This is a genomic window from Streptomyces sp. NPDC048417, from assembly GCF_040651615.1.
Classification (GTDB): Bacteria; Actinomycetota; Actinomycetes; order Streptomycetales; family Streptomycetaceae; genus Streptomyces.
Map to the genome: position 1 here is coordinate 114,124 of NZ_JBEZKI010000013.1, position 113,865 is coordinate 227,988.

At 71.1% G+C, this 113,865-nt stretch carries 102 protein-coding genes and 2 riboswitches (2 of these 104 cut by a window edge); of the genes, 30 read left to right on the forward strand and 72 right to left on the reverse strand.

Going from position 1 to position 113,865, the window contains the following annotated elements:
- The 4 genes from AB0D59_RS21450 to AB0D59_RS21465 form a co-directional block, all read right to left on the reverse strand.
- Window positions 1-263: the 5' portion of a GNAT family N-acetyltransferase gene (locus tag AB0D59_RS21450; protein ID WP_362567473.1), read on the reverse strand. It extends 208 nt beyond the left edge of the window; the window shows 263 of its 471 coding nt (coding positions 1-263); the start codon lies at window positions 261-263; the stop codon falls past the left edge of the window.
- Window positions 260-1,204: an RluA family pseudouridine synthase gene (locus AB0D59_RS21455; protein WP_362567476.1), complete on the reverse strand. Its 945-nt coding sequence runs from the start codon at window positions 1,202-1,204 to the stop codon at window positions 260-262. Before AB0D59_RS21455 ends, AB0D59_RS21450 begins: the two co-directional genes overlap by 4 nt.
- A gap of 93 nt (window positions 1,205-1,297) precedes the next feature.
- Complete coding sequence (gene lspA, locus AB0D59_RS21460; RefSeq protein WP_351695252.1) at window positions 1,298-1,906, reverse strand: signal peptidase II; 609 nt, start codon at window positions 1,904-1,906, stop codon at window positions 1,298-1,300.
- Window positions 1,907-1,973: 67 nt separating this feature from the next.
- Window positions 1,974-2,924 carry a TraR/DksA C4-type zinc finger protein gene (locus AB0D59_RS21465; RefSeq protein WP_362567478.1) on the reverse strand — a complete coding sequence of 317 codons (951 nt, stop codon included), beginning with the start codon at window positions 2,922-2,924 and terminating at the stop codon, window positions 1,974-1,976.
- Window positions 2,925-3,515: 591 nt separating this feature from the next.
- On the opposite strand from AB0D59_RS21465, the gene ileS reads away from it, so the two are divergent.
- Entirely contained in the window at window positions 3,516-6,653 is a 3,138-nt protein-coding gene (gene ileS / locus AB0D59_RS21470) for an isoleucine--tRNA ligase (protein ID WP_362567480.1), read from the forward strand.
- Between the two features lie 294 nt (window positions 6,654-6,947).
- Here ileS and AB0D59_RS21475 read toward each other — a convergent pair whose 3' ends face one another.
- From AB0D59_RS21475 to rsmH, 16 genes are all read right to left on the reverse strand, one after another.
- Complete coding sequence (locus AB0D59_RS21475) at window positions 6,948-8,255, reverse strand: DivIVA domain-containing protein (protein WP_362567482.1); 1,308 nt, start codon at window positions 8,253-8,255, stop codon at window positions 6,948-6,950.
- 55 nt (window positions 8,256-8,310) lie between these two features.
- Window positions 8,311-8,595, reverse strand: coding sequence for a YggT family protein (locus AB0D59_RS21480; protein ID WP_362567485.1), 285 nt, complete (start codon window positions 8,593-8,595; stop codon window positions 8,311-8,313).
- Between the two features lie 50 nt (window positions 8,596-8,645).
- Window positions 8,646-9,287 (reverse strand): cell division protein SepF, encoded by a 642-nt coding sequence (gene sepF, locus AB0D59_RS21485; protein ID WP_362567487.1) that lies wholly within the window; start codon window positions 9,285-9,287, stop codon window positions 8,646-8,648.
- A gap of 126 nt (window positions 9,288-9,413) precedes the next feature.
- A complete protein-coding gene (locus AB0D59_RS21490) occupies window positions 9,414-10,133 on the reverse strand; it encodes a YggS family pyridoxal phosphate-dependent enzyme (RefSeq protein ID WP_362567489.1) in 720 nt (239 codons plus the stop codon).
- Between the two features lie 6 nt (window positions 10,134-10,139).
- Window positions 10,140-10,868, reverse strand: a complete 729-nt coding sequence (gene pgeF / locus AB0D59_RS21495; protein ID WP_362567490.1) for a peptidoglycan editing factor PgeF — start codon at window positions 10,866-10,868, stop codon at window positions 10,140-10,142.
- Between the two features lie 10 nt (window positions 10,869-10,878).
- Complete coding sequence (ftsZ, locus tag AB0D59_RS21500; RefSeq protein ID WP_362567493.1) at window positions 10,879-12,075, reverse strand: cell division protein FtsZ; 1,197 nt, start codon at window positions 12,073-12,075, stop codon at window positions 10,879-10,881.
- A gap of 277 nt (window positions 12,076-12,352) precedes the next feature.
- Window positions 12,353-13,147: an FtsQ-type POTRA domain-containing protein gene (locus AB0D59_RS21505; RefSeq protein WP_362567875.1), complete on the reverse strand. Its 795-nt coding sequence runs from the start codon at window positions 13,145-13,147 to the stop codon at window positions 12,353-12,355.
- Between the two features lie 28 nt (window positions 13,148-13,175).
- Window positions 13,176-14,264, reverse strand: coding sequence for an undecaprenyldiphospho-muramoylpentapeptide beta-N-acetylglucosaminyltransferase (gene murG, locus AB0D59_RS21510; protein WP_362567496.1), 1,089 nt, complete (start codon window positions 14,262-14,264; stop codon window positions 13,176-13,178).
- Between the two features lie 6 nt (window positions 14,265-14,270).
- Window positions 14,271-15,626, reverse strand: a complete 1,356-nt coding sequence (ftsW, locus tag AB0D59_RS21515; RefSeq protein WP_362567499.1) for a putative lipid II flippase FtsW — start codon at window positions 15,624-15,626, stop codon at window positions 14,271-14,273.
- A gap of 66 nt (window positions 15,627-15,692) precedes the next feature.
- Window positions 15,693-17,111 (reverse strand): UDP-N-acetylmuramoyl-L-alanine--D-glutamate ligase, encoded by a 1,419-nt coding sequence (gene murD / locus AB0D59_RS21520; RefSeq protein WP_362567501.1) that lies wholly within the window; start codon window positions 17,109-17,111, stop codon window positions 15,693-15,695.
- Entirely contained in the window at window positions 17,093-18,163 is a 1,071-nt protein-coding gene (gene mraY, locus AB0D59_RS21525) for a phospho-N-acetylmuramoyl-pentapeptide-transferase (RefSeq protein ID WP_362567876.1), read from the reverse strand. The genes murD and mraY overlap by 19 nt, the downstream gene beginning before the upstream one ends.
- Window positions 18,163-19,575 carry a UDP-N-acetylmuramoyl-tripeptide--D-alanyl-D-alanine ligase gene (gene murF, locus AB0D59_RS21530; protein ID WP_362567504.1) on the reverse strand — a complete coding sequence of 471 codons (1,413 nt, stop codon included), beginning with the start codon at window positions 19,573-19,575 and terminating at the stop codon, window positions 18,163-18,165. The genes mraY and murF overlap by 1 nt, the downstream gene beginning before the upstream one ends.
- 4 nt (window positions 19,576-19,579) lie before the next feature.
- Window positions 19,580-21,244: a UDP-N-acetylmuramoyl-L-alanyl-D-glutamate--2,6-diaminopimelate ligase gene (locus AB0D59_RS21535; RefSeq protein ID WP_362567507.1), complete on the reverse strand. Its 1,665-nt coding sequence runs from the start codon at window positions 21,242-21,244 to the stop codon at window positions 19,580-19,582.
- A 41-nt stretch (window positions 21,245-21,285) separates the two neighbouring features.
- Complete coding sequence (locus AB0D59_RS21540; protein WP_362567509.1) at window positions 21,286-23,271, reverse strand: penicillin-binding protein 2; 1,986 nt, start codon at window positions 23,269-23,271, stop codon at window positions 21,286-21,288.
- A 5-nt stretch (window positions 23,272-23,276) separates the two neighbouring features.
- Window positions 23,277-23,825 carry a septum formation initiator family protein gene (locus AB0D59_RS21545; RefSeq protein WP_362567511.1) on the reverse strand — a complete coding sequence of 183 codons (549 nt, stop codon included), beginning with the start codon at window positions 23,823-23,825 and terminating at the stop codon, window positions 23,277-23,279.
- Window positions 23,826-23,867: 42 nt separating this feature from the next.
- Complete coding sequence (gene rsmH / locus AB0D59_RS21550) at window positions 23,868-24,872, reverse strand: 16S rRNA (cytosine(1402)-N(4))-methyltransferase RsmH (protein WP_362567514.1); 1,005 nt, start codon at window positions 24,870-24,872, stop codon at window positions 23,868-23,870.
- A 360-nt stretch (window positions 24,873-25,232) separates the two neighbouring features.
- Here rsmH and AB0D59_RS21555 point away from each other — a divergent pair, with 360 nt between their 5' ends.
- The 4 genes from AB0D59_RS21555 (at window position 25,233) to AB0D59_RS21570 (ending at window position 30,815) form a co-directional block, all read left to right on the forward strand.
- Window positions 25,233-25,781: a carbonic anhydrase gene (locus tag AB0D59_RS21555; RefSeq protein ID WP_362567517.1), complete on the forward strand. Its 549-nt coding sequence runs from the start codon at window positions 25,233-25,235 to the stop codon at window positions 25,779-25,781.
- A 263-nt stretch (window positions 25,782-26,044) separates the two neighbouring features.
- On the forward strand, window positions 26,045-27,085 hold the full coding sequence (locus AB0D59_RS21560; protein WP_362567520.1) for a MoxR family ATPase: 1,041 nt from the start codon (window positions 26,045-26,047) through the stop codon (window positions 27,083-27,085).
- Window positions 27,085-28,431, forward strand: a complete 1,347-nt coding sequence (locus tag AB0D59_RS21565; protein WP_362567523.1) for a DUF58 domain-containing protein — start codon at window positions 27,085-27,087, stop codon at window positions 28,429-28,431. Before AB0D59_RS21560 ends, AB0D59_RS21565 begins: the two co-directional genes overlap by 1 nt.
- Window positions 28,431-30,815, forward strand: coding sequence for a DUF3488 and transglutaminase-like domain-containing protein (locus tag AB0D59_RS21570; RefSeq protein ID WP_362567526.1), 2,385 nt, complete (start codon window positions 28,431-28,433; stop codon window positions 30,813-30,815). Before AB0D59_RS21565 ends, AB0D59_RS21570 begins: the two co-directional genes overlap by 1 nt.
- A 120-nt stretch (window positions 30,816-30,935) precedes the next feature.
- Here the strand turns inward: AB0D59_RS21570 and AB0D59_RS21575 are convergent, their stop codons facing one another.
- From AB0D59_RS21575 to AB0D59_RS21585, 3 genes are all read right to left on the reverse strand, one after another.
- A complete protein-coding gene (locus AB0D59_RS21575) occupies window positions 30,936-31,325 on the reverse strand; it encodes a DUF3040 domain-containing protein (RefSeq protein ID WP_362567529.1) in 390 nt (129 codons plus the stop codon).
- Between the two features lie 277 nt (window positions 31,326-31,602).
- A complete protein-coding gene (locus AB0D59_RS21580; protein ID WP_362567532.1) occupies window positions 31,603-32,373 on the reverse strand; it encodes a methyltransferase in 771 nt (256 codons plus the stop codon).
- 151 nt (window positions 32,374-32,524) lie between these two features.
- Entirely contained in the window at window positions 32,525-33,088 is a 564-nt protein-coding gene (locus AB0D59_RS21585; RefSeq protein ID WP_362567535.1) for an SAV_6107 family HEPN domain-containing protein, read from the reverse strand.
- Window positions 33,089-33,283: 195 nt separating this feature from the next.
- Between AB0D59_RS21585 and AB0D59_RS21590 the strand changes: the two genes are divergently transcribed.
- The 5 genes from AB0D59_RS21590 to AB0D59_RS21610 all read left to right on the forward strand — a co-directional run bounded on the left by AB0D59_RS21590 (window position 33,284) and on the right by AB0D59_RS21610 (window position 39,447).
- A complete protein-coding gene (locus tag AB0D59_RS21590; RefSeq protein WP_362567538.1) occupies window positions 33,284-34,054 on the forward strand; it encodes an ATP-binding cassette domain-containing protein in 771 nt (256 codons plus the stop codon).
- Window positions 34,026-36,110, forward strand: a complete 2,085-nt coding sequence (locus AB0D59_RS21595; RefSeq protein ID WP_362567541.1) for a YhgE/Pip domain-containing protein — start codon at window positions 34,026-34,028, stop codon at window positions 36,108-36,110. Before AB0D59_RS21590 ends, AB0D59_RS21595 begins: the two co-directional genes overlap by 29 nt.
- A 62-nt stretch (window positions 36,111-36,172) precedes the next feature.
- Complete coding sequence (locus AB0D59_RS21600; RefSeq protein ID WP_362567544.1) at window positions 36,173-36,799, forward strand: TetR/AcrR family transcriptional regulator; 627 nt, start codon at window positions 36,173-36,175, stop codon at window positions 36,797-36,799.
- A gap of 471 nt (window positions 36,800-37,270) precedes the next feature.
- On the forward strand, window positions 37,271-37,885 hold the full coding sequence (locus AB0D59_RS21605; RefSeq protein ID WP_362567547.1) for a DUF4126 domain-containing protein: 615 nt from the start codon (window positions 37,271-37,273) through the stop codon (window positions 37,883-37,885).
- A gap of 47 nt (window positions 37,886-37,932) precedes the next feature.
- Entirely contained in the window at window positions 37,933-39,447 is a 1,515-nt protein-coding gene (locus AB0D59_RS21610; RefSeq protein WP_362567550.1) for an NAD(P)/FAD-dependent oxidoreductase, read from the forward strand.
- A gap of 31 nt (window positions 39,448-39,478) precedes the next feature.
- Here the strand turns inward: AB0D59_RS21610 and AB0D59_RS21615 are convergent, their stop codons facing one another.
- The 5 genes from AB0D59_RS21615 to AB0D59_RS21635 all read right to left on the reverse strand — a co-directional run bounded on the left by AB0D59_RS21615 (window position 39,479) and on the right by AB0D59_RS21635 (window position 44,012).
- Window positions 39,479-40,468, reverse strand: coding sequence for a hypothetical protein (locus tag AB0D59_RS21615; protein ID WP_362567553.1), 990 nt, complete (start codon window positions 40,466-40,468; stop codon window positions 39,479-39,481).
- A gap of 56 nt (window positions 40,469-40,524) precedes the next feature.
- Window positions 40,525-41,448, reverse strand: a complete 924-nt coding sequence (gene metF, locus AB0D59_RS21620; protein ID WP_362567556.1) for a methylenetetrahydrofolate reductase [NAD(P)H] — start codon at window positions 41,446-41,448, stop codon at window positions 40,525-40,527.
- Between the two features lie 146 nt (window positions 41,449-41,594).
- Window positions 41,595-42,242, reverse strand: coding sequence for a thiamine phosphate synthase (gene thiE, locus AB0D59_RS21625; protein WP_362567559.1), 648 nt, complete (start codon window positions 42,240-42,242; stop codon window positions 41,595-41,597).
- Window positions 42,243-42,276: 34 nt separating this feature from the next.
- The gene (locus tag AB0D59_RS21630; protein WP_362567562.1) at window positions 42,277-42,642 is read right to left on the reverse strand and encodes an Rv2175c family DNA-binding protein; all 366 of its coding nucleotides are present in this window, start codon (window positions 42,640-42,642) and stop codon (window positions 42,277-42,279) included.
- 131 nt (window positions 42,643-42,773) lie between these two features.
- Entirely contained in the window at window positions 42,774-44,012 is a 1,239-nt protein-coding gene (locus tag AB0D59_RS21635; protein ID WP_362567565.1) for an FAD-dependent oxidoreductase, read from the reverse strand.
- Window positions 44,013-44,141: 129 nt separating this feature from the next.
- Window positions 44,142-44,253: riboswitch (TPP riboswitch) on the forward strand.
- Between AB0D59_RS21635 and thiO the strand changes: the two genes are divergently transcribed.
- From thiO to AB0D59_RS21660, 5 genes are all read left to right on the forward strand, one after another.
- Complete coding sequence (thiO, locus tag AB0D59_RS21640) at window positions 44,251-45,420, forward strand: glycine oxidase ThiO (protein WP_362567568.1); 1,170 nt, start codon at window positions 44,251-44,253, stop codon at window positions 45,418-45,420. (Overlaps the previous riboswitch by 3 nt.)
- Window positions 45,417-45,617, forward strand: a complete 201-nt coding sequence (gene thiS, locus AB0D59_RS21645; RefSeq protein ID WP_351732427.1) for a sulfur carrier protein ThiS — start codon at window positions 45,417-45,419, stop codon at window positions 45,615-45,617. Before thiO ends, thiS begins: the two co-directional genes overlap by 4 nt.
- 3 nt (window positions 45,618-45,620) lie before the next feature.
- A complete protein-coding gene (locus AB0D59_RS21650; protein WP_362567571.1) occupies window positions 45,621-46,415 on the forward strand; it encodes a thiazole synthase in 795 nt (264 codons plus the stop codon).
- Between the two features lie 120 nt (window positions 46,416-46,535).
- Window positions 46,536-48,494, forward strand: a complete 1,959-nt coding sequence (pknB, locus tag AB0D59_RS21655) for a Stk1 family PASTA domain-containing Ser/Thr kinase (protein ID WP_362567574.1) — start codon at window positions 46,536-46,538, stop codon at window positions 48,492-48,494.
- Between the two features lie 34 nt (window positions 48,495-48,528).
- Window positions 48,529-49,431 carry a deoxyribonuclease IV gene (locus AB0D59_RS21660; protein WP_362567577.1) on the forward strand — a complete coding sequence of 301 codons (903 nt, stop codon included), beginning with the start codon at window positions 48,529-48,531 and terminating at the stop codon, window positions 49,429-49,431.
- An 11-nt stretch (window positions 49,432-49,442) separates the two neighbouring features.
- Here the strand turns inward: AB0D59_RS21660 and AB0D59_RS21665 are convergent, their stop codons facing one another.
- The 5 genes from AB0D59_RS21665 to AB0D59_RS21685 all read right to left on the reverse strand — a co-directional run bounded on the left by AB0D59_RS21665 (window position 49,443) and on the right by AB0D59_RS21685 (window position 54,872).
- On the reverse strand, window positions 49,443-49,940 hold the full coding sequence (locus tag AB0D59_RS21665; RefSeq protein ID WP_362567580.1) for a Pycsar system effector family protein: 498 nt from the start codon (window positions 49,938-49,940) through the stop codon (window positions 49,443-49,445).
- Window positions 49,937-51,025, reverse strand: coding sequence for a hypothetical protein (locus AB0D59_RS21670; RefSeq protein WP_362567583.1), 1,089 nt, complete (start codon window positions 51,023-51,025; stop codon window positions 49,937-49,939). Before AB0D59_RS21670 ends, AB0D59_RS21665 begins: the two co-directional genes overlap by 4 nt.
- Entirely contained in the window at window positions 51,022-53,229 is a 2,208-nt protein-coding gene (locus AB0D59_RS21675; RefSeq protein WP_362567586.1) for a hypothetical protein, read from the reverse strand. Before AB0D59_RS21675 ends, AB0D59_RS21670 begins: the two co-directional genes overlap by 4 nt.
- Complete coding sequence (locus AB0D59_RS21680) at window positions 53,226-54,062, reverse strand: hypothetical protein (protein WP_362567588.1); 837 nt, start codon at window positions 54,060-54,062, stop codon at window positions 53,226-53,228. The genes AB0D59_RS21675 and AB0D59_RS21680 overlap by 4 nt, the downstream gene beginning before the upstream one ends.
- Window positions 54,063-54,173: 111 nt before the next feature.
- Window positions 54,174-54,872, reverse strand: coding sequence for a Crp/Fnr family transcriptional regulator (locus tag AB0D59_RS21685; RefSeq protein WP_362567591.1), 699 nt, complete (start codon window positions 54,870-54,872; stop codon window positions 54,174-54,176).
- Window positions 54,873-55,229: 357 nt separating this feature from the next.
- On the opposite strand from AB0D59_RS21685, the gene AB0D59_RS21690 reads away from it, so the two are divergent.
- Window positions 55,230-55,652, forward strand: a complete 423-nt coding sequence (locus AB0D59_RS21690) for a DUF4396 domain-containing protein (protein WP_362567878.1) — start codon at window positions 55,230-55,232, stop codon at window positions 55,650-55,652.
- 18 nt (window positions 55,653-55,670) lie between these two features.
- On the opposite strand, the gene AB0D59_RS21695 is transcribed toward AB0D59_RS21690, so the two are convergent.
- A complete protein-coding gene (locus AB0D59_RS21695) occupies window positions 55,671-56,303 on the reverse strand; it encodes a sulfite oxidase-like oxidoreductase (RefSeq protein WP_362567594.1) in 633 nt (210 codons plus the stop codon).
- Window positions 56,304-56,487: 184 nt separating this feature from the next.
- Between AB0D59_RS21695 and bfr the strand changes: the two genes are divergently transcribed.
- Window positions 56,488-56,970, forward strand: a complete 483-nt coding sequence (bfr, locus tag AB0D59_RS21700) for a bacterioferritin (protein ID WP_362567597.1) — start codon at window positions 56,488-56,490, stop codon at window positions 56,968-56,970.
- A 16-nt stretch (window positions 56,971-56,986) separates the two neighbouring features.
- Here the strand turns inward: bfr and AB0D59_RS21705 are convergent, their stop codons facing one another.
- Window positions 56,987-57,238: a (2Fe-2S)-binding protein gene (locus tag AB0D59_RS21705; RefSeq protein WP_362567599.1), complete on the reverse strand. Its 252-nt coding sequence runs from the start codon at window positions 57,236-57,238 to the stop codon at window positions 56,987-56,989.
- Between the two features lie 159 nt (window positions 57,239-57,397).
- On the reverse strand, window positions 57,398-58,750 hold the full coding sequence (locus AB0D59_RS21710; RefSeq protein WP_362567602.1) for a class II 3-deoxy-7-phosphoheptulonate synthase: 1,353 nt from the start codon (window positions 58,748-58,750) through the stop codon (window positions 57,398-57,400).
- Between the two features lie 105 nt (window positions 58,751-58,855).
- On the opposite strand from AB0D59_RS21710, the gene AB0D59_RS21715 reads away from it, so the two are divergent.
- Together AB0D59_RS21715 and AB0D59_RS21720 are read left to right on the forward strand one after the other, a co-directional pair.
- The gene (locus AB0D59_RS21715; RefSeq protein WP_351876482.1) at window positions 58,856-58,912 is read left to right on the forward strand and encodes a trp operon leader peptide; all 57 of its coding nucleotides are present in this window, start codon (window positions 58,856-58,858) and stop codon (window positions 58,910-58,912) included.
- A 98-nt stretch (window positions 58,913-59,010) separates the two neighbouring features.
- A complete protein-coding gene (locus AB0D59_RS21720; protein WP_362567605.1) occupies window positions 59,011-60,933 on the forward strand; it encodes an anthranilate synthase family protein in 1,923 nt (640 codons plus the stop codon).
- Window positions 60,934-60,995: 62 nt separating this feature from the next.
- Here the strand turns inward: AB0D59_RS21720 and AB0D59_RS21725 are convergent, their stop codons facing one another.
- From AB0D59_RS21725 to AB0D59_RS21740, 4 genes are all read right to left on the reverse strand, one after another.
- Window positions 60,996-62,024 (reverse strand): 6-phosphofructokinase, encoded by a 1,029-nt coding sequence (locus AB0D59_RS21725; RefSeq protein WP_362567608.1) that lies wholly within the window; start codon window positions 62,022-62,024, stop codon window positions 60,996-60,998.
- Window positions 62,025-62,159: 135 nt separating this feature from the next.
- A complete protein-coding gene (locus tag AB0D59_RS21730; RefSeq protein WP_362567610.1) occupies window positions 62,160-62,834 on the reverse strand; it encodes a response regulator transcription factor in 675 nt (224 codons plus the stop codon).
- Window positions 62,831-64,045: a DUF5931 domain-containing protein gene (locus AB0D59_RS21735; RefSeq protein ID WP_362567613.1), complete on the reverse strand. Its 1,215-nt coding sequence runs from the start codon at window positions 64,043-64,045 to the stop codon at window positions 62,831-62,833. Before AB0D59_RS21735 ends, AB0D59_RS21730 begins: the two co-directional genes overlap by 4 nt.
- An 89-nt stretch (window positions 64,046-64,134) precedes the next feature.
- Entirely contained in the window at window positions 64,135-64,857 is a 723-nt protein-coding gene (locus AB0D59_RS21740; protein ID WP_362567616.1) for a lysophospholipid acyltransferase family protein, read from the reverse strand.
- 180 nt (window positions 64,858-65,037) lie between these two features.
- Between AB0D59_RS21740 and AB0D59_RS21745 the strand changes: the two genes are divergently transcribed.
- Together AB0D59_RS21745 and AB0D59_RS21750 are read left to right on the forward strand one after the other, a co-directional pair.
- On the forward strand, window positions 65,038-65,817 hold the full coding sequence (locus tag AB0D59_RS21745) for an alpha/beta fold hydrolase (RefSeq protein WP_362567619.1): 780 nt from the start codon (window positions 65,038-65,040) through the stop codon (window positions 65,815-65,817).
- On the forward strand, window positions 65,810-66,373 hold the full coding sequence (locus AB0D59_RS21750) for a hypothetical protein (RefSeq protein ID WP_362567622.1): 564 nt from the start codon (window positions 65,810-65,812) through the stop codon (window positions 66,371-66,373). Before AB0D59_RS21745 ends, AB0D59_RS21750 begins: the two co-directional genes overlap by 8 nt.
- A 112-nt stretch (window positions 66,374-66,485) precedes the next feature.
- Here AB0D59_RS21750 and AB0D59_RS21755 read toward each other — a convergent pair whose 3' ends face one another.
- The 6 genes from AB0D59_RS21755 to AB0D59_RS21780 form a co-directional block, all read right to left on the reverse strand.
- On the reverse strand, window positions 66,486-67,238 hold the full coding sequence (locus AB0D59_RS21755) for an endonuclease/exonuclease/phosphatase family protein (RefSeq protein WP_362567625.1): 753 nt from the start codon (window positions 67,236-67,238) through the stop codon (window positions 66,486-66,488).
- Between the two features lie 148 nt (window positions 67,239-67,386).
- Window positions 67,387-68,340 carry an ROK family glucokinase gene (locus AB0D59_RS21760; protein ID WP_362567627.1) on the reverse strand — a complete coding sequence of 318 codons (954 nt, stop codon included), beginning with the start codon at window positions 68,338-68,340 and terminating at the stop codon, window positions 67,387-67,389.
- Between the two features lie 55 nt (window positions 68,341-68,395).
- Window positions 68,396-68,857: a DUF5304 domain-containing protein gene (locus AB0D59_RS21765; protein ID WP_362567630.1), complete on the reverse strand. Its 462-nt coding sequence runs from the start codon at window positions 68,855-68,857 to the stop codon at window positions 68,396-68,398.
- Window positions 68,858-68,920: 63 nt separating this feature from the next.
- Window positions 68,921-70,075, reverse strand: coding sequence for an ArsA-related P-loop ATPase (locus AB0D59_RS21770; protein WP_362567633.1), 1,155 nt, complete (start codon window positions 70,073-70,075; stop codon window positions 68,921-68,923).
- A 292-nt stretch (window positions 70,076-70,367) separates the two neighbouring features.
- The gene (locus AB0D59_RS21775; protein ID WP_362567636.1) at window positions 70,368-70,811 is read right to left on the reverse strand and encodes an SRPBCC family protein; all 444 of its coding nucleotides are present in this window, start codon (window positions 70,809-70,811) and stop codon (window positions 70,368-70,370) included.
- A gap of 133 nt (window positions 70,812-70,944) precedes the next feature.
- Window positions 70,945-71,742 carry a metallophosphoesterase gene (locus AB0D59_RS21780; RefSeq protein ID WP_362567639.1) on the reverse strand — a complete coding sequence of 266 codons (798 nt, stop codon included), beginning with the start codon at window positions 71,740-71,742 and terminating at the stop codon, window positions 70,945-70,947.
- A 316-nt stretch (window positions 71,743-72,058) separates the two neighbouring features.
- On the opposite strand from AB0D59_RS21780, the gene AB0D59_RS21785 reads away from it, so the two are divergent.
- On the forward strand, window positions 72,059-73,894 hold the full coding sequence (locus tag AB0D59_RS21785; RefSeq protein ID WP_362567642.1) for an AMP-dependent synthetase/ligase: 1,836 nt from the start codon (window positions 72,059-72,061) through the stop codon (window positions 73,892-73,894).
- A gap of 25 nt (window positions 73,895-73,919) precedes the next feature.
- On the opposite strand, the gene AB0D59_RS21790 is transcribed toward AB0D59_RS21785, so the two are convergent.
- Window positions 73,920-75,503: a GMC oxidoreductase gene (locus AB0D59_RS21790; protein WP_362567881.1), complete on the reverse strand. Its 1,584-nt coding sequence runs from the start codon at window positions 75,501-75,503 to the stop codon at window positions 73,920-73,922.
- 127 nt (window positions 75,504-75,630) lie between these two features.
- Entirely contained in the window at window positions 75,631-76,773 is a 1,143-nt protein-coding gene (locus tag AB0D59_RS21795; RefSeq protein ID WP_362567645.1) for a glycosyltransferase family 4 protein, read from the reverse strand.
- A gap of 111 nt (window positions 76,774-76,884) precedes the next feature.
- Between AB0D59_RS21795 and AB0D59_RS21800 the strand changes: the two genes are divergently transcribed.
- Window positions 76,885-78,120, forward strand: coding sequence for a glycosyltransferase family 87 protein (locus AB0D59_RS21800; RefSeq protein ID WP_362567647.1), 1,236 nt, complete (start codon window positions 76,885-76,887; stop codon window positions 78,118-78,120).
- 12 nt (window positions 78,121-78,132) lie between these two features.
- On the opposite strand, the gene AB0D59_RS21805 is transcribed toward AB0D59_RS21800, so the two are convergent.
- From AB0D59_RS21805 to AB0D59_RS21825, 5 genes are all read right to left on the reverse strand, one after another.
- Window positions 78,133-79,329: a hypothetical protein gene (locus tag AB0D59_RS21805; protein WP_362567650.1), complete on the reverse strand. Its 1,197-nt coding sequence runs from the start codon at window positions 79,327-79,329 to the stop codon at window positions 78,133-78,135.
- 30 nt (window positions 79,330-79,359) lie between these two features.
- Window positions 79,360-80,376 carry an NlpC/P60 family protein gene (locus tag AB0D59_RS21810; protein WP_362567653.1) on the reverse strand — a complete coding sequence of 339 codons (1,017 nt, stop codon included), beginning with the start codon at window positions 80,374-80,376 and terminating at the stop codon, window positions 79,360-79,362.
- 434 nt (window positions 80,377-80,810) lie between these two features.
- A complete protein-coding gene (locus tag AB0D59_RS21815) occupies window positions 80,811-81,845 on the reverse strand; it encodes an NlpC/P60 family protein (protein WP_362567655.1) in 1,035 nt (344 codons plus the stop codon).
- 210 nt (window positions 81,846-82,055) lie between these two features.
- A complete protein-coding gene (locus tag AB0D59_RS21820) occupies window positions 82,056-83,399 on the reverse strand; it encodes an NYN domain-containing protein (RefSeq protein ID WP_362567658.1) in 1,344 nt (447 codons plus the stop codon).
- Between the two features lie 40 nt (window positions 83,400-83,439).
- Window positions 83,440-83,679 (reverse strand): hypothetical protein, encoded by a 240-nt coding sequence (locus tag AB0D59_RS21825; protein ID WP_009309707.1) that lies wholly within the window; start codon window positions 83,677-83,679, stop codon window positions 83,440-83,442.
- A gap of 152 nt (window positions 83,680-83,831) precedes the next feature.
- Between AB0D59_RS21825 and AB0D59_RS21830 the strand changes: the two genes are divergently transcribed.
- Window positions 83,832-84,575: a rhomboid family intramembrane serine protease gene (locus AB0D59_RS21830; RefSeq protein ID WP_362567883.1), complete on the forward strand. Its 744-nt coding sequence runs from the start codon at window positions 83,832-83,834 to the stop codon at window positions 84,573-84,575.
- On the forward strand, window positions 84,572-84,853 hold the full coding sequence (locus AB0D59_RS21835; protein ID WP_089101146.1) for an Lrp/AsnC ligand binding domain-containing protein: 282 nt from the start codon (window positions 84,572-84,574) through the stop codon (window positions 84,851-84,853). Before AB0D59_RS21830 ends, AB0D59_RS21835 begins: the two co-directional genes overlap by 4 nt.
- Window positions 84,854-84,878: 25 nt before the next feature.
- On the opposite strand, the gene AB0D59_RS21840 is transcribed toward AB0D59_RS21835, so the two are convergent.
- The 7 genes from AB0D59_RS21840 to AB0D59_RS21870 form a co-directional block, all read right to left on the reverse strand.
- Window positions 84,879-85,544 carry a hypothetical protein gene (locus AB0D59_RS21840; RefSeq protein WP_362567662.1) on the reverse strand — a complete coding sequence of 222 codons (666 nt, stop codon included), beginning with the start codon at window positions 85,542-85,544 and terminating at the stop codon, window positions 84,879-84,881.
- Window positions 85,545-85,684: 140 nt separating this feature from the next.
- Complete coding sequence (locus AB0D59_RS21845) at window positions 85,685-87,064, reverse strand: aminotransferase class V-fold PLP-dependent enzyme (RefSeq protein ID WP_362567665.1); 1,380 nt, start codon at window positions 87,062-87,064, stop codon at window positions 85,685-85,687.
- 178 nt (window positions 87,065-87,242) lie between these two features.
- A riboswitch (SAM riboswitch) is annotated at window positions 87,243-87,359 on the reverse strand.
- 223 nt (window positions 87,360-87,582) lie between these two features.
- On the reverse strand, window positions 87,583-88,647 hold the full coding sequence (gene trpD / locus AB0D59_RS21850) for an anthranilate phosphoribosyltransferase (RefSeq protein WP_362567668.1): 1,065 nt from the start codon (window positions 88,645-88,647) through the stop codon (window positions 87,583-87,585).
- Window positions 88,648-88,813: 166 nt separating this feature from the next.
- A complete protein-coding gene (locus AB0D59_RS21855; RefSeq protein ID WP_362567671.1) occupies window positions 88,814-90,451 on the reverse strand; it encodes a cytochrome bc complex cytochrome b subunit in 1,638 nt (545 codons plus the stop codon).
- Entirely contained in the window at window positions 90,448-91,506 is a 1,059-nt protein-coding gene (locus tag AB0D59_RS21860; protein WP_362567674.1) for a Rieske 2Fe-2S domain-containing protein, read from the reverse strand. The genes AB0D59_RS21855 and AB0D59_RS21860 overlap by 4 nt, the downstream gene beginning before the upstream one ends.
- Window positions 91,503-92,315, reverse strand: a complete 813-nt coding sequence (locus AB0D59_RS21865) for a cytochrome c (protein ID WP_362567677.1) — start codon at window positions 92,313-92,315, stop codon at window positions 91,503-91,505. Before AB0D59_RS21865 ends, AB0D59_RS21860 begins: the two co-directional genes overlap by 4 nt.
- Window positions 92,316-92,392: 77 nt before the next feature.
- Complete coding sequence (locus AB0D59_RS21870) at window positions 92,393-93,013, reverse strand: heme-copper oxidase subunit III (RefSeq protein WP_351695412.1); 621 nt, start codon at window positions 93,011-93,013, stop codon at window positions 92,393-92,395.
- Between the two features lie 178 nt (window positions 93,014-93,191).
- On the opposite strand from AB0D59_RS21870, the gene AB0D59_RS21875 reads away from it, so the two are divergent.
- Window positions 93,192-93,593 carry a hypothetical protein gene (locus AB0D59_RS21875; RefSeq protein WP_362567680.1) on the forward strand — a complete coding sequence of 134 codons (402 nt, stop codon included), beginning with the start codon at window positions 93,192-93,194 and terminating at the stop codon, window positions 93,591-93,593.
- Between the two features lie 106 nt (window positions 93,594-93,699).
- Here the strand turns inward: AB0D59_RS21875 and AB0D59_RS21880 are convergent, their stop codons facing one another.
- The 4 genes from AB0D59_RS21880 to coxB all read right to left on the reverse strand — a co-directional run bounded on the left by AB0D59_RS21880 (window position 93,700) and on the right by coxB (window position 98,201).
- Window positions 93,700-94,962, reverse strand: coding sequence for an Ig-like domain-containing protein (locus AB0D59_RS21880; RefSeq protein ID WP_362567683.1), 1,263 nt, complete (start codon window positions 94,960-94,962; stop codon window positions 93,700-93,702).
- 151 nt (window positions 94,963-95,113) lie between these two features.
- Window positions 95,114-95,512 carry a cytochrome c oxidase subunit 4 gene (locus AB0D59_RS21885; protein ID WP_351325277.1) on the reverse strand — a complete coding sequence of 133 codons (399 nt, stop codon included), beginning with the start codon at window positions 95,510-95,512 and terminating at the stop codon, window positions 95,114-95,116.
- On the reverse strand, window positions 95,509-97,242 hold the full coding sequence (ctaD, locus tag AB0D59_RS21890) for a cytochrome c oxidase subunit I (protein ID WP_362567686.1): 1,734 nt from the start codon (window positions 97,240-97,242) through the stop codon (window positions 95,509-95,511). Before ctaD ends, AB0D59_RS21885 begins: the two co-directional genes overlap by 4 nt.
- Window positions 97,239-98,201: a cytochrome c oxidase subunit II gene (gene coxB / locus AB0D59_RS21895; protein WP_362567689.1), complete on the reverse strand. Its 963-nt coding sequence runs from the start codon at window positions 98,199-98,201 to the stop codon at window positions 97,239-97,241. Before coxB ends, ctaD begins: the two co-directional genes overlap by 4 nt.
- 326 nt (window positions 98,202-98,527) lie before the next feature.
- Here coxB and AB0D59_RS21900 point away from each other — a divergent pair, with 326 nt between their 5' ends.
- Window positions 98,528-99,907, forward strand: coding sequence for an aminotransferase class V-fold PLP-dependent enzyme (locus tag AB0D59_RS21900; protein WP_362567692.1), 1,380 nt, complete (start codon window positions 98,528-98,530; stop codon window positions 99,905-99,907).
- An 88-nt stretch (window positions 99,908-99,995) separates the two neighbouring features.
- Here the strand turns inward: AB0D59_RS21900 and AB0D59_RS21905 are convergent, their stop codons facing one another.
- Window positions 99,996-100,970 (reverse strand): carbohydrate kinase family protein, encoded by a 975-nt coding sequence (locus AB0D59_RS21905; RefSeq protein WP_362567695.1) that lies wholly within the window; start codon window positions 100,968-100,970, stop codon window positions 99,996-99,998.
- Between the two features lie 133 nt (window positions 100,971-101,103).
- Here AB0D59_RS21905 and AB0D59_RS21910 point away from each other — a divergent pair, with 133 nt between their 5' ends.
- Window positions 101,104-101,313, forward strand: a complete 210-nt coding sequence (locus AB0D59_RS21910; protein WP_351732311.1) for a hypothetical protein — start codon at window positions 101,104-101,106, stop codon at window positions 101,311-101,313.
- Window positions 101,314-101,417: 104 nt separating this feature from the next.
- A complete protein-coding gene (locus AB0D59_RS21915) occupies window positions 101,418-103,451 on the forward strand; it encodes a hypothetical protein (protein WP_362567698.1) in 2,034 nt (677 codons plus the stop codon).
- Between the two features lie 68 nt (window positions 103,452-103,519).
- On the opposite strand, the gene AB0D59_RS21920 is transcribed toward AB0D59_RS21915, so the two are convergent.
- Window positions 103,520-103,876 carry an iron-sulfur cluster assembly accessory protein gene (locus AB0D59_RS21920; protein WP_030582488.1) on the reverse strand — a complete coding sequence of 119 codons (357 nt, stop codon included), beginning with the start codon at window positions 103,874-103,876 and terminating at the stop codon, window positions 103,520-103,522.
- Between the two features lie 321 nt (window positions 103,877-104,197).
- Between AB0D59_RS21920 and nadA the strand changes: the two genes are divergently transcribed.
- A complete protein-coding gene (gene nadA, locus AB0D59_RS21925) occupies window positions 104,198-105,394 on the forward strand; it encodes a quinolinate synthase NadA (protein WP_362567701.1) in 1,197 nt (398 codons plus the stop codon).
- 16 nt (window positions 105,395-105,410) lie between these two features.
- Here nadA and AB0D59_RS21930 read toward each other — a convergent pair whose 3' ends face one another.
- The 6 genes from AB0D59_RS21930 to AB0D59_RS21955 all read right to left on the reverse strand — a co-directional run.
- The gene (locus tag AB0D59_RS21930; protein WP_362567704.1) at window positions 105,411-107,747 is read right to left on the reverse strand and encodes a protein kinase; all 2,337 of its coding nucleotides are present in this window, start codon (window positions 107,745-107,747) and stop codon (window positions 105,411-105,413) included.
- A 141-nt stretch (window positions 107,748-107,888) separates the two neighbouring features.
- Complete coding sequence (locus tag AB0D59_RS21935; RefSeq protein WP_362567707.1) at window positions 107,889-111,002, reverse strand: efflux RND transporter permease subunit; 3,114 nt, start codon at window positions 111,000-111,002, stop codon at window positions 107,889-107,891.
- Between the two features lie 197 nt (window positions 111,003-111,199).
- Window positions 111,200-111,883 carry a response regulator transcription factor gene (locus AB0D59_RS21940; RefSeq protein ID WP_362567709.1) on the reverse strand — a complete coding sequence of 228 codons (684 nt, stop codon included), beginning with the start codon at window positions 111,881-111,883 and terminating at the stop codon, window positions 111,200-111,202.
- Window positions 111,880-113,124 carry a histidine kinase gene (locus AB0D59_RS21945; RefSeq protein WP_362567712.1) on the reverse strand — a complete coding sequence of 415 codons (1,245 nt, stop codon included), beginning with the start codon at window positions 113,122-113,124 and terminating at the stop codon, window positions 111,880-111,882. The genes AB0D59_RS21940 and AB0D59_RS21945 overlap by 4 nt, the downstream gene beginning before the upstream one ends.
- A 147-nt stretch (window positions 113,125-113,271) precedes the next feature.
- On the reverse strand, window positions 113,272-113,550 hold the full coding sequence (locus AB0D59_RS21950; protein WP_362567885.1) for a hypothetical protein: 279 nt from the start codon (window positions 113,548-113,550) through the stop codon (window positions 113,272-113,274).
- Window positions 113,551-113,578: 28 nt separating this feature from the next.
- Window positions 113,579-113,865, reverse strand: partial view of a PspA/IM30 family protein gene (locus tag AB0D59_RS21955; RefSeq protein WP_362567715.1) — the 3' portion only. 505 nt of this gene lie beyond the right edge of the window; 287 of the gene's 792 nt are visible here — the last part of the coding sequence; the start codon falls outside the window, past its right edge; the stop codon is at window positions 113,579-113,581.

Consider the following 113,865-nt stretch of genomic DNA (forward strand, 5'->3'; position numbering starts at 1 on the left):
GCCAGCCGGCCCAGGGAGCCGAGGGACAGGTCGCCGTCGGTCTTCTCGGCGGCCGTCTCGCCGTAGAGCAGCCGGCCGGTGCCGAGCGGAACGCCGTCCTCGCGGATCGCGAGGACGTGCAGGGCCGTGGTGTCGTACTCGTCGTACTCCACGTCCTCGGGGACGCCCTGTTCGACGACGAAGACCTGCTTGCGTACGGCGAAGCACGCCTCCAGGTCGGCGGGGGCCTCGGCGACCCGCACCTCGTACGCGCGCGTGCTCATCCGTACGTCTCCTCGCGTACCTGGTCCAGCGCCTTGCTCAGGTCGGCCGGGTAGTCGCTCTCGAACTCGACCCAGTCACCGCTGCCGGGGTGCTCGAAGCCGAGCCGGACCGCGTGCAGCCACTGCCGGGTCAGGTGCAGCCGCTTGGCGAGCGTCGGGTCGGCGCCGTAGGTGAGGTCGCCGACGCAGGGGTGGCGGTGGGCGGCCATGTGGACGCGGATCTGGTGGGTGCGGCCGGTCTCCAGCTTCACGTCCAGCAGGGAGGCCGCGCGGAACGCCTCGATGAGGTCGTAGTGGGTCACGGAGGGCTTGCCGTCGGCGGTGACCGCCCACTTGTAGTCGTGCTGGGGGTGGCGGCCGATGGGGGCGTCAATGGTGCCGCTGGTCGGGTCCGGGTGGCCCTGCACGAGCGTGTGGTAGCGCTTGTCGACCGTGCGCTCCTTGAACTGGCGCTTGAGCGAGGTGTACGCGCGCTCCGACTTGGCCACCACCATCAGGCCGGAGGTGCCGACGTCCAGACGGTGCACGATGCCCTGGCGCTCGGCGGCGCCGGAGGTGGAGACGCGGAAGCCGGCGGCCGCCAGGCCGCCGATGACGGTCGTGCCGGTCCAGCCGGGGCTGGGGTGCGCGGCCACGCCGACCGGCTTGACGACGACGACCACGTCATCGTCGTCGTAGACGATCTCCATGCCCTCGACGGGCTCCGCGACGATCTGCACGGGCGCGGGCGCCCCCGGCATCTCGACCTCCAGCCAGGACCCACCGCTCACCCGCTCGGACTTGCCGACCACCGCGCCGTCGACCTGGACCTTGCCTGCCGCGGCCAGCTCGGCCGCCTTGGTGCGGGAGAAGCCGAACATGCGGGAGATGGCGGCGTCGACGCGCTCGCCCTCCAGGCCGTCGGGCACGGGCAGGGTTCGGATCTCGGGAACGGTGCTCACCCGTCGAGTATGCAGGACCGCACAGACAGCGCCGCACGCAAGCCCGTCCGGCCCGCGCTCCGGACCCGGCTCAGGCACCGCTCGCGGCCCCGGTCAGTCCTTGTGGACGGTGCCGTCCGGGTCCAGGCCGCGGAAGGAGAGCAGGACGATCAGGATGCCGCCACAGACGATCGCCGAGTCGGCCAGGTTGAACACCGCGAAGCCCTTGGGCGCGATGAAGTCGACGACCTGGCCCTCGAAGATCCCCGGCGAGCGGAAGATCCGGTCCGTGAGGTTGCCGAGCGCGCCGCCCAGCAGCAGTCCGAGCGCGACCGCCCAGGGGAAGCTGTAGAGCTTGCGGGCCAGGCGGAAGATCACGACGATCACGGCCGCCGCGATCACCGTGAAGATGATCGTGAAGGCGCCGCCGAACCCGAAGGCCGCGCCCGGGTTACGGATCGCGTGGAACTCCAGCCAGTCGCCGATGACCTCGATCGGCGCGTGGTGCTCCAGCTTCGCGACCACGATCGTCTTGCTGACCAGGTCGAGGGCGTACGCGAAGGCGGCCACCGCGAACAGCACGGCGATCCGGCGTCCGCGCCCGGGCCGCCGTTCGTCCCCGGTCCGCTGCTGCTCCGCGCCGGATACGCCGGGCGCCGCCGTCTCCTCACCACCGTCGTCCGGAGTGTCCGGCGTACCGATGATGCGCTCCGCCTCTGCCACGTGAGTCCCTCAACCTAGGTGCCTGCCTCGGGACGAGACTACGGCACGCCCCACGCGACCCCGATGCTCAGTAGCGGCGTTCCTGCTTCTGCTTGCACTCGACGCACAGGGTCGCCCTCGGGAAGGCCTGCATCCGGGCCTTGCCGATGGGGTTTCCGCAGTTCTCGCAGAGTCCGTAGGTGCCCGCGTCGAGCTTCTCCAGGGCCCGCTCGGTCTGTTCCAGCATCTCGCGCGCGTTGGCGGCCAGCGCCAGCTCGTGCTCCCGCGTGATGTTCTTGGTGCCGGTGTCGGCCTGGTCGTCACCGGCTCCGTCCCCGGAGTCCCGCATCAGGCCGGCCAGGGCGCTGCCCGAGGCGTCGAGCTCGGTGCGCAGCCGCAGCGCCTCGGCCATCAGCTCGGTGCGCGCCTCCTCGACCTCTTCCGGCGCCCACGGGTCCTCGCCGGGACGCACCGCCAGTTCGCCCGGAGCCGCCGTGGCGACCCGCGCCTTGGGGACGGCGGTCTCCGCCGCCGCAGTGGCCGTGCCAGGAGTCTTCTTCGCAACCACCGTCGTGGCTCCCGTCTGCTTCGCGGCCCGCGCCGCGCCCGCTTTCTTGGCCGTGCTCTTCTTGGCCGTGCTCTTCGCCGCCGCGGCCTTGGACGCGCTCTTCTCCGACTTCCCCGCGGCGCCCTTGCCAGCCGCGGTCGCCTTCTTCTCCGCCGCCTTCGTCTCGGCGGCCGAGTTCTCGGCCGTCTCCGTCTCGGCGGCTTCCTTCCCGTCCGCCCTCTTCCCGTCCGCCCTCTTCCCGTCCGCCCTCTTCCCGTCCGCCCTCTTGCCGTCCGCCTTCTTCACCGGCGTCTTCTGTGCGGCCGTTTTCCCGGCGGGCCCCTTCCCACCAGCCGTTTTATCCGCCACGGCCGTCGCCCCCGGGCGCGTGCCCCGCTTTCCGCCGCCCCCCTTGGTGTCACCGTCGGAGGCAGCCGCGCCCGTGGATCGGCCGGACGCCGACTGCTGTACGGCGGTCTTCTTCGCCACCATGGCCGCGGCCCCTTCACATATTGTGATCTTGCACGCGAATCGTGCTGGGACGATAAATCGACTTGAGTCCCGCGGCAACCGGGGCACGCCGCCCGATCCGCCTGCCCCGCACCCCCCACGCAGCAGGTATGCATCCGTTGTGCCCAGCTCCCCGCGCGGTAATCCGCCGCGCCGGACATCCCAGGATGCGAACACGCGTACCGCGCCATTCGGGTCATCTTGGCAGGTGGACGGCTTGGCGCCGCCCACGCCCGGAAAGCGGGTCGGCCGCTGTCCGCGCGGCGCCGTACACTGGGCGGAGCGAGAAGCGTGGATGGGGACGAGTAGCGGCGTACGCAGCCCAGAGCGACCCGGGGACGGTGGGAGCCCGGGGGCCGGCGCGACGTGAAGATCACCCCGGAGCCGCCGGAAGAAAGCCCCCGGGCGAGTAGAACCGGTTTCGCGACCCCAATGAGGGGGCTCACCGGCGCGTACGGCGCCCGGGGAGCCAAGGAGGGTGGTACCGCGGGAGCGCGCCGCACACGGCGTAGGCAGGACAAGGCTCTCGTCCCTCCGACGGAAGGCAGCAAGTCCGTTGGAGGAAGCTCGCAGATGACAGCGCCGACGTACCGCCAGGTGCCCGCACAGGTCGACCTGCCCGCCCTTGAGCACGCCGTGCTCGACTTCTGGCGCGAGCAGAAGATCTTCGCCAAGACCCTGGAGCAGTCCGAGGGCCGCCCCGAGTGGGTGTTCTACGAGGGCCCGCCCACCGCCAACGGCATGCCCGGCGCCCACCACATCGAGGCGCGCGTCTTCAAGGACGTCTTCCCCCGCTTCCGCACCATGCGCGGCTACCACGTGGCCCGCAAGGCCGGCTGGGACTGCCACGGCCTGCCCGTGGAGCTGGCGGTCGAGAAGGAGCTGGGCTTCAGCGGCAAGCCCGACATCGAGGCGTACGGCGTCGCCGAGTTCAACGCCAGGTGCCGTGAGTCCGTGCTCCGCCACACCGACGCGTTCTCCGAGCTGACGACCCGCATGGGGTACTGGGTCGACCTCGACGACGCGTACGTGACCATGGACCCCGAGTACATCGAGTCGGTCTGGTGGTCGCTCAAGGAGATCTTCAACAAGGGCCTGCTGGTCCAGGACCACCGCGTCGCCCCCTGGTGCCCGCGCTGCGGCACCGGCCTGTCCGACCACGAGCTGGCGCAGGGCTACGAGACGGTCGTCGACCCCTCCGTGTACGTCCGTTTCCCGCTCACCTCCGGTCCGCTCGCCGGCCAGGCCGCGCTCCTGGTGTGGACGACCACCCCCTGGACCCTGGTGTCCAACACGGCGGTCGCCGCGCACCCGGAGGTCACCTACGTCGTCGCCACCAACGGCGAGGAGCAGCTCGTCGTCGCCGAACCGCTGGTCGCCAAGGCGCTCGGCGAGGGCTGGGAGACCACGGGCCAGACCTTCACCGGCGTCGAGATGGAGCGCTGGACCTATCAACGTCCGTTCGAGCTGGTTGAGTTCCCGGAACCGGCGCATTACGTCGTGAACGCGGAATACGTCACGACCGAGGACGGTACGGGTCTGGTCCACCAGTCCCCCGCCTTCGGTGAGGAGGACCTCAAGGTCTGCCGCGCCTACGGCCTGCCGGTGGTGAACCCGGTGCGCCCGGACGGCGCCTTCGAGCAGGACGTCCCGCTGGTCGGCGGCGTCTTCTTCAAGAAGGCCGACGAACGCCTCACCGAGGACCTGTCGCAGCGCGGCCTCCTCTTCAAGCACCTGCCGTACGAGCACAGCTACCCGCACTGCTGGCGCTGCCACACCGCGCTGCTCTACTACGCGCAGCCGTCCTGGTACATCCGCACCACGGAGATCAAGGACCGGCTCCTCGAGGAGAACGAGAAGACGAACTGGTACCCGGAGACCGTCAAGCACGGCCGCTACGGGGACTGGCTTAACAACAACATCGACTGGGCGCTGTCCCGCAACCGCTACTGGGGCACCCCGCTGCCGATCTGGCGCTGTGAGGAGGACCACCTCACAGTCGTCGGCTCCCGCGCGGAGCTGACCGGGCTGACGGGCACCGACCAGTCGGGGCTCGACCCGCACCGCCCGTTCATCGACGAGGTCACCTTCGCCTGCCCGCAGTGCCAGAAGACGGCCACGCGCGTGCCGGAGGTCATCGACGCCTGGTACGACTCGGGTTCGATGCCGTTCGCGCAGTGGGGCTACCCGTACAAGAACAAGGAGCTGTTCGAGAGCCGCTACCCGGCCCAGTTCATCTCCGAGGCCATCGACCAGACGCGAGGGTGGTTCTACACCCTCATGGCGGTCGGCACGCTGGTCTTCGACAAGTCCTCGTACGAGAACGTGGTCTGCCTGGGCCACATCCTCGCCGAGGACGGCCGCAAGATGTCCAAGCACCTGGGCAACATCCTGCAGCCGATCCCGTTGATGGACCAGCACGGCGCGGACGCGGTGCGCTGGTTCATGGCGGCCGGCGGCTCCCCGTGGGCGGCCCGCCGGGTCGGCCACGGCACCATCCAGGAGGTCGTGCGGAAGACCCTCCTCACCTACTGGAACACGGTCGCCTTCCAGGCGCTGTACGCCCGTACGTCGAACTGGGCGCCGAGCGCGGCGGACCCGGCCCCTGCCGACCGCCCGCTGCTCGACCGGTGGCTGCTCTCCGAACTGCACGCGCTCACCGACCAGGTGACCCAGGCGCTGGAGGCGTACGACACCCAGCGCGCCGGCAAGCTGCTGTCCGCGTTCGTCGACGACCTCTCCAACTGGTACGTCCGCCGCTCGCGCCGCCGCTTCTGGCAGGGCGACAAGGCCGCGCTGCGCACCCTGCACGAGGTGGTGGAGACCGTCACCAAGCTGATGGCCCCGCTGACCCCGTTCATCACCGAGCGGGTCTGGCAGGACCTCGTCGTGCCGGTCGCCCCGGACGCCCCGGAGTCGGTGCACCTGGCGGCCTGGCCGGAGGCGGACCTGTCCGCGATCGACCCGGAGCTGTCCCGGCAGATGGTTCTGGTACGACGGCTCGTGGAGCTCGGCCGGGCCACGCGCGCGGAGTCGGGCGTCAAGACGCGGCAGCCGCTGTCCCGGGCGCTGGTCGCGGCCGTGGGCTTCGACGCGCTCGCCCCGGAGCTGCACACGCAGATCACCGACGAGCTGAACGTCTCGTCGCTGGCGTCGCTGTCCGAGGTGGGCGGCTCGCTGGTGGACACCACGGCCAAGGCCAACTTCCGGGCGCTGGGCAAGCGGTTCGGCAAGCGGGTGCAGGACGTGGCGAAGGCGGTCGCCGCGGCGGACGCGGCCGCGCTGTCGCTGGCGCTGCGCGAGGGCACGGCGTCGGTGGAGGTCGACGGCGAGACCGTGACGCTGGCACCGGACGAGGTGATCATCACGGAGACGCCGCGTGAGGGCTGGTCGGTGGCGTCGGACTCCGGTGCGACCGTCGCGCTCGACCTGGAGATCACCGAGGAGCTGCGCCAGGCGGGGCTCGCCCGGGACGCGATCCGGCTGATCCAGGAGGCGCGCAAGAACAGCGGGCTGGATGTGGCCGACCGGATCGCACTGCGGTGGGTGTCGACCGACCCGGCGGTGATCGCCGCGCTCGCGGAGCACGCGTCGCTGATCGCCGACGAGGTGCTGGCGACGGACTTCGCGCAGGGCGACGCCGACGGCGGCTACGGCGACCCGTTCGTGGACGAGGGGCTGTCTTTGACGTTCCGTCTGCGGAAGGCGTAGGCGCCCGCCCCTGTGAGGAAGGGCCCGGTCTCCACGGTGGGGATCGGGCCCTTCTCGTACGTACGGGCCGGAGCAGGTGCTGTGCGCCCACGCGGCGGAGCCGCGTATCGGTACAGCCCCGCGCCCCTTCTCCCCTCCGCACACCTGCGGTTCGGCACCCTGAGCGTGCGCGGTTTCTCGCGCCCTCGAGCAGGGATGCGCAACACGCATCAACAGGGCGGGGCCCCGGACATGTGTCCGGGGCCCCGCCCTGTGGTGCTCTGCCGATGCCTACAGCGTGCTACGCGCCCGCCGTCAGTTGTCGTCCTCGTCGATGAGGAAGCCGCGCATCGGGGACGGCGCCTGGCCCATCGGGGACGGGCCCTGCGGGCGTACCGGTGCCATCGGCTGGGTCATCGCCGGCGTCATCTGCTGCTGGCCGCCGTAGGACGGCGGAGCGGGGGACGGGCCGCCGCCCATGGGCTGGTTGCCGCCGTAGGACGGGGCGCTCGCGCCGGCCGGGGCCATGGAAGGCGCCGGGGACGGCGGCAGAGAAGCCGTGGCCGGAGTGCGCGGCGGCGCCAGGGAGTCGTCGGCCTGGGTCTCCAGCTGGCGCAGCTGCGACTCCAGGTACGACTTCAGACGCGTGCGGTACTCGCGCTCGAAGCCGCGCAGGTCCTCGACCTTGCGCTCCAGCGTGGCGCGCGCGGACTCCAGGGAGCCCATGGCGACGCGGTGCTTCTCCTGCGCGTCCCGCTCCAGCGCGTCCGCCTTGGCTCGGGCGTCACGCTCCAGACCCTCGGCGCGGCTGCGGGCCTCGCCGACGATCTTGTTGGCCTCGGAGCGGGCCTCGGCGATCGCCTGGTCGGCGGTCTGCTGGGCGAGCGAGAGGACTCGGGCGGCACTGTCGCCACCGGGGCCCTGACCGTGGCCGCCCATCGGACCGCCCATGGGGCCGCCCATCGGGCCACCCATCTGCTGCTGCATGGGGGGCTGGCCGCCCATCGGGCCCTGGCCCATGCCCTGGCCCATCGGACCGCCCTGGCCCATGGGACCACCCTGGCCCATCGGACCCTGACCCATCGGGCCGCCCTGGCCCATGGGGCCCTGACCCATCGGACCGCCCTGGCCCATCGGACCAGGACCCTGCGGACCGCCCTGGCCACTGGGACCGGCCGGCAGCTGCGGGGCGCCGCTCGGCAGCTGCGGGGGACCGCCCATGGGGCCACCCATCTGCTGCTGCGGCGGGCCCGATATGCCGGCGGGCACCGGAGCGCCGGGACCTCGCATGCCCTGCTGAGGCATGCCACCTTGCTGCGGCATACCACCCTGCTGAGGCATGCCGCCCTGAGGCATACCGCCCTGCTGAGGCATGCCGCCCTGAGGCATACCGCCCTGCTGGTCCTGCGGCTCCGGAGGCTTGCGCATGTTCTGCTGGTTCTGCGCGGCCGCGCGCGTGGCCGCGGCCAGCTTGGCGCGCAGGTCCTCGTTCTCGCGCAGCAGGCGCGTCAGTTCGGCTTCGACCTCATCGAGGAAGGCATCGACCTCGTCCTCGTCATAGCCTTCTCGGAGGCGGACGGTCGTGAACTGCTTGTTCCGCACGTCCTCGGGGGTCAACGGCATCTCTTCACCTCAACGTAGTCGTCGGCATCGGCAAGACGGTAGGTCACATCGCTCATCACAGCCGACCAACGATCGCGATCAGGATGTAGACGATGATCATCAGTACGAAGAAGGACAGGTCGAGCGCCACGCCCCCGAGACGCAGCGGCGGGATGACCCGCCGCAGAAGCTTGAGCGGTGGATCGGTGACAGTGTAGGTGGCCTCAAGTACGACCACCATCGCCTTGCCGGGTTGCCATGAGCGGGCGAACTGGAACACGTAGTCCATGACCAACCGGAAAATGAGCACGATGAGGAAACACATCAGCGCGATGCGAATCACGTCCAGGAACACGCTCATGATCCGTGCTTCCCTCTCCCCTGTTCCGTGCCTTGTACCGGTGTTGCGTCTCAGCTCTGGTTGAAGAACCCGCCCTCTGCGATGCGGGCCTTGTCCTCCGCCGTGACATCGACGTTAGCAGGCGACAACAGGAACACCTTCTGCGTCACCCGCTCGATGCTGCCGTGAAGACCAAACACCAAACCGGCCGCAAAGTCGACAAGTCGCTTCGCGTCTGTGTCATCCATCTCAGTCAGATTCATGATCACCGGGGTGCCCTCACGGAAGTGTTCCCCGATGGTACGGGCCTCGTTGTAGGTCCGGGGGTGAAGCGTGGTGATCCGGTAAGGCTCTCGTTCCGACACGACCTTGGGCATGATCACCGGTGCGTTCTTCTCCAGGCTTGCGCGTTCTTGTGTGATGGACGCCACGGGGGCGATACGTGCCGGGCGTCCCGATTCTGCGGATAGCGAAGCGGAATGCGACACCGGTTCACGCGGTGCCGACGGCTGTACCACTCGTACCGAATCGTCCCTTTGGGACTGGTGTGCGCTGTGGGACTGGTGCGACGGCTCATGCCGTCGGTGGTCCCGTTCGGGCTCCGGGTCCAGTTCGGGCTCGAAGTCGTCGTCGGGGTCGAATCCGCGGCCGTCGTACCCATCGTCCTCCACGAGGCCGAGGTAGACCGCCATCTTGCGCATCGCGCCGGCCATGCTCTGAGTCCTCCGCTCTGTGGTGGATCGGTGACGACTGCCAAGTCCCGCGATCCACGTGGCCGTTGTGCCCGTATTGGGCCGCATTGACCATATTTTCTGCTGTGGTCCGACTTCTTGGCGACGTTACCCGAGCCTGGGTCGGACGCCGAGTACCGCAGTGCCGACGCGCACATGTGTCGCCCCGGCGGCCACGGCTTCCTCAAGGTCCGCACTCATCCCTGCCGAGACCATGTTCGCAGCCGGATGGGCTCGGCGCAGGTCGGTCGACAAATCCATCAACCGCTCGAACGCCGCCTGTTGGCGCCCCGCGTACTCCCCGGTGAGCGGCGCGACGGTCATCAGTCCGCCGAGCCGCAGCCCCGGCGACCCGGCGACGAGGTCGGCCAACTCTTCGATTCCGCCCGGTGCCACGCCACCGCGCTCACCCCTTCCGCTCGCACCCGCGTCGAGCGCGACCTGGAGCAGACACCCCACCTCGCGCCCGGCCCGCACCGCCTCCCTGGACAGTGCCTCGACGAGCTTGGAACGATCGACGGACTGCACGAGATCCGCGTAACCCACCACGGATCGCACTTTGTTGGTCTGCAATTGACCAACAAAGTGCCAAGTCAGGGGCAGATCGGCACATTCAGCGGCTTTGGGAGCGGCGTCCTGGTCCCGGTTCTCGGCGACATGGCGCACGCCGAGTCCCGACAGGATCCGCACATCGCTCGCCGGGTAGGTCTTGGTGACCACGATCAGGGTCACCTCCTCCCGCTTGCGCCCGGCCGCCGCGCAGGCGGCGGCGATGCGCTCCTCCACTTTCGCCAGATTTCCGGCGAGTTCGGTTTTACGGTCCGTCATGCCCCATCAGTCCAGCCACACATAGCCCGCGAGCCGCCCGGTGGTGCGGTCGCGACGGTACGAGAAGTGATCGCCCGACTCCAGCGTGCACACCGGCGACTGCGCCCGGTCGAGCACCCCGGCGCGTGCGAGCTGCGCGTGCACACCGGCGCTCACGTCGACCGCCGGAGTGCCCCAGCTGGTCTCGGCGTGCGCCGTCGGCTCGACCGCGGCCACCTCGGCGCGCATCGCCTCCGGCACCTCGTAGCACCGTCCGCAGACGGCGGGTCCGGTGCGGGCGACGATCCGGGCCGGGTCGGCGCCGAGCGACTCCATGGCGTCGATCGCGGCCGGCACGATCCCCTTCACCATGCCCGGCCGTCCGGCATGGGCGGCGGCGGCCACTCCGGCCACCGGGTCGGCCAGCAGGACGGGCACGCAGTCGGCGGTCAGTACGGCGAGGGCGAGCCCTCGGGTCGCGGTCACCAGTCCGTCGACCGGCGGAGTCTGCCGGGCGGTCCAGGGCCCTTCGACCTCAGCGACGAGATTGCCGTGCACCTGGTTCATCCAGACCACCCGGCCGGGGTCCAGACCGAGCGACTTGGCGGCGAGCTCCCGGTTGGTCCGTACCACCTCGGGGTCGTCGCCGACCGCCCCGCCCAGGTTGAGCTGCTCGTACGGAGCGGCGCTCACCCCGCCCCACCTGTCGGTGAAGGCGAAGTGCGCGCCGCTCACGGTTTCGCGCTGTCCTATCACGGCTCAAGGATCACTTGAGAAAGTCCGGTACGTCCAGTTCCTCGGCCGCGCTGTCCGTGTAGGAACGCGACGGCGGGACCGGCGGGGCGACCGGGATGTCGGCCACCGGCTCGGGCGCCGGCTCCGGCTCCTCCTTGGGGGTCACGCTGCCGAGCGAGCCGAAGGACGGGCGGGACTCGGGCTGCCGGGCCGGAGCGGGCTCCTCGCGGCGGGCCGAGGCCGAGGACGAGCCGAGCACGTTGTCCCGGCGGGCCGGGGGCTGGCCCCCGTCGAAGCCGGCCGCGATGACCGTGACGCGGACCTCGTCGCCGAGGGCGTCGTCGATGACCGCGCCGAAGATGATGTTGGCCTCGGGGTGGGCGGCCTCGCTGACCAGCTGGGCGGCCTCGTTGATCTCGAACAGGCCGAGGTCGGAGCCACCGGAGATGGAGAGCAGGACGCCCCTGGCGCCGTCGATGGAGGCCTCCAGGAGCGGCGAGGAGATCGCCATCTCGGCGGCGGCCACCGCGCGGTCGTCGCCGCGTGCCGAGCCGATGCCCATGAGGGCCGAACCGGCCTCGGACATGACGGACTTGACGTCGGCGAAGTCGAGGTTGATCAGGCCGGGCGTGGTGATGAGGTCGGTGATGCCCTGGACACCGGAGAGCAGGACCTGGTCGGCCGACTTGAACGCGTCGAGGACCGAGACCTGGCGGTCCGAGATGGAGAGCAGCCGGTCGTTGGGGATGACGATGAGGGTGTCGACCTCTTCGCGGAGTTCCGCGATGCCGTCCTCGGCCTGGTTGGCGCGGCGCCGGCCCTCGAAGGTGAAGGGGCGGGTGACCACGCCGATGGTGAGGGCGCCCAGCGTGCGGGCGATGTTGGCCACGACGGGGGCGCCGCCGGTGCCGGTGCCGCCGCCTTCGCCGGCCGTCACGAAGACCATGTCGGCCCCCTTGAGGACCTCCTCGATCTCCTCGCGGTGGTCCTCGGCTGCCTTGCGGCCGACGGCCGGGTTGGCGCCGGCGCCGAGTCCACGGGTGAGTTCACGGCCGACGTCGAGCTTGACGTCGGCGTCGCTCATCAACAGCGCCTGTGCGTCGGTGTTGATGGCGATGAACTCGACGCCCTTGAGACCGACCTCGATCATCCGGTTGATGGCATTGACACCACCGCCGCCGACACCGATGACCTTGATGACTGCGAGGTAGTTCTGCGGTGCTGCCACGTCGAAGGCCTCTCGCCTCGAATTACGTTGCCGCCGCCATGCGATGCCCGCGTGGGACGGCAGATGCCGATTGGGACGGTCCGTAGCGCCGACCCGAACCCTAACCCTGAAGTTTAGGGTTACCAGTGTGTCTGTTCCCTGGAGTCTTCTGAACAGGACACTAAGTCGACAAGTGGCGCGCGTTCAACGAACACGCCGAACCTCCCGTTTTTCTTTTCACCCTATGTGATCAGCCGTAGCAGTGCCCAACCAGGGTGTTGGCCTGCGCAGATGTGCGTCAACTCGCCGATGACGCAGGGGCGGTGGGAACACTCACGTCGAAGTGCCGGGCGCGGGAAGCGGCTTTCATGAGAGCGGTGAGCGTGCGTGCCTTGGCGGCGCCGTTCTCGGCGCTGCCCCACTCGACGGTGCGACCGCTGCCCAACTCCAGCGTGATGTCGTCATAGGAACGGACCTTGACGGTTCGGGTGTCCCGGCGGATGGCGGCCGGAATGTCACCCGCGACATCCACGGCTTCCCGCACGAGCCGGTCGGTGCCGAAACGGCGCAGGCTCGCGGTGGCCGAACCCGACCGGGACAGACTCAATTCCAGCGCCGGAGCGCCTTTCGGCGCCTGCGAAACCGTCGCGAAACGGACGCCTTCCTTGTCCACTTCGGTGAACTTTCCGCCCTTTTCGATGAGCAGAACCGGAGTGCGCTCGGTCACTTTCAGCCCGATTCCATGGGGCCAGGAACGGACGACGTCAATCTCGTCAATTCGGGGCAGTTTCCGGCGCAGTCGGGCCTCGATGCCGTCGGTGTCGACGGAAATCAGCGGCGCGCCGACGGGGACGTCGGCCGCCTCCCGCACCTGCTCCGGCGTCAGAACGGCCGCACCGGAGACGGAGACATGCCGGACGCGCAGCCACGGCGAGCCGTACAGCAGCCAGACGGAGCCGGATCCCAGCAGCACAACTCCCAGAACCAGAATGACGATCGTACGAAAGCGGCGATTCCTCCATCGCCGGGCGGACGGCGGGCCGGACGACTCCTGCTGGCGTTCACCGCTCTCGGCGGTGGTCGGTCCGGCCACGCTGCTCACTTGCCTTTCGTCATACGGCCTATCGGCTTGAGGCGATCGCCTCGTACACCATCCCGACGAGCAGGTCGTCGGCGTCCCGGCGGCCGAACTCGCTTGCCGCGCGGGACATCTCGTAGAGCCGGTGCGGGTCGGCGAGCACGGGCAGGACGTTCTGCTGCACCCACTCCGGGGTGAGTTCCGCGTCGTCGACCAGCAGACCGCCGCCGGCCTTGACCACCGGCTGGGCATTCAGCCGCTGTTCGCCGTTGCCGATGGGCAGCGGGACATAGGCGGCCGGGAGCCCGACGGCGGAGAGTTCGGCGACGGTCATCGCGCCCGCGCGGCAGAGCATCATGTCGGCCGCGGCGTACGCGAGGTCCATCCGGTCCAGGTAACTTACCGGGATGTACGGGGGCATCCCCGGCATCTGGTGCACCTGCGGCAGTTCGTTCTTCGGGCCGACCGCGTGCAGGATCTGGATGCCGGCCTGCTGGAGCCAGGGGGCGACCTGCTGGATGACCTCGTTGAGGCGGCGGGCGCCCTGGGAGCCGCCGGAGACCAGCAGCGTGGGCAGGTTGGGGTCGAGGCCGAAGCGGTGCCGGGCCTCGGGGCGGGCGGCGGCGCGGTCCAGGACGGAGATGGAGCGGCGCAGCGGGATGCCGATGTATCGGGCGTCGCGCAGCTTGCTGTCCGGGGTGGAGACCGCGACCCGGGCGGCGTACCGGGAGCCGATCTTGTTGGCGAGGCCGGGGCGGGCGTTGGCCTCGTGGATCACGATCGGCACGCCGAGGCGCTTGGCGGCGAGGTAGCCGGGCAGGGCGACATAGCCGCCGAAGCCGACGACGCAGTCCGCCTTGGTGCGCTCCAGGATCTGCTCGGCCGCCTTGATGGTGCCGCGCAGCCGGCCCGGGACGGTGATCAGTTCAGGGGTGGGCTTGCGGGGCAGCGGCACCGCCGGGATCAGCGCCAGCTCGTAGCCGCGCTCGGGTACCAGCTTGGTCTCCAGGCCGCGCTCCGTGCCCAGGGCCGTGATCCCCACGGTGGGGTCCTGCCTGCGCAGGGCGTCCGCGAGGGCAAGCGCGGGCTCGATGTGGCCGGCGGTCCCCCCACCAGCGAGTACGACATGCACCGAAATTCACCGCTCTCCGGACGAGCGCGCCACCGGGGCGCGCCGTCGCATCGTGTTCCATCTCCGAGGGCCCCGAGGACTCCCAGCCCCCCGCTTTCTACCAAAGCGAGGTTGCCGCGCCGCAAGCGCCGCCCGCGCAGCGGGCTCGTCGCGCGCGAAGGCGATCAGCAACCCGATGGCGAACATGGTCGGCAGCAGGGCGGAGCCTCCGTAGGAGAACAGCGGGAGGGGGACACCGGCGATCGGCAGCAGACCGAGCACCGCACCGATGTTGATCACCGCCTGGGCGGTGATCCAGGTGGTCACGCCTCCCGCGGCGTACCTCACGAAGGGGTCCTCCGTGCGTCCGGCCACGCGGATACCCGCATAGCCTAGAGCCGCGAAGAGGGCCAGTACCGACAGCGTCCCCGCCAGGCCCAGTTCCTCACCGGTGACGGCGAAGATGAAGTCGGTGTGGGCTTCGGGCAGTTGGCCCCATTTTTCCACACTCGCACCGAGTCCGGAACCAAAGAGTCCGCCGGAGGCCAGGGCATAGATGCCATGAACCGCCTGCCAGCAGTCGGCGACGCCGGTCTTGGGCTCGGTGGCGCCGATGCAGGCGAGCCGGGCCATCCGGTTGGGGCTGGTCTTGATGAGGATCACACCGAGCAGGCCGGCGATCGACAGCACCCCGGCGAACAGCCGGGTCGGCGCCCCCGCCAGCCACAGCAGGCCGAACAGGATCGCGGTCAGGATGATCGCCGTACCCATGTCGCCGCCGAGCATGATCAGGCCGAGCAGCAGGAAGCTCGCCGGGACCAGCGGCACCAGCATGTGCTTCCACTGGGTCAGCAGCCGCTTGTCCTGTTTGCGCGCCATCAGGTCGGCGCCCCACAGCACCAGGGCGAGCTTGCCGAACTCGCTGGGCTGGATCTGGAAGGAGCCGCCGAGGGAGATCCAGTTCTGGTTGCCGTTGACCGACATCCCTATCCCGGGGATCTGCACCAGAACCATCAGGAAGACGGCACCGGCGAGGATCGGGTAGGCGAGCGCCCGGTGCAGTTTCACCGGCATGCGGGACGCCACGAACAGCAGCACCCCGCCGATGCAGGCGGCCAGGAACTGTTTGCGGAAGAAGAACGAACCCGGCAGCGACATCTGCAGCGCGGTGATCTGGGAGGCCGAGTAGACCATCACCAGGCCCAGCACAATGATCAGCAGACTGCCGCCGAGGATCAGGTAGTACGCGGTCAGCGGCCGGTCCCAGGCCCGGTGGAGGCGCGTATGGAGCCGCCGCAGCGGATTGTCGCGCGGCGTACGGGCGGCGGCGGGCCTGCGGACTGCTCGCTGTACGGGCGGTCGGCCGGTGCGGCTACCTGGCATCAACGCCTCCGCTGAACGTCGACCGTCCCACGCGTCCCTCCCAAGGTCGCCCGGCAGGCGGCCGGGTCAGGCGCCGAGTTCGCGAACAGCCTGAGCGAACGCGTCACCGCGCTTGTTGTAGTTGGCGAACATGTCCATGGAGGCACAGGCGGGGGCAAGGAGCACCGTGTCGCCTTCGACCGCCAGTCGCCGCGCCTCCTGGACCGCCGCGAGCATCGCCCCAGTGTCGGTCCGGTCGAGGTCGACGACGGGTACTTCCGGCGCGTGTCGCGCCAGGGCGTCCCGGATGAGGGCGCGATCGGCGCCGATCAGCACCACGCCGCGAAGTCGCTTTGCCGACTTGGCGACCAGTTCGTCGAAGGCCGCCCCCTTCGCCAGACCGCCCGCAATCCATACGATCGACTCATATGACGCCAACGAGGCTTCCGCCGCGTGCGTGTTGGTCGCCTTGGAGTCGTCGATGTACGCGACCCCGCCCACGTCGGCCACGTGCGCGATGCGGTGCGCGTCCGGGGTGAAGTTCCGCAGCCCGTCCCGTACGGCCGTGGCGGGCACCCCGAAGGCGCGCGCGAGGGCCGCCGCGGCAAGGGCGTTGGCGATGTTGTGCGGGGCGGGCGGGTTGACGTCGGAGACCTCGGCCAGCTCCTGGGCGTTCTGCCGGCGGTTCTCGACGAAGGCGCGGTCGACGAGGATGCCGTCCACAACGCCGAGTTGGGACGGCCCCGGGGTGCCGAGGGTGAAGCCGATGGCCCGGCAGCCCTCCTCGACGTCGGCCTGCCGCACCAGCTCCTCGGTGAGCTTGTCGGCGACGTTGTAGACGCAGGCGACCCGGTTGCCCTCGTAGATACGCCCCTTGTCGGCGGCGTAGGCCTCCATGGAGCCGTGCCAGTCGAGGTGGTCGGGGGCGAGGTTGAGCACGACTGCGGAGTGGGCGCGCAGGGAGGGCGCCCAGTGCAGCTGATAGCTCGACAGCTCCACCGCGAGGACGTCGTACTCCTCGTCGCCGAGGACCGTGTCGAGCAGCGAGACGCCGATATTGCCGACGGCGGCCGTACGCAGGCCCGCGGCCTTCAGGATCGACGCCAGCATCTGGACGGTGGTGGTCTTGCCGTTGGTGCCGGTGACGGCGAGCCAGGGAGCAGCGTCGGGGCCGCGCAGCCGCCAGGCGAGTTCGACGTCACCCCAGATCTCGATGCCGGCCGCGCGGGCCGCCGTGAACAGCGGCTTGTCCGGCTTCCAGCCGGGCGCGGTGACGATCAGCTCGGTGCCCTCCGGCAGGGTTGCGCCGTCACCGAGGCGCACGGTGATGCCGAGCGCCTCCAGCTCCGCGGCCTGGGCACGCGCGCGTTCGTCGTCGCCGTCGTTGACGACCGTGACGATCGCCCCGCGCGCGTGCAGCACCTTCGCGGCCGGGACACCGGAGACGCCGAGCCCGGCGACGGTGACGTGCCTGCCCTGCCAGTCGGTCACTTTTGCGCTGCCCATCCTGCGTAGAAGAGCCCGAGTCCGACAATCACACAGATGCCTTGGATGATCCAGAAGCGGACCACCACCAGGACTTCGGACCAGCCCTTGAGTTCGAAGTGGTGCTGGAGTGGCGCCATCCGGAAGACGCGCCTGCCGGTGAGCCGGAAGGAGCCGACCTGGATGACGACCGACATGGTGATCAGGACGAACAGACCGCCCATGATGGCGACGAGGAGTTCGGTGCGGGACAGGATCGCGAGGCCCGTGAGGACACCGCCGAGCGCGAGCGAACCGGTGTCGCCCATGAAGATCTTGGCCGGCGAGGTGTTCCACCACAGGAAGCCGAGGCAGGAACCCATCAGCGCGGAGGCGATGACCGCGAGGTCCAGCGGATCGCGGACCGTGTAGCAGGCGTTGGGGTTGGTCAGGGTCATCGCGTTGGCGCAGGACTCCTGGAACTGCCAGACGCCGATGAACGTGTAGGCGCCGAAGACGAGCACGGAGGCGCCGGTGGCGAGACCGTCCAGACCGTCCGTCAGGTTCACGCCGTTGGACATCGCGAGGATCATGAACAGCGCCCAGACCACGAACAGCACCGGGCCGATGGTCCAGCCGAAGTCCGTGATGAAGGACAGCTTGGTGGACGCCGGAGTGTTGCCGATGGCATCCGGGAACTGCAGCGACAGCACCGCGAAGGAGATGCCGACGATCAGCTGGCCGGCCATCTTCGCCTTGGCCCGCAGACCCAGCGAACGCCGCTTGACGATCTTGATGTAGTCGTCCAGGAAGCCGACCAGGCCCATGCCGCACATCAGGCCGAGCACCAGCAGGCCCGAGTAGGTCGGGGCGTAGCCGGTGATCACCTTGGACAGGAAGTAGGCGGCGACCGTCGACAGGATGAAGGCGATACCGCCCATCGTCGGCGTACCGCGCTTGCTGGCGTGCTCGCGCGGGCCGTCGTCACGGATGTACTGGCCGTAGCCCTTGCGGGCGAGGAGCTTGATCAGCAGCGGGGTGCCGATCAGGGTCAGGAAGAGACCGATGACGCCCGAGAAGAGGATCTGCTTCATCATCGGGCATCAACACCCTCGGCACCGCTCTGGAGGAGCGCCTGGGCAACGCTCTCCAGGCCCACCGACCGTGACGCCTTCACGAGGACGACGTCCCCCGGGCGCAACTCGCTGCGCAACAGGTCGACCGCCGCCTGTGCGTCGGACACGTGCACCGACTCCTCACCCCACGAACCCTCGTTATATGCGCCCAGTTGCAGCCAGGAGGCTTCTAGTCCCCCGACCGCGACGAGCTTGCCGACATTGAGCCGGACGGCGAGCCGTCCGACCGCGTCGTGCTCGGCGAGCGCCTCGTCCCCGAGCTCGGCCATCTTGCCGAGCACCGCCCACGTGCGGCGCCCCTTGCCCATGGCCGCGAGCGCGCGCAACGCGGCTCGCATGGACTCGGGGTTGGCGTTGTAGGCGTCGTTGACGATGGTCACGCCGTCCGGGCGCTCGGTGACCTCCATACGCCAGCGGGAGAGGGAGCCAGCCTCGGAGAGCGCGGTGGCGATCTCTTCCGCGGACATGCCCAGCTCATGGGCGACGGCGGCCGCGGCGAGCGCGTTCGACACGTGGTGCTCACCGTACAGGCGCATGGTCACATCGCTTGCACCGGAGGGTGTGTGAAGGCTGAACGCGGGCTGTCCCGTGTCCGTGAGTCGTACGTTCTCGGCGCGTACGTCCGCTTCGGCCGACTCTCCGAAAAGGACCACCTTCGCCTTGGTACGGGAGGCCATGGCCCGCACCAGGGGGTCGTCCGCGTTGAGGATCGCGACGCCGCCGTCCTCGGCCGGGGGCAGGGCCTCCACCAACTCGCCCTTCGCCTGGGCGATCTGCTCACGGCCGCCGAACTCGCCGATGTGGGCGGTGCCGACGTTGAGGACCAGGCCGATCCTCGGGGGCGTCAGATCCGTCAGGTAGCGGATGTGGCCGATGCCGCGGGCGCCCATCTCCAGCACGAGGAACTTCGTCTCCTCGGTGGCGGACAGGGCGGTCAGCGGCAGGCCGATCTCGTTGTTGAGCGAGCCGGGCGTGAACACGGTCGGCGCCTTGGTGCGCAGCACCTGGGCGATGAGGTCCTTGGTGCTGGTCTTGCCGGCCGAGCCGGTGAGGGCCACGAGGGTCGCGCCGAGCCGTCGTACGACATGGCGGGCGAGGGCGCCGAGGGCGGTCTGGACGTCGTCCACGACGATCGCGGGCACGCCGACGGGGCGGGACGCCAGAACGGCGACCGCGCCCTGTCCGACGACCTGGGCCGCGAAGTCGTGGCCGTCCACGCGCTCGCCCACGAAGGCGGCGAACAGGCTGCCGGGTCCCGCCTCGCGGGAGTCCCGGACGACCTCTGAGGTGACCTGGACGGACGGATCCGGTATGTCATGCGTCTGCCCGCCGACGACTGCTGCGATCTCGGCGAGGGAGAGGGCGATCACAAGTTCATCCCTGGGTCTTCTGGATAGCTTCGCGAAGCACCTGGCGGTCGTCGAAGGGACGAACCACGCCGGCGATGTCCTGGCCCTGCTCATGGCCCTTGCCGGCGACCAGCACGGTGTCGCCGGGGTGGGCGCGGGCGACGGCCGCGGCGATCGCGGCGGCCCGCTCCTCGAAGAGGAGCACCTCGCCGCGCTCGTGGGCGGGCACCGTGGCGGCGCCTTCGAGCATGGTCGCGAGGATGGCGAGCGGGTCCTCGGAACGGGGGTTGTCGGAGGTCAGCAGGGCCGTGTCGGCGAGCCGGGCCGCGGCGGCGCCCATCGGGCCCCGCTTGCTCCTGTCGCGGTCGCCGCCGCAGCCGAGGACGATGTGCAGCCGGCCCTTGGTGACCTTGCGCAGGGCCTTGAGGACCGATTCGACGGCGTCCGTCTTGTGGGCGTAGTCGACGACCGCGAGGTAGGGCTGTCCGGCGTCCACGCGCTCCAGACGGCCCGGGACGCCCGGAACGGCGGCGATGCCGTCGGCGGCGGCCTGCGGGTCGAGGCCCGCGGCGGCCAGGGCGACGACCGCGGCGAGGGTGTTGGCCACGTTGAAGGGGCCCGGCAGCGGCGACTTGGCGGCGACCCGGACGTCCCCGGGCCCGACGACGGTGAACGTCGAGTCCATCGGGCCGATATGGACGTCCGCGGCCCGCCAGTCGGCGTCGGGGTGGCCCTCGGCGGAGTAGGTGACGACCGGGACGCCGGCCTCGCGGGCGAGTCTGCGTCCGTACTCGTCGTCGACGTTGACGACCCCCCGTTTGCTGCGTTCCGGGGTGAAGAGCTGCGCCTTGGCCCGGTAGTAGTCCTCCATGTCGGAGTGGAACTCCATGTGTTCCGGGCTGAGGTTGGTGAAGACGGCGATGTCGAAGACGCAGCCGTCGACCCGGCCGAGGACCAGGGCGTGGCTGGAGACCTCCATGGCGACGGCCTCGACGCCGCGCTCGCGCATGACGGCGAACAGGGCCTGGAGGTCGGTGGCCTCGGGGGTGGTGCGCTCGGACTTGATGCGCTCGTCGCCGATGCGCATCTCTACGGTGCCGATGAGTCCCGTGCTGCGCGTGCTCTTCAGACCGCCCTCGACCAGGTAGGCCGTGGTGGTCTTGCCGGAGGTGCCGGTGATGCCGATCTGGAGCAGGTCGCGGCCCGGGTGACCGTAGATGGTGGCCGCGAGTTCGCCCATCCGCGCGCGCGGGTCGTCGACGACCAGGGCCGGCAGGCCGGTCGCGGCGGCGCGTTCGGCGCCCGTCGGGTCGGTCAGCACGGCGACCGCGCCGAGGCCGGCGGCCTGGGCGACGAAGTCGGCGCCGTGCAGCCGGGCACCCGGCAGGGCGGCGTACACGTCACCGGGGCGGACCGCGCGCGAGTCATGGGTGATGCCCGTGACCTCCACCGCGTTGTCCGCGGTGTCCGGGACGGCGGCACCCAGCTGGTCGGCGAGCTCCGCGAGGGGTGTGGCGGAGACCTGAACCGGCCTGGGCGGCCCCGGATATGTCACGGAAACGCCCTTCTGGGTGGTTTGGGACTGATCAGCGTGTGGCACGGCGGTGAGCGTACCGGGCGCACCCGCTTCGGAGCGAAGTGAGGGGCCTGGGGCCCGGTGGTTCCCGGGATCGGGGGTGATCGTTGTCACGGGCTCGTTCCTGGAGGTCTTTCCGAAAGCTGGGGCGCTGATCAGGGCTTGTAGTCGACGGGCAGGTTCGCCGCCTTGGCGCCGGTCGGCGGGATCTGCAGGGTCTTCAGGGCGAACTCCATCACCTGCTTGTAGATCGGGCCGCAGATCTGGCCGCCGAAGTAGCTGCCGGCGGTGGCGTTCTGGATGGCGCAGTAGACGGTGATGCGGGGGTTGTCCGCGGGCGCGAACCCGGCGAACGACGAGGTGTAGCCGCGGTATCGGCCGGTGGCCGGATCCACCCGGTTGGCGGTGCCGGTCTTGCCCGCGACGTTGTAGCCGGGGATGGCGGCCTTGGCGCCGGTGCCCTGCTCGTCGTCCACGACGGACTCCAGCATCCCGGCAAGGGTCTTGGCCGTCTTCTCACTGACCACGCGGGTCTTCTTGGGCTGCGCGGCCGGGGCGAAGCGGCCGTCGGCACCCTTGGAGCCGCGCACCAGGGTCGGCTCGACCCGGACTCCGCCGTTGGCGATGGTCGAGTAGACGGAGGCCGCCTGCATGGCGTTGATGGAGAAACCCTGGCCGAAAGGGATCGTGTACTGCTGCGAGGTCGACCACTTGCCCGGGGCGGCCAGGATGCCCCGGGTCTCGCCGGGGAAGCCGAGCCCGGTGTAGCCGCCGATGCCGAACTTGCGCAGATACGAGTAGAGGACCTGGTTGGCCTGCTCCTGGGTCTTGCCGAGCTGGCCGGTGGCGAGGATGGTGCCGATGTTGCTGGACTTGGCGAGCACGCCGTTGAGCGTGAGGTACCAGGTCGCGTGGTCGACGTCGTCCTTGAAGAGCCGGTCGCCGCGGTGCAGCCGGTTGGGCACCACCACATGGGTGAGCGGGGTGGCCGCGTTCTCCTCCAGGACGGCCGCCATCGACATCACCTTGGCGGTGGAGCCGGGCTCATAGGCGTCCTGGAGGGCCGCGTTGCCCATCGCGGCGGCATCGGCCGTCGAGAGGTCGTTCGGGTCGAAGCCGGGCGAGTTGGCCATCGCCAGGATCTGCCCGGTCCTGGTGTCCTGGACCACCACATAGCCGCGGTCCGCCTTGGACTTCTGGACCTGCTCGGTGATGGCGTTCTGCGCGGCCCACTGGATGTCCCGGTCGATGGTCAGCTCGACGTCCGAGCCGGGCACGGCCGGGGTCTCCGTGGAGCCCGCGGTGGGCACCTCACGGCCGCCGGACTGGGCGTAGCGGATCTTGCCGTCCTTGCCGGTCAGCTGCTTGTCGAGCTGCTGCTCGACACCGCCGCCGCCCTTGCCGTCGGCGTTGACCCAGCCCAGTATCCCGGCGGCCAGGTCACCGTTCGGGTACACGCGCTGGCTGCTGGGGTCGGCGAAGACACCGGCGAGCACGTTGACGGTGCCGCTGTCGGTGTCGGCCTTGTTGGTGAGCGCGGTCTTCAGGTCCTTGATCTGCTTCCAGACCTGCGGGGTCTGCCGGGTGGCGAGCCGGACGTAGCGCAGTTCCCTGTTCTCGGGCCGCAGCAGCTTGACGAGGTCGGCCTGGCCCTTGCCGAGGATCGGGGCGAGCAGCGCGGCGGCCTGCTCGGGGCCGTTGTCCACCTTGAGCTGCTTGCGGGTGAACATCGTGGGGTCGGCGGTGATGTCGTACGCGTCCTCGCTGATCGCCAGCGCCACGCCGTTGCGGTCGGTGATCCCGCCGCGCGCGGCGGCCAGGGTGTGCACGACGTACCGGTTCTGTTCGGCCTTGGCGGCGTACGCGCTGGCGTCGACGGCCTGCACCTGGAGCAGCCGTCCGACGAAGATCAGCAGCACCAGGGTCAGGGCGAAGCCGACCATGCGCAGCCGGGGGCGGGGGCTGCCGAGCCGCAGGGGGCGCTGGGCCGGGGGGCGCGACGCGCTCGGGCGGCGGACCGGGCGGGCGCCGGGGCCGGGCCCGCGCCGGACCGCGCCCCGGGGCTCTCGGGGGCGTGGCGGCCTGGCGGGGCCGGGCACGCGGCGGCGCGGCGATTGCCTTTCTCCAGAAGTGTCTGGCACTTCCGTCACCTGCCGGGGGTCGTGGTCGGGGTCGTCACGGGCGTGAGTGCCGGCGTCGGGGCCGTCACCGGTGTGGTGACCGGCGTGGGCGTCGGTGCGGTCACCGGAGCGGAGACGGCCGGCGTCGGTACGGCGACGGACGGCGTGCCGATGGCCTCGGGGGCGGGCGGCTGGGTGGTCCCCCGCAGAGCGGCGGAGCTGGGGACGCCCTTGACGGTGCCGTCGGAGCCGAGGAAGGCCGGGTCGCCGCCGGGGACCATGCCGAGCTCGCGGGCCCGGCGCTGGAGGGCGTCGGGGGCCGAGTAGGCGTCGATGTCCCGCTGCAGGGCCTGTTCCTCGTCGGTGAGGTTCTTGGTCTGCTTCTGCAGGTCGTCGAGTCTGAACGAGCCCTCGCTGAGCGCCGAGTTCAGCACCAGCAGGCCGATCAGGCCGCCGCCGAGCAGCAGGACGACCAGCAGGACGAACGGGGTGCGGGCGGCCTGGTTGGCCCGGCCGACCGGAAAGAGCCGGGCGAGCCGGGCGGCCCGCCCTTTCAGCTCGGGTTTCCTACTCACGTGTCCTCCGGTGGGTCCGGAAACCCCGCGTGCTCACGCCGCTCATTCGATGGACTCCCTGATGCGCTGGGCCCCTCGAAGACGCGCGGGGGCGGCCCGGCGGTTCTCGGCGACCTCTTCCTCGGTGGGAAGTTCGGCACCGCGCGTGAGCAGCTTGAGCCGGGGCTGGTACTGCTCGGGCACGACCGGCAGTCCGGGTGGCGCGGTGGTGGCGGCACCGGCCGCGAACACCTGCTTGACGAGGCGGTCTTCGAGCGAGTGGTACGACAGTACGGCGATCCGACCGCCGACCGCGAGGGCCTTCACCGCGGCCGGGATCGCCCTTTCCAGGACGGCCAGTTCGCCGTTGACCTCGATGCGCAGGGCCTGGAAGGTGCGCTTGGCCGGGTTGCCCCCGGTGCGCTTGGCGGCCTGCGGCAGGGAGTCCCGGATCAGCTCGACGAGCCGGGCGCTGTTGCTGAACGGCTCCTTCTCGCGTTCCCGGACGATCGCCGAGACGATCCGCTTGGCCTGCTTCTCCTCGCCGTACGCGAACAGGATGCGCACGAGGTCGCCGGCCGGATAGGTGTTGAGGACCTCGGCGGCGCTGATGCCGGTCGTCTGGTCCATGCGCATGTCCAAGGGAGCGTCCTGGGCGTAGGCGAAGCCGCGGTCCGCCTCGTCGAGTTGCATGGAGGAGACACCGAGGTCGAACAACACGCCCTGCACGCGCGCGATGCCGAGACGTTCGAGTACCCCGGGCAGCTCGTCGTACACGGCGTGCACCAGGGTGGCGCGGTCGCCGAAGGGGGCGAGGCGTTCGCCGGACAGGCGCAGCGCCTCCTTGTCACGGTCCAGGGCGACCAGACGGGCCTCGGGGAAGCGGGTCAGCAGCGCCTCGCTGTGACCGCCTAGGCCGAGGGTGCAGTCGACGACCACGCTGCCCGGCGCCTCCAGGGCAGGTGCCAGCAGGTCCAGGCACCGCTGGAGCATCACCGGGACGTGTCGGCTCTCGCCCTCCGGTCGCCCGCCACCGCCCTTGTTCGGAAGCGCTTCGCGCCCTTGCATTCTTGGGGGCCTCTCAGGTCCGGGCGGGAGATACGCACCGCCGGGTCCCCGCCCGCTCGGTACGCGCGCCGCGCACGTGGGGAGACGGTCCGGGCGCCGTGCCGGGGTCTCCAGGGGATTTCACCAGCGGGGAGAGCCTCGCCTCCCGCTTCGCGTCACTTTAGTCCACCGTGTCGCCCGGTCAATCAACCGGCCTGCGCGGCGCGTACGGCATGGCGGCGGGGCCGGCGATTGGAAAGGAATCACCCGTACGGACCCGGTTTGCCCTCCGTGTGGGGTAGCTCACAACAAGCCACGATGACGTTCTTTGTGCCCTCTCACAGCAGGCTCCGACCGCCCGTGACCAGTACCGTCGTGTCTATGACGACTTCCGCAGCAGCTCCCACTGGACCCGAAGGCGCCATAACCGACGGCGGCACCGTGACGGATCGCCTGGTCGACGCCAACCGTACGTACGCCGCAGCCTTCACAGACCCCGGTATGGACGCCCGGCCCGTGCTGCATGTGGCCGTGGTGTCCTGTATGGACGCCCGTATCGACCTGCACAAGGCGCTCGGCCTGCACCTCGGCGACTGTCACACCATCCGCAACGCCGGCGGTGTGGTCACCGACGACGTGATCCGCTCGCTCACCGTCAGCCAGCGCAAGCTCGGCACCCGCAGCGTGGTCCTCATCCACCACACCGGCTGCGGCCTGGAGGCCCTCACCGAGGACTTCCGCACCGAGCTGGAGATGGAGGTCGGCCAGCGCCCGGCCTGGGCGGTGGAGTCCTTCCGGGACGTCGACCAGGACGTACGGCAGTCCATGCAGCGGGTGCGCACCTCGCCGTTCCTGCTCCACACCGACGACGTACGCGGCTTCGTCTTCGACGTCCGCACCGGCCTGCTGCGCGAGGTCGACCCGGCCTGAGCCGGCCGGCTCGGACGGACCGCCCGCCCCGAAAACCGCCGCCGTACCCTGTCAGGACGCTGTCGAATACACGGTCGAAAGGTCGTAAGACCGACATAGTGCGGGCAGTTGTCCACAGGCGAGTGACACGAATCGGTAACGGCAGCAAGAATGCGGTGTGGGACGTCGCGCGGAACTATTCACGCGTGGTGTCCGTGTTTCGGGGTGGGCCGGTTCCGCTGACAGAGCGCCGGCCCGGGCAATGAAGGGCCGAGGAGGGCCGGGTGACGACCTATGACGATCGAGCGAGCCTTACTGATCTGACCGCCACTGTGGAGCGGGTCCGCAGTTCGGTAGAGGGTGTGATCGAGGGCAAGCCCGAGGTCGTACGGCTTTCGCTGACCGTGCTGCTGGCCGAGGGACATCTTCTGATCGAGGACGTCCCCGGCGTGGGCAAGACGATGCTGGCGAAGGCGCTGGCGCGGTCCATCGACTGTTCGGTGCGACGCATCCAGTTCACGCCCGACCTGCTGCCGTCGGACATCACCGGCGTGTCCATCTGGGACCAGCAGCGCCGGGACTTCGAGTTCAAACCGGGCGCCATCTTCGCCCAGATCGTGATCGGCGACGAGATCAACCGCGCCTCGCCCAAGACCCAGTCCGCGCTGCTGGAGTCGATGGAGGAGCGGCAGGTCACCATCGACGGGCAGACCTATGAACTGCCCAGCCCGTTCATGGTGGTGGCCACCCAGAACCCGGTCGAGATGGAGGGCACCTACCCGCTGCCGGAGGCACAGCGCGACCGCTTCATGGCCCGCGTCTCGGTCGGCTACCCCAGCGTGGAGGCCGAGTTGCAGATGCTCGACATCCACGGCGGGGCGAGCCCCCTGGAGGACCTCCAGCCGGTGGCGCACGCGCACGACATCGTGAAGCTCGTCGAGACCGTGCGGGGCGTCCACGTCGCCGAGACGGTCCGGCGGTACGCGGTGGACCTGGTCTCCGCCACCCGTACCCACCCCGACCTCAGACTCGGCGCCTCCCCGCGCGCGACGCTGCATCTGCTGCGCGCGGCGAAGGCGTCCGCCGCCCTGAGCGGCCGGGAGTACGCGCTGCCGGACGACGTGCAGGCGCTCGCCGTGGCGGTGCTGGCCCACCGGCTGCTGCCCACCGCGCAGGCCCAGCTCAACCGGCGCACCGCCGAGCAGGTGGTGCAGGAGATCCTGCAGCAGACCCCGGTGCCCGCGGCCCCCGGGCAGCAGAGCGGCTTCGGCGGTCTGGGCCGGGGCGTGCCGGCCTATCCCCAGCAGCCCCCGCGGAGTCTGTGATGAGCGCCCCGGCGGAGGCCGACCGCGAGGAGTCGGGCGGCCTCCGCACGGCCCTGGCCGGGCTGACCACCCGTGGCCGCTCCTTCCTGGCGGCCGGCATCGCGGCGGTGATCTGCGCGTACGTACTCGGCCAGAGCGATCTGCGCCGGGTCGGGCTGCTGCTCGCCGTGCTGCCGCTGATCTGCGCGGCCGTGCTCTACCGCACCCGCTACCGGGTGGCCGGCAGCCGCCGGCTCTCCCCCTCGCGGGTACCGGCCGGCAGCGAGGCCCGGGTCCATCTGCGGATGGACAACGTCTCGCGGCTGCCCACCGGCCTGCTGATGCTCCAGGACCGGGTGCCCTACGTCCTCGGCCCGCGCCCGCGCTTCGTCCTGGACCGGGTCGAGCCGGGCGGCCGCCGGGAGGTCTCCTACCGGGTCCGCTCGGACCTGCGCGGGCGCTATCCGCTGGGGCCGCTCCAGCTGCGCCTGACCGACCCGTTCGGGATGTGCGAACTGACCCGGTCCTTCTCGACCTTCGACACCCTGACCGTCATCCCGAAGGTGGAGCCGCTGTCGCCGATCCGGCTCGGCGGCGAGGCGAAGGGGTACGGCGACGGGCGGCAGCGCTCCCTGGCCCTGGCCGGCGAGGACGACGTGATTCCGCGCGGCTACCGGTACGGCGACGACCTGCGCCGGGTGCACTGGCGCTCCACCGCCCGCTACGGCGAGCTGATGGTGCGCCGCGAGGAGCAGCCGCAGCGCGCCCGCTGCACGGTGCTGCTTGACACCCGGGGCATCGCCTACGAGGGCGCGGGCCCCGACTCGGCGTTCGAATGGGCGGTCTCCGGCGCCGCCTCGGTCCTGGTCCACATGCTCGAACGCGGCTACTCGGTCCGGCTGTTGACGGACACCGGCAGCGCGGTGCCCGGTGAGGGCGCCGACGGTTTCGCGGGCTCCGGCCAGGATTCCGCGGACGCGGCCGGACTGCTGATGGACACCCTGGCCGTGATCGACCACTCGGACGGCGCCGGCCTGTCCCGGGCCTACGACGTGCTGCGCGGCGGGAACGAGGGGCTGCTGGTGGCCTTCCTGGGCGACCTCGACGAGGAGCAGGCGGCGATGGCCACGAAGATGCGCCAGCGCAGCGGCGGTGCCGTCGCCTTCGTCCTGGACCCGGGCACCTGGGTGCGGGAGCCCACCGACGTGGCCGCGCCGGGCAACGCCCACGAGGAGGGGCTGCGGCTGCTGCGCGAGTCCGGCTGGACGGTGGTCGGCGTGCCGCGCGGCGCCCCGCTGGCCGAGCTGTGGCAGCAGGCCGACCGGGAGCGTCTCTCGGTGGCCACGGCGGGCGGGGAGGCCCGGTGATGAGCGGACGGGCCCGACTGGCCCTGACCGCGGCGGCGGCGACGCTGATGGCGTCCTGTGCCCTGCTGCCCCTGGTCTCTCCGAGGACCTGGATGTTCCAGGCGGCCTTCCTGGTGGCGATCCAGACCGGCGTGGGCGCGGCCGCGCGCCGGGTGCCGCTGGCCCGGCCACTCACCGTGGCCGCGCAGGCCCTGGTCACTCTGCTGATGCTGACCGTGGTCTTCGCCCGGGGCCACGCCGTCGCCGGGCTGATCCCCGGCCCGGACACCTTCCGGTACTTCGCCGACCTGCTCCAGCAGGGCTCCGAGGACGTCAGCCGGTATGCGATACCCGCGCCGCTGTCGGACGGCATCCGGCTGATGCTGGTCGGCGGGGTACTGGTCGTCGGGCTGATCGTGGACACCCTCGCGGTGACCTTCCGCAGCGCGGCCCCGGCCGGACTGCCGCTGCTCGCGCTGTACTCGGTGGCGGCGGGCCTGTCCGACGAGCCGACCGACTGGCTCTGGTTCCTGGTGGCCGCGGCCGGCTATCTGCTGCTCCTGCTCGCCGAGGGCCGGGACCGGCTCTCTCAGTGGGGCCGGGTGTTCGGCGGGGTCTCACGCGTCCCGGGCGGCCAGGAGAGCGGCGCGGTGGCCCCGGTGCGCACCGGCCGCCGGATCGGCTTCGCCGTGCTGAGCGTGGCCCTGTTCGTGCCGTTCGTGATGCCCTCGATCCAGGGCGGCCTGCTGGACGGCACCGGGAACGGCGTCGGCGTGGGCGCCGGGAACGGCGGCACGATCTCCGCGGTCAACCCCCTGGTGTCGCTGCGGGACAGCCTCAACGTGGACGAGGACCGTCAGGTGCTGTCCGTACGGACCAGCACCGCCGACGTCTCCGACCTGTATCTGCGGATCGTCTCGCTGGACGACTTCGACGGCACCACCTGGAAGCCGGCCCAGCGGCACATCACCGGCGTCCCGGACACCTTCCCGACCCCGGCCGGCCTGGGCGGCGACATCAAGCGGGCGACGGTGCGGACCACCATCTCGGCCGCCGACTGGTACGCCCAGGACTGGCTGCCGATGCCGTACCCGCCGAGCGGCGTGAAGATCGCCGGCACCTGGCGCTACGAGCCCGTCGGGATGACGCTGGTCGGCGACCACGGGCAGAACACGCGCGGTGAGACCTACCAGGTCACCAGCCTGGACGTGCAGCCGACGGCGGAGCAGCTGGCCGCGGCGCCGGAGCCGACGGCCGCCATGAAGAAGGAGTACACCAAGGTGCCCTCCTCGCTGCCGTCGGTGGTGGCGCGGACGGCCCAGGACGTCACCGCGGGCGCGACGAACCACTACGAGGAGGCGGTCAAGCTCCAGGACTACTTCGCGGTGAACGGCGGCTTCCAGTACGACACCCAGGTGCAGGTCGGCCGGGGCGAGGGCGCGATCGCGAACTTCCTGAAGCAGAAGCGCGGCTTCTGCGTGCACTTCTCCTTCGCGATGGCCACGATGGCCCGGACGCTGGGCATCCCGGCCCGGGTCGCGGTGGGCTTCGCGCCCGGCACCCCGCAGGCCGACGGCACGGTCTCGGTGGGGCTGAAGGACGCGCACGCCTGGCCGGAGCTGTACTTCGAGGGCGTGGGCTGGACCCGCTTCGAGCCGACCCCGACCCGGGGCACGACGCCGTCGTACACCGTCTCGGACAGCCCCGGCTCCTCGGTGCCGGACCAGGCCGTGCCCTCCACGGGCGCCTCGGCGGCGCCGTCGGCGTCGGCCTCGGCGAGTGAGAGCTGCACGGCCCAGCAGCGCAAGCTCGACGGCTGCGCGAGCCCGTCGGCAGCGGGTGCGGTGACGGACGGCGACGGAGGCGGGACGTCCCTGCGGTGGCCGCTGGGGGCGCTCGGCGGTATCGCCGTGGTGGCGCTGCTGCTGTCGCCGATGCTGTGGCGGCAGCGGGTGCGGGCGAAGCGGCTCGGTTCGTATGCGCGGACCGAGGAGGGCATCGCGGCGCACACCCTGGCGGTCTGGCTGGAACTGATCGACACGGCATGGGACTTCGGCATCCTGCCGGACGAGTCACAGACCCCGCGCGGGACGGCCGCCCGGATCGTCCGCCTGGGCCGTCTCGACCCGGTGTCGGCTGCTTCGGCGCACCGGGTCGCGGACGCGGTCGAGCAGGTGCTGTACGCGCCGCTGTCGCGGCTGACGCCGGGGATCGCGGACGACGTCCGCCGGGTGGCGGTCGGACTGGACGGCCCGGCGAGTGGCCTCACCCACTTCAGAGCGCTGCTCCTGCCGAGGTCGGCCGTGCGCGTGGTGTGGGCGATGTCGGCCGGGTGGGCGCGGCTGCGGGGACGGGTTGCGGCCTACCGGCCGACGCTGCGGAAGCCGTCGGGGCAGCAGGGCTGACCGACAGGCAGGCTGACCGGGCAGGCGGCCCGCGGACATGACTGAGGGGTGATCACCCGGTGGGTGGTCACCCCTCAGTCGCGCTCTGTTCTGCCTGTTCTCTGCCTGTTCGGCGAAGCTCTAGTGGCCCTGCTCGTCGCGGCGGCGCTGCCAGCGCTCCTCGATGCGGTTCATCATCGAGCGCCTCGGCCGACTCTGACGGCGGGCCTGCGGGCCTCCCGCGGGCTGTTCGCCGGGCTTGGGGGCCTTGCGCCAGCCGGTGACGACAAGGACCGCGCAGCCCAGCATGACGAGGAAGCCCACCACGCTGACCCAGATCTGCTTTGCGACCATTCCGGCCATGAGGAGCGCGATACCCACGAGGAAGCCCGCGGCCGCCTGGTAGACCCGTCGCCGGGTGTACGTCCGCAGCCCGCTTCCCTCAAGCGCTGTCGCGAACTTGGGGTCTTCGGCGTACAGCGCTCGCTCCATCTGCTCAAGCATTCGCTGCTCGTGCTCCGAGAGCGGCACGGCGTCCTCCTCATCGTGCAGTCGCCAGGGCGACCCGGGGGGTCCCTTCAGGATAGGCAGGGAATCGCCCCCGTGAAACCCGCCCCTCTAGGCCAATTGGCCAACCGGAATCCGACATGGGCGTTCCGGCTCGCTGAGGCTTCCATTCCCCAACGGCCGTCCCGTCATGCCGAGCGGTCTCCCTCGATCATACGGCGCAAACCCCTCGATCGGGGGGCCTGTGGCGTACTCCATCCGCTGCCGAGCCCCTGATCAGCGGGCTCGTCTCAGGAGGATCTCAGGCCCCGGCCGCACCCGGAGTCTCGCCGAGCACATGGAGCTGGGTGGCGACGGCGTGGAAGGCCGGGAGCTCGGCCGCGGCGGCCTCCAGCTTCAGCAGGGCGTCGAGAGCGCCGGGCTCGGTGTCCACCAGGACGCCTGGTACCAGGTCGGCGAAGACCCGCACGCCGTGCACGGCGGCGACGGACAGGCCCGCGCCCTCGACCAGGCCGGTGAGCTGCTCGGCGGTGAAGCGGCGCGGCATGGGGTCGCCGCTGCCCCAGCGGCCGTCGGGGTCGTCGAGGGCCTGCCGGGCCTCCTTGAAGTGCCCGGCGAGGGCCCGCGCGACCACGGCCCCGCCGAGCCCGGCGGCGAGCAGGCTGAGGACGCCCTCGGAGCGCAGCGCGGCCACCGTGTTGCGCACGCCCTCGGCCGGGTCGTCGACGTACTCCAGGACGCCGTGGCAGAGCACCACGTCGTGGCCGCCGCGCTCGACCACGTCGAACAGGCCGAGGACGTCGCCCTGGACGCCCTTGACCCGGTCGGCGACGCCGGCCTCGGCGGCGCGGCGCTCCAGCGCGAACAGCGCGTTCGGGCTGGGGTCGACCACGGTGACACGGTGGCCGAGGCGGGCGAGGGGCACGGCGAAGTTGCCGCTGCCGCCGCCGGTGTCCAGGACGTCCAGCGCCTCCCGGCCGGTGGCCTTGACCCGGCGGTCGAGAGCGTCCTGAAGGACCTCCCAGACCACGGCGGTACGGAGAGAAGCGCGGGGTCGTGTGGGGTCCGGCACGGCAGTTGACTCCTCGGCGCGGCACCGCCTGTTGCCCGGCGGCGCGAACTCGGTGCCTCCCCGGCCCGGGGTGCGGGAGGAAGGAAGGCTTCAGGCGCTCTCCACCCTATTGCCTCCGCTGCCACCCTCTCTCCTGAGCTGCCCCGCCCGGTCACCCCGCGTCGGGCAGCCCCCTGTCCGGGGCGCCGTCGGGCCGCTCCCCGTCCTGTCGGCGGGGCTGCGGCAGCACCGGCTGGAGGACGAGCATCCGCTCGACTATGCGGAGGAACATCTCCACGTCCCGTATCAGGTCGTCGGCGTCGCGGCGGCCGGCCGCGCCCTGGATGCCCGCCTCGGCGCGGGCGCGGCGGCGGGCGCCGGAGGCGAACAGGGCGCTCCACTCGGTGAGCTCGGGCGCGACCTCGGGGAGCACCTCCCAGGCGCTGCGGATGCGGGCCCGGCGCCGGGGCGAGGTCTCGGGGCGGGCGCGGGCGGCGAGCACGGCGGCCGCGGTGCGCAGCGCGGCCAGATGGGCGGTCGCATAGCGCTCGTTGGCGGTGTCGAGGAGTGCGGCCTCGTCGAGGGTGGCGCGGGCCTGGGTGAGCAGGTCGAGGGCGGCGGGCGGGGCCGTGGCCCGGCGGAGCACGGGGTGCACGTCCCTCGCCGGGCCGGTCAGTGAGGGGGCAGGGCCGGTGGCGCGGCGCCGGTGTGCGGCGGCCGCTGAGGAGTTGGCCATGACGAACCTCCTGTCGTCTGGGTGACGGCTCCCTCACACGGGGTGCCGTATGTGCCCATCGTGAGGTATGGCACTGACAATCCGTTCTGACCTGGGATTTTGCTTCGATCGCAAGTTCGGGCTAGTTTTTGCACTGACCAGTCAGTTCAAAAATGAAGTCGATACGGACCATACTTCGGAAGGCAGGGGGGACCTGTGCACGGCGTACCTGTCACGGCCGACCGGCTCGGGCTCGAGGGCCCGCGCGGCTGGGCGTTCCGGGGGATCTCCCTGGACGCCGGGCCCGGCGCACTGATCGCGGTGGAGGGGCCGTCCGGCTCCGGCCGCACCTGTCTGCTGCTGGCCCTCACCGGGCGGATGAGGGCCACCGAGGGCATCGCGACCGTCGGCGAGGCCCGGCTGCCCAAACAGCCGGCGGCCGTGCGCCGGATCAGCGCGGTGGCCAACGTCGCCGGGGTCACCGACCTCGAACCCGCCCTGACCGTGGGCGAGCACCTGCGTGAACGGGCCCTGCTCCAGCGCCGGTTCGGCGACTCGCTGCGCGCCCTGCTGCGGCCCCGGGCCGAGAAGGGCGCACAGGCGCGGCAGTTGACCGAGGAGGCTCTGGCCGCCGCCGGCCTCGACCTGGAGGCACTGCCGAAGGGCGCCCGGACCGCCGTACGGGATCTGGAGCGGATCGAGGCGCTGCGGCTGTCCGTGGCGCTGGCACTGGTCGGCAAGCCGCGGCTGCTGGCCGTGGACGACGCGGACCTCAAGCTGTCGCCGACCGAACGGACCGAGGTGCGGGCGCTGTTGGCGTCGATCGCCGCGGCCGGGACGACCGTGGTGGCGGTGTGCCAGGAGGCCCTGGAGGGGGCTGTCGTGGTACGCACCGGGACCGCCCAGGAAGAGGAGACCGGGATGCCCGAAGGCACCGGAACCGGGGAGGAGGCCGGCGATGCGCTCACCGCGACTGGCCGCGCTTGAGCTCAGGCGCTTCGGACGGGGCAGGCTGCCCCGCGCGGCCCTGGTGGCCCTGCTGGTGCTGCCGCTGCTGTACGGCGCGCTCTACCTGTGGTCGTTCTGGGATCCGTACGGCCGGCTGGACCGCATCCCGGTGGCGCTCGTGAACGACGACAAGGGGGCGAGCGCGAGCGGCGGAAAGATCACCGCGGGCGACGACATCGTGGACGGCCTCGAGGACAGCAGGACGTTCGAGTGGCACCAGGTGAGCGCGGCCGAGGCGCGCCGGGGTGTCGAGAACGGCACCTACTACCTGTCGCTGACCATGCCCGCCGACTTCAGCTCGCGCATCGCCTCCAGCGCGGGCGACTCCCCGGAGACCGGCGCGCTCCAGGTGCGTACGAACGACGCGAACAACTACATCGTCGGCCAGATCTCCCGCACGGTCTTCAACGAGGTGCGCTCGGCCGCGTCCGCCAAGGCGTCCCGGTCCTTCCTGGACCGCATCTTCATCTCGTTCGCCGACATCCACGGGCAGACCGTCAAGGCCGCCGAGGGCGCCGACACGCTCACCGGTGGCATCGGGAAGGCCGAGAAGGGCTCGAAGGACCTCGCGGACGGGCTGAAGGACGCCAAGACCGGCAGCGGCAAGCTCGCCAAGGGGATCAAGAAGCTGGACGCGGGCGCGGGGACGCTGGAGGACGGTTCCCAGCAGGTCGCGGACGGCACCCAGTCCCTCGCGGACCAGGTCAACGGGGTCTACGGCAAGGTCGGCCCGTATCTGGAGGACAACGAGAGGACCATCGGCGACACGGCACGGCTGGTCGCCGACTCGGCGCGCACCGTCCGCGACAACCTGGGCGTCCTGGTGAAGGCGGCCCCGGCGGCCGCGAAGAGCGCGCACACGGCCGCCGAGACGCTGGACGAGGTCTACCGGGCCCGCTGCTCGGCCGAACTGCTGACCGACCCGGTCTGTCCCGACCTGAAGAAGGCCAGGGACGCGGCCGACGACGTGGCCGCGGTCGCCGACGACCTCAACACGCTGATCGCGGACCAGCACGGCGACCTGAAGACGCTCGACGCCGGCCTCGGCACCCTCCAGCGGCAGGCCCAGGCCCTCGCCGACCGGGCCCCGCACCTCTCCGAGGACGTCGCCGACGCCGTCAAGAAGATCAACAAGCTGAACGACGGCGCGGCCCAGGTCGCCGCGGGCGCCGAGAAGCTGCACACCGGCCTCGGCACGGCCCTGACCGGCGCGACCGGCCTGGACACGGGCGTCGGCAAGCTCAAGACCGGCGCCTACGACCTCAACGGCGGGATGTACAAGCTCGTCGACGGCTCCGGCAAGCTCGCCGGCGGTCTGCACGACGGTGCCGCCCGGATCCCCGACTACGGCAAGAACGACCGCGACCGGCGCACCGAGGTGATGGCCGACCCGGTCCAGCTCGCCTCCCAGGACCTGCACAAGGCGCCCAACTACGGCACCGGGTTCGCCCCGTACTTCATCCCGCTGTCCCTGTGGGTCGGTGCGATGGTGGCCTACATGCTGATCCAGCCGCTCAACCGGCGTGCCCTGGCGGCCGGTTCGGCCGCCTGGCGGATCGCGCTGGCGGGCTGGCTGCCGGTGGTCGCGGTCGGGGTGCTCCAGACGGCCGCCCTGATGGCCGTCCTGCACTGGGCGATCGGTCTGGAGATGGCCCGCGCGGCCGGGACGGTCGGGTTCCTGTTCCTGGTGACGGCGTGCTTCGCGGCGATCGTGCAGTGGCTGAACGCCCGCTTCGGCGCAGCCGGCCGGATCCTGGTGCTGGCGCTGCTGATGCTCCAGCTGACGTCGGCGGGCGGCACCTATCCCGTGCAGACCAGCCCGGGCTTCTTCAACGCGATCCACCCGTTCCTGCCGATGAGCTACGTCGTGGCGGCGCTGCGGCGGCTGATCACCGGCGGCGGACTGGGACCGGTGTGGCAGGCCTGCGCCGTGCTGACGGCGTTCACCGTGGGCGCCCTTGCGCTCACCGCCCTGTCGGCCCGGCGCCGCCAGATGTGGACGCTGGACCGGCTGCACCCCGAGCTGAGCCTGTGAGGAGATCCATGACGTCCTCTCCGGTGCCCGCGGGGGCCGCCGTTCCTGTGAGAATCAGGACCATGGAAAGCAGCAGCACCACGGGCGGCAGCACGCGCCGTGAAGCCACCCGGCAGAAGCTCTACGAGGCGGCCGTCACCCTCATCGCCGAGCAGGGCTTCTCCGCCACCACCGTGGACGAGATCGCCGAGCGTGCCGGGGTCGCGAAGGGCACGGTCTACTACAACTTCGCGAGCAAGTCGGTCCTCTTCGAGGAGCTGCTGCGGCACGGCGTGGGCCTCCTCACCGCCTCCTTGAAGGAGGCCGCCGAGCGGACCGCGCGGGAGGGCGGCAGCCAGGTCGACGCCCTGGACGCCATGATCCGCGCGGGCCTGGTCTTCATCGACCGCTACCCGGCCTTCACCCAGCTCTACGTGGCCGAGCTGTGGCGCACCAACCGGGCCTGGCAGTCGACGCTGATGGTGGTCCGGCAGCAGGCGGTCGCGGTCGTCGAGGGCGTACTGCGCGAGGGCGTCGAGAACGGCGAGTTCAGCGACGAGATCGACATCCAGCTGACGGCGGCCGCGCTGGTCGGCATGGTGCTGGTGGCCGCGCTGGACTGGAAGTCCTTCCAGCCGGAGCGCTCCCTGGACGACGTCCACTCGGCCCTGTCCCGGCTGTTGCAGGGACGGGTGAGTGGAAAGGGCTGAGCCCTGCCAGGACCGGCACGCGCGCGTGGCCGCGAGAAAGCCGCACGCGCGCGTGGACAGACGAAAGCGCCGTACGCGCGCATGGACAGACGAAAACACCGCACGCGCGCGTGGGCACACGAAAGCGCCGGCCCGCGGTGGCCGCGTCCCCCGCGGGCCACCGTCGGACCGGCGCCTTCCCTGCACCCCCGTGCTTCCCCCGGTTTCCCGTCGTTCCCCCGGGTCCCCTCTCCCCCGTGTCTCGCTTCCGCCGACGGATCGGCGGAAGGAGCGGGCAAGGGCGCCGGCGCTGTTCCGCCGCCCCGTGTCGGCGGTACCGGACCGGGCGCCCCTTTCCGTGTCTCCACTCTCTCGTTCACGCAGGTCGCGGCCCATCCGCGCGTGTACTCAACTCACTCCCTAGGTACGCGTACTCACCTCTGTGTGCTCAGGCCCAGGACGCACGGTCGCCGACTGGTTACGATCGCCTCCGTGTCGGTACTCCCCTTGGTCTTCACCAGCGGCTGGGCCAGCGGAATCAACGCGTACGCGGTGGTGCTGCTGCTCGGCTTCTTCGGCGCGACGGGCCTGAGCGACGACGTCCCCGAGACCCTGCAACGCCCCGAGGTGCTGATCATCGCGGGCGTGCTGTTCCTGTGCGAGGCGGTCGCCGACAAGATCCCGTACGTCGACTCGGTGTGGGACTCGGTGCACACGGTGGTCCGCCCGGTGGCGGGCGCCTGGGTCGGGGCGCTGCTCGCCGGGCACAGCGGCTCCCTGTCGGACGTGGCGGCCGGACTGATCGGGGGTTCGACGGCGCTGGCCAGCCACACGGTCAAGGCCGGGACCCGGATGGCGGTCAACGCCTCGCCGGAGCCGTTCAGCAACATCGTGCTGAGCTTCGCCGAGGATCTCGGCGTCGGCGCGATCGTGTCGTTCGCGATGTTCCACCCGCTGGCGGCGGCGATCATCGCGGCCGTGCTGCTGGCCACCGGTCTGATCGTGCTGGTGTTCCTGGTCTCCCGGATCCGCCGCTTCTGGCGCCGCCGCGCCCAGCGCCGGGAGGAACGCCGGGTAGCCGCCCAGGTGGGCAGGCCACCGGACTGACGGGCCACCGAGCCGGACTGTCGGTGGCGCTCGATAAAGTCGCGGGCATGGGACGGATTGCGGTGATCGGCGCCGGGATGGGCGCCATGGCGGCGGCCGCCCGGCTGGCCGTCGCGGGCCACCGGGTGACGGTGTACGAGCGTACGGAGACGTACGGCGGCGGGGTGCGTCGGTTCGAGCGCGACGGGTTCGCCTTCGACACCGGCCCGGGCCTGCTGCCGCTGCCCGCCGTCTACCGCGACCTGTTCGTCAAGACCGGCAAGGAGCCGCTGGAGGACCTGGTCGAGCTGGTCCAGGTCGACCCGTCGGCCCGGCACGTCTTCGCGGACGGCACCGAGGTCGCGCTGCCGAACGCGTCCCGCGCGGGTGTCGTCACCGCTCTCGACGAGGCCCTCGGGGCGGGCGCCGGACAGCGCTGGGGCGACTTCCTGGTGCGGGCCCGGGAGACCTGGGACCGCACCCGGCGCCCGCTCCTGGAGGAGCCGCTGTGGCCGAACTGGCAGGTGCTGGCCGAGCGCGAGCCGTACCCGTCCGTGCCGCACAAGAAGCTGCTGCGCACCCGCCGGGCCGGCACCCTCGCCGAGATCGGCGCCTGGGAGCTGCGCGACGAGCGCCTCGCCGCCCTCCTGAACAGCCACGCGCTCGCCCACGGCCTCAACCCCCGTGACACTCCGGCGAGCGCGGCCGTGCTGCCGTACCTGGAGCACGCCTTCGGCACCTGGTATGTGCGCGGCGGCATACGGGAGTTGGCGCGGGCGGTGTACGAGCGGTGTGTGCGGCGGAGAGTCGACTTCGTGTTCGGCGCCGAGGTCACCGCGGTGCTGGTGAAGGACGGCCGGGCGGCGGGGGTGGAGCTTGCCGAGGGTAGTGTGATCGACGCGGACCATGTGGTGGCCGGAGTGGATCCGGTGCGGCTCGACGCCCTCGCGCGGCTGACGGGGTGCCGCCTGGACGCCGACGACGATGTGCGGGCCGACACGAATACGGCGCGCCCGGGCCGCTTCACCGTCCTGCTCGCCCTGCGTGGCGGGCCCGAGGCCGGTGCCGCGCACCGCACGATCGTGCACGCCCCGGACGGCGAGACCGAGCTGGACCTGCTGGCCGCGCCCGGCGGCGACCGTCCGGTGCGCCCCACCGTGACGGTGCTGCGCCCCGACGACCCGGCACTCAGACCGGACGACGACCACGAGTCCGTGGTGCTGTCGGCGGTGCTGTCGACCGATGCCGGCTGGGAGAGCGACAGCACGGCCCGGGTGTGTACGGACTTCCTCCTGGAAGCCGCCGGGGCCGCCGTCCCGGGGCTGCGGGAGCGCCTGATCTGGCACGAGACGCGGCTGCCGGAACAGGTCACGGGGACCGGGGGGTTCGGGGAGATCTCAGCTCCCGCCCTCGCCGCCGGCAAGGGCCGTTTCCTGCACCCGGCCAACGCCACCCGGCTGCCGGGCCTGTTCCGGGTCGGCGGCTGGTCACATCCCGGCGGTGGGCTGCCGCACGCCGGCATGTCGGGGGCGCTGGTGGCCGGGCTGATCGTGGAGGGACCGGAGTTCCGCGGCTCCCGGTGATGCGCGCCCCGGCGCCTCGGGAACGGCGGCTTCAGAAACGGTACTGCTCGTCGTACCCGGTGCCGTGCTGGCCTTGCTGCTGGCCCTGCCCGTCGCCCTGGTAGGGGTACGGCTGCTCCTGCGGGACTTCGCCGCCGTAGGTCTCGTCGGCGCGCTGCTGCGGGACCCAGACACCGCCCGCCGGGGTCTCGCCGTAACCGGCGTTGCCGTACTGGTCCTGGGCGTAGCCCTGCTGGTCGTACTGCTGGGTGCCGTAGGACTGGTCGTACCCGGTGCCGCCGTAGGTCTGGTTGCCGACGTACGGGTCGGAGTAGTTGGCGTACTGCTGCTGGCCGTTGGCGTCGTAGCCGTACTGCTGCTGGCCGTAGCCGGAGTAGTCGTAGGCGTAGTTCTGGTCGGTGCCCTGGGCGGCGTACGCCTGGTCCTGGCCGGCGGTCGCGTAGGCGGGGTCGCCGGTGGTGGCGTAGCCGGACCCGTTGTATATGCCGTAGGAGCCGGTGTCGTCGGGCATGGGCTCCGGCTCGTACACCGTCGTGGACTCGGCGGCGGTCGGCTCGGCAGCGTGGGCCGGGGAGAAGACGTCGTCGCGCTCGTACTCGTCGTCGCGGCCGTAGCGCGGGATGCCGCCCGTGGCGTAGGCCGCCTGCTGGTCGGCGTAGGCGGCGTCGGCCGCGTCCGGGTCGGCGGCCTCCAGGCCCGCGTCCTCGTCCGGCTCGCCGCGGCGGCGCTTGGTCAGGCCGCCCGCACCGCCCTCACCGTCCGCGCCGGGGCGCTTGACGGCCCAGCCGGCCTCGAAGCCACGGCGGAACGACAGCGTGACGTAGGTCTGGCCGACCGCGAACGCGATCGCGCCCACCCCGATGACGATCACCGACGGAATCAGGACACCGAACACGACCCCGAGGAAGCCGACGAAGGCGAGCAGCCGCCAGCGCAGCCGCGCCTTGTACTGCAGCAGTACCTCGCCCAGCAACCACAGCGCGACGATGCCGAACGCTACGTAGAGGACCGTCCAGCCCATGTACGCCCCTCTCCCAGTGACCGCTACGCAGTGTGTCGTACTCCGGTGCGGCCGGTCTAGGCCCGCGGGGGATGGTGCAGGCCCAGGTTCTCGTGGATTTCCAGCGTCGCCGTGGAGCTGTTGAGCGTGATGAAGTGCAGTCCGGGGACGCCCTCGGCCAGCAGCCGTGCGCAGAACTCCGTGGCGAACTCGATACCGATGGAGCGTACCGCCGCCGGATCGTCTTTGGCTGTGAGGATCCGCTCTTTCAGGGCGTCCGGGAAGGACGCGTTGCTGAGTTTGGGCAGCCGTTCCAGCATCTTCACACTGGTGACGGGCAGGATTTCCGGAATCACCGGGGTCTCGCAGCCGGCCGCGTCGACCCGGTCGCGAAGGCGAAGGTAGGACTCGGGCTGGAAGAACATCTGCGTGATGGCGTAGTCGGCGCCCGCGCGGCACTTGTCGACGAAGTGCCGGACGTCGGTGTCCCAGTCGCTGGAGCGCGGGTGCATCTCCGGAAAGGCGGCCACGCCCACGCAGAAGTCACCCGACTCCTTGATGAGCCGGACCAGTTCGGCCGCGTAGGTCAGGCCCCGCGGATGCGCCACCCACTCCCCCATCGGGTCGCCGGGCGGGTCGCCGCGCACCGCGAGCATGTTGCGGATCCCGGCGTCCGCGTACTGGCCGATGATGTTGCGCAGTTCGGCCATGGAGTGGTCGACCGCGGTGAGGTGGGCGACCGGGGTGAGCGTGGTGTCGGCGACGATCTGCTGGGTCTCCTTGACCGTGCCCGCGCGGGTGGAGCCGCCGGCGCCGTAGGTCACGGAGACGAAGTCGGGGGCGACCGCCTCGACCCGCCGGAGCGCGGTCCACAGGTTCCGCTCGCCCTTGGGGGTTTTCGGCGCCGAGAACTCGAACGAGTACGTGGTCTTGCCGGAGGCGAGCATGTCACGCACGGTGCGTGCGCGGTCAGTCCTGGTGGATGCGGTTCCGAGGGCCATACTCGCAGGTTAGCCAGGGGCGGACGGACACCCAACCGCACTCGGGAGATTTGCCGGGATTGTCGGCCACGCGTCCGGATACTGGACAAGTTTCCGGACGGTCCTGTCGAAGAGCCGCGCCGGCCGGAGCGGTCACGGCCGAAGAGCTATGCCGACCGCAGTCGCTTCGCGAACTCGGCCGCCGCGGCGCCCGGGTCGTCGGCCTCGGTGAGCGCGCGGACCACGACCACCCGGCGGGCGCCCGCGTCCAGCACCTGGTCGAGGTTGCCCAGGTCGACACCGCCGATGGCGAACCAGGGGCGGTCCGTGCCCAGGGCGGCGGTGTACCGCACCAGGTCGAGGCCGGGGGCGGGGCGGCCGGGCTTGGTGGGGGTGGGCCAGCAGGGGCCGGTGCAGAAGTAGTCCACACCGTCCTGGACGGCGGCCGCGGCGGCCTCGGCGTCGGTGTGCGTGGAGCGGCCGATCAGGACGTCCGGGCCGAGGATCGCGCGGGCGGCCGGGACCGGCAGGTCGCCCTGGCCGAGGTGGAGCACGTCGGCACCGGCCGCGTGGGCCACGTCGGCGCGGTCGTTGACCGCGAGCAGCTTGCCGTGCCGGGCGCAGGCGTCGGCGAACACGGCGAGGTGCTCCAGCTCCTCGCCGGCCTCCATGCCCTTGTCGCGCAGCTGCACGATGTCGACACCGCCCGCCAGGACCGCGTCCAGGAACCCGGCGAGGTCGCCCCGCTCCTTGCGGGCGTCCGTGCAGAGGTACAGACGGGCGTCGGCCAGCTGGGCGCGGGCGGTGTCGGTCATCGGTGTGTCCCCCGTTGTGTCGGTACTGGCTGCCTCAGACGGCGAGCGCCTGGGCGCGGCGCTTCACCTCCGTACCGCGATTCTCGCTCAGGGCCTGCGCGGGGGTGCCGGGCAGGCTGGCGTCGGGCGTGAACAGCCACTCCAGCATCTCTTCGTCCGTGAAGCCGTCGTCCCGCAGGAGCGTCAAGGTTCCGGACAGGCCCTTGACGACCTTGTCCCCGTCGATGAAGGCGGCGGGGACGTGCAGCGCGCGGTTCTCACCACGGCGCACGGCGATGAGCTGGCCCTCCTTGACCAGCTGCCGCACGCGCGTCACCTCGACGTCCAGCATCTCTGCGATGTCGGGGACGGTGAGCCAGGCGGGGACGAGAGCATCGGTCTTTGCGTCAATCTCGGTCACGGAAACAAGGGTAGGCGTTCCGCCGGGTGGGCCGCGATGGGTGGTGCCGGGAGCGTCGCCGTTCGGGTGCGGCGCCGTGGGGGTTGATCACGCCCACACGGCGGAGCCGCACACGTCACAGTCCCGCGCCCCTAGAGGGGCGCCGCAGTCGCGTTCTTCAAGGGGCGGGCGGGGTCGGACAGGGCCTGCGGGTCCATCTGGCGGCCCCCTTCGATCAGCCTGCGGCCCTGCGCCAGGTCTCGTGGGCGGCCTACCGCCAGCAGAGCGACCAGACGGTCCTCGCGGAGCCAGCAGACGCTCCAGGCCGGGCCCGTCGGGTCACCGCGCCAGATCATGCGGTCGGCGACGGCGTGGTGGCCGGCGTACTGCACGAAGCGGCCGAACTGCTCCGACCAGAAGTACGGCACCGGGTCGTAGACCGCGTCGGACTCGCCGAGGATGTTGGCGGCCACCGTACGCGGGCCCTGGAGGGCGTTGTCCCAGTGGTGGACCAGGAGGCGCTCGCCGTAGCGGCCGGACGGGAAGGAGGCGCAGTCGCCGACCGCGTAGACGTCCGGGACGCCGGTGCGCAGCCGGTCGTCGGCGAGCACGTCCCCGTGCGCGCCCAGGTCGATGCCGGAGCCGGCCAGCCAGGCGGTGGCGGGGCGGGCGCCGATGCCGACCACGACCGCGCCCGCGGGCACCCGTGAGCCGTCGTCGAGCAGCACCGCGCCGGGTTCGACACGCGCCACGCGCGCGTGCGTGCGCAGTTCGGCGCCGCTGTCGGTGTACCAGGCGGTCATCGGCGCGGCCACCTCGGCCGGGAGCGCTCCCGCGAGCGGGCGGTCGGCGGCCTCCACGACCGTGACCGCGCAGCCTGCCTCGCGGGCCGCGGTGGTGAACTCGGCGCCGATCCAGCCCGCGCCGACCACCACGATGTCGTGCTGCCGGGCGAGCACGGGCCGCAGCCGCTCGGCGTCGTCCAGGGTGCGCAGCAGATGGACGCCGGGGACGCCCTCGGTGCCGGGCAGCGAGATCGGCTCGGCACCGGTGGCGAGCACCAGGACGTCGTAGGGCACCGGTCCGGCCTCGGTGTCCAGCTCACGGTCGGCGGGGCGCACGCCGAGGGCGTCGCGGCCCAGCGCCAGCTCGATGCCGAGCGCCTCGAAGTCGACCTCGAAGGCGGAGCCCTCCGCCTTGCCGAGCAGCACCGCCTTGGAGAGCGGCGGCCGGTCGTACGGCTGATGCGGCTCCGCGCCGATCAGGGTGACGGTCCCGGTGAACCCCTGCTCACGCAGGGCCACCGCGGTCTGCACGCCGGCCATGCCCGCGCCCACGACGACCACGCGTCGCGACTGTGACGTGCTCCGTAGCTGCGTCTGCTCGCTCACCTGATCACCATAGACAAGAACGATAGACAACTGACAAAGAGTCAGTCAGGGGGCGTGCTGGGTGACCTGTTCCACACCGCCGGCGCAGGCCGTCTTACAAGGGCGGAGCCCCGCGGTCTAGGGTGGCCGGTGAGCACACGCGGGAGCCCGGACGCACCGGGCTGAGAGGGAGGCTGGCGGCCTCCGACCGTACGAACCTGATCCGGGTCATGCCGGCGAAGGGAGGGGCTGGACGCCCATGTCCGCACATACGTCCGACGTCCTCGTCATCGGGGGCGGAATCATCGGCCTGGTCACGGCCTGGCGGTCCGCGCAGCGCGGGCTCGCCACCGCCGTGATCGACCCCGAGCCCGGCGGCGGGGCCGCGCAGGTCGCGGCGGGGATGCTGGCCGCGGTCACCGAACTGCACTACGGCGAGCAGACCCTGCTGGGGCTCAACCTGGCCTCCGCCCGCCGCTATCCCGACTTCGCCGCCGAGCTCACCGAGCTGACCGGCCACGACCTCGGCTACCGGCGCTGCGGCACGCTCGCCGTCGCCCTGGACGCCGACGACCGCGCGCACCTGCGCGAGCTGCACGTCCTCCAGCGGCAGTCGGGGCTGGACTCCGAGTGGCTGTCCGGGCGGGACTGCCGGCGCCTGGAGCCGATGCTCGCGCCGGGCGTGCGGGGCGGCCTGCGGGTCGACGGCGACCACCAGATCGACCCGCGCCGGCTGGCGGCCGCCCTGGTGGCCGCGTGCGAGCGGGCCGGGGTGGTCTTTCACCGCGACTGGGCCGAGCGCCTGGAGGTGGTACGGGAGCGGGCCGCCGGTGTCGTCACGCGCGCGGGTGCGGCGTTGGGCGCCGGCCAGGTGGTGCTCGCCGGCGGAAGCCTGAGCGGACGGCTCGCGGGCGTGCCCGACGACGTGCTGCCGCCGGTGCGGCCGGTGAAGGGACAGGTGCTGCGGCTGACCGTGCCCGCGCGGTACGCGCCGTTCCTCAGCCGGACCGTACGGGCCGTGGTGCGCGGCGGCCATCTCTACCTGGTGCCCCGGGAGAACGGCGAGCTGGTCGTCGGGGCCACGAGCGAGGAGCTGGGCTGGGACACCACGGTCACGGCGGGAGGCGTGTACGAGCTGCTGCGTGACGCGCACGAGCTGGTGCCCGGCATCACCGAGCTGCCGCTGACCGAGACCCGGGCCGGGCTGCGCCCCGGCTCCCCCGACAACGCGCCACTGCTCGGGCCGACCCGCCTGGACGGGCTGCTGCTGGCCACCGGCCACCACCGCAACGGGGTGCTGCTCACGCCGGTCACGGGAGACGTGATGGCGGAGCTGCTGACCGGCGGTGAGCTGCCGGAAGAGGCCCGTCCGTTCACGCCGAAGCGTTTCGGCCCCGTCCCCGGCGCACTCCTGGAGCAGACCGCATGAACATCTCCGTCAACGGGGAGCGCCGGGAGATCACCCCGGGCACCGCTCTCGACACGCTGGTGAAGTCCCTCACGGCCGCGCCGTCCGGGGTGGCCGCGGCGGTCAACGAGACCGTCGTACCGCGCGGGGAGTGGCCCGGTACGGCGCTCGCCGAGGGGGACCGTGTGGAAGTCCTGACCGCCGTACAGGGAGGCTGAGCCATGGCCGACGATGCGTTGGTACTCGGGGGTACGGCCTTCTCGTCCCGGTTGATCATGGGGACCGGGGGTGCGCCCAGCCTCGAGGTGCTGGAGCGGGCGCTGGTCGCGTCCGGGACCGAGCTGACGACGGTCGCGATGCGCCGGGTGGATCCGGGGGTACGGGGCTCCGTCCTGTCGGTCCTCGAACGGCTGGGGATCCGGGTGCTGCCGAACACGGCGGGGTGCTTCACCGCCGGGGAGGCCGTGCTGACGGCCCGGCTGGCCCGGGAGGCGCTGGGCACCTCACTGGTCAAGCTGGAGGTCATCGCCGACGAGCGGACCTTGCTCCCCGACCCGATCGAGCTCCTTGACGCGGCGGAGACGCTGGTCGACGACGGGTTCACGGTGCTGCCGTACACCAACGACGATCCTGTGCTGGCCCGGAAGCTGGAGGACGTGGGGTGCGCGGCGGTGATGCCGCTCGGGTCGCCCATCGGATCCGGGCTCGGGATCCGCAACCCGCACAACTTCCGGCTGATCGTCGAGCACGCGCGCGTGCCGGTGATTCTGGACGCGGGGGCCGGTACGGCGTCCGATGCGGCGCTGGCGATGGAGCTGGGGTGCGCGGGGGTGATGCTGGCGTCCGCCGTGACGCGAGCGCAGGATCCCGAGCGGATGGCGTCCGCCATGCGGGCCGGGGTGGAGGCGGGACGGCTGGCCCGACTGGCCGGCCGGATCCCCTTCCGGCACTTCGCCGAGCCGTCGTCCCCCGCTGAGGGCCTGGCCGCCCTGGACCCCGAGCGCCCCGCCTTCTGACCGCCGGCCCGGTCGTCCGGGGCGCACGGAGGGGCGCGTTGCGTCACAGATGCGCTGCAAGTCGGCGGGGAAATCTGTCTCACCTGTGGGGGTTTCAGCCGGGGCTCGTACACTCTCGGGGTGGATACGACGCTTCAGGACCCCCTCGTCGGGCAGGTGCTCGACGGCCGTTATCGCGTCGACGCGCGGATCGCCGTCGGCGGGATGGCCACGGTCTACCGGGCCCTGGACGTCCGGCTGGACCGGGTGCTCGCGCTGAAAGTGATGCATCCGGCACTCGCCGCCGACGGGGCCTTCGTCGAGAGATTCATCCGGGAGGCCAAGTCGGTCGCCCGGCTGGCACACCCCAACGTCGTCCAGGTCTTCGACCAGGGGACCGACGGACCGTACGTGTATCTCGCGATGGAGTACGTCGCCGGCTGCACCCTCCGTGACGTGCTGCGCGAGCGCGGCGCGCTGCAGCCGCGGGCCGCACTGGACATCCTGGAGCCCGTGCTGGCCGCACTGGGCGCCGCGCACCGCGCCGGGTTCGTGCACCGGGACATGAAGCCCGAGAACGTGTTGATAGGGGACGACGGGCGGGTCAAGGTCGCCGACTTCGGGCTCGTGCGATCCGTGGGCAGCGTCACCAACACGACCGGCGCCGTCCTGGGGACCGTGGCGTACCTCGCGCCCGAGCAGGTCGAGAGCGGGGCCGCCGATCCCCGCGTCGACGTGTACGCGTGCGGTGTCGTGCTCTACGAGATGCTCACCGGGGAGAAGCCGCACGACTCGGACTCGCCCGCGGTGATCCTCTACAAGCATCTCCACGAGGACGTGCCGCCGCCGTCCGCCGTCGTGCCCGGGCTGGCCCACGAGCTGGACGAGCTGGTCGCCCACGGCACCGCCCGCAATCCCGAGGCCCGGCCCTACGACGCCGTCGCGCTGCTGGCCCTGGTGCGGCAGGCGCGGGCCACTCTCCGGGACGAGCAGCTGGACGCCGTACCGCCGCAGGCGCTCGCCGAGGCACATGACATAGCCGAGGACCGGACGAGCGTCATCCCGCGGTCGCTGACCTCCCCCACGCTCGGCTTCGCTCGCGCGGGGGGACCCCCATCCCGGCCGCTGCCCGTCAACGAACAGGACGACCGGGTCCTGATGACCAGCCGGTTCGAGGCGCCGCCGGTGCCGGAACGGCGGCACGGGGCCCGCCGGTCCCGGCGCGGACTGGTCACGCTCGTCGTCGCCGTCCTGGTCCTCTTCGGCGCCGGCACCGGGATCTGGTACATCAACTCCGGGCAGTTCACCAAGGTCCCGCCGCTGCTGTCGAAGACCGAGGCACAGGCCACCGCGCGACTCAAGGAGGCCGGGCTCGACATCAAGAAGGTCGAGCACGCCTACAGCGACACGGTCAAGCGGGGCACGGTGATCAGCACCGACCCGGCGGCCGGCCAGCGCATCCGCAGCAACGACTCGGTGACGCTCACCATCTCGGACGGCCCTGAGACGGTGAACGTGCCGGACGTGCAGGGGCGGACGCAGGCGAGGGCCAGGGCGCTGCTGAAGGCAGCCGGGCTCGAACCGGGCATGGTGACACGGGAGTTCAGCGACAGCGTGCCCAAGGGGTCGGTCATCTCCACCGATCCGGGCGCCGGGAGCAAGCGGCACGCGGGGACGGCGATCGCGCTCGTCGTCAGCAAGGGTTCGCCGGTGGACGTCCCGGATGTCACCGGTGACGACCTGGACGACGCCCGGCAGGAGCTTCAAGAGGCGGGGCTGAAGGTGACCGTGTCGGCCACCGAGGTCACCTCCGAGTACGACCAGGGGCAGGTCGCCCGGCAGACCCCGGCGGGCGACGCGCAGGCCGCCGAGGGCGACACGGTGACACTGACGCTGTCCAAGGGCCCGGAGATGGTCGAGGTGCCGAGCGTGGTCGGGGCCACGGTCGACGACGCGACCAAGCTCCTGGAGCAGTCCGGCTTCCAGGTCAAGGAGGACCGCGGGCTGCTCGGCCTGTTCGGCAACACCGTGAAGAAGCAGTCGGTGGACGCCGGGGAGCAGGCGCCCAAGGGGTCGACGATCACGATCACCATCCGGTGACCGGGGCCGGCCCGCGGCGTGACACCCTTGACGGGTGAAGAGCCACCCGTCCCGTCCCTCCGGCACCCCGCGGTCCGGTCCCTCGCGCAACCCCGTCGGCGGTCATGTCCCGGTGGCCGGCGGTCTGCACTCCGTGGGGCTGTCGTACGCCCGTGAGCTGAAGGCCGAGACCGTACAGGTCTTCGTCGCCAACCCGCGCGGCTGGGCCACCCCGGCGGGCAGTCCCCAGCAGGACGAGGCGTTCCGCGCGGCCTGTGCGGAGGGGTCGGTCCCGGCGTACGTGCACGCCCCCTACCTGATCAACTTCGGCTCGCACACCGAGGCGACCGTGGAGAGGTCGGTGGAGTCACTGCGGCACTCGCTGCGGCGCGGGCGGGAGATCGGGGCGCTCGGGGTGGTCGTGCACACCGGGAGCGCGACCGGCGGCCGGCACCGGGAGGTGGCGCTGAAGCAGGTACGGATGCATCTGCTGCCGCTGCTGGACGAGCTGACCCATGACGACGACCCGTTCCTGCTCCTGGAGTCCACCGCCGGGCAGGGCGCCTCGCTCTGCTCGCGGACCTGGGACTTCGGCCCGTACTTCGAGGCGCTGGACGCCCATCCGAAGCTCGGCGTCTGTCTGGACACCTGTCATATCTTCGCCGCCGGGCACGACCTGACCGGGCCGAACGGAATGCACCAGACGCTGGACCTGCTGGTGGACACCGTCGGCGAGGGGCGGCTGAAGCTGATCCACGCCAACGACTCCAAGGACGTCGTCGGCGCGCACAAGGACCGGCACGAGAACATCGGCGCCGGGCACATCGGCGAGGATCCCTTCCGTGCGCTGATGACCCACCCGGCGACCGCGGGCGTACCCCTGGTCATCGAGACGCCCGGCGGCAAGGAGGGGCACGCGGCGGACGTCGAGCGCCTCAAGCGGCTGCGCGACGGCTGACCGCGCCTGGGTCAGCCGACCGCCAGCGGCACCGCCGCCAGCAGCAGCCCCGCCCCGAGCAGCGCCATCGACCGGCGCAGCCAGCGGTACTTCGCCGAGAGGATGGCGCTGACGTCCTGGAACTGGGTGAGCAGCCAGCCCACCCGGTCCGCGCCGGCCTCGGCGGCGGCGCGGCGCAGCGCCTCCCGGTCGGTGGCGGTGAGCGCGTCGGCGTAGAAGGTCGGGCCCGGTGCCGAGCGGAACGTACGGGTCCGGGGCACGATCACCGCGAGCAGCAGCAGGGTGCCCCCCGCCCACAGTGCCGCGCCCACCGCGAGGAACACCACGGCGGGCCCGGAGACGCCGGACGGCAGCCCGCGCCCGAGGACCAGGGCGGGTGCCGCCACGGCCCCGGACAGCAGGACGGACGCCTTCACGTCCGCCCTGCCCAGGTCCTCGCGCACGGTCAGCAGCAGCCGTTCGGCGACATAGTGCGCGGCGGCGTCGGGGTCGGGGTCGGCTGGGGTCATCGGCGTGCCTCGGGGCTGGAGTCGTCCTCCACCCCCGTGCCCTCTCCGGGGATGGTGTCCAGCGGGGGTACCGGCGGCGCGGGCGGGACCGGCGGAGGCGCGTCGGCCGGGAGCAGCGGCGGCGCGGGCGGCATCGGCGGGATCGGCAGCGAGGTCGGGGCCTGCGGCAGGCCGTTCGGGAAGACCCCGGTGGAGACCGTGCGGCTGAAGTCGATGAGGGCCTGGACCTGGTCGTCGATCTGGTGGCGCTGCACCACTCCCTGGTTGATCAGGGTGGTCAGATAGTCCAGGGCGCCCTGGCGCTGTTCGCGGGCCTGCTGCTGGAGCACGCCGAGGATCTCGTGTGCCCGGCTCGGGTCCGAGGCGAGCATATGGGCGTACTGGACGCTCTCGCCGGCCGTGATCAGCTTCTGCGCGTCGTCCATGTTGGCGGCGATCCGCGCCTTGTTGACGTTGTCCATGGCCTCCTGGACCACGCCGCCCTTCTCCACCGCGACCATCTGCGCCTGGTAGTCGGCGGCCGCCTGGCCCAGGTCGATACGGACGAACACCTGGGTGGCGAGGCCGAGATCGGCGCCGAAGTCGCTCCACCGGCCGCTGGCCAGCTCGTCCTGGATCGCCTCGTCGACCTGCTGGGCCGAGTCCAGGCTGTAGCGGCGGCTGAGTCCGCGCAGCCGGGCCTCCAGCGAGGGCCGCAGCATGCGCTCGACGTCGACCACGCGCTTGTCGGCGGCCTGGTAGAAGTCGTGCACCTCCCAGTTGACGTCCGCGCCCGCCCGGAACCGGGAGCGGTCGCCGAAGGTGGGCAGCTCCAGCTGGAAGGAGACCTGGTGCTGGCCGCGGGCGATCCAGCACACCGAGGTGGGCTTGCCGATCAGCGGCTTGTTGAAGTGCTCGGCACCGCGGACGGTGATGATGCTGTGTCCGCCGTTCTTGTAGTAGAGCACCGAGGCGACCTGGCTGTTGCGGTGCCGGTAGGTGGTCTGTGGGGCGAACTCGCGGACGAAGGGGCCTCTGAGGTCGTGCGGAAGGACGAACTCCTCGTCCTGGGGCGGCCACGGCTGCCCCCACTGGTTGTGCGTCATGGTGTACTCGCTCCCTGGACCGCGCCCCACAGGCGGCGGACCTGCTGATCGTTCAGTGGTTGGTCGGGTTCTTCGGTCAGTTCCTTGATCAGGCCGAGCAGCCGGTTGCGGTCGTCGTGGGTGTGCACGAGGAGCGGCAGGAACCGCTCCAGCCGGTCGGCCCAGGGCTGGTCGGCCGAGTCGCGCAGCCAGTCGGAGAGGGTCTCGATCGCCGCCTCGTACGACCGTGGGGTCTGCAGCGCGGTCCACAGGAGCCCGGCGAGTTCCGCGGCGAGGGCGGGCCGGACGGCGGCCAGGGCCAGCATCAGCGGCCAGTCGCCGTAACCCTCCAGGTCCTCGTGCTGGTTCCAGAGGTCGACGACGGGGATGGCGGCGAGATAGACCGTGCTCTGCAGGCCCAGGTCCTGTTGGGTGCGGCGTTCGTCGGAGAGCCAGGCGCGGATCCGGCGCAGGGTCTGGGGGTCGGGGTGGGCTCCGGCGAAGTGGGCGACCTGGACGGCCGCGTCGGCCCGCAGTCTGCCCTCGTCCCAGACGCCGATCCCGCCGATCAGGTCGAGCGACTCGCGGACGGTGTGCGTGGCCCGGCCCCGGCCGAGCACGGCCCCGGCGGTCCAGCGCAGCTGCTCGTCGCCGTACCGGGCCCAGGAGCCGGTCAGGGCGCGGACGGCGGTGCCGACCTCCCTGGAGCGCACGGCGACGTCGAGCACGGTCGCCGCGAAGAGCCTCCGGCGGGCCCGCTCGGACTGGGCCATGGGCTGGACCAGTTCGTGCACCGTGTGCGAGAGGTCGAGGCGGCACAGCTGACCGGCCGCCACGGCGGCCCGTACCCAGACCTGGGGCCGGGTGTCCTCGCAGAGTCCGGCAAGCCAGCGCAGCACGGGTCCGCGCGCGTTGTGCCGGTGCTGCCACAGGTGGCCGAGGACGGCCGGGGCTAGGGCCTCGCCGCCGAACCTGACGGTGCGGACCGGTACTTCCTCGGTGCCGACCTCCTCGGTGCCGAGTTCGGCGACCGCGCGGGCGGAGACCAGCCGGGCGTCGACGCCGTCGCTGAACAGCGGCCGGCCGGGGGTGGCCTCCGGGTCGACGGTGACGGCCAGTTCCCAGGCGAGCACCTCGGCGGCCTCGGCGACGGCGCTGAGCGAGGCGCCCTCCAGGACGGCGACGGCGATCCGGTAGGCCGCGTCCCGCAGCCGCTCGGGAGTCTCGGAGCGGATCCCGCCGGCGAACCATTCGGCGGCCTGGCTCTCGGCGAACTTCCGGCACTCGGCGAGGAGTGCGTCGTGGGTCAGCTCGTCCCTGGTGTGCCGGGCGAGGAGCCTCGCGAAGTGCGCGGCCTCCGCCGGCCGTAACTCGTCGAGTCCGCGCGCCTCCAGGACGTCGGGGTCCAGGGCGGTCGACCGGGCCCGCTCGTACAACTCGGGTCCCGATTCCTCCAGTTCGAGGGCGAGATGGCCTTCGAGTACGGCGGTCTGGGCGGCCGGGGTGTGGACACGGTAGTAGCGGCCGCCGCGGGAGAGGACGTCACCGGGTTCGGGGGTGGCCAGCAGGACGGCGTACGCCTCCTTCCTGCCGAGCAGTTCGCAGAGCCGGTCGAGACCGGTCTCGTCCGGCAGTCCGGTGGCGCTGGGTTCCAGGGCGTAGCCGTGGCCGTCGTGGATCTGGTCGTCGTCCAGCCGGTCCAGGTCGGTGCGCGGGTCGAGCCGGGAGACCTGGCCACGGGTGAGGTCGTCGAGCAGGGACAGGGCGGTGTAGGCGCGGCCGGTGCCGGGCTGGCCGTACAACACCAGGAGGCGGCCGCCGCACAGTTGCTCGCGGTAGTCGCCGTAGTCCGCCGGTTCCTGGAAGACCCGGCGCAGCCTGCGCAGTTCGTCCTCCGGGAGCGGGCCGGCCAGCAGGCGTTCCGCGGCCTGCCGGCCGTAGAAGTTCATGGTGCCGACGGATTCGGAGCTGATGAGGGTGCCGGATCCGTGCTGGTTCACGGTGGAGCGGAAGATCCGGGAGGCGGCGGCCGCGGCGCCGGGCAGGGCCTCCTCGCCCAGCGGGTTGGCGGCGGAGCCGCCGATGACGTCGGCCTTCTCCGGCTCGGGTGCGCCGCCGGACTCGGCGCCGGGCGCCTTGTCCGGCTCGGCCTTCTGCTGCGGCTGCTGCGGCTGCGGCTGGGGTTTCGGGCCGCCCTGGGGCGGCGGGGGGTTCTGCGCGTTCACCGGTCACCGCCGCGACGGTCGGTGTTGATGGTCTCGATCCGTTCGGCGGCGAAGACGTCACCGCCGCCGTGCTGGTGGATGTTCTGGACGAAGCGGCCCTTGGTGCCCTCGGAGGCCTCGGTGCTCCTGGAGGCCTCGGTGTCCTTGGGGGCCTGCGAGCGTGGGGGCTTCTCCCCCGACGGCCCGTCCGCCGTGTCCCGCTCCTGCTCCTGCGCCTCAAGGGGCTCGTGTTCCTCGGGGGGCTCCTGCGGCTCGGGCGGCCGGGACCGGCCGGGGACCATGAACCAGGCGGTGGTGCGGCCCTCCTTGAGCTCCACGTCGTGCCGGCGGTAGTGCTGGGGGTCCACCCAGCGTCCGCCGGGCAGGATGAAGTCCTCGTGCACCCGGTCGGAGGCGGCCACCACCATGGGCGCGCCGTCCGCGGCCTTGAGGATCGCCTTCGCGACACCGCAGTCGGCCAGCCGGCAGGCGAGGTCGACGGCGCGTCCGGAACGGCCGTGCGCGTCGGCCGTGACCCGGCCGATGTGCAGGCCGACGCGGAGCCGCAGCGGTTTCCTGAGGTGCCGGTTGCTCTCCCGGAGGTTCTGGTGGAGGTGCTCCACCCATTCCCCGAGGACCCGGACGGGCGGCACGTCGGGCGCCAGTACGCCGAGGATGCCGTCGCCGCGGTCTTCCTGGTAGAGCCGCGGCGGGCGGATGCCGGCCTGTTCGAAGGCGGTACCCGTGACGTCGTAGAGTCTGCGCCGCATCTCGGGTTTCTCGGTGTCGGACAGCAGGCCCGAGCCCTGTGCGTCCACGTTGACGATGAAGCCGTACGCGGCTTCCCCCTCCATCGTTTTCTCCTCCCTGCCGTCCCGCCGGGCCACCGGCGCCTCCGGTGCGATGCTCGCGGAGCCGGCCGGTCGCCGCTGTAGCCGTTTACACAGCGCGGGACTCGATGCTTGTCAGGTCTCCGTGCCGTGTGGTTGTCCGGCGGCGAGCAGGCGGAGCGGGTCCAGGTCGGCGACGGCCAGCGTGCCGGGGCCGGTGCGGACCAGGCCTTGTTCGCGTAACAGGCGCAGGGCCTTGGCGACCGCCTCGCGGGTGGAGCCCACGGAGGCGGCCAGCTCGTGCTGGGCGAGGGGCAGCCGTATGGTCACGGCCTCGTTCTCCCGCAGGCCGGTGCGGTCGGCGAGTTCGACCAGCCGCTCGGCGAGCCGCTGGAGCACGGTCATGGAGGCCAGGGCCCGGCGCTCGTGGTCCGCGCTGCGCAGCCGCTCGGTGAGCTGGACCGTCATCAGCGCGTTGGCGTGCGGCCGGGCGGCCAGGAACCGCCGGAACCGCTCGCCGGGTATGACCAGGCCGGTGACCGGACCCAGGGTGCTCACCGAGGCGCTGCGCGGGCGGCCGTCGAGCGCCGCCATGTCGCCGACGACCTCACCGGTCCGCCTCAGGGCCAGGATCAGCCGGCCGCCGCGTTCGGTGGGCGTCCACACCGTGCACCAGCCGTTGAGCAGGACCACCGCGAACGTGGTCCGGTCGCCTTCCGCGACGACCGTGTCGTACGGCGGGTACTCGCGCCGGGTGCCGAGTCCCGCCAGTGCTTCCCGGTCCCCCGGACCGAGCCCGCCCATGAAGGTATGCCGCTCTCCGAACAGCCCCACCGTCGTCCCCCGACCGCTCGCCCCCGAACCGGACCACAAGCGGAACCCCCAAGGGCCCCTTGGATCCGTCTTTGCCCGGCGCGTCTCCCGCCAGGCAAGGATCTCAGCGTAGCGCTCTGGGCACGGAATGTGCCGTCCGTTACCGGAACGAGCCCGAACCCTTCACGGAATACCCCAGGGGGGTATATATGTTGGTGCCTCAAGAGGGATCGCACCTGACACCGGGGATCAGCCATGGACCACGATCACGCCCTGCACGAGCACCACGAACAACACGCACGGACGGAACCGCCCCACGCGCACCACGAAGCACACGGGACGCAGGGCGCACACGGCCCCGCCGGCGCCTCCTGGGCCATGGCCGTCCAGGCGACCCTGCACTGCCTCACCGGCTGTGCCATCGGCGAGGTGCTCGGCATGGTCGTAGGCACGGCCTTCGGGTGGGGGAACCTGCCCACCACACTGCTGGCGATCGTGCTGGCGTTCTTCTTCGGCTACTCGCTCACCATGCGCGGGGTACTGAAGGCGGGCGTCGACCTGCGCACCGCGCTGCGGGTGGCACTGGCGGCGGACACCCTCTCGATCGCCGTGATGGAGCTGATCGACAACGGCACGATCCTGGTCTGGCCGGCCGCGATGGACGCCCAGCTGGGCGACGCGCTGTTCTGGATCTCACTGGCCGTCTCGCTGGCGATCGCGTTCGTGGTGACGACCCCGGTCAACAAGTGGACGATCGGCCGGGGCAAGGGCCACGCGGTGGTGCACCAGTACCACCACTGAGAGCTCAGAACTGAGAGCTCAGAGTTCCGGACCGTCCCCCGGTCCCTCCTGGTAGGAGTAGCGCTGCTCCTTCCAGGGGTCGCCGAGGTTGTGGTAGCCGCGCTCCTCCCAGAAGCCGCGGCGGTCGGCGGTCATGTACTCGATGCCGCGGACCCACTTGGGGCCCTTCCAGGCGTACAGCTGGGGGACAACCAGGCGCACCGGGAAGCCGTGCTCGGCGGTGAGGAGTTCGCCGTCCTTGTGGGTGGCGAAGATCGTACGGTCGGTGGCGAAGTCCGTGAGGCGCAGGTTGGAGCTGAAGCCGTACTCCGCCCACACCATCACATGGGTGACATCGGGGGCGGGCGGCGCGAGCTCCAGGAGGGTCCACGCCGGGATCCCGCCCCACTCGGCACCCAGCATGCTGAACTTCGTCACGCAGTGCAGATCGGCGACCACGGTGGCGTAGGGCAGGGCCGTGAACTGCTCGTGGTTCCAGGTGAACGGGCCCGCGTCGGCGGTGGCGCCGAAGACCCTGAACTCCCAGCGCTCGGGGCGGAACTTGGGCACGGGGCCGTAGTGGGTGACCGGCCAGCCGCGCTGCAGTCGCTGCCCCGGTGGAAGCCCGGACTCCGCGGCTTCTCTCGACGCGCGCTCCACCGGATGACCCATGCCTTCCATCCTGACAGACCGCGAGCGGTGCACCTGACCAGGCAGACACCTCAAAGATCAGCAAATCGGTCAACTGGCACCAAGCATGCACTTACTTACTAAGTACGCACTTACTGGACGATCTTCTATGCCGGTGCAATCATGCGCCGCAAACACCCCAGTCCATGCGGAAGGAGCCTCTGCGATGCAGGGCGACCCCGAGGTCATCGAATTCCTCAACGAGCAGCTCACCGGTGAGCTCACCGCGATCAACCAGTACTTCCTGCACGCGAAGATGCAGGAGAACTTCGGCTGGTACAAGCTCGCCAAGTACACCCGGCACGAGTCGTTCGACGAGATGAAGCACGCCGAGGTGCTCACCGACCGGATTCTGTTCCTGGAGGGGCTGCCCAACTACCAGCGACTCTTCCACGTGCGGGTGGGGCAGACCGTCAAGGAGATGTTCGAGGCGGACAAGCAGGTCGAGGTGGAGGCCATCGACCGCCTCAAGCGCGGGATCAAGGTGATGCGCGAGAAGGGCGACATCACGTCCGCGAACATCTTCGAGAGCATCCTGGAGGACGAGGAGCACCACATCGACTACCTCGACACCCAGCTGGACCTGGTGGAGAAGCTCGGCGAGGCGCTCTACATCTCGCAGATCATCGAGCAGCCCGAGAGCAGCTGAGCCGCGACAGCCGGCTCTAGGCCGCCTCGTCCAGCCTGTCGAACCCGTCCGGCGCGTCGACCTCGGCGAGCACCGGGCGGCCCTGGTCGGCCAGCTCACGGCGGGGGCAGGCGCCCCGGCCGAGGATCGCCTGGATCCGGCGGACACACGAACCGCAGTCCGTGCCCGCCTTGCAGGCGGACGCTATCTGGCGGGGGGTGCAGGCACCGTCCTCCGCGTGCTGCTTGACCTGCGCTTCGGTCACCCCGAAACAGCTGCAGACGTACACGCGGATTCACCTCCCGCCGGGATCGATCAGTGGTGCCGTCCCGATTAATCGGTGAGGCAAACCTAACCTTACCCATCACGCGCGTGCCGCAAAAGTAGAGGGGGCGCGGATCGTATGTGATCCACGCCCCACTTCACTCGGACGTAACAGCCGAACCCGTCACTGGTCCCGGTACATCTCCGCGACCAGGAATGCCAGGTCGAGGGACTGGCTGCGGTTCAGGCGCGGGTCGCAGGCCGTCTCGTAGCGCTGGTGCAGGTCGTCGACGAAGATCTCGTCGCCGCCGCCCACGCACTCGGTGACATCGTCACCGGTGAGCTCGACATGGATGCCGCCCGGGTGGGTGCCGAGGGTCTTGTGGACCTCGAAGAAGCCCTTGACCTCGTCGAGCACGTCGTCGAAGCGGCGGGTCTTGTGACCCGAGGCCGCCTCGAAGGTGTTGCCGTGCATCGGGTCGGTCACCCAGGCGACGGTGGCGCCCGAGGCGGTGACCTTCTCGACCAGCTCGGGGAGCTTGTCGCGGACCTTGTCCGCGCCCATCCGGACGACGAAGGTCAGCCGGCCCGGCTCGCGGTCCGGGTCGAGGCGGTCGATGTACCTCAGCGCCTCCTCGGCCGTCGTCGTCGGGCCGAGCTTGAGACCGATCGGGTTGCGGATCTTCGAGGCGAACTCGATGTGCGCCCCGTCCAGCTGCCGGGTGCGCTCACCGATCCAGACCATGTGCGCCGAGACGTCGTACAGCTTGCCGGTGCGGGAGTCGACCCTGGTCAGGGCGGACTCGTAGTCCAGCAGCAGCGCCTCGTGCGAGGAGAAGAACTCGACCGTCTTGAACTCCTCGGGCTCCGCGCCGCAGGCCCGCATGAAGTTCAGCGCGTTGTCGATCTCGCGGGCGAGCTGCTCGTAGCGCTGGCCGGACGGGGAGGACTTCACGAAGTCCTGGTTCCAGGCGTGCACCTGGCGCAGGTCCGCGTAACCGCCGGTGGTGAAGGCACGCACCAGGTTCAGCGTGGAGGCGGAGGCGTTGTACATCCGCTTCAGCCGCTCGGGGTCCGGGATGCGGGCCTTCTCATCGAAGTCGAAGCCGTTGACCGAGTCGCCGCGGTACGTCGGCAGGGTCACGCCGTCGCGGGTCTCGGTGCCCTTGGAGCGCGGCTTGCTGTACTGGCCGGCGATCCGCCCCACCTTCACCACGGGCACCGACGCGGCGTACGTCAGTACGGCACCCATCTGGAGGAGGGTCTTGAGCTTGTTGCGGATCTGGTCGGCCGACACCGCGTCGAAGGCCTCGGCACAGTCGCCGCCCTGGAGGAGGAACGCCTCTCCCTTGGCGACGGCCGCCATCCGGGCGCGCAGCTGGTCGCACTCGCCCGCGAAGACGAGCGGCGGATACGACTCCAGCTCCGCGACGGCTGCGCGCAGAGCCTCGGGGTCGGGGTACTCGGGCTGCTGCGCCGCGGGCAGGTCTCGCCAGGTGTTGCCGGCGCTCGGGCCGGTCTTAGCGTTCACTGTCACCCCGTAAACATTACGGGGTCGTGTCGACTGTTTTTTCCCTGGCTCGACTGGTGAGACGGGGTGATTGTCCTGTGGACGGAGGGCAGGGTGCGGTACGGTATGCGCATGTTCGCGCTTTCGAACCAGAACTGGTGGTGGACCGCTTCTTCGGCGGCCCACTGACTGCGCGTACGCAAGACTTCGCGAAGGCCGCCCGAGGGGCGGCCTTCGGCGTTTCCGGGGTCGTTCCTCTCCCACCCGTAGAGGACCGCAGAGGAACCATGGACCTGACCCAGCTGCTCCACGAAGAGCGCCCGTTCGCCCTGCTCCGCCGCCGTACTCCCGGCCACGACGAGAGCACGGTGGAGGTGCTGCTCGGCCCGGTCACCGCCTGTGACCGGCTGGCCGCCCTGCCCGAGGAGGGGCTCGCCCTGGTCCCGTTCCGGCAGATCCGCGAGCGCGGCTTCGACGTCCGCGACGACGGCACGCCCCTGCTGGTCCTCACCCCCGAGGAGACCCACACCCTGCCCCTTGCGGACGCCCTGGCACAGCTGCCCGCGCACGCGGTGCGGGTCGAGGACGGGGGCTTCGACGTCGACGACGAGGCGTACGCGGAGATCGTCGGCCGCGTGCTGCGCGAGGAGATCGGCCGGGGCGAGGGCGCGAACTTCGTGATCCGGCGGACGTACCAGGGCCGGATCCCGGGCTTCGGCCGGGCCGACGCGCTCGCGCTGTTCCGGCGGCTCCTGGAGGGCGAGCGGGGCGCGTACTGGACGTTCGTGGTGCACACCGGGGACCGGACGCTGGTCGGCGCCAGTCCGGAGGTACACGTCCGGATGTCCGGCGGCACGGTGGTCATGAACCCGATCAGCGGGACGTACCGCTATCCGGCCGAGGGGCCCACCCCGGAGCATCTGCTCGGCTTCCTCGCCGACGGCAAGGAGATCGAGGAGCTGTCGATGGTCGTCGACGAGGAGCTCAAGATGATGTGCACGGTGGGCGACATGGGGGGCGTGGTGGTCGGGCCCCGGCTCAAGGAGATGGCCCACCTCGCGCACACGGAGTACGAGCTGCGCGGCCGGTCCTCGCTGGACGTGCGGGAGGTCCTGAAGGAGACCATGTTCGCGGCGACCGTCACGGGCTCGCCGGTGCAGAACGCCTGCCGGGTGATCGAGCGCTACGAGCCCCTCGGGCGGGACGGGGTCGGGCGCGGCTACTACGCCGGTGCGCTGGCCCTGCTCGGCCGGGACTCCGGCGGCGCCCAGACCCTGGACTCGCCCATCCTGATCCGCACCGCGGACATCGACGCGGACGGGCGGCTGCGGGTCCCGGTCGGCGCCACCCTGGTGCGCGGTTCGGACCCGGCGGGCGAGGTCGCGGAGACGCACGCGAAGGCGGCGGGGGTCCTCGCGGCCCTCGGGGTAGGACCGGCACGGCCGCGCGCGGAGGGGGCGCGGCCCCGGCTGGCCGACGACCCCCGGGTGCGGGCCGCGCTGGACGGGCGCCGGGCCGCGCTGGCGCCGTTCTGGCTGCGGATGCAGGAGCGGACCGGAGAGCTGGCCGGGCACGCGCTGGTGGTGGACGGCGAGGACACGTTCACGGCGATGCTCGCGCACGTGCTGCGGGCGGCCGGGCTCGACGTGACCGTCCGGCGCTACGACGAGCCGGGGCTGCGGGCGGCGGTGCTCGCACACGAGGGGCCGGTGGTGCTGGGCCCGGGGCCCGGCGACCCGTCCGACCTGGACGATCCGAAGATGCGGTTCCTGCGGAAGCTGACGGCGGCCATGATCCGGGAACACCGGCACGGGGTACTGGGCGTCTGCCTGGGGCACGAGCTGATCGCGGCCGAGCTGGGCCTGGAGATCGTCCGGAAGGAGGTGCCGTACCAGGGGGCGCAGACGACCGTGGACCTGTTCGGGCGCCCGGAGACCGTCGGTTTCTACAACAGCTTCGTGGCCCGCTGCGACGAGGACGAGGCGCGGGAGCTGGCCGCGCACGGCGTGCAGGTGAGCCGGGCGGCGAACGGCGAGGTGCACGCCCTACGGGGGCCGGGTCGTGCCGGAGACGCGCCAAGAAACGCGGTCGCGGGGGTGCAGTTCCACCCCGAGTCGGTCCTCTCCCTGAACGGCGCGGCCGTGGTGCGGGAGCTGATCGGTCAGCTGCGCGACACCGGCACGCTCTCCGAGCGGCGGCCGGCCCGGTAGCCCAGTAAGCCGTTCCGGGCGGGTCCGGCCCTGTCGGGTCGGGAGCCCGCCCGGACTCGGACTCAGCCGAAGAACACGCCGACCTCTTCGTACAGCTTCGGGTCGACGGTCTTCAGCCGGGCCGTGGCCTCCGCGATCGGCACCCGCACGATGTCGGTCCCGCGCAGCGCGACCATCTTGCCGAAGTCGCCGTCCCGGACGGCGTCGATGGCGTGCAGGCCGAAGCGGGTGGCCAGCCAGCGGTCGAAGGCGCTGGGCGTGCCGCCGCGCTGGATGTGCCCGAGGACGGTGGTCCGGGCCTCCTTGCCGGTGCGCCTCTCGATCTCCTTGGCCAGCCACTCGCCGACCCCGGACAGCCGGACGTGCCCGAAGGAGTCCAGCGACCCGTCCTTGAGGACCATCTCGCCGTCCTTCGGCATGGCGCCCTCGGCGACGACCACGATCGGGGCGTACGACGCCTTGAAGCGGGAGGTGACCCAGGCGCACACCTGGTCGACGTCGAAGCGCTGCTCGGGGATGAGGATGACGTTGGCGCCGCCGGCGAGGCCGGAGTGGATGGCGATCCAGCCGGCGTGCCGGCCCATCACCTCGCAGACCAGGACCCGCATGTGGGACTCGGCGGTGGTGTGCAGCCGGTCGATGGCCTCGGTGGCGATACCGACCGCGGTGTCGAAGCCGAAGGTGTAGTCGGTGGCGGACAGGTCGTTGTCGATGGTCTTCGGTACGCCGACGACGGGCACGCCGTACTCGTCGGTGAGGCGGGCGGCGACGCCGAGGGTGTCCTCGCCGCCGATCGCGATGAGCGCCTCGACCTCCAGCTTGGCGAGGTTGTCCTTGATCCGGCGGATGCCGTTCTCCTGCTTCAGCGGATTGGTCCGCGAGGAGCCGAGGATGGTGCCGCCGCGGGGCAGGATGCCGCGTACGGCGGGGATGTCGAGGCGGACGGTGTCGCCTTCGAGGGGGCCGCGCCAGCCGTCCCGGAAGCCGACGAAGTCATAGCCGTACTCCTGCACGCCCTTGCGGACGATGCCCCGGATGACGGCGTTGAGCCCGGGGCAGTCGCCGCCTCCGGTCAGTACTCCGACCCGCATGGAAATGTCCCTTCGCCGCGGTTGCCTGGTGGGGCTCACGCTAGTGGTGATCCAGGTCACACAGGGATGGGCGCGGAAGGGCAATTCCGGTGAATTGTCGGGCGGTTGGTTTACGTTCGGGCCGCGAAGATCAGATCAGTCGCCTTCCGGGCCGTCGTCGAGACCGCGCTCTATCGCGTACCGGACCAGCTCCACCCTGTTGTGCAGCTGGAGCTTGCCGAGGGTGTTCTGGACGTGGTTCTGGACCGTGCGGTGCGAGATGACCAGGCGTTCGGCGATCTGCTTGTAGCTCAGGCCCTTGGCGACCAGCCGCAGCACCTCGGTCTCGCGGTCGGTGAGCCGGGGCGTGTCGGGCCCGCCGGCGTCCGGCGCCGGCGCCGGCTCGGAGGCCAGCCGGCGGTACTCGCCGAGCACCAGACCGGCCAGACCCGGCGTGAACACCGGGTCGCCGACCGCGGTACGGCGGACCGCGTCCAGCAGCTCCTCGGTCGAGGCCGACTTCAGGAGGTAGCCGGTCGCGCCGGACTTCACCGCCTCCAGGACGTCGGCGTGCTCCCCGCTCGCCGAGAGCACCAGCACGCGCAACGCCGGGTTGTGGCCGACGAGTTCCTTGCAGACCTGGACACCGGGCTTGGCGGGCAGGTTGAGGTCCAGGACGAGGACGTCGGGCGCGACGGCCCGGGCGCGGCGCACCGCCTGCTCGCCGTCCCCGGCGGTGGCGACCACCTCGAAACCGGACTCGGTCAGGTCCCGGGCGACCGCGTCGCGCCACATGGGGTGGTCGTCGACCACCATGACCCTGATGCTCATCGCCGCTCCGCCTTCCCCAGGGAGACCTTCGGTACCTTCAGCTCTACTTCCGTGCCCTGCCCGGGAGTCGAGAACAGCTCGGCGCTGCCGCCGAGGTCGCGCAGCCGCCCCCGGATCGACTGGGCCACCCCGAGCCGCCCCTCTCCCTCGGCCTGGGCGAGCCGGCCCTCCGGGATACCGGGGCCGTCGTCCCGTACGGACACCACGATCTCGTCGGGCTCGTCCTCGACCAGGATCCAGGCCCGCGCCCCGGCCCCCGCGTGACTGCGCACGTTGTCCAGGGCGGCACCGACGGCCGCGGCCAGCTCGCGCGCCGCACCCGGCGGCAGCTCCACCGGCGCACCGGGCTCGGCCAGGCTCACCCGGGCTCCGGCGTACGGCGCGAGCAGCGTGCGCAGGTCGACGGGACCGGCGTCGTCCGGCTCCTCGACGAGGCGTACGAGCGCGCCCTCGGCCGCGTCCTCGGAGGCCCGCGAGAGCGGCACCAGACCGCCGGAGACCAGGGTGCGCAGAGCCACCTCCTGCTCCCCCGCCATCCGGCCCAGTTCGGCCGCCTCGCCGCCGAGGACCACACCCCGGCGCTGCACCATCGCCAACACCTGGAGCACGCTGTCGTGGATGTCCCGGGCGAGCCGCTCCCGCTCCCGCGTCGCCGCCTCGATCTCCAGGGCGCGGGCGAGGGTGCGCTCGGAGGCGCGGGCCACCTCGACGACGTACCCGATGGCGATGGAGGCGACCCAGACCAGGATCACGTTGTGGACGGTGTCGCGGGCCGGATGGCCGCGCTCGACCAGGTTGGCGGCGGCGACCGAAGTGGAGGCGAACGCGGCCCAGCGCCAGCCGCCCTTGAGGGCGTAGGCGAGGACCGAGCCGGCGGTCCATATCGACGGCAGGGTCGGGCCGCCGCGGTCGATATGGCCCTGGGTGACCACCCAGGGGGTCAGCACGACGCCGGTGAGCGCGATCGTGAGGTCGACGGCGAGGAAGCGCTTGGTGCAGGCGGCCGCGTTCTGGACGCGGGGCAGGGTCGCCAGCGTCCAGACCGTCAGGACGGCGTAGTAGGCGATGGCCGCACCCGGACGGTCGTACTCGTCGTAGGCGGACGCGAACAGGCCGATCGCGTACAGCAGGGTCAGCAGGCGATAGCCGGTCAGGGCGCGCCACAGAGGCTGCTCGACCGACATCCGTATGACGCGTTCCCGCTTTGTCATCTCCCCCAGTCCCCCCAGTCCCCGCAGTCCCCGCAGTCCCCGCAGTCCCCGCAGTCCCCGCAGTCCCCGCAGGCCCCCGTGCCGCCGGTCTAGGACTCGACGGCCTTCTTCTCGGCCTTCGCCGCCTCCTTCTCGGCCTTGGCGGCCTCCGCGATCCGCCGTTTGGCGGCGGTCGCGTAGATGTCGACGTACTCCTGACCGGAGAGCTTCATGATCTCGTACATGACCTCGTCGGTCACCGCGCGCAGCACGAACCGGTCGTGCTCCATGCCCTGGTAACGGCTGAAGTCCAGCGGCTTGCCGATCCGGATGCCCGGGCGCATCAGCTTGGGCATCACCTGCCCCGGCGGCTGGATCTTCTCCGTGTCGATCATGGCGACCGGGACGACCGGAGCGCCCGTCGCGAGCGCCACGCGCGCGAGGCCGCCCGGCTTGCCCCGGTACAGGCGGCCGTCGGGCGAGCGGGTGCCCTCCGGGTAGATGCCGAACAACTCGCCGCGGTCCAGTACGTCTATGCCGCTCTGCACCGCCGCCTCACCGGCGCCCCGCGCGCCGGAGCGGTCCACCGGGAGCTGGCCGACACCCTTGAAGAAGGCGGCCGTGAGGCGGCCCTTCACGCCGGGCGTGGTGAAGTACTCGGCCTTCGCGATGAAGGTGACCTTGCGGTCCAGCACCGCGGGCAGGAAGAACGAGTCCGAGAAGGACAGGTGGTTACTCGCCAGGATCGCCGGGCCCTCGGCCGGGACGTTCTCCAGGCCCTCCACCCAGGGTCTGAAGGCGACCTTCAGCGGTCCCCCGATAGCGACCTTCATCGCGCCGTACAACAACCGAGTGCCTCCCGTTTCCGTCGATGAGACCTTAACCCGCAGCGCCGGGAATGGCCCCGACGACCCTGGTCGGTGTCAGTGCCGTCGCGTACGGTGAAGCACATCCGAAGTCGTCGTTCGTGCCTCTCTCAGTTCCTGCCCCCTCTCATGAATTGGAGACCGAAGGTGCCGGTTCTCCCCGGAGCCGAGCCGTACCGCCATGACGGCGGGGAGGCCGGTGTCCTGCTCTGTCACGGTTTCACCGGCTCGCCCCAGTCGCTGCGCCCCTGGGCGGAGCACCACGCGGCACACGGTCTGACCGTGTCCGTGCCCCTGCTGCCCGGGCACGGCACCAGCTGGGAGGACATGCAGGTCACCGGCTGGCAGGACTGGTACGCGGAGGTGGACCGCGAGCTGCGCCTGCTGCGCGAGCGCTGCTCGCAGGTGTTCGTGGCGGGCCTGTCCATGGGCGGCGCCCTGGCGCTCAGGCTGGCCGCCAGGAACGGGACGGGTGTGGACGGCGTGGTGATCGTCAACCCGGCGAACAAGGTGCACGGCCTGTCGGCGTACGCCCTTCCGGTGGCCCGGCATCTGGTGCGCACGACCAGGGGCATCGCCAGCGACATCGCCAAGCCGGGCGCCGCGGAGGTGGGGTACGACCGGGTGCCGCTGCATGCCGCGCACTCGCTGCGGAACTTCTTCCGCCAGGTGGACGGTGAGCTTCCGCAGGTGACCCAGCCGCTGCTGCTCCTGCGCAGCACCCAGGATCATGTGGTTCCGGCGGTCGATTCGGCCCGGATCCTGAGCCGGGTGTCCTCCACGGACGTAACGGAGGTAGTGCTGGAACAGAGTTACCACGTGGCGACGTTGGACCACGATGCGGACCGGATCTTCGAGGGGAGCCTCGCCTTCATCGGCCGGCTCGCACCCAGTGTCGGCAAGGAAGGGACGGCCGCAGTTGGCTGAGCACGACTCCGACCGCGAGGACCGCGAGCCGGACGAGACAGGGGTGCCCTTCGACGAGGCGGCCGCGTGGGCGGCGATCGTCGCGGGGTACGGCGACGAGCCGCCGGACCCGCCGGGCGCGAAGCCCTACAAGCCGGTGGAGGACCTCGCGCTGCCGGCCATGGAAGAGGACGCCGCCGAACCCGGGCCGGCCGAGGAGCAGCGGCCTGCGCAGCCCCTGGGCAGCTCCGTCTCCTTCGCGCCCGGGGTGGGCCCGCGTGACTACACGGCGCCGGAGCCGTCCGAGGACGACTTCGACGATGACGACGAGGGGCACTTCGTGCCGCCCGAGCCGCCGCCGCTGCCGACCGCCGACACGACCGCCAGGTTCGCCTGGCTGGGCGTGGTGGGCGGACCGATCCTGCTGCTGCTCGCGGTGCTGCTCGGCTGGGACATGACCTGGTGGCTGGCGACGGCGGGGATCGGCGGGTTCCTCGGCGGTTTCGTCACGCTGGTGACCCGGATGAAGACGGACGACGACGAGGACGGCGACCCGGGGCGCGGTGCCGTGGTCTGAGGTTCCTTCCTGGACGCCGGGATTCCGAGGGCGGCCAGGACCGGAAGGCGGGCAGCGCCCCTGAGCACCTCCCGCGGCCGGACTGCGTCCGGCGGCTCCGGTTCAGGCCGCGTCAGGCCGCAGGCACCCGAAGCGCGGCCAGCACGGGCAAGTGGTCCGTTGCCCTGGTGAGGTCGGCCTCGGCCACGCCCGGCAGGTCCAGGGGCACGCCGCAGCCGAGCACCTCGATGCCCTTCGTCGCGAAGATCGCGTCGATGCGCTGACGGGGGTCGGCGGACCCGCAGGTGAACTCACCGCCCCAGGGTGCGGTGGTACGGCAGTCCTGGAACGCGTCGGCCAGGCGGCGGAAGGTGCGGCCGTCGGGGCGGTCGTTGAGGTCGCCGCCGGCGATGGCGTGCTCCACACCCATGCCGGCGACCCGGTCGAGAAGCATTCCGCCCTGCTCGTAGCGCTCCTCCTGCTGGAGGCTGAGGTGGAAGCTGGTGACGCCGAGGCGGGCACCGCCGAAGCGGACGACGGCGGTCGCGAAGCCGCGGCGGTGCAGGCCGGGGGTGAGGGGCAGGAGGACGTCCTCGGTGCGCTCCACGGTGGCGCGGAGATCGCAGAGGACGGCCGGGCCGGCCGCGGTCGCTCCGCCGGTGAGGATCACCAGGTCGGAGGCGGCGGCCAGGCGGGCGAGCTTCTTGCGCCAGCGGAAGAACCGGGGCGCCTCCTGGATCAGGACCAGGTCGGGGGCGCAGGCCTTGATGACACGGGCCAGGGCCCGGGTGTCGTCCCGCATGGAGCGGATGTTGTAGCTGAGGACGCGGATGACGGCGGAACCGTCGGGCTCTGTGTGGGAGTTGGGGAGCGACACGGTTGCCATGCCGTCAATTTACGACACGACGGAGGTGGAGCGCCTGATGGGGCGGGGCGCGAGGCAGGTGCGCGACCGCCGGCCTCGTCGTGGCCGGTCGCGCACCTGCCTCGCGCCCCCAGGGTGTTGCGTTGCCGCTCCCTGAAACTCCGGGGCGTCACATGATCGGGTCGGGCTCCCGGGCCAGGTCCGCCGCGCCCACCAGGCCCGCGTCGTTGCCCAGCTGGGCGGCGATGACCTCGGCCACCGGGCGCCAGTTGCCGCCTACCAGCCAGCGTTTGTAGGACTTGCGGATCGGGTCCAGGACCAGTTCCCCCTCGTCGGAGAGGCCGCCGCCGACGATGAAGGCGGAGGGGTCGAAGAGGGAGGCCAGGTCGGCGAGGCCGGCACCGGCCCAGCGGGCCAGCTCGCGGTAGGAGTCGACGGCGACCGGGTCGCCCTGGCGGGCGGCCATGGAGATGTGCTTGCCCTCGATGCCCTCGGGGGTGCCGTCACCGAGGCCGAGCAGGATCTCGGCGTTCTCGGGGGTGGCGTTGGCGCGCTGCGTGGCGTAGCGGACGAGGGCGCGGCCGGAGGCGTACTGCTCCCAGCAGCCCTGCGAGCCGCAGCCGCACAGCAGCCCGTCCGGGACCATCCGGATGTGTCCGAACTCGGCGGCGACGCCGAAGTGCCCGCGGCGCAGCTTGTTGCCGATGATGATGCCGCCGCCGAGGCCGGTGCCGAGCGTGATGCAGATGACGTTGCGGTGGCCCTTGCCGGCACCGAACTTGTACTCGCCCCAGGCGGCGGCGTTGGCGTCGTTCTCCACGACCACGGGGAGGCCGACGCGGGCCTCGACTTCTTCCTTCAACGGCTCCTGGCGCCAGTCGATGTTGGGCGCGAAGTAGACCGTGGAGCGCTGCCGGTTGACGTATCCGGCGGCACCGATGCCCACGCCGACGATCTCGTGCCCGGCGCGCGCACCCTCTACGGCGGAAGCAATGGCGTCCACGATGCCCTCGGGCGTGCCCGGGGTCGGCACCTTGTGGGTCGAGAGGATGTTGCCTTCCTCATCGACCACGCCGGCCGCGATCTTCGTGCCGCCGATGTCGACGCCGATGGTGAGTCCCATGAATCCCTCAGTTTCGGTCGAGCCCCGCTACGGCCAACCGTACCCGAGGGGGATGTCAGTCGAGGTCGATGCGTTCGCCGGGGCCGGGGTCGTCGCCCTTGTCGTGGCCGCCGGAGGTCCAGCGGGTCTCCTGGGTCTGGACCGCGGAGCGGTAGGCGGCGAGGAGTTCGCTGCCGGCCGCGGCCAGGTGGTCGAAGACGTCGGGGTTGCGCTCTATGACGGGCTCGACCGCGTTCTTCGCCTGCTGCACGACCTGCCGGACCACCTGCTGGGCGGCGGGCCCGGCGACCGCCCCGAGGAGCGGGCTCTGGATGCCGGAGAGCTTGTCGGCGACGGCGTCGACGAGCTTGCGCAGTTCCTCGGCGGCCGACCCCGGGGGCGGGCCGTACTGGGCGCGACGGCGGCCCTTCTCCGCCTCCAGGTCCTCGGCACAGGCCGTGGCCCAGGCGTCGGCGTCGCTCGCCCGTACGTCGTCCGCGGCCTCGGAGGCGTCGGCTGTGGGGCGCTCTTCGCTCATGACGGACTCCTGACTACGGTTCGTCTCTACGACGTTACCCGAACGGGCGTACCGGATTCACCGTCAGCGCGGCCACAGATCCGGGTCCGGCGTGAAGCGCATCCGCAGCTCGCCGTCGCGCAGCGCGGCCCCGGCGACGGTGCAGCGGCGCAGGGCCGACGGCAGTGCGACGATCCGGCGGAAGCCGCCGACGGTGATCACGAGTTCGTCGCCGCGCCGGACGAGGTCGAGGCCGTCCCGTATCGCACCGGGCAGCGGGATGTGCCAGACGAGGACGCCGTCCTCCTCGATCCGGTCGGCCACGGGCCACTCGACCGGTGCGGGCACGGTGTTGACGCCGGGCACGGCGAGCGCGGCGAGGTCCTCGGTACCGCGGGGGTCGTGCCCGAGGTGGGGCACGGCGGTGACGTCGAACGTCTCCGCCCAGTCGGCGAGGGCCTTGCGCTGCTGGGCGACCAGTCCGTGCAGGGGGGTGTCCTCGGGCAGCACACGGTTGGCGACCAGGGCCTCGGTGCGCAGGCCGCGCAGGGCGAGGCCGAGGCGGGCGGTACGGACCGCGTCGGCACCGGCCGGGCCGGGCTCGGCGACCAGTCGTACGGCGGTGTGGCGGTCGGCGAGGACGGCCTCCACGGCGGCCAGCTCGACGTCCCAGCGGCCGGCCGTCTCGTAGAGCCAGTCGGCGGGCATGGGGACGCCGGCGAGCCGGCCGAGGACCGGGCGCAGGGCGCGGGCCGCCTGCCGCTCGGGCGGGAGCAGGCGGCGCAGGTACCGGCGCAGCTCCTCGGGGAGGGCGAGGAGGGCGAGCGCCTGGGGGGCGGGCGGGAGGTCCACGACGAGCAGCTCGTACCGCTCGGAGAGGGCGGCGTCGCGCAGGGCGCGCAGGAAGGAGAGTTCCTCGGCGCCGGGCAGGGGGGTGAGTTCCTCGGCGTCCAGGCGGGAGGCGCCCAGCAGGTCGAGGACGCCCGCGGCGCGGGTCTGGAAGGCGGTGAGGTCCTCGCGGAACCGCGCGGCCGCGTCGGGGCGCCACGCGGTGAGGGTGGGGGTGACCTGTCTCGGCGCCGGTCCTGTCGCCGTGCCCAGGGCCGCGCCGAGGGTGTCCGTACGGTCGGCGCCGAGCACGAGGGTCGGGGTGCCCTCGCCTGCGGCGCGCAGAGCGGTGGCCGCGGCGACGGCCGTCCGGCCGCTGCCGCCGGGTCCGGTGATCAGGATGGTGCGCATGGGGGTGAACCGTAACGGACGTCCAGGTGAGCCCTCGCTACAGCGGGCGCGGGGGAGGGTGTCACTTACCGGTGTTGACAGGGCGCCTCCCCCAGAGGGGGTGCCCCCAGCGCCCACCCGTGCCGCCCTGGGGGCACCTCCCAGGCCCTTGAGGCACTGGAGGAGGCACGCATGCCCGCAGCTATGGAGCCGCGACTGCAGCGCCCCGCAAGGGGCGCGGGGAACTGCGCGACCGGCCACGACGGACCGGCACCCGGGAGACCACGGGTGCCCCCGCGACGCGCCCCCTACCTCACTTCTCCCCCGACTCCACCCTCTTCTTCAGCCCCGCGAGCGCCCGGTCGATGATGACCTTCTCGGCCTTGCGCTTGATCATCCCCAGCATCGGGATCTTCACGTCCACCGTCAGCGAGTAGGTGACCTCGGTCGCCTCCGCACCCGCCGGCTTCAGCAGGTAGGACCCGTCCAGCGACCGCAGCATCTGGGACTTCACCAGCGTCCAGGAGACCTCGTTGTCACCGGTCCACGTGTACCCCAGCGTCTGGTCGTCCTTGATCGCACCCGCGTCCATGACGAGACGGACCTGCTCGGCCCGGCCCTTCGCATCGGTCTTCAGCACCTCCGCCTCCTTCACCTCACCGGTCCAGTCCGGGTAACGGGCGAAGTCGGCGATCACCGCCATGACGTCGGCCGGGGCCGCCTCGATCGTGATGCTCGAGCTGGTGTGTTCCGCCATCGCCGTGGCTCCTCCAGATGCGGGCCGGTGAGACCGGTACAAGGGTCTCCGTGCGCGAGCGTGCGCACGCGTGTGCAGCGTGAAGGCTACCGTGCGCCCGACCAGGCGACTTCACCCCCGTCCGGGGCCGTCGTCACCATTCCAGCGCCCAGGGCCGCCCGGTACCGGCGAAGTGCCCGACGTTCACGCACTCGGTGGCCCCGATCCGCATCCGCTTCACCAGCGGCTGGTGGACATGACCGAAGAGCGAGTAACGCGGCCTGGTGCGCCGGATGGCGTCGAGCAGCGCCCGGCTGCCCCGTTCGAAACGGCGCGCCACCGTGTCGTACACCAGCTCGGGCACCTCCGGCGGAATGTGCGTGCACAGCACGTCGACCTCGCCGAGCGCCTCGATCTTGGCCGCGTACTCCTCGTCGGAGACCTCGTAGGGGGTGCGCATCGGCGTCCGCAGCCCGCCGCCCACGAAGCCGAAGACCCGGCCGCCGATCTCCACCCGCTGCCCGTCGAGGATCGTGGTGCCCGGTCCCGCGTACTCCGGCCAGAGCGGCGGGATGTCGACATTGCCGTAGGTGGCGTACGTCGGGGTCGGGAACGCCGCGAACATCTCGGCGTACTGCTTGCGCACCGCCTTCTCGATGGCGGTCGCCCGGTCCATGCCGATCCCACCCCACAGCCGGGCCCCCAGCTCCCGGGCCTCCTCGAAGCGGCGGGCGGTACGGAGTTCGACGAGGCGGTCGGCGTTCTCGACGCCGAACAGGTCGGGGAAGATGCCGCGCGAGTGGTCGGCGTAGTCGAGGAAGAGGACCAGGTCGCCGAGGCAGATCAGGGCGTCCGCGCCGGCACCGGCGCCGGCCAGGTCACGGGCGTTGCCGTGCACGTCGCTGACCACGTGGACGCGGGTCGTTCGGTTGCCGGAGGGTGTGGCTGCCATGGTGATCAAGGGTAGGCCTGTGCGGCAAACGTGAACAGGCGGTGGCCGGACCTGGGGTTACTGGTCAGTCACTAAAGCCGTGGACTACCGTACGCGAAGGAACACCAACCTGTGTGACGCACCGAACATCTCGCCGGGACCCCCTGTCGAAGAAGCCATACCGGCGGGTAACGTCCGGGCAGTCCAGTCGTGCTCAGGAATTCAACCAACGGATCTTCCGGCCCGTGGCGAAGCCCTGAGTACCTGCCCGAGCCTTGGACCGCACCGTCGCATCGCACAACGTCGTGGCGTCGGCGCCCTATGAGGAGCAGCAGTCTTGCGCGAGTTCAGCCTTCCGGCTTTGTACGAGGTCCCCGCGGACGGCAACCTGACCGACATCGTCCGCAGAAACGCCGCGCAGCATCCGGATGTCGCCGTCATGGCCCGCAAGGTGAGCGGAGCGAAATCGGGGTCCCCCCGGACGGAGTCTGGGGGAGGTGTCTGGCAGGACGTGACCGCCACCACCTTCCTGACCGAGGTGCACGCGGCCGCCAAGGGTCTCATCGCCTCCGGCGTCCAGCCGGGCGACCGGGTCGCCCTGATGTCCCGCACCCGCTACGAGTGGACGCTCCTCGACTTCGCGATCTGGTGCGCCGGCGCGGTCACCGTGCCGGTGTACGAGACCAGCTCGCCGGAGCAGGTGCAGTGGATCCTCAGCGACTCCGGCGCGACCGCCTGCGTCGTCGAACTCGACACCCATGCGGCCGCCGTCGAGTCGGTGCGCGAGTCGCTGCCGGCCCTCAAGCAGGTCTGGCAGATCGAGGCCGGCGGCCTGGAGGAGCTGGGCCGGCTCGGCCAGGGCGTCACGGACGCGACCGTCGAGGAGCGCAGCTCGCAGGCGAAGGCGGACGACCCGGCGACCATCGTCTACACCTCGGGGACGACGGGCCGTCCCAAGGGCTGCGTCCTCACCCACCGCAACTTCTTCGCCGAGTGCGGCAACATCGTGGAGCGCCTGCGCCCGCTGTTCCGCACCGGCGAGTGCAGTGTCCTCCTCTTCCTCCCGCTCGCCCACGTCTTCGGCCGGCTCGTGCAGATCGCCCCGATGATGGCGCCGATCAAGCTGGGCTGCGTCCCGGACATCAAGAACCTCACCGACGAGCTGGCCGCGTTCCGGCCGACGCTGGTCCTCGGCGTCCCGCGGGTCTTCGAGAAGGTCTACAACTCGGCACGCGCCAAGGCTCAGGCGGACGGCAAGGGCAAGATCTTCGACAAGGCCGCGGACACCGCGATCGCGTACAGCAAGGCGCTGGACACGCCGTCGGGCGCGCCCCTCGGCCTGAAGATCAAACACAAGACCTTCGACAAGCTCGTCTACAGCAAGCTGCGCGCGGTGCTCGGCGGCCGGGGCGAATATGCGATTTCCGGCGGTGCCCCGCTCGGCGAGCGCCTGGGTCACTTCTTCCGCGGCATCGGCTTCACGGTCCTGGAGGGCTACGGCCTGACCGAGTCCTGTGCCGCGACCGCGTTCAACCCCTGGGACCGGCAGAAGATCGGCACGGTCGGCCAGCCGCTGCCCGGCTCGGTGATCCGGATCGCGGACGACGGCGAGGTGCTGCTGCACGGCGAGCACCTGTTCCGGGAGTACTGGAACAACCCCGGCGCGACCGCCGAGGCGCTGGCCGACGGCTGGTTCCACACCGGCGACATCGGCACCCTGGACGAGGACGGCTACCTCAGGATCACCGGCCGCAAGAAGGAGATCATCGTCACCGCGGGCGGCAAGAACGTCGCCCCGGCCGTGATCGAGGACCGCATCCGCGCGCACGCGCTGGTCGCGGAGTGCATGGTGGTCGGCGACGGGCGGCCGTTCGTGGGCGCGCTGGTCACCATCGACGAGGAGTTCCTGGGCCGCTGGGCGGCCGACCACGGCAAGCCGGCGGGCTCCACCGCGGCGTCGCTGCGTGACGACCCGGACCTGATCGCGGCGATCCAGGACGCTGTCGACGACGGCAACGCCGCGGTGTCGAAGGCGGAATCGGTGCGGAAGTTCCGCATTCTGTCCTCCCAGTTCTCGGAGGAGTCGGGCCACCTGACGCCGTCCCTGAAGCTCAAGCGCAACGTGGTGGCGAAGGACTACGCGGGCGAGATCGAGACTCTCTACCAGAAGTAGAGCGGCACGTGACTCACCTGTCGGCTCACATGTCCTCGGCGAGAACCCGTTCCATCGTCCGCTCGGCGAGCGCGGTGATGGTCACGAACGGGTTCACGCCGATGTTCCCGGGCACCAGTGAGCCGTCCGTGACGTACAGCTTCGGATACCCCTTCACCCGGCCGTAGTCGTCGGTCGCCCTGCCCAGCACGCAGCCACCCAGCGGGTGGTAGCAGAAGTCGTCCGCGAACACCTTGCCGCCCGACCCGAACAGGTCGTACCGGTAGATCGTCGCGTTGGCCGAGTTGATCCGGTCGAAGAGCTTCTTGGCCATGGCGACCGAGACCGCGCTCTGGGCGGCGGTCCAGCCCAGCTTCACCCCGTCGCTCGCCGAGTCGTAGGTGAAGGAGGCCCGTTGCGGGTTCTTGGTGATCGCCAGGTACAGGCTGACCCAGGTCTCGAACCCGATGGGCAGCGGGGCGATCTCCGCGAAGACCGGGTTGTCGGTGTTGGCCCAGTCGTCGATGCCCATCACCGGCATGGTCGCCTGGTTGGCGCCGGTGGTGTCCCAGATGTGGTTGGCGCGCCCGAGCATGGTGTTGCCGTTGGTGCTCCACCCGGCGCCGACACTGGAGTTGAGCGCGGGCAGTGCTCCGGTGTCCCGGGCCCGTACGAGCAGTTCGGTGGTCCCGAGACTCCCGCCGCCGAGGAACAGGTAGGTACAGCTGTACTGCTTGCTCTCCACGACGGCCCCGGTCACGTCGATCCGGTCGACGCCGAGCAGCCAGCTCCCGTCGCCCGCCCGGCCGATGGACCGCACCTTCTCCATGGTGTGGATGGTGAGGTTGCCGGTGCCGAGGGCGGCGGCGAGGTAGGTCTTGTCGAGGCTCTTCTTGCCGTAGTTGTTGCCGTAGATGACCTCCTGGGCGAGCGCGGACCTGGTGGCGGTGCCGGCGGCTTCCTTCTGCATGTACCCGAAGTCGTAGACGTTGGGTACGAAGGTGGTCTTGAGGCCGGTGTCGGCGGCGGCCTTCCTGGAGGTCCGGGTGAACTGGTACCACTCGGTCGACTCGAACCAGGTGGCGTCGACGGTGTTGACGCCGAGCATGGAACGGGCGCGCGGGTAGTACGTGTTGTACATCGCGCCCGCGTCCACGGTCGGGAACTGCTCGCTGAAGTACGACTGGAGCGGGGTCACCGCCATGCCCCCGTTGACCAGCGAGCCCCCGCCCACACCGCGCCCGACGTACACGGACATGTTGTCGTAGTGCACCCGGTCCAGGACGCCGGGATAGGGGGTGATGTCCTTGTTGACGACGTCCAGCCAGAGGAAGCTGGCGAGCGGGGCCTCCGTGCGGGACTTGAACCACATGGATCTCTTGTCCGGGGCGGCGGTGGAGCAGAAGATCTTGCCGTCGGAGCCGGCCGTGTTCCACAGCTGCCCCATCTCGATCATCAGGGTCCGTACGCCGGCCTGTCCGAGCCGGAGCGCGGCCACGGCCCCGCCGTACCCGGAACCGACCACGATCGCGGGCGCGTTGTCGACGGCGGCCGCCTCCTCGGCGGCCTGCGCCGACTGGAGCCCGACACGGGTGAGACCGGCCGCGGCGGCGGTCTGGAGGGCGATCATGCCCAGGATGTGACGTCTTGTCAGCTGACGCTGCATCAGTTTTGCTGTCATGCGCGCAGCATGTGCGGATTTTCCGGTTCCGCCTAGAGGTACGGCGCCCTTTGCCGCAACCCCTTGAACCTGCCTTTTACAAAAGCTCCTTGAGCCGCTCCGCCAGCAGATCCCACCGCCACCTCTCCTCGACCCACGACCGCCCCCGCTCCCCCATGCGCCGCCGCAGCTCCGCGTCCCCCAGCAGCACGACGATCCGCTCGGCGGCCTCCTCCACCGAGCCGCCCCGCACCACCCACCCGGTCTCTCCGTCCAGCACCGCGTCGGGCGCCCCGCCGGAGTCCCCCGCCACCACCGGCAGCCCGGTGGCCGAGGCCTCCAGGTACACGATCCCGAGCCCCTCCACGTCCAGCCCGCCCCGCCGGGTCCGGCACGGCATCGCGAAGACGTCACCCGCGCCGTAGTGCGCGGGCAGCTCGGACCACGGCACGGCCCCCGTGAACCGCACCGACGCCTCGACCCCCGTCTCCCGGACCAGCCGCCGCAGCTCCTTCTCGTACGGGCCGCCGCCGACGATCAGCAGGACCGCGTCCGGCTGGGCGGCCAGGATCAGCGGCATCGCGAGGATCAGGGTGTCCTGCCCCTTGCGCGGCACCAGCCGCGACACGCACACGACCACCGGCCGCTCGCTCAGCCCCAGCCGCGCCCGCACCTCCGCGCCCCCGGACCCGGGATGGAACGTTTTCTCGTCCACCCCCGGCGGCAGCTGCACCATCCGCCCGGCCGCGGCCGGACCGAGCGCGGTGGCGATCCGCGAGCGCGTGTACTCGCCGAGATACGTGATCGTGTCGGTCGCCTCGCCGATCCGCCCGAGCAGCTGCCGGGCGGCGGGCAGCTGGGCCCAGCCGGCCTCGTGCCCGTGGGTGGTGGCGACCAGCCGCTGTGCCCCGGCCTTCCGCAGCGCCGGCGCCATCAGCCCGAGCGGAGCCGCCGCCCCGAACCACACGGACGTGCACCCGTGCTCCCGGAGCAGCCCGGCCGCGGTCCGGGTCGCCCCCGGCGTGGGCAGCAGCATCGTCGTACGGTCGCGTACGACGGTGAAGGGCTGCTCCGCGTCGAACGCGGCGGTGGCCAGGGCGCCCTCCCGGCTCCGCTTCCACGTGGACGCGTAGACGACGAGCCGCTCCGGGTCCAGCCGCAGGGCCATGTTGTGCAGAAAGGCCTGGATGCCGCCCGGCCGGGGCGGGAAGTCATTGGTCACGACGAGGGTCTTGTGCATCGCGGCCGACCTTACCCGCACAGTGTGTTCGGCCGTGCTTCATGGCCGTCGCACAGGGCGTCGGGAGATCATGTGGCGCACTCCCAGGCAGGGCGACGGACAGGGGCTCAGGTGGACAGGACGGGCGAGAGGCGTGCCCTGGCGTTGCTGCTGGTCGTCTGGGGTGCCACCCGGCTGGTGCTGCTGCTGTTCGTGCTGAAGGTGTTCGTGTTCCCGGGCGCGGACGTCACGACCGACGTGTCGGTGATCTACCAGGGGTGGTACGAGGTCCTCCGGCACGGAACGTTCCCTCTGGACGACGTCACCTGGCAGTACCCGCCCGCGGCCGCCCTGGCGATCCTCGCCCCCGGGATGCTGCCCTTCCTGTCCTACCCGACCGCCTTCTTCGTGCTGGCCTTCCTGGCCGACCTGGTGGTGCTCTCCCTCCTCCTCTACACGGGCCGGCGCCCCGGCCGCACCCTGCGCGGCGCCTGGATCTGGGTGCTCGGCGTGCCGCTCCTCGGCCCGACCGTCTACTCCCGCTACGACCTGATGGTCACCGCGGTCGCGGTCGCCGCGCTGCTCGCCGGGGCCCGGCACCCCCGGCTGATGGGCGCGCTGGCCGGCTTCGGCGTGATGGTCAAGGTGTGGCCGGCGCTCCTGCTGGTGGGTGCGGTGAAGCGGCGGGCCTGGACGTCGGCGGCGGTCACGGCCGGCGTCGTCGGCGCGCTGTTCGCGGTGGCCATGCCCGGAGCGTTCGCCTTCCTGACCTTCCAGCGGGACCGGGGCACCGAGGTGGAGTCGCTGGGCGCGCTCGTCCTGCACATCGCCCGGCACTACGGTTGGCAGGGCGAGGTGCTGCTCAACTACGGCTCGATCGAGTTCCTCGGCCCGCAGGTGAGGACGGTGAGCGCGGCGGCCCTGGTGCTGACCGCGTGCGCCTTCGGCTGGCTGCTGCTGTGGCGGCTGTGCGCGGCCCGCTTCCGGTCCCACACGCTCGCGGACGCCGCCTTCACCGCCGTTCTGATGTTCACGGTCACCAGCCGGGTGATCAGCCCGCAGTACATGGTGTGGCTGGTGGGCCTGGCCGCCGTCTGCCTCTGCTTCCGGGCCAGCCGGATGACCCTGCCGGCGGTCCTGCTCCTCCTGGCCGCCTTCGTGACGGTCCTGGAGTTCCCGGTCGGCTTCTCGCACGTGGTCGTCAGCGACTGGTACGGCATCACCCTGCTGCTCCTGCGCAACGGCCTGCTGGTCGCGGCGACGGTCTCGGCGGCCCGGCAGCTGTGGCGCTCCACGGTGACCGAGGCGTCGGCGGCTCCGCTGCCCGCTCAGGCCGCCCACGCGCAGGAGACCTCGGTCCCCTCCTGAGCGCGGGCCGGCTCAGTCGCCGAGCCGAGCCGTCAGGTAGTCCCGCCAGCGCGCGGTGAAGTCCGGCAGCGTGGTGCCGAGTTCCTTCCGCAGCGCGTCCTCGACGGCGCCCGTGCGGCCCTGGTGGGCGCCGACGGCCCGGTAGAAGGCGCCGAGCTTCTCCTCGCCCCAGCTGGCGGCGATCATCCGGCAGGCCAGCCAGCCGCCCTCGTAGGCCTCGGCCAGTTTGGTGGGGTCGTCGGTGAAGCCGAAGTCCTGGTCCGCCGGGAGGTTCTCCGGGACGTCCCCGGCCTCGACGGCGCGGGCCAGTTCCGGTGCGGCCTCGGTGGGTGTGCGGCCGCTGTCGAGATAGCCGATCCAGTCGGCGTACCCCTCGGAGAGCCAGAGGGGGGTGGCGGCCGAGGTGTGGGCGCGGGTGGCGACATGGGTCGTCTCGTGGGTGAGGACCACCTGCTTGCCGACCGGGCCGAGGACGGCGTACGCCTCCGGGTTGAGGATGACCCGGTCCGCCGGGGCCTGGCCGGAGCCTCCCGCCTCGCCGGTGGTGACGGCGGCGATGCCCCGGTAGTTGGAGGCGGGGGCGCCCAGCAGGCCCGCCATGCCGTTCAGCGACTGGGGTACGACCAGGACCACCCGCTGGGTCCAGTCCGTGCCCCAGGCCTTGGAGACCTCGGGGACGGCGGTGTCGGCGAGACCGGCGTAGTCCCGCAGGGTGTCCCTGGACTGGCCGACACCGAGAACCAGGCTGTGCGCGCCCTTGACGGCCGTCACCGTGCCCTGGTCCCAGAGCTGCTGCCCCGACTTTCCGGCCGGCTGGTCGGCGGCGACGTACCAGTGGCCGTCGGCGGTGCGGCTGAGGGTCAGGGTGCGGTCGGTGGTGACCGGCGCCTTGTCGTAGCCCTGGATGCGGTAGCGGAGCTGGGCGTCGGCGGTGGCCTCGGCGCCATCGGGGTGAAGGGCGGTCAGCCGGTAACTCCAGTCCGCGAGCGGTACGGCCCGCAGGTCCGCGTACGAGGCCCGGGTGCCGGTCTCGGCGTAGGCCCGCTCGTCGTGGCCGAGGACGGCGGCCGCGCGCCGGTCCAGGACCTGCTGCACCTCGGCCATCGCCGACCCGGTCGCTGCCTGCCCGCCGCCGCATCCCGTCAGCGGCAGGAGCAGCAGACACAGCCCCGCCGCTCCTGAGCGCCACGCTCGCCTGCCACCAGCCACTTTCCGATCGTACGGGTCGGGGCCCGGAAGTCAGGGCCGGGTGACGGAGGAGATGGGCATCATCCCGACCGGGTCGTAGCGGACCGGGGCGCCCGGGTAGGGGGCGTGGATGACCTGTCCGTTGCCGACGTACATCCCCACATGGCTGGCGTCGGAGCGGTAGACGACCAGGTCACCGGGTTGCGCCTGGGAGAGCGGGACCTGGTGGCCGGCGTGGCGCTGCTCCTGCGAGGTGCGCGGCAGATGGATCCCGGCCTGCGCGTACGACCACTGCATGAGGCCCGAGCAGTCGAAGCCGGAGGGGCCGCTGGCACCCCACACGTACGGCTTGCCGAGGGCGGCCCGGGCGGCGGCCACCGCGGCGGCGGCGCGGACGTCGGGGGCGGTGACACCGGAGAGGTCCGGCAGGTCGGCGCGGCCGTCGCCGCGGGAGGCGTGCTCGAAGGCGGCGCGGTCGGCGGCGGGCAGCGCGTTGAGCAGCCGCCGGGCCTTGGCGAGCTTCTGCTCCACGGTGGCCTTGTGGGAGGCGACCGCCTTGCGGCTGTGCTCCAGCTGGGTGAGTTTCCCGGCGGCCTCGCTGCGCTCCTGGGCGAGTTCGCGCATCGCCGCCTGGAGTTCCCTGAGCTGCCCGGCCTGGCGGAGGTCGATGCGGTCGAGGAGGGAGGCCCGGTCGAGGTACTCCTCGGGGTCGTCGGAGAACAGCAGGGCGACGGTGGGGTCGATGCCGCCGGAGCGGTACTGGGCGCCGGCGAGCGAACCGAGCGCCTCCCGCATGGCGTTGATGCGCTGCTGCTGGCGGGCGATGCGGTCCTGCGAGTCGTTCACCTCGTGGCGCAGCGCGCCGGCCCGCTCGTCGGCCTTGTTGTAGGCCTCGGTCGCTTCTTCTGCCTGCCGGTACAGCCGGTCCACCTCGGCGCGGGTGCCCCCGTTCGGGGCCGCGCTCGCGGGTACGGCGCCGAGCGCGGCTGCCGCGGCCGACAGCGCGCAGAGGGCGGCACCGGCGCCCCGGTTGAACCCGGACGGTGCGAGACGGCGATGAAACCCCACGGGAAACCGCACTCCTTGCGTTTGTCGGACGCCGACGGTCTCCCCCGGGTACAGGGGGAAACGCGCCAGACACTGACGCCCTCCCCCGCCCGAAGACGGGGAATTCCGGTCCGCACCGCAAGGCGGCGCCACCACGGGTTCCTGTTTCACAGGCCACCGCCAACCCGTGTGGGCTGGTCCTACGCGGCCTCCGCAGGCGTGACTTCCCGCCCGTCCGGCGGTAGGTCCGACAACTCTGTCGCCGGACGCGGCGATGCTAGCCATACGACCGGCCGACGGCCAAAGACCTCTCACGGCCGCACAACGTGACGCCCCGCCGCTGACGCAGGTCACCGGCGGGGCGTGGAGTCATCTTCGGTTGTCGCGATTCGCCCGTTCGGGCGCCACCGCGGGTTGATCTTGGGCCGTACGGGTGTCGCCGTAACCCGTCGGGGTCAGATCCGGACGCCGAACTCGAACGTCATGTTGCCGATCGACTCGTAGCGCACCACGGCACCGGTGTGCGGGGCGTGCAGCACCTGGCCGTTGCCCGCGTAGAGGCCGACGTGGTGGTAGTCGCCGTAGAAGATCACCAGGTCGCCGACCTTGAGGTCGCTCTGGCTGTAGATGCGGGTGCCCGCGTTGGCCTGGGCCTCGGAGGTGCGGGGGATGGTGACGCCGGCCTGGGCGTAGGCCCAGGAGGTCAGGCCCGAGCAGTCGAAGGAGGACGGGCCGGAGGCGCCGTAGACGTACGGCGAGCCGATCACGGACTGGGCGGCGGCGAAGGCGGAGGCGGCCCGGCCGGAGGCGGAGCCGGTGTTGCCGAGGTCCACGCGGGAGGAGGCGCGGCTGGCGGCCTGGGCCTGTTCGGCGTCCAGGGCGGCCTTCTCCTTGGCCGTCAGGGTGTTGAGGAGCTTCTGCGCGTCGGCGAGCTTGGACTGGACGGCGCTCTTCTGCTTGGCCAGCTCGGTGCGGGTGGCGGAGAGGTCCTTGAGCTTGTCCGTCGCCTCTGCCCGCTCCTGGGCGAGTTCGCGCTGTTTGTCCTGAATCTTCTTCAGGGCCTCGACCTGCTGGCCGCTCAACTGGTCGAGCGTGGACGCCTTGTCGAGGTAGTCGTCCGGGTCGGACGAGAGGAAGAGCTGGACCGACGGGTCTATGCCGCCGGAGCGGTACTGCGCGGTGGCCAGGGAACCGAGGCTGTCGCGCAGCTTGTTGAGGTCCTCCTGACCACGGGCCACATTGTCCTGGATCGTGGAGATTTCCTTCTGCAGCTTCTGCTGCTTCTCCTTGGCTCCGTCCAGCTTCTCGGTGGCCTGCTCGGCCTCCTCGTAGAGCTTGTCGACCTTCGCCTTGACCTCGTCCTTGGTCAGCTTCTCGCTCGGTGCCGCGTTGGCGGCGTTGGCGCTGAGGACGACGGCAGCGGCGGCTGCGGTGGTCAGCACGGTCACGCGCGCGCGACTCGGCTGCTTGGGTCGACGATGGGACGCCACGGAGACGGGCTCCTTCGTTTGAGTGATCACCCGTGTGGAGGTTCGAGGCCCGACCCTAGTGACCTTCCTGTGATCAGTTCAAACCCAACAGCGAAAAAACTGGTCACGCAACGCACTCTTTGCACATAACTCACGTGCCGTAATGCTCGATTGACGCTACGTTGCGTGACGGTTCGGTCAATTCGGGCATTGCATATGTCCGTTGAACCTTCAGGACAGTCGCTTCAGAAGCATCGCAGAAGCCACCGGACGGGCCCCCGCCTTGGCGACCCCGTCGGCGACCTCGCGGTCGGTCGAGGCGACGATCACCGGCCGGCCCGGCGGCTCGGCGCGCACCAGCTGGCGGATCAGTTCGTCCGCGGTGACACCGGGCTTGGAGAAGAGGACCCTGACCCCGCGCGGCGGGGCGAGCAGCACCGGCGCGGCCAGTTCGGCGCCGTCGAAGACACAGGTGACCTCGGCGCCGGTCTGCGCGGCGAGCTGGGAGAGCTGGCCGAGCAGCCGCAACCGCTGCTTCTCCAGCGGCATCTGCGGATAGCCGGTCTTGGTCACGTTGTAGCCGTCGACCACCAAGTGCGCCTGAGGCAGGGCGAGTAGCTGATCGAGAATGGCCGGGTCGTTCTCGGAGAGCGCCCGGGCCGCGATGTCCTTCGGGGTCATTCGTCCCGGTTCGACCGCGTCCACGGTCTCGGCGGGCCGCACCGACACCGGCGGCAGCGCCAGTTCGCGGCGCAGGCCCTGGGCCGCGTCCAGGACGGTGTCGAGCAGCAGCCGTACTCTCATGTCCTCGACGCTGCGCCCCTCGCGGGCGGCCCGGCGGCTGGCCTCCAGGGCGGCCTCGACCTCGCCGAGCCGGGCCTTGAGCCGCCGCCCCTCGCTCTCGGCGGCGGACACCTGGGCCTGCCCCTCGGTGCGCACCGACTCCATCTCGCCCTGCATCTTGCGCAGCGCGGCCTCACCGCGCTTGACGTCACTGAGGGCCGCGCGCAGCTTGCGGTGAAGCGATTCCGCTTCCCTCTTCGCCGAGTACAGCTCGGCGCGCAGCCGCTCCGCCTCGGCACGGGTCTGCTCCCGGGCCCGGTCCAGCTCCTCGCGCAGCCGCTCCAGCTCGGCCCGGCTCTCCTCGTCGGCGCGCTCGGCGTCGGCCCGCTGGGCCTCCTCGCCGGCCGCCGCCACCAGCTTCACCCAGCCCGTGGGGCGCAGTACGTAGGCCGCGGCCGCCACGTCCAGCGGGTCCGCGGCCGGGGGCGGGGAGCCGGAGTCGAGGGCGCCGGCGAGTTCCGGCTGGGCCTCTCTGAGCTTCTCCCCGATCCGCTGCCGGAAGAGGGTGTCCGTCTCCAGCGCCGTCGCCATGGCGTTCCCGGCGAACTTGGCCCGTCGATTCGGGGCGAAACGGGCGTACTGCCGCAGCTGGGCGGGCAGTTCGGCGACGGTCAGCCCGCCGAAGCCGTCCGACACGATCTGCACGACACGCCGTCGCACGCCGTCGGGCAGCGGACGGTCAAGCACCTCAGCGGTGCCGTCGCCCGGCCCCCCGCCTGTGGTCTCCACCATCCGTCACACCCCATCACCTGTGCGGGGCCGCCTCCCGGTCTCAGGAGTCGGCACCCGGCCTGTCCACGAGTTCCACCTGGTCCACCGCGTTGCACCAGCGACAGCGCACCGACTCGATGGTCTCACTGACCACCTCGCGCTCCTCGACCTTGGGCTCACCGGCCAGGTCGAGGTGCACGTACTCCACGACCTTCGACGAGCGGGTCACGTCGAAGCGCGTGAGGTTGCCGCAGAGGGTGCAGCGCCACCGCGTCGTGGCAGTCGGCAGGGGAACCGTCATCGTGGCTGTTCGCTTCCTTCTAGTGTCCGTGACGCGCCGTCCCGACGCGTGTGGCTCGTTACCCTACGGCCTGGCGAGTACTCGACGCCGCCCTGTCCGCGGCGGCGAGGCGATCTGCACCGGTGCATCCCGTTACGCCATGCTCTATGTCCATGATCGGCAACTGGAACACGACGGCCGTCCGGACCTTGCGGAGCCTGCGGAACACGTCGGCACCCATGACGTACACCCTGATCGCCGTGTGCTGCCTGATCTTCGTGCTCGGCCCGGCGTCCGGCTTCACCCCGTCCTACGGCACCGGGGACGCCCTGGCGGCCGCCCAGCGCGCGTACTTCCGGCGCTGGGGGGTGGTTCCCGCCGACGTGTTCGACGGTCCGGCGCGGGAGGCGCTCACCCCGGCCACGGCGCTGTTCATCCACGGCAGCTGGGTGCACCTGCTCGGCAACATGCTCTTCCTCTTCGTCTTCGGGGCGATGACCGAGGAGCGGATGGGGCGCGTGGAGTTCACCCTCTTCTACATCGGCTGCGGCTATCTCGCGCTGCTCGGCTACGCGGCCGCCAACGCCACGTCCCAGCAGTCGCTGGTGGGGGCGTCCGGGGCGATCTCGGCGGTCCTCGGAGCGTTCCTGTACCTGTTCCCCAGCGCCCGCGTGACCAGTCTTCTGCCGTTCCTCTTCTTCCTGCCGCTCCGGTTCCCGGCCTGGGTGGTGCTGCCCTTCTGGGCGGCCCTGCAGTGGCTCGCCCTGGACCAGGCCCCCTCCGGCCCCGGCGTGGCCTACCTGGCCCACCTGGTCGGCTTCGGGCTCGGCCTCGGCTACGCGTGGGTGCGGTACGGCCGTGGGACTAAAGTGAAGGCCGCCCCAGCTCCGGCACCCGAGGGAGAGAACCAGCCGTGATCACCGCGATCGTCCTCATCAAGACCAGCGTGGACCGGATCCCCGAGATCGCGGAACGGATCGCCGCGCTGGACAGCGTCAGCGAGGTCTTCTCGGTCACCGGTACCTACGACCTGATCGCCATGGTCCGGGTGAAGCAGCACGAGGACCTCGCCGAGGTCATCCCCGGCTCCATCAGCAAGATCCCCGGCGTGGAGGCCACGGACACGCACGTCGCGTTCCGCACGTACTCCCAGCACGACCTGGAGGCGGCCTTCGCCATCGGCCTGGACAGCTGAACCGGCGGTCCAGGCCGGGCGGGCGTCAGTGCCGCAGGGCCGGTGAGCCGACGGGCGCACGTCGCCCGGCACTGCGGTAGGCCGAGACACCCACGGCGAGCAGCCAGTAGCTGAGCATCGCCCCCATCAGGGCGGTGGTGCCCCAGCCGTTCGCCGCGTAGAAGTGCGCGGGGTCGTTGCCGAAGAACACGGACGGCACGAAGGCCAGGTTGACCGCTGCCAGGACGTGGGCGGAACGACCGGTCCAGCGTGGCAGCAGGCCGGTGCGGGAGATCCCGTAACCCACCGCGGTCAGGCAGAGGGCGAGCATCAGGCGGCTGATCGACCCGTACAGGACGTAGGTGCCGCTGACCGCGATGGTCGGGTCGATCGGGTGGTCCGCGGCGATGACCGCGCCGCCTTCCAGTCCGCTGGAGACCAGAGTGATCGTCGCGTACACCAGTCCGGTCGCGAAGGCCATCGAGCCGATCCATTCACTGGCCGGGTCGGCCCGCTTGACCAGTTCGCGGAAGGCCGTCACGAACACGACCACGAACGCCAGCCCGAAGATCCCGACCAGCAGCCTGGTCAGGACGTTCGAGTCCGGCGGCGGACCGGAGTAGACGAAGTACAGCGGTACCTCGACGATGAAGGCGGCCGCCGCGGTGATGGAGGCGAGGCCCGTCAGGCGCCTCGCGACGGTTTCGTTCATGGGTGTGCCCCCGGTTCCAGGTGTCGGATTCCTCGTCGGCCCGTTGCCGACTACATGAATCCTGGCGTTCACGACGCTCCTCGTCGCTGGGCCTGGACACCGGATCGGGGGGTGGTCCTACCGACACCCCCGCGGGTGGGTCAGCTCACCGCCGGGACACAGCGGCCGTCCTCCGTGCGGTACGACCACTTCGCCCCGTCGGTCACCAGTTCCCGCACCGCGTCGACGAAGCGCTCCACGTGCTCGTCCGGCGTGCCCGCCCCGAAGCTCACCCGGATGGCGTTGAGGGACTTCTCGCCGGGTGCCGCCTCCGGCGCCCCGCACTCGCCCTGGGTCTGCGGGTCGGAGCCCAGCAGGGTCCTGACCAGCGGGTGGGCGCAGAAGAGGCCGTCGCGGACCCCGATGCCGTACTCGGCGGAGAGGGCGGCGGCGAAGTGGGAGCTGTTCCAGCCGTCCACCACGAAGCTGATCACTCCGACGCGCGGGGCGTCGTCGCCGAAGAGGGAGAGGACCCGGACCTCGGGAACCTCGGCGAGCCCCGCCCGCACCTTCTCGATCAGGTGCTGCTCGCGGGCGACCAGCGTGTCGAAGCCGGCCTCGGTGAGTGCCTTGCAGGCGGAGGCGATGGAGTAGGCGCCGATGACGTTGGGCGAGCCCGCCTCGTGCCGCGCGGCGCTCTCGTGCCACTCCACGGCCACTCCCCCGTCCTCCCGCCGGGTGACCTTGCGGCTGGCGCCGCCGCCCGCGAGGTAGGGCTCGGCGGCCTGCAGCCAGTCGGCGCGGCCGGCCAGCACGCCGGAGCCGAAGGGGGCGTACAGCTTGTGGCCGGAGAAGGCGACCCAGTCGACGTCCAGGTCCCGGACGGACACGGGGTGGTGCGGGGCCAGCTGGGCGGCGTCCAGGACGATCCGGGCGCCGTGCGCGTGCGCGGCGGCCGCCAGCTCCCGTACGGGCCACAGCTCGCCGGTGACGTTGGACGCGCCGGTGACGCAGACCAGGGCCGGGCCGTGCCCTCCCTCACTGGACACAGTGCGGTCGGCGAGGGCGCGCTCCAGGGTCTCGACGGCCTGCCGCGGGGTGCGGGGCGCGTCGAGGTAGGTGACCCGGGCGTCCTTCCAGGGGAGCAGGCTCGCGTGATGCTCGGTCTCGAAGACGAAGACCTGGCAGTCGGCGGGGACGGCGGCGGCGAGCAGGTTGAGGGAGTCGGTGGTGGAGCGGGTGAAGACCAGCTGGTCGTCGGGGCGGCAGTCGAGGAACTCGGCGACGGTCCGGCGGGCGTTCTCGAAGAGGTCCGTGGAGAGCTGGGAGAGGTAGCCGGCGCCGCGGTGGACGCTGCCGTAGTAGGGGGCGTACGCCGCCACGTCGTCCCAGACCCGCTGGAGGGCGGGGGCGCTGGCCGCGTAGTCGAGGGCCGCGTAGGTGACCTCGCCGCCGGTGACGAGCGGGACGGTGACATCCCCGCCCAGAACGGGCAGCGGGGCACAAAGGGACTGGGCGGTGGCAGCGGTGGCGACAGACATGGCGAACTCCTGTGAGAGGCGAGCGAAATCGCCGGCCGGACGACGCGTCGACGGCACGGGAAAAGGTGAAAGGGGTACGCGGAGGCGGGGCTCGACGCCCTATCGCATTCGCTTGCTCACAGAAGGCTCCCTCGACGACCAGGACCCCTGGGCTGTGCTCATTCAAAAGAGCGTGAGGGGTCCGCGCTTGCCGTAGACCTCGCTGCCTACGGCCTGGTCTTCACCCGGGGCACCCCGCCACGGACGGAGGGTTGCCGGACAGTCGGCCGGGGCCTCATGACTGTCACTCATGACCTGGCAAGAAAAGTAAGTGAAGTGATCGCCGACGCGCAACTCCTGTCCGGATGACGGAACACCGCCAGGGACCGACGCCGGCTCGCCAACGCCGGGAAGGCTGTCTGTGGTTGCGCTCCGGCGCGGCGGGGAGAGGGGGAACTCATCCCCGCCGCAACGGCGGTCAGCCACGACGGCGTAGTCCGGCGGTGCCGTACCGCGCCTCGGCCCGCCGACCGCGGCCCCTACCTGTTCGTCGCCGCCGCCCAGCGCTCCAGCGCCCGCTTGGCCGCGCCCGAGTCGATGGACTCCGCTGCCTTGTCCATGCCGGCGCGGATCTGCTCGGCCAGCGTTCCGGTGCCCGGGTCCAGGGCCACCAGTGCCGCCGCCGAGTTCAACAGGACCGCGTCGCGGACCGGGCCCGTCTCGCCGTCCAGGAGGCGGCGGGCGACCTCCGCGTTGTACGACGGGTCGCCGCCGCGCAGCGCCTCCACCGGGACCAGCTCGATGCCGACGTCCCTCGGGTCGAAGGTCTCCTCGGTGACCTTGCCGTCGCGGACGATCCAGACGTGGGACGTGGCGGTGGTCGTCAGCTCGTCGAGGCCGTCGTCGCCGCGGAAGACCAGCGAGGAGTTGCCGCGCTCGGCGAAGACGCCCGCCACGACCGGTGCCATGCGCGGATCCGCGACGCCGACCGCCTGGGCCCGCACCTGCGCGGGGTTGGTCAGCGGGCCGAGGATGTTGAACACCGTGCGGATGCCCAGCTGGCCGCGGGCCGCGCCCGCATGGCGCAGCGCCGGGTGGAACTTGACGGCGAAGCAGAAGGTGATGCCGGCCTCCTCGGCGACCTCGGCGACCCGCCGCGGGGTCAGGTCGAGGTTGACGCCGAGCTTCTCCAGCACGTCCGAGGCACCGGACGCGGAGGACGCCGCCCGGTTGCCGTGCTTGACGACCTTCGCCCCGGTGCCGGCCACCACCAGCGCCGACATCGTGGAGATGTTCACCGTCTTGGCGCCGTCGCCGCCGGTGCCGACGATGTCGACCGTGCGGCCCGGTACCTCGATGACGTTGGCGTGCGCGTACATCGTGCGGACCAGGCCGTTGATCTCGTCGACCGTCTCGCCCTTGGCCCGCAGGGCGACGACGAAACCGGCGATCTGGGCGTCGGTCGCCTGGCCGCGCATGATCTGGTCCATCGCCCAGGCCGTCGCGTCCGCGCTCTGGTCCTCGCCGTACAGCAGCGCGTTCAGTACCTCGGGCCAGGAACGGCCCGCCGCGGTGTCGCCTCCAGCGGGGGTCACAGCGCTCATAAGGCCGCTCCTGATCGTCGTACCGGCAAGAAAACAGTGTCAGGCCCACCCTATCCAGCCCCGGGCGCGGCGAAGGGCCCCCGTCCTCCCCTAGTCCTCGAACAAACTCAGACCGGGGGCCCATCCGGACGGGGGCCCTTCGACCGTGTTGTGGCGACGCGGTCGATCAGTGGTGGCCGTGGCCGCTCGTGATCTCCTTGTACTCCTCGACGGTGGGCTTCGGGATCTGGTTGTCCTCGCCGTAGTAGGCGCCGCTCAGCTTGGCGCGGAGCTTCTCGGACCCCTTGATCTTGCGCTCGACACCGTTCTCGTCCACCGCCGCGCCGACCTGGGCCGGCTCGTACTGGTGGTGGGCCGTGAGGGTGTGCAGCTGCTCCTGGCTGAGCGGCTCGTGCACCTCGATGAACTCACCGTGCGGCAGCCGCTTGATGATGCCGGTCTCGCGGCCGTGCAGCACCTTCTCGCGGTCCCGGCGCTGCAGGCCGAGGCAGATCCGCTTGGTGACGAGGAACGCGATCACCGGTCCGGCGAAGAAGAAGATCCGGACGAACCAGGTCACGTCGTTGATCGACAGATGGAAGTGGGTGGCGATGAGGTCGTTGCCACCACCGACCAGGCCCACCATGTACACGGTCACCCAGGCGACACCGAACCCGGTACGGGTCGGGGCGTTGCGCGGCCGGTCCAGGATGTGGTGCTCGCTCTTGTCCCCGGTGACCCAGGACTCGATGAACGGGTAGAGCGCGATCGCGCCCAGCACCAGACCGAACAGGACCAGCGGGATGAAGACGCCCAGGACCAGGGTGTGGCCCCAGAAGTTGATCTCCCAGCCGGGCATGTAACGGATCAGGCCCTCGGCGAAGCCCATGTACCAGTCGGGCTGGGCGCCGGTGGACACCTGGTCCGGACGGTAGGGGCCCATGGCCCAGATCGGGTTGATCTGGGTGGTCGCCGCGATGGCCGCGATGACACCGAAGACCAGGAAGAAGAAGCCTCCGGCCTTGGCCATGTAGACCGGCAGCAGCGGCATGCCGACGACGTTCTTCTCGCTCTTTCCGGGACCCGCGAACTGCGTGTGCTTGTGGTAGAAGACCAGGATCAGGTGGCCCACCACCAGGCCGAGCATGATGCCCGGCAGCAGCAGGATGTGGATCGAGTAGAACCGCCCCACGAAGTCGTGGCCGGGGAACTCGCCGCCGAAGAGGAAGTACGAGATGTACGTGCCGACGATCGGCATCGACAGGATGGCGCCCTCGGTGAAGCGGACACCGGTGCCGGAGAGCAGGTCGTCCGGGAGCGAGTAACCGGTGAAGCCGGTGAACATGCCCAGGACGAACAGCAGGAAGCCGAACAGCCAGTTGATCTCACGCGGCTTGCGGAACGCGCCGGTGAAGAACACGCGCATCATGTGCACGAACATGCCGGCGAGGAAGATCAGCGCCGCCCAGTGGTGGATCTGCCGGATGAGCAGACCACCGCGCACGTCGAAGGAGATGTGCAGGGTCGAGCTGAACGCCTCGGACATCATCTGTCCCTGGAGCGGGACATAGCTGCCGTGGTACACCACCTCGTTCATCGACGGGTGGAAGAACAGCGTCAGGTACACACCCGTCAGGATGATGATGATGAAGCTGTACAGGCACACTTCGCCCAACATGAACGACCAGTGGTCGGGGAAGATCTTGCGCATGTTGGACTTGGCCAGGGAGTAGATCCCGAGCCGTCCGTCGGCCCAGTCGGCGACGCGCTCGCCGGCCGGCGCCTTCCCGCGTTCGCGGGACTCTGTGTTCTCTGTAGTGCTCATCCGCGCTCCCAGAAAGCAGGACCGACGGGCTCCTCGAAGTCGCCGAGCGCCTGGAGGTAGCCCTCCTCGCTCACACCGATGCGCAGCTGCGGCAGGGCGTGACCGGCCGGGCCGAAGATCACTCGGGCACCGTCGGAGAGGTCGAAGGTGGACTGGTGGCACGGGCAGAGCACGTGGTGGGTCTGCTGCTCGTACAGCGAGATCGGGCAGCCCACGTGGGTGCAGATCTTCGAGTAGGCCACGATGCCCTCGTGGGACCACTCGAGCTCGCGCTTGTCCTTGATGTTGTCCGGCTGCAGCCGGATGATCATCAGGGCCGCCTTCGCCATCACGTTCTGGAAGTCCTCCTGGGACTCCTCGACGCCCTCGGGCTTGGCGAAGGTCAGCGAGCCGACGGCGACGTCGGAGGGACGCAGCGGCTCGTTGGTGTTCATGTTGACGAGCAGCTTGCCCTTCGACCACGCCGTGTGGCGCAGCGAGGTGCCGGGCAGCGGGCCGAGGTCGCGCAGCAGCACGACACCGGAGAGCGGGACCAGGGTCAGCGCGCCGAACATGGTGGTGCGGATCAGCTTGCGCCGGCCGATCGCCGACTCCTTGGCGCCCTGCTTGAAGTCGGCCAGGACCTTGGCCTTGACCTCCGGCGGGGCCGAGATGGCGTGCCGCTCGTCGGCGACCTCCACGTCGGACATCAGGGTGCGGGCCCAGTGGACCGCTCCCGCGCCGATGCAGAACAGCGCCACACCGAGGGTCAGACCCAGCGCGAAGTTCAGCGCGCTGATGTGACCGATCGGGAAGACGAAGATCGACTTGTCTTTCGGGATCGTCACATAGGAGGCGATGAAGCCGACGGTGGCCAGCATCGACACCGTGAACAGCAGGGCCACGACGCGCTCGGACCGCTTGGCGGCCCGCTCGTCGACGTCCTGGATCCGGTGCTCGTGAGGCGGCAGACCGGGGTCCGCGAACGGGTCCTTCTCGTCCGCGATGCTCACGGCGCCGTGCGCGTGGCCCTGCTCAGCGGGCAGGTTCTCTTCTGGAATCTCTTGGCTACTCATGACTTCTTGGCCTTTGCGGTCCGAGCGGCGACCCAGACGGCGACCGCGATCAGGGCGCCGAGACCGAAGATCCACGCGAACAGACCCTCGCTGACCGGCCCGAGGCCGCCCAGGTCGAGACCGCCGGGGTTCACCGTCTTGGGGCTGTTGACCGCGTCGAGGTACGCGATGATGTCCTTCTTGTTCTTCTCCGACAGCGTGGTGTCGGGGAAGGACGGCATGTTCTGCGGGCCCGTCTGCATGGCCTCGTAGATGTGCTTCGGGTCGACGCCTTCCAGGCTCGGCGCGAACTTGCCCTTGGTCAGCGCGCCACCCGCACCCACGAAGTTGTGGCACTGCGCGCAGTTGGTGCGGAAGAGCTCGCCGCCCGCGGCGATGTCGGCACCGCCCGGGCCGTACTGCTCCTTGGTGGGCACCTCGGGACCGGCGCCCAGCGAGGCGATGTACGTCGCGAGCTGGGTGATCTGGGCCTGGGTGTAGATGTTCTTCTTCGCGACGACCTGCGGGCCCTGCGAGGTGGCCGCCGGCATACGGCCGGTGCCGACCTGGAAGTCGACGGCCGCGCCGCCCACGCCGACCAGGCTGGGACCGTCGGACGAACCCTGACCGCCGGTGCCGTGGCAGCTGGCACAGCCGACCGAGTAGAGCTTCTTGCCCTCCTCAATGGTCAGGGACTGGGAGGTTTCATCGGCCTGCGCCTGGCCCGCGGGCGCGAGCGCGGCGTACAGCCCCCCAGTGGCCGCCAGCGCAAAGAGTAGGACGACGACCGCCGCCAGCGGATGGCGTCGTCGTGCGGAGAGCTTTTTCACGGATTACCCCGGTGTCAGGATCTTCTGCGTCGATGCTTCTGGGTTGTGCGCTTCTGCAGCGCGTGGAGCCGGCCCGGCTACTTGATCAGGTAGATCGTGGCGAAAAGGCCGATCCAGACGACATCGACGAAGTGCCAGTAGTAGGACACGACGATGGCCGCGGTCGCCTGCTCGTGCGTGAAGCGCTTCGCCGCGTAGGTGCGGCCGAGGACGAACAGGAAGGCGATGAGGCCGCCCGTCACGTGCATGCCGTGGAACCCGGTGGTCAGGTAGAACACCGAGCCGTACGGGTCGGAGGAGAGCGAGATGCCGTCCTCCTTCACCAGGCTGGTGTACTCGTAGATCTGACCGCCGATGAAGATCGCGCCCATCACGAAGGTGACGATGAACCAGCCCCGGAGCTTCTTCACGTCCCCGCGCTCGGCGGCGAACACGCCGAGCTGGCAGGTGAGGGAGGAGAGCACCAGGATCGTGGTGTTCGTCGCGGAGAACGGAATGTTGAGATGGCTCGCCATCTCCTTCCAGTGATCCGGACCGGTCACCGATCGCAGGGTGAAGTACATCGCGAAGAGGGCCGCGAAGAACATCAGCTCGGAACTCAGCCAGATGATGGTTCCGACGCTGGTGAGGTTCGGCCGATTGACCGACGGGTGCGCGTGCCCGGTTTCTACTGTCGTTGCTGTCGCCACGACCGACATTATGTCGGTCGCTTATCTCGCGCTCACTCCGGGGGGTGCCGTTCGGGGTGTCCGCACCGTGTGTACTGCCCGGATGGCCCATCGAAGCGGTGTTCCAACAGGTGTTGACGAGGTGTCCGGAGGAGTAGCATCCGGCGCATCGGTCCTGTCCGTACGACGCTGACGTCTCGGAGGAACAATGCAGCCGACCGCCACGGTGCTGGTCTACAGCGACGATTCCAACACCCGCGAGCAGGTACGGCTGGCCGCGGGCCGGCGGCCTGCTCCCGATGTGCCGTTCGTCGAGTTCGTGGAGTGCGCGACGCCTCAGGCGGTCGTCACCGAGCTGGACAAGGGCGGCATCGACGTGTGCGTGCTGGACGGCGAGGCCGTGCCGCTGGGGGGCATGGGGGTGTGCCGGCAGATCAAGGACGAGGTGTTCAACTGCCCGCCGGTGCTGCTGCTGATCGGGCGGCCGCAAGACGCGTGGCTGGCCACGTGGAGCCGGGCGGACGCGGCTGTGACGCTGCCGGTGGATCCGGTGGAGTTCGCGGCCGCCCTGGCGTCCTTGCTGCGGCAGCGGAGGCTGCAGAGCGCCTAGGAAGGCGTAGGGCGCTGGTCGCGTGCGCGAGTGCCGGTCGTGTGCGGCTGGTCGCGCCCGCGCGGGCGGTAGCCGCATATCGGCTACCGCCCGCGCCTGTGGTTTCTCACACTGACGTCGGCTGCAAACGCGCCGCGTCCTGGGGCTTCGGGCCGTCCGGGGTGCCGTTGACGAGGGCGCTGCCGCCCCGCCAGTCCTTCCAGGCGAGGTTCCAGTCGCCGAAGCCGTTGCCGAAGTGCTCCATCTCCTCGCCGTTGGAGTTGACGACCTTCACCAGGTCGCCCGGGTGGAAGGTGTCGAAGAACCACTCGGCGTTCGAGGTGTTCATGCCGGTGCAGCCGTGGCTGACGTTCGCGTACCCCTGGGAGCCCACCGACCAGGGGGCGGCGTGGACGTACTCGCCCGACCAGGTCACCCGGGTGGCGTAGTAGACCGGCAGGTCGTACGAGTCCGAGGTGCCCTCGGCGATGCCGACCGTACTGCCGCGCATGCGTACGAAGTACTGCTTCTCCAGTACGACCTTGACACCGTTGCGGGTCTCGAAGCCCGGCTTGCCGGTGGTGATGGGGATCTGGTTGATCTCCTTGTCGTTCTTGTACACCGTCATCTGGTGGGCGGCGGCGTCCGTGACGGCGAGGAGCTTGTCGCCGATGGTGAACTTCAGGGGCGTGGCCGCGCCGCCCCACAGACGGTCGCTGATCTTGACGCCCTCCAGGTTGCTGTGCACCTGGAGGGTGGCGTGCGCCGGCCAGTAGTCCTTGGGCCGGTAGTGGAGTTCCTTGTCGCTCACCCAGTACCAGGCCCCGTCGACGGCGGGGACGGAGTCGACCCTGAGGGCGCGCTCCACGACGGCGCGCTGGGCCTTGTCCTTGACCGCGTGGTCGAGTTGGGCGGTGACGGGCTGGCCGACGCCGTACTCGCCCGCCTTGGGGCCGAAGGTGACCTTCAGCCGCTGCTGGGTGGTGGGCATGCTGGTGTCGAAGGTGAGGACCTTGCGGCCGGGCGCGCCGTCCTCGTCCTCGGTGCTGACCTGGACCGTGTAGTGGGCGTTGGCGGCCAGCGGGGAGGTGCTGTGCCAGCGACTGCCGTCGGCGTCGAGTTCGCCCGCCACATGGCGACCGGTGGCGTCCTCGGCCGTGACGTCCGTGATCCGGTCCTCGTCGCTCTTGGCGACGACCTCCAGCGGCTTGTCGGGGTCGGCACGCTTCCCGGCGCCGGTAGGGGTGTTGAAGGAGACCTGGTCCGCCGCGTCGTACGGCTTGCCCGACAGCGGGTTGCCGTCCGATCCGCAGGCGGTGACGCCCGCGCCGAGGGCGGTCACCAGCAGGGTGCAGCTGACGACGGTACGGGCGCACGGGGAGTGACTCATATGGTCACGCTATGAGAGGTTTTCCGGACCGGCACGCCAGGTACTCCGGACGGGCGACCGGCGCTGCGCCGAAGGTGGAACGGCCGCAGAAGCAAGAGCCCGGACCCTCCTGACAGAGGATCCGGGCTCCCGGTGTGCGCTCGGCGCGTGCTTACTGGGTGCGGTTCTCACCGCGGTAGTACTCGAACACCCAGCCGAAGAGACCGATCATGATGATGGGCGCCGAGAAGTACAGCAGCCACCAGCCGACGGCGACACCGAGGAAGGCCAGCGCGCCACCGATACCGAGGGCGAGCGGCTGCCAGCTGTGCGGGCTGAAGAAGCCCACCTCGCCCGCCTCGTCCGCGACATCGGCCTCCTTGTTGTCCTGGGCACCGGCGTCCACCCGCGAGGCCGTGAAGCCCAGGTAGAAGCCGATCATGATGCACAGGCCGAAGGCCATGAAGAGCGCCGTGGTACCGGCCGCCTCCTTCGACCACACGCCATAGACGATCGCCATGGCGAGGACGAAGACGCTCAGCCACACGAACATGCGGCCCTGGATCTTCACTTGCCGGCCTCCTTGCTGCCCGTGACAGCGGCGGCGGCGACGTGACCGTGCTCCAGCTGCTCCAGGGCGGCGATCTCAGGGTGGTGCAGGTCGAACGCCGGGGATTCGCTGCGGATCCGCGGCAGGGTGACGAAGTTGTGCCGCGGCGGCGGGCAGGAGGTCGCCCACTCCAGCGAACGGCCGTAGCCCCATGGGTCGTCGACCTCGACCTTCTTGCCGTACTTGGCCGTCTTCCAGACGTTGTAGAGGAACGGCAGGATCGACAGGCCGAGCAGGAAGGAGCTGATCGACGAGATCGTGTTCAGGGTGGTGAAGCCGTCCTGCGCCAGGTAGTCGGCGTACCGGCGCGGCATGCCCTCGGCGCCCAGCCAGTGCTGGACCAGGAAGGTGCCGTGGAAGCCGATGAACAGCGTCCAGAAGGTGATCTTCCCGAGCCGTTCGTCGAGCATCTTGCCCGTCATCTTCGGCCACCAGAAGTGGAAGCCGGAGAACATCGCGAAGACGACCGTGCCGAAGACCACGTAGTGGAAGTGGGCCACCACGAAGTACGAGTCGGAGACGTGGAAGTCCATCGGCGGCGAGGCCAGGATGACACCGGTCAGACCACCGAAGGTGAAGGTGATCAGGAAGCCGGTGGCCCAGAGCATCGGGGTCTCGAAACTCAGTGACCCCTTCCACATCGTTCCGATCCAGTTGAAGAACTTCACGCCGGTCGGTACCGCGATGAGGAACGTCATGAAGGAGAAGAACGGCAGCAGCACACCGCCGGTGACGTACATGTGGTGCGCCCACACCGTCACGGACAGACCGGCGATCGCGATGGTCGCCGCGATCAGACCCATGTAGCCGAACATCGGCTTGCGGGAGAAGACCGGGATGACCTCGGAGATGATGCCGAAGAACGGCAGGGCGATGATGTACACCTCTGGATGGCCGAAGAACCAGAAGAGGTGTTGCCAGAGCAGGGCTCCGCCGTTTGCCGCATCGAAGACATGTGCCCCGAATTTCCGATCCGCCTCCAGCGCGAACAGCGCGGCGGCGAGGACGGGGAAGGCGAGCAGCACCAGGACGGCGGTCAGCAGCACGTTCCACACGAAGATCGGCATGCGGAACATGGTCATGCCGGGAGCGCGCATGCAGATGATCGTGGTGATGAAGTTGACCGCGCCGAGGATCGTGCCGAAGCCGGAGAAGGCCAGACCCATGATCCACATGTCGGCGCCGAGACCCGGCGAGCGGACCGCGTCCGACAGCGGGGAGTAGGCGAACCAGCCGAAGTCGGCCGCGCCCTGCGGGGTGAGGAAGCCACCGACCGCGATGGTCGAACCGAACAGGTAGAGCCAGTAGGCGAACATGTTCAGCCGCGGGAACGCGACGTCCGGCGCACCGATCTGGAGCGGCATGATCCAGTTCGTGAAGCCCGCGAACAGCGGCGTCGCGAACATCAGCAGCATGATCGTGCCGTGCATCGTGAACGCCTGGTTGAACTGCTCGTTCGACATGATCTGCAGACCGGGGCGAGCGAGCTCGGCGCGCATGAGCAGCGCCATCACTCCACCGATCAGGAAGAACGCGAACGACGTGACCAGATAGAGCGTTCCGATGGTCTTGTGGTCGGTGGTCGTCAGCCACTTCACCACGACATTGCCGGGCTGCTTGCGCCTGACCGGCAGCTCGTCAGCGTACGAGCCTTCAGCCGCGGCACCCTGGGGTTCGTTGAGGATGCTCACAGGTTGTTCGTCTCCCGGTTCTTCTCGTGGCTCGTCTGCGCGATGCCGGCGGGAACGTAACCGGTCTGCCCCTTCTTGACGAGGTCCTTGAGGTGCTGCTGGTAACGCTCGGGCGAGACGACCTTCACGTTGAACAGCATCCGGGAGTGGTCGACGCCGCAGAGCTCGGCGCACTTGCCGAGGAAGGTGCCCTCCTGATTGGGGGTCACCTGGAACGCGTTGGTGTGGCCCGGGACGACGTCCATCTTCATCAGGAACGGCACCACCCAGAAGTCATGGATGACGTCACGCGAGGTGAGGACGAAGCGGATGGTCTCACCCTTGGGGAGCCAGAGCGTCGGACCGGGGTTGCCGGTCTGCGGGTTCTTGGTGCCCGGCGTACCGACGTCGTAGACGCCACCGGCGTTGGCCGGGAATTCCTTCTTGAACCGGTCCGGAATGGCGTCCAGGTTCGCGTCGGTCTTCGCGTCGCCGGGGACACCGTCGACGGGCGTGATGTAGTTGAAGCCCCAGCTCCATTGGAAGCCGACCACGTTGACCGTGACGTCGGGCTTCTTGTCGGTGAGGCTGAGCAGCTTCGTCTCGTCACGCGCGGTGAAGTAGAACAGCACCGAGACGATGATGAGCGGAACCACCGTGTACAGCGCCTCGATCGGCATGTTGTACCGGGTCTGGGCCGGCACCTCGATCTTGGTGCGACTGCGCCGGTGGAAGATGGCGCTCCAGATGATCAGACCCCACACCAGCACGCCGACGACGAGCGCGGCGGCCCAGGAGCCCTGCCACAGGGAGAGGATCCGCGGAGCCTCTTCCGTGGTCGGGGTGGGCATACCAAGGCGGGGGAAGTCCTTGTATGTGCAACCGGTGGCGGTCGCAAGGACCAGGCCCGCGGTCATTGCCTGCAGCAGCTTCCGCCGCATCGGGCGCCGCGGCGAGCGGTCGGAGCCGTTGGGACTCACGTAGCGCCTTCCCGAGAGTCTCGCCCGCGCGGTTCGGCTGCGGCCTTCTCGCTGGTCGGTCGCCGCCCTGCGTCGGGCAGGGGTTTGGATGTTTATGCGGACCAAACCCTAGCCGACGCGATTCGGGGGTTCGCGGGGAGGGGGGCATACGCGTCGCCTGTCACTCGGTTGGGGTGGGAATGGGCGCCCAATAGCTCGGGTTGTCGCGGTTTGCGTGGCGAGTGCGGGTGCGATGTGGCCTGTCTCGCCCGCCCGGCGGAGCCGCATATCAGCACAGCCCCGCGCCCCTGGGGCTGCCGCAGTTGAGGACGCTCTAACGTTGCTGTGTGTCCTACTTTGACGCCGCGTCCGCTGCTCCCCTGCATCCCGCTGCCCGCCAGGCGTTGTCGGCCTCACTCGACGACGGGTGGGCCGACCCCGCACGCCTCTACCGCGAAGGGCGCAAGGCCCGGATGCTGCTGGACGCCGCCCGGGAGGCGGCCGCCGAGGCGGTCGGGTGCCGGGCGGACGAACTGGTCTTCACCCCGTCCGGAACCCGCTCCATCCATACGGGTGTCGCGGGGGCGTTGGCCGGTCGCCGTCGCACCGGACGTCACCTGATCGTGTCAGCCGTCGAACACTCCTCGGTGCTCCATTCGGCCGAGGTGTTCGAGGCCGGGGGCGGAGAGGTGACGCAGGTGCCGGTGCGGCGGACCGGCGCGGTGGACGTCGAGTCGTATGCCGCCGCCCTGCGCGCGGACACCGCGCTCGCGTGCCTCCAGTCGGCCAACCACGAAGTGGGGACCGTGCAGCCGGTGGCGGCGGTGGCCGAGGTGTGCCGGGCGGCCGGGGTGCCGTTGCTGGTGGACGCGGCGCAGTCGCTGGGGTGGGGGCGGGTGGAGGGCGACTGGTCGTTGCTGACGGCGAGTGCGCACAAGTGGGGCGGGCCGAGCGGGGTCGGGCTGCTGGTCGTCCGCAAAGGGGTGCGGTTCGCCGTCCAAGGGGCCTCGGACGAGCGGGAGTCGGGGCGTTCGCCCGGTTTCGAGAACCTGCCGGCGATCGTCGCGGCGGCCGCGTCGCTGCGGGCCGTCCGGGCGGAGGCCGCGCAGGAGGCCGTACGACTGCGGGAGCTGACGGCGCGGATCCGGGCGCGGGTGCCGGAGTTGGTGCCGGACGTGGAGGTGGTGGGGGACGCGGACCGGCGCCTGCCCGGGATCGTCACCTTCTCCTGTCTCTATGTCGACGGAGAGACCCTGCTCCACGAACTCGACCGCGAGGGCTTCTCCGTGTCGTCCGGGTCGTCCTGCACGAGCAGCACGCTGACGCCCAGCCATGTGCTGAAGGCGATGGGGGTGCTGAGCGAGGGGAACGTGCGGGTGTCGCTGCCGGCGGGGACGGCCGAGGCGGACGTCGACCGCTTCCTGGAGGCGCTGCCGGGGGCGGTGGCGGGGGTGCGGGAGAAGCTGGGCGCCCCGATGCCGACGGCGACCGTGCGGCGGGCGGAGGAAGTGATCGTGGACTCGCTCGGGAAGCGGTGCCCGATCCCGGTCATCGAGTTGGCGAAGGTCATCGGCAGCGTGCCGGTGGGCGGCAGGGTGCGGGTCCTGTCCGACGACGAGGCCGCACGACTCGACATCCCCGCGTGGTGCGAGATGCGGGGCCAGGAGTACGAGGGCGAGGAACCGGCGGAAAAGGGAACGGCGTACCTGGTCCGCCGGATCAGCTGAGCGCCCCCTCGGGGGCGCGGGGCTGTGTCGCGACGTGCGGCTGTCGCCGCGTGGGCACGACCAGCCCCCACACGTCCGCGGGCGGACGTCAGACCAGATACCCGCGGACCTCTTCCGCGGCCTCGTCCCCGTACGCCTTCGTGAACCGTTCCATGAAGTGCCCACGGCGCAGCTGGTACTCCTGCGTCCCCACCGTCTCGATGACGAGGGTCGCCAGCATGCAGCCCACCTGGGCCGCCCGCTCCAGCGAGACCCCCCACGCCAGGCCCGACAGGAACCCCGCGCGGAACGCGTCGCCGACACCCGTCGGGTCGGCCTTGCGCTCCTCGTCGGGGCAGCCGACCTCGATGGCCTCCTCGCCGGCCTTCTCGATCCGCACGCCGCGTGCGCCCAGCGTGGTGACCCGGTGGCCGACCTTCCCGAGGATCTCCTCGTCGCTCCAGCCGGTCTTGGTCTCGATCAGCCCCTTCTCGTACTCGTTGGAGAAGAGGTACGTCGCGCCGTCCAGCAGTATCCGGATCTCGTCGCCGTTCATCCGGGCGATCTGCTGGGAGAAGTCGGCGGCGAAGGGGATGGCGCGGGTGCGGCACTCCTCCGTGTGGCGGAGCATGCCCTCGGGGTCGTCCGCGCCGATCAGGACCAGGTCGAGGCCGCCCACCCGGTCGGCGACGGTCTTCAGCTCGATCAGGCGGGCCTCGCTCATCGCGCCCGTGTAGAAGGAGCCGATCTGGTTGTGGTCGGCGTCGGTCGTGCACACGAAACGCGCGGTGTGCAGGGTCTCGGAGATGCGGACGGAGTCCGTGTCGACGCCGTGCCGGTCGAGCCAGGCCCGGTACTCGTCGAAGTCGAAGCCCGCCGCGCCCACCAGGACCGGCCGGGTGCCGAGCTGTCCCATGCCGAACGCGATGTTCGCGCCGACGCCGCCCCGGCGTACGTCCAGGTTGTCGACCAGGAAGGACAGCGAGACCGTGTGCAACTGGTCCGCGACGAGCTGGTCGGCGAAGCGGCCGGGGAAGGTCATGAGGTGGTCGGTGGCGATGGAGCCGGTGACTGCGATGCGCACGGCTGGGACTCTCCTGAGGGGGAGGCGTAATTGACAGTTAACGCTACCGGGTCGGCGTGGGCAGCCTGAAGGTGCCAAAACTACCCGATAGTAGATCTTTCTTCGCGGCGCCCGACGTGCATACCGTTCGGTCATGACGAACCTCAAGGTCCACGCCCCCGCTCCGGCCGACCTCGACGGCGACTTGGCGTCGCTGCGCGGTGACTGCGCGCGGATGGCCCCGCACTGGGCGGTTCCCGATCACAGCGATGCCCGTCCGGTGCCGCCGTCACTCATCCACGGGGTGACCGTGCCGAAGAAGTCCGCCAAGCTGCTGGACGCGATGTCCGACTACGGCGACTGAGCCGCCCGGCGCGTTCCCAGGGAACCGCGCGCTCCCCTCCCGCGTCCCATCGCCGTCCCCCGTGAAGGGGAGGCGGGATACGACACGCGGCAAGGAGCGAGACGGTGAAGAGCGAGCGACCCGAGAACGACGACGGCGCGGCCGCGGGCACCACCGGGGAGCCCCCCGAGGCCCGGCAGACCACGGAGTCGCCGAAGGCGGCCGAGCCCGACGCCCGGTCCAGCGCGGGGCCCGCCGAAAGCACCGCACACCCGGAACGGGACGCGCCCGCAGCGGCGCCGGAAACGGCCCCGGCACCGGAAGGAACCCCGGAACCGGCAGCACCCCCTGCCGCGGAGACGGCCCCCGAGCCCACGGCGAGCCCCGCGCCGACCGAGGCCCACGCCGCGGACAAGGCTCCCGAGCCGGTTACGGCCCCGAAGCCCGAGCCATCCCGCGAGCCGGCCACGCCCCCCGCCGCGGAGACGGCCCCCGAGCCCACGGCGAGCCCCGCGCCGACCGAGGCCCACGCCGCGGACAAGGATCCCGCCCCGGACGAGACCCGGAAGTCGGAAACGGCCCCGAAGCCGCAAGAGACCCCGGCCCCGATGGCGGCCCGGCGGTCACAGGAAACCCCCGCCCCGAACGCGGCCCCGCAGTCACAAGAAGCCCCCGGCTCCGAGACGGCCCCCGAGTCCGAGGTTGCCTCGCTCTCCGGTGTCGACGCCGTCTTCGGGGGCGACGCCGGCCGTCCCGCCCGTCGGCGGTCCCCCGCTGTCATCGCCTCCGTGGCGGCCGCCGTGCTGCTGATCGGTGGCGGTGCGGCCTTTCTCGCCGCGAGCGGCGGCTCCGGCGGCGGGTCCGGGGCCGGGACAGGAACCGGGACCGGCGCCTCCGGTGGTTCCACTCCCCCGCCGCTCGCCCTGGACGGTTACTCCTCCGGGGGCAACGGGATAGCCGCGGGTGAGCCCAACCCCTACGGCGTGACCTACAAGGCAGGCGGAACGCTCCCCGACGGGCCCGCCTCCGCCGCCGTGTTCCAGCCGGCCGGCGAGGTCTCCAGGGACCGGGTGGCCGCGCTGGCGAAGGCGCTCGGGGTCGACGGGGCGCCGGTCGCCGAGGGCGGGGTGTGGAAGGTAGGCACCGACAACGACGGCTCCGGCGGGAGTCTCCAGGTGAACAGGGCCGCCCCGGGCATCTGGACGTACAGCCGCTACGCCCCCGGCACCGACAACTGCAAGAGCGGCCTCGTATGCGCCCAGGATCCGGCGGCGCCGGCCGGGGACCCGGTGAGCGTCTCCGTCGCCGAGAAGGCGGCGGCGCCGGTTCTGAAGGCGCTCGGCCAGGACGACGCGAAGCTCGACGCGAGCCAGGTCATGGGCGCCCAGCGGGCGGTGAACGCCGATCCCGTGGTGGGCGGGCTGCCGACGTACGGCTGGACGACCGGGCTGACCGTCAGCAAGCAGGGCGAGGTCGTCGGCGGCAACGGAATGCTGGCGACGCCGGCCAAGGGCGACACGTATCCGGTGCTGAGTGCCGCGAAGACACTGGGCCTGATGAACGCGGCGCCCCGTTCCGACCACCGGATGGGCATCGGCGGCTGCGCCAGTTCCGTACCGCTGAAGGACCGGCTGGAGCAGCCGTGCTCCGCCTCGACGTCGTCCGCTTCCCCGGCCGCCTCGGCCGTGATCGACAACGCGGTGTTCGGGCTGGCCGCGCAGTCCGTCGGCGGCCGGCAGGCGCTGGTGCCGTCCTGGCTCTTCCAGGTGCGCGGCGCGGCGGACTCGTACACCGTCACCTATCCGGCGGTGGACCCGAAGTACCTGGCCTCCGCCGCCTCGCCGACGCCGAGTTCCTCGGCGGGGACCCCGAAGGACGTGAAGGTGGACGGCTACACGGCCGACGGCAGCGAGCTGACCGTGGCCTTCACCGGCGGGGTGTGCGCCGACTACAAGGCCTCCGCGGACGAGGGCTCGGAGCAGGTGGTGGTCAAGGTGACCGAGACGCCCTGGCCGGACAAGATCTGCGTCATGATCGCCAAGCAGTACCACCAGACGGTGCGTCTCGACGCGCCGCTGGACGGCCGGAAGGTGGTCGGCACGGACGGCACGGCGGTTCCGAAGGAGAAGGCGGTCACCCTCGACCCGCAGGTGGGCTGAGGACACACGAAGGCGGCGGCCCCTGTGTGAGGGGCCGCCGCCTTCGCTCTGCTGTGTGCCGGGCAGGCTCAGCTGAAGGAGTCGCCGCAGGCGCAGGAGCCGGTCGCGTTCGGGTTGTCGATCGTGAAGCCCTGCTTCTCGATGGTGTCGACGAAGTCGATCGACGCGCCGCCCAGGTAGGGAGCGCTCATACGGTCGGTGACCACCTTGACGCCGCCGAAGTCCTTGACCACGTCTCCGTCGAGGGAACGCTCGTCGAAGAACAGCTGGTAGCGCAGGCCGGAGCAGCCACCGGGCTGGACGGCGACACGCAGGGCGAGGTCGTCGCGGCCTTCCTGGTCGAGCAGGGCCTTGACCTTGGCCGCCGCGGCGTCACTGAGGATGATGCCGTCGGTGACGGTGCTGGTCTCGTCCGATACGGACATCTACATCTCTCCCGGGTTGTACGGAGACTGCTTGCCGACGAGTGCAACCGGCGGGTCCGCTGTTTCATTCCGGGCCGGCGTTCGCGTTCTCGCGTTTTCGCTTTTTCTCGCCTTCGTCTACGTCTCCATGCTCGCACATGCCCGAAGTCACGCACAGCGGCCTGTTGACCACCCCGCCACCACTCCATGGCCACCCTCGCGCAACTCTCCCGTACGGCTCCGGGATTCACGTCACATCGACACAATGGGCATCGTCAAAGTGACGTGAAGCGGTTATGATAGATAACGTCAGAACGACGAAAAGTAGAAAGGGTGCGTGTCGTGACCACCGCCCAGACCACGGAGCTCGACGTACAGCCGACTCCGCTCGCCCTGCTGCTGCTCGGCCGTGAGGCCGACCCGAAGAGCGAGCGGGGCGTCGAGTGTCCCGGCGACCTGCCCTCGCCGTCCGACCCGGACCTGGTCGCGCGCGCCCGCGCGGCCAAGGAGAAGCTCGGCGACAAGGTCTTCGTACTCGGCCACCACTACCAGCGCGACGAGGTCATCCAGTTCGCCGATGTCACGGGCGACTCCTTCAAGCTGGCCCGGGACGCGGCCGCCCGCCCGGAGGCCGAGTACATCGTCTTCTGCGGTGTGCACTTCATGGCCGAGTCCGCCGACATCCTGACCTCGGACGACCAGAAGGTGGTCCTTCCCGACCTGGCGGCCGGCTGCTCGATGGCCGACATGGCGACGGCCGAGCAGGTCGCCGAGTGCTGGGACGTGCTGACGGAGGCCGGGATAGCCGAGCAGGTCGTCCCCGTCTCGTACATGAACTCGTCCGCGGACATCAAGGCGTTCACGGGCAAGCACGGCGGCACCATCTGCACCTCGTCCAACGCCCAGCGGGCCCTGGAGTGGGCGTTCGAGCAGGGGGAGCCCTCGGCAACAAAGGTCCTCTTCCTCCCCGACCAGCACCTCGGACGCAACACCGCCGTCCGTAACATGGGGATGAGCCTGGAGGACTGCGTCCTCTACAACCCCCACAAGCCGAACGGCGGCCTCACCCCGGAGCAGCTGCGCGACGCCAAGATGATCCTGTGGCGCGGCCACTGCTCGGTCCACGGCCGCTTCTCGCTGGACTCGGTGAACGACGTCCGCGAGCGCATCCCCGGCGTGAACGTCCTGGTCCACCCCGAGTGCAAGCACGAGGTCGTGTCGGCGGCGGACCACGTCGGTTCGACCGAGTACATCATCAAGGCCCTGGAGGCCGCCCCGGCCGGCTCCAAGTGGGCGATCGGCACCGAGCTGAACCTGGTCCGCCGCCTGGCGAACCGTTTCGCTCCCGAGGGCAAGGAGATCGTCTTCCTCGACAAGACGGTCTGCTTCTGCTCGACCATGAACCGCATCGACCTCCCCCACCTGGTCTGGACCCTGGAGTCGCTGGCCGAGGGCAACCTGGTCAACCGGATCGAGGTCGACAAGGAGACCGAGGCGTTCGCCAAGCTGGCGCTGGAGCGGATGCTGGCGCTGCCCTAGCCGTACGACCCCCGTGTCACCCCGAGCCGACGGATTTCCGCTCGGGGTGCGCGGGGTCGAGGGTGAAGATGGTGCCGTCGGAGGTCGAGAGGACCAGGGCACCCCGGTTGAACCACACGGTCGGCAGCAGCCCGCTGTTGCCCAGCACCTGGGCACGGGCGGAGGACTCCCACAGCACGGTGCCCTTCGCCGCGTCGAGTGCGACCACCCGTCCGCTCGCGCCGGCCGTGTACACCGTGCGCCCGCTCGCGTCCACCGAGGCCTGGCCCGGCGACTCGAGGTTCGTGTGGCTGTTCCACAGCCGGGCCCCCGTTTTGGGCGAGAAGGCGGTGACCAGGCCGCTGGAGGTGGCCAGGTAGAACGTGCCGTGGGCCAGCGTGGGCAGTCCGCCCCGGTAGTGCTCGGGCAGGGGCGTCAGGGTGCGTCTGCCGGAGTCGGGGTCGACGCGCACGATGCGGGTGTAGATCAGGTCGGGGCCGTTGTCGACGTCCTGGTCGTCCGACTCCAGGAAGACCAGCTCTCCGGCGAGCACGCCCACGAAGCTGGCCTGCTCGGCGGGGGACGCGAGGGTGCGGACCGACCCGTCGGGGTCGACCAGATAGAACTTCGTGGCGTGCGAGCCGTCCTCCTGGTCGGCGCACTCCACGTAGGGAAGGCCGTCGGCGGCCATCACCGAGCAGAGGTAACCGACGGGCACGGGGATCGTGCGGCGCACGGTGCCGTCCCGTGCCGAGCGGACGGTCACCGCGCTGCCGTCGCCCTCCTCGGTCAGGGTCATCCCGTCGGCGTAGGCCGATCCCAGGCTGTCCGTGCGCACCGCGTGCGACCAGCGCACGGCGCCGCTCTCCCGGTCGAGCCCGAGGACGGACTGGGCCTTTCCCAAGCCGCTGTCGTCGGTGATCTGCAGTTCTACGACGACCTTGTCGCCGTCCACGCCGAGGACGGTCGTGATGTAACGGTCCGCCGGCACCCCGGCGGGTGCGATGTCGGCGCGCCACAGGGTCCGGCCGGTGCCGGCGTCGACCCGGGTCGGGAGGAGCGCGGTGCCGCCGCAGTAGACGGAGCCGCCGTCCGACACACAGGTGGGCGAGGTGTCGCCCTCGTAGCCCGGCGCCTTCTTCACCCCGCGCTCGGCGGGCGCGGACACGGTGGTCTGCCAGGGCTTCCAGCCGGTGGGGAGGGTGCCCCAGCGGGAGGCCGAGGACCCGGTGGCTCGGGTGCGGGCCTCGCCGTCGCCGTTCCACGGGCCCAGCAGGAGGAAGCCGGTCAGGACGGCGGCCAGGGCGGCGGCCAGGACCGCGGACAGCACGAGCAGGGCCCGCCGGTGCGCGCGGCGGCGGGTGGCCGGCCGGACGGTGGTGCCGAGGGCCGGGGCGCCGGGGCGGCCCCCGGAGGGCAGGCGCAGGGTCAGCGTCTCCGGTTCGCCGGGCGCCGGCTCCGGCAGGGCCCGCTCGAACTCCGCCTCCAGTTCGTCGAGTCCGGGCCGGTCGGCGGGTGCCTTGGCCAGGCAGCGCTCCAGGACCGCGCGCAGCGGCCCGGTCACCCCGTCCAGGACGGGCGCGTTGTGAACCACCCGGTAGCCGGTCAGGTAGGGGCTGTCGGCGTCGAAGGGGCCGCGTCCTGTGACGCAGTACACCAGCAGCGCGCCGAGCGAGAAGACGTCCGAGGCGGGGCCGACCGTACGGGCGTCGGTGAACTGCTCCGGGGACATGAACGGCGGGGTGCCGACCATCTGCCCGGTCTCGGTGAGGGTGTTGTGGTTCTCGGCCGCCCGGGAGATACCGAAGTCGATGACGCGGGGGCCGTCCTCGGCGATCAGGACGTTCGCCGGTTTCAGGTCGCGGTGCACCACCCCGGCCCGGTGGATGTCCCGGAGCGCCTCCACCAGGCCCAGCGCCAGGGGCCGCAGGTCGGTGACGCGCAGGGCGCCCCGGTCGCGGATGCGGGCGGCGAGCGACTTCCCGGGCACGTACTGGGTGGCCATCCAGGGCGGTTCGGCCTCCGGGTCGGCGTCCACCACGGCCGCGGTGAAGGCGCCGCTCACCCGGCGGGCAGCCTCGACCTCCTGCCGGAACCGGGCCCGGAAGACCGGGTCCTGGGCGTACTGGGCGTGCACCACCTTGACGGCGACCTCGCGCCCGGAGCGGGACCTGGCCCGGTAGACGACGCCCATGCCGCCGGCGCCGAGCCGGTCGACGAGTCTGTGGCCGCCGATCGTCCTCGGGTCGTCCTTGTGCAGCGGCACCCCGAAACTCCCCTTCGCCGCATGGCAGTTCGAGCCGACAGCATACGGAACCCGCACCACGCCGACGGCCGGTTCCCGGTGGGTCACCGGGAACCGGCCGTCGTTCACAGGACCGTCCTACGGCCGAGGGACCGACCGCACGGCCACGGACTGACCGCACGGCCACGGACTGACCGCACGGCCGTGGACTGACCGCACGGCCATGGACCGACCGCACGGCCATGGACCGACCGCACGCCCTCGGGACCGTCACACGGCCGCGGGCTCCGGTTCCTCGGCGGGGCGCACCGGTTCCGCGGGGCCCTGCCCCTTCTTCGCCGCGCGCTTGTGCGCCCGGCGCTCCTTGCGGAGTTCGAGCATCGCGTACAGCGTCGGCACCAGCAGCAGGGTGAGCAGCGTGGAGGTGATCAGACCGCCGATCACGACCACCGCCAGCGGCTGGGCGATGAAGCCGCCCTCGCCGGTGACGCCGAGCGCCATCGGGAGGAGGGCGAAGATGGTCGCCAGGGCGGTCATCAGGATCGGGCGGAGCCGGTGCCGGCCACCCTCGATCACCGCTTCGACCACGCCGTGACCCTGGCGCCGGTACTGGTTGATGAGGTCGATCAGCACGATCGCGTTGGTCACCACGATGCCGATCAGCATCAGCATGCCGATCATCGCGGGGACGCCCATCGGGGTGCCCGTGACGATCAGCAGGCCGATCGCGCCGGTCGCCGCGAACGGGATGGAGACCAGCAGGATCAGCGGCTGGACGAGCGACCGGAAGGTCCCGACCAACACCATGAAGACGATCGCGATCGCCGCGAGCATCGCCAGGCCCAGGTTCCTGAACGCGCTGTCCTGGTCCGAGGTGACGCCGCCGATCGAGGCCGTCGCGCCTGCCGGGAGCTTCAACGCCTTGATCTTGGACCGGAGTTGGCTGCTGACCGCGCCGGTGTTGTCACCGGTCGGCTTCGCGGAGACGGTCGCGGCACGCTGGCCGTCGATACGGGTCATCGACACCGGCCCGTCCACCAGCTTCACGGTGGCGATGTCGCCCAGCTTCACCGGGCCCAGCTTGAGGGCGCGCAGCTGTGCGAGGGTCTCGGCCGGCTTCGCCGACTTGACGACGACGTCCCGCTCGGTGTCGTCGAGGACCGCCTTCGCGGCCGTGGTGCCCTTGACCGCCTGGGTGACGGCGGCGCCCAGCGTCTGGTCGTCGAACCCGGCCGCCGCGGCCTTGGAGTTGGCCTTCACCGAGATGCGCGGCACGCTCTGGGAGAGGTCGCTGGTGACGTCGGTGACGTCGTCCAGCTGGGCGACCGCGGCCCGGACCTGCTCCGAGGCCGTGCGCAGCACGTTCCCGTCGGCCGCCTTCACGACGACGCTCAGGTCCTGGCTGCCGAAGCCGTCACCGGCGGACACCGTGGTCGTACCGATGCCCGGCAGCTTGTGCAGGCCGTCCTCGATGGCGTTCTGGACCCTGTCGTACGACTTCGAGTCGTCCAGCATCACCGAGTACGACGCCTGGTTGGTGTCCGTGCCGCCGCCGAAGGCCGCCATGAATCCGGACGAGCCGACCGTGACCTGGTAGTCCTTCACCCCGTCGACGGAGGCGAGCAGCTTCTCGACCTTCTTCGCCTGCGCGTCGGTCGCCGCCAGGCTGGTGCCCGGCTTCAGCTCCTGCTTGACGGTGAGGACCTCCTGGTCGCCCTGGTCGAAGAAGTTGGTCTTCAGCAGCCCGGACATGCCGAACGTGAGGACCAGGACCACGATCGCGAGCAGCACGCTGGTGAGGCGGCGCCGGGTCGCGAAGCGCAGGACGGGGACGTAGGCGCGCTGGAGCCTGCTGTCGGCCTCCTTCGCCTCGGCCTTGCGGCGGGCTTCCTCGGCGTCCTCGGGGGTGCCCTTCGGGGCGCGCAGGAACCAGTACGACAGCACCGGTACGACCGTCAGCGAGACCAGCAGGGAGGCCAGCAGCGCGGCCGTCACGGTGATGCTGAACGAGCCGAAGAGGGCACCCACCATGCCCCCGACCAAGCCGATCGGCAGGAAGACGGCGACCGTGGTGAGGGTGGAGGCGGTGACCGCGCCGGCCACCTCGCGGACCGCGCCGAGGATGGCGGCCTGGCGCTCCTCGCCGTAGCCGAGGTGGCGCTTGATGTTCTCCAGGACCACGATCGAGTCGTCGACGACCCGGCCGACGGCGATGGTGAGCGCACCGAGCGTGAGCATGTTGAGGGAGAGACCGCGGGTCCACAGGACGATGAGCGCGAGGACCACCGACAGCGGGATGGAGACGGCCGTCACCAGCGTCGAGCGGATCGAGGCCAGGAAGACCAGGATGATCAGGACCGCGAACGCCAGGCCGAGGGCGCCCTCGGTGGTGAGGCCCTTGATGGACTTGGAGACCGCCGGGCCCTGGTCGCTGACGACCATGAGGGTGGCGTCGGAGCCGAGGTCCTGACGCAGCTCGGGCAGCTTGTCCTTGACCGCGTTCGAGATGGAGACGGCGCTGCCGTCGTGGTCCATGGTGACGTTCACGGCGAGGCTGGGGCGGCCGTCGGTGCGGGTGATCGAGTCCGCCGGGGCCTCCTGCTCCCTGACCGAGGCCACGTCACCGAGGCGCACGGGCTTCTTGACGCCCTCTCCGGTGACCATCAGGTTCTTGATCTGCCCCAGCGAGGTGAGTCCGCCGCCGACCTGGACGGTGCGGTTGGCGCCGTCCTCGTCGAAGGAGCCCGCCGGCACGGTCGCGCCGGCCGCCTGGAGCGTCTGGGCGACCACGGCCGGGGTGAGACCCGCCTCGGCCAGCTTCGCCTGGCTCGGGGTGACGGTGACCTGGAGGTCCCGCACGCCGGTGACCTGGACGCGGCCGACGCCGTCGATGTCCTTCAGGTCCGGGACGACCGTCTTGTCGAGCTGGTCGGCGAGGGCCTGCTGGTCCTTGCCGGAGGAGGCGGCGAGGACCACGGTCGGCATGTCGTCCGTGGAGCCGGCGATGACCTGCGGGTCGACGTCGTCCGGGAGCTGGGCGCGGTTGACGGCCAGCTGGACGTCGGCCACCAGCTGCTTGGTGTCGCTGCCGTAGTCGAAGGACGCCATGATCACGGCGTTGCCCTCGCTCGCGGTGGAGGTGACGCCGGTGATCCCGTCGACGCCTTCGAGGTTGTTCTCGACGGGCTCGATGACCTGCTTCTCGACGACGTCGGGGGCCGCTCCCTGGTAGGGGGCGATGACCGACACCATGGGCAGGGAGATGGTGGGCAGCAGCTGCTGCTTGATCTGGGGGATGGCGATCGCCCCGAAGGCGAGCGCGATCAGTGACATGAGGCCTATCAGGGCCCGCTGCGCGAGGCTGAATCGGGACAGCCAGGACATGGGTCAGGGTCTCTTTTCGGTGAGCTGCTGTGAGCGGAGCTGCTGTGAGCTGCGAATGAGCGGCGAAGGTACGGCACAGGGGGCACCTGTGAGCGCCCACCCCACCACCCTGACCCATGCGCCGCCCTGCTCACGTAGGTCCTGGGTGCCGTCCTTTATCCGGCTCCTACTCCCGCCGCAGTACGCCCGGGTGGAGGTCACTCCATCCTCGGACGGACCAGCCCCGACTCGTAAGCGATCACCACGAGCTGTGCCCGGTCCCGGGCGCCCAGCTTGGCCATGGCCCGGTTGACGTGCGTCTTCACGGTCAGCGGGCTGACCTCCAGGCGTTCGGCGATCTCGTCGTTGGAGTGCCCGCCGGCGACCTGGACCAGCACCTCGCGCTCGCGTGAGGTGAGCGCGTCGAGCCGCTCGGCGCGGGCCGGGTCGCGGCCGTCGGCGCCGGCGTCGCCCTGGGCGAGGAAGCGGGCGATCAGCCCCTTGGTGGCGGTCGGGGAGAGCAGCGCCTCGCCGCCGGCGGCGACCCGGATGGCGCTCAGGAGTTCCTCGGGTTCGCTGCCCTTGCCGAGAAAGCCGGAGGCGCCGGCGCGCAGCGCCTGCACGACGTAGTCGTCGACCTCGAAGGTCGTCAGGATGACCACCCGGACCCGGTCGAGGGACGGGTCCTCGCTGATCAGCCGGGTGGCGGCCAGTCCGTCCGTGCCCGGCATCCGGATGTCCATCAGGACGACGTCGGCCCGGGTCTCCCGGGCGAGCCGCACCGCCTCGGCGCCGTCGGAGGCCTCGCCGACCACCTCCATGTCCGGCTCGGAGTCGACGAGTACGCGGAACGCGCTGCGCAGCAGGGCCTGGTCGTCGGCGAGCAGGACACGGATCGTCATACGGAATCCCCCAGGGCGGCCGTTCGGTCGTTCGTACGGTCGTCGGTGTCGGTCTTGACCGGCAGGATCGCATGGACCCGGAAGCCGCCGCCGTAGCGGGGGCCGGTGGTGAGGGTGCCGCGCAGGGCGGTGACGCGCTCGCGCATGCCGAGCAGGCCGTGGCCGCCGCCCTCCTCGGGGGCGCTGCCCTCGCCGGAGCCGTTGTCGAGGACGGTGACCTCGATGCGCGGTCCGACGCGTACGACGCTGACCTCGGCCTTGGCCTCGGGTCCCGCGTGCTTCTGCACGTTGGTCAGGGCCTCCTGGATGATCCGGTAGGCGGCCAGGTCGACGGCGGCGGGCAGGGTGGTGCCCTGGTCGGCGCGGGCCACCTCGACCTGGAGGCCGGCGTTGCGGAAGGTGTCGGCGAGCTCTTCGAGGCGGTGCAGGCCGGGGGCGGGTTCGGTGGGGGCCTCGGGGTCGCCGGACTGCCGGAGCAGGCCGACGGTCGCGCGCAGTTCGTTGAGCGCGGAGCGGCTGGCCTCGCGGACGTGGGCGAGGGCCTCCTTGGCCTGGTCGGGCCGCTTGTCCATGACGTGTGCGGCCACCCCCGCCTGCACGTTGACCAGGGCGATGTGGTGGGCGACGACGTCGTGCAGGTCACGGGCGATGCGCAGGCGCTCCTCGGCGACCCGGCGGCGGGCCTCCTCCTCGCGGGTCCGCTCGGCGCGTTCGGCGCGCTCCCGGATGGCCTGGACGACGGCCCGCCGGCTGCGCACCGCGTCCCCGGCGGTGGCTCCGATGCCGGTCCAGGCGAAGATCGCGAGGTTCTCCTGGGCGTACCACGGGAGGGGGCCGGCGGCCATCGCGGCGGTGGTCAGCACGGTCATGGTGAGCAGGCCGGCCCGCAGGGTGGTACGGCGGTCGGTGGTGGCGGCGACGGTGAAGAGGGCGACGACGGCCGCCATCGCGACGGGGGCGCGGGGGTCGCCGGTGACGCATTCGACGACGGAGGCCGCGCCGGTGACCGCCAGGACCGTCTTCGGGGCGTGCCGGCGGAAGACCAGGGCGACGGCGGCGAGCGTCATCAGGACCAGGCTGAGGGGGTCCGGGGTGCGGATGCCCCAGGCGACGCCGTGCGCGCCGTGCGGGACGGCGAAAGAGCTGACGACCATGCACACGAGGGCGCCCGCGGCGATGACCGCGTCCACGGCGAGTGGATGGGCGCCGACTCTGCAGCGGGCTCTCTCGAAGGGGCTCACGATCTGAACAGTACGGCTGGTTCGTGCGGGCCGGAACCGTCGGTTCGGGCCGCCGCCGGCACCGCCCCTGGGGGGCTGCGCCCCCAGACCCCGCTTCGGCCTGAACGGCCTCGTCCTCGAACGCCGGACGGGCTGACGGTGTGAACGTCAGCCCGGGATCAGGCCGTCGTCCCTCAGCAGCGCCCGGACCTCCTCCAGGGTGGCGTCCGGGGAGGGAAGGATCAGGTCCGAGGGTTCCAGGGCGTCGTCCGGGAGGGGGGTGCCGACTTCTCGGACCTTGTCCAGGAGGGCGGTCAGAGTGCGGCGGAAGGCCGCCTCGTCGCCGGACTCCGTCTCCGCCAGGAGGTCGTCGTCCAGCTTGTTCAGTTCGGTGAGGTGGCTGTCGGCCAGCCTCACCTGGCCCTCCCCCATGATCCTTACGACCATGTCGGCCATGTCGCCCTCCAGGCGTCGGCTACTGCTTGTCGAAGCGCGGGGTGTCCTGCGGCTGCTGCGACTGCTGGCCCTGGCCGCTGCCGCCCTCGATCGCCTGCTGGGGCGAACCTCCGGCGAGCTCGGCCTTCATGCGCTGCAGCTCCAGCTCTACATCCGTACCACCGGAGAGGCGGTCCAGCTCGGCGGCGATGTCGTCCTTGGCCATGCCGGTCGGGTCGTCGAGGGCACCGGAGGCGAGCAGTTCGTCGATGGCGCCGGCGCGGGCCTGGAGCTGCTGCGTCTTGTCCTCGGCGCGCTGGATGGCGA

Excerpts from the sequence above, each read along its gene's own strand:
- thiO (WP_362567568.1), top strand. The coding sequence starts at position 44,251 with ATGTCCGCACATACGTCCGACGTCCTCGTCATCGGGGGCGGAATCATC.
- AB0D59_RS21830 (WP_362567883.1), top strand. The coding sequence starts at position 83,832 with ATGATCGGCAACTGGAACACGACGGCCGTCCGGACCTTGCGGAGCCTG.
- AB0D59_RS21600 (WP_362567544.1), top strand. The coding sequence starts at position 36,173 with ATGGAAAGCAGCAGCACCACGGGCGGCAGCACGCGCCGTGAAGCCACC.
- AB0D59_RS21790 (WP_362567881.1), bottom strand. The coding sequence starts at position 75,503 with ATGATCGCCCTCCAGACCGCCGCCGCGGCCGGTCTCACCCGTGTCGGG.
- AB0D59_RS21820 (WP_362567658.1), bottom strand. The coding sequence starts at position 83,399 with ATGGTGGAGACCACAGGCGGGGGGCCGGGCGACGGCACCGCTGAGGTG.
- ftsW (WP_362567499.1), bottom strand. The coding sequence starts at position 15,626 with ATGCCAGGTAGCCGCACCGGCCGACCGCCCGTACAGCGAGCAGTCCGC.
- AB0D59_RS21755 (WP_362567625.1), bottom strand. The coding sequence starts at position 67,238 with ATGGCAACCGTGTCGCTCCCCAACTCCCACACAGAGCCCGACGGTTCC.
- AB0D59_RS21880 (WP_362567683.1), bottom strand. The coding sequence starts at position 94,962 with ATGAGTCACTCCCCGTGCGCCCGTACCGTCGTCAGCTGCACCCTGCTG.
- thiE (WP_362567559.1), bottom strand. The coding sequence starts at position 42,242 with ATGACCGACACCGCCCGCGCCCAGCTGGCCGACGCCCGTCTGTACCTC.
- AB0D59_RS21570 (WP_362567526.1), top strand. The coding sequence starts at position 28,431 with ATGAGCGGACGGGCCCGACTGGCCCTGACCGCGGCGGCGGCGACGCTG.
- AB0D59_RS21665 (WP_362567580.1), bottom strand. The coding sequence starts at position 49,940 with ATGACCCCAGCCGACCCCGACCCCGACGCCGCCGCGCACTATGTCGCC.
- AB0D59_RS21875 (WP_362567680.1), top strand. The coding sequence starts at position 93,192 with ATGCAGCCGACCGCCACGGTGCTGGTCTACAGCGACGATTCCAACACC.
- AB0D59_RS21740 (WP_362567616.1), bottom strand. The coding sequence starts at position 64,857 with ATGAAGGTCGCTATCGGGGGACCGCTGAAGGTCGCCTTCAGACCCTGG.
- AB0D59_RS21490 (WP_362567489.1), bottom strand. The coding sequence starts at position 10,133 with ATGACGGACCGTAAAACCGAACTCGCCGGAAATCTGGCGAAAGTGGAG.
- mraY (WP_362567876.1), bottom strand. The coding sequence starts at position 18,163 with ATGAAGCAGATCCTCTTCTCGGGCGTCATCGGTCTCTTCCTGACCCTG.
- AB0D59_RS21860 (WP_362567674.1), bottom strand. The coding sequence starts at position 91,506 with ATGAGTAGCCAAGAGATTCCAGAAGAGAACCTGCCCGCTGAGCAGGGC.
- AB0D59_RS21725 (WP_362567608.1), bottom strand. The coding sequence starts at position 62,024 with ATGCGGGTCGGAGTACTGACCGGAGGCGGCGACTGCCCCGGGCTCAAC.
- AB0D59_RS21770 (WP_362567633.1), bottom strand. The coding sequence starts at position 70,075 with ATGCGCACCATCCTGATCACCGGACCCGGCGGCAGCGGCCGGACGGCC.
- AB0D59_RS21765 (WP_362567630.1), bottom strand. The coding sequence starts at position 68,857 with ATGAGCGAAGAGCGCCCCACAGCCGACGCCTCCGAGGCCGCGGACGAC.
- thiS (WP_351732427.1), top strand. The coding sequence starts at position 45,417 with ATGAACATCTCCGTCAACGGGGAGCGCCGGGAGATCACCCCGGGCACC.
- AB0D59_RS21650 (WP_362567571.1), top strand. The coding sequence starts at position 45,621 with ATGGCCGACGATGCGTTGGTACTCGGGGGTACGGCCTTCTCGTCCCGG.
- AB0D59_RS21780 (WP_362567639.1), bottom strand. The coding sequence starts at position 71,742 with ATGGCAGCCACACCCTCCGGCAACCGAACGACCCGCGTCCACGTGGTC.
- AB0D59_RS21935 (WP_362567707.1), bottom strand. The coding sequence starts at position 111,002 with ATGTCCTGGCTGTCCCGATTCAGCCTCGCGCAGCGGGCCCTGATAGGC.
- AB0D59_RS21670 (WP_362567583.1), bottom strand. The coding sequence starts at position 51,025 with ATGACGCACAACCAGTGGGGGCAGCCGTGGCCGCCCCAGGACGAGGAG.
- AB0D59_RS21940 (WP_362567709.1), bottom strand. The coding sequence starts at position 111,883 with ATGACGATCCGTGTCCTGCTCGCCGACGACCAGGCCCTGCTGCGCAGC.
- AB0D59_RS21950 (WP_362567885.1), bottom strand. The coding sequence starts at position 113,550 with ATGGTCGTAAGGATCATGGGGGAGGGCCAGGTGAGGCTGGCCGACAGC.
- AB0D59_RS21855 (WP_362567671.1), bottom strand. The coding sequence starts at position 90,451 with ATGAGCACTACAGAGAACACAGAGTCCCGCGAACGCGGGAAGGCGCCG.
- AB0D59_RS21735 (WP_362567613.1), bottom strand. The coding sequence starts at position 64,045 with ATGACAAAGCGGGAACGCGTCATACGGATGTCGGTCGAGCAGCCTCTG.
- AB0D59_RS21690 (WP_362567878.1), top strand. The coding sequence starts at position 55,230 with ATGGCCGTCCAGGCGACCCTGCACTGCCTCACCGGCTGTGCCATCGGC.
- AB0D59_RS21695 (WP_362567594.1), bottom strand. The coding sequence starts at position 56,303 with ATGGGTCATCCGGTGGAGCGCGCGTCGAGAGAAGCCGCGGAGTCCGGG.
- AB0D59_RS21595 (WP_362567541.1), top strand. The coding sequence starts at position 34,026 with ATGCGCTCACCGCGACTGGCCGCGCTTGAGCTCAGGCGCTTCGGACGG.
- AB0D59_RS21680 (WP_362567588.1), bottom strand. The coding sequence starts at position 54,062 with ATGGAGGGGGAAGCCGCGTACGGCTTCATCGTCAACGTGGACGCACAG.
- AB0D59_RS21480 (WP_362567485.1), bottom strand. The coding sequence starts at position 8,595 with ATGAGCGTGTTCCTGGACGTGATTCGCATCGCGCTGATGTGTTTCCTC.
- AB0D59_RS21610 (WP_362567550.1), top strand. The coding sequence starts at position 37,933 with ATGGGACGGATTGCGGTGATCGGCGCCGGGATGGGCGCCATGGCGGCG.
- AB0D59_RS21825 (WP_009309707.1), bottom strand. The coding sequence starts at position 83,679 with ATGACGGTTCCCCTGCCGACTGCCACGACGCGGTGGCGCTGCACCCTC.
- AB0D59_RS21845 (WP_362567665.1), bottom strand. The coding sequence starts at position 87,064 with ATGTCTGTCGCCACCGCTGCCACCGCCCAGTCCCTTTGTGCCCCGCTG.
- AB0D59_RS21565 (WP_362567523.1), top strand. The coding sequence starts at position 27,085 with ATGAGCGCCCCGGCGGAGGCCGACCGCGAGGAGTCGGGCGGCCTCCGC.
- ileS (WP_362567480.1), top strand. The coding sequence starts at position 3,516 with ATGACAGCGCCGACGTACCGCCAGGTGCCCGCACAGGTCGACCTGCCC.
- bfr (WP_362567597.1), top strand. The coding sequence starts at position 56,488 with ATGCAGGGCGACCCCGAGGTCATCGAATTCCTCAACGAGCAGCTCACC.
- AB0D59_RS21920 (WP_030582488.1), bottom strand. The coding sequence starts at position 103,876 with ATGTCCGTATCGGACGAGACCAGCACCGTCACCGACGGCATCATCCTC.
- AB0D59_RS21585 (WP_362567535.1), bottom strand. The coding sequence starts at position 33,088 with ATGGCCAACTCCTCAGCGGCCGCCGCACACCGGCGCCGCGCCACCGGC.
- sepF (WP_362567487.1), bottom strand. The coding sequence starts at position 9,287 with ATGGCCGGCGCGATGCGCAAGATGGCGGTCTACCTCGGCCTCGTGGAG.
- murD (WP_362567501.1), bottom strand. The coding sequence starts at position 17,111 with ATGGGCAGCGCAAAAGTGACCGACTGGCAGGGCAGGCACGTCACCGTC.
- AB0D59_RS21840 (WP_362567662.1), bottom strand. The coding sequence starts at position 85,544 with ATGAACGAAACCGTCGCGAGGCGCCTGACGGGCCTCGCCTCCATCACC.
- AB0D59_RS21720 (WP_362567605.1), top strand. The coding sequence starts at position 59,011 with ATGGACCTGACCCAGCTGCTCCACGAAGAGCGCCCGTTCGCCCTGCTC.
- AB0D59_RS21795 (WP_362567645.1), bottom strand. The coding sequence starts at position 76,773 with ATGCACAAGACCCTCGTCGTGACCAATGACTTCCCGCCCCGGCCGGGC.
- metF (WP_362567556.1), bottom strand. The coding sequence starts at position 41,448 with ATGGCCCTCGGAACCGCATCCACCAGGACTGACCGCGCACGCACCGTG.
- AB0D59_RS21760 (WP_362567627.1), bottom strand. The coding sequence starts at position 68,340 with ATGGGACTCACCATCGGCGTCGACATCGGCGGCACGAAGATCGCGGCC.
- AB0D59_RS21465 (WP_362567478.1), bottom strand. The coding sequence starts at position 2,924 with ATGGTGGCGAAGAAGACCGCCGTACAGCAGTCGGCGTCCGGCCGATCC.
- AB0D59_RS21615 (WP_362567553.1), bottom strand. The coding sequence starts at position 40,468 with ATGGGCTGGACGGTCCTCTACGTAGCGTTCGGCATCGTCGCGCTGTGG.
- AB0D59_RS21730 (WP_362567610.1), bottom strand. The coding sequence starts at position 62,834 with ATGAGCATCAGGGTCATGGTGGTCGACGACCACCCCATGTGGCGCGAC.
- trpD (WP_362567668.1), bottom strand. The coding sequence starts at position 88,647 with ATGAGCGCTGTGACCCCCGCTGGAGGCGACACCGCGGCGGGCCGTTCC.
- AB0D59_RS21910 (WP_351732311.1), top strand. The coding sequence starts at position 101,104 with ATGACGAACCTCAAGGTCCACGCCCCCGCTCCGGCCGACCTCGACGGC.
- AB0D59_RS21775 (WP_362567636.1), bottom strand. The coding sequence starts at position 70,811 with ATGGCGGAACACACCAGCTCGAGCATCACGATCGAGGCGGCCCCGGCC.
- AB0D59_RS21870 (WP_351695412.1), bottom strand. The coding sequence starts at position 93,013 with ATGTCGGTCGTGGCGACAGCAACGACAGTAGAAACCGGGCACGCGCAC.
- AB0D59_RS21555 (WP_362567517.1), top strand. The coding sequence starts at position 25,233 with ATGACGACTTCCGCAGCAGCTCCCACTGGACCCGAAGGCGCCATAACC.
- rsmH (WP_362567514.1), bottom strand. The coding sequence starts at position 24,872 with ATGCAAGGGCGCGAAGCGCTTCCGAACAAGGGCGGTGGCGGGCGACCG.
- AB0D59_RS21475 (WP_362567482.1), bottom strand. The coding sequence starts at position 8,255 with ATGCCGTTGACCCCCGAGGACGTGCGGAACAAGCAGTTCACGACCGTC.